The 115,343-nt window shown below is 62.5% G+C and carries 104 protein-coding genes and 2 pseudogenes (2 of these 106 running past the window's edge); 72 read left to right on the top strand and 34 right to left on the bottom strand.

Translation table 11 applies throughout. The annotated features are described in order from the left end of the window. The 4 genes from BLQ92_RS21435 to BLQ92_RS21420 all read left to right on the top strand — a co-directional run. Positions 1-77, top strand: the end of a protein-coding gene (locus BLQ92_RS21435) for a MarR family winged helix-turn-helix transcriptional regulator (RefSeq protein ID WP_090686573.1). 352 nt of this gene lie to the left of the window's left edge; 77 of the gene's 429 nt are visible here — the last part of the coding sequence; the start codon falls outside the window, past its left edge; the stop codon is at positions 75-77. A 209-nt stretch (positions 78-286) separates the two neighbouring features. Then, complete coding sequence (locus BLQ92_RS41125) at positions 287-418, top strand: hypothetical protein (protein ID WP_279607907.1); 132 nt, start codon at positions 287-289, stop codon at positions 416-418. Between the two features lie 156 nt (positions 419-574). Further along, positions 575-2,443, top strand: coding sequence for a chloride channel protein (locus BLQ92_RS21425; RefSeq protein WP_090686524.1), 1,869 nt, complete (start codon positions 575-577; stop codon positions 2,441-2,443). 82 nt (positions 2,444-2,525) lie between these two features. Beyond that, a complete protein-coding gene (locus BLQ92_RS21420) occupies positions 2,526-2,780 on the top strand; it encodes a hypothetical protein (protein ID WP_090686523.1) in 255 nt (84 codons plus the stop codon). 91 nt (positions 2,781-2,871) lie between these two features. Here BLQ92_RS21420 and pal read toward each other — a convergent pair whose 3' ends face one another. Together pal and BLQ92_RS21410 are read right to left on the bottom strand one after the other, a co-directional pair. After that, entirely contained in the window at positions 2,872-3,375 is a 504-nt protein-coding gene (pal, locus tag BLQ92_RS21415; protein ID WP_090686522.1) for a peptidoglycan-associated lipoprotein Pal, read from the bottom strand. Between the two features lie 230 nt (positions 3,376-3,605). Further along, entirely contained in the window at positions 3,606-3,974 is a 369-nt protein-coding gene (locus BLQ92_RS21410) for a hypothetical protein (protein WP_090686521.1), read from the bottom strand. A 338-nt stretch (positions 3,975-4,312) separates the two neighbouring features. Between BLQ92_RS21410 and BLQ92_RS21405 the strand changes: the two genes are divergently transcribed. Then, complete coding sequence (locus BLQ92_RS21405) at positions 4,313-4,651, top strand: HdeA/HdeB family chaperone (protein ID WP_090686520.1); 339 nt, start codon at positions 4,313-4,315, stop codon at positions 4,649-4,651. 536 nt (positions 4,652-5,187) lie between these two features. Here the strand turns inward: BLQ92_RS21405 and BLQ92_RS21400 are convergent. Continuing rightward, a complete protein-coding gene (locus tag BLQ92_RS21400; RefSeq protein WP_090686519.1) occupies positions 5,188-7,401 on the bottom strand; it encodes a beta-glucosidase in 2,214 nt (737 codons plus the stop codon). 578 nt (positions 7,402-7,979) lie between these two features. On the opposite strand from BLQ92_RS21400, the gene BLQ92_RS21395 reads away from it, so the two are divergent. After that, the gene (locus BLQ92_RS21395) at positions 7,980-8,579 is read left to right on the top strand and encodes a 2'-5' RNA ligase family protein (protein WP_090686518.1); all 600 of its coding nucleotides are present in this window, start codon (positions 7,980-7,982) and stop codon (positions 8,577-8,579) included. Positions 8,580-8,776: 197 nt separating this feature from the next. On the opposite strand, the gene BLQ92_RS21390 is transcribed toward BLQ92_RS21395, so the two are convergent. Continuing rightward, a complete protein-coding gene (locus BLQ92_RS21390) occupies positions 8,777-9,607 on the bottom strand; it encodes a lectin OAA family protein (RefSeq protein WP_090686517.1) in 831 nt (276 codons plus the stop codon). A gap of 565 nt (positions 9,608-10,172) precedes the next feature. On the opposite strand from BLQ92_RS21390, the gene BLQ92_RS41120 reads away from it, so the two are divergent. The 15 genes from BLQ92_RS41120 to BLQ92_RS21315 all read left to right on the top strand — a co-directional run bounded on the left by BLQ92_RS41120 (position 10,173) and on the right by BLQ92_RS21315 (position 30,287). Further along, complete coding sequence (locus BLQ92_RS41120) at positions 10,173-11,528, top strand: S-adenosylmethionine:tRNA ribosyltransferase-isomerase (RefSeq protein ID WP_175772196.1); 1,356 nt, start codon at positions 10,173-10,175, stop codon at positions 11,526-11,528. Between the two features lie 129 nt (positions 11,529-11,657). Then, a complete protein-coding gene (locus tag BLQ92_RS21375; RefSeq protein ID WP_244896664.1) occupies positions 11,658-12,635 on the top strand; it encodes an LLM class oxidoreductase in 978 nt (325 codons plus the stop codon). Positions 12,636-12,818: 183 nt separating this feature from the next. Next, positions 12,819-13,298 carry a hypothetical protein gene (locus tag BLQ92_RS39530; RefSeq protein WP_143016647.1) on the top strand — a complete coding sequence of 160 codons (480 nt, stop codon included), beginning with the start codon at positions 12,819-12,821 and terminating at the stop codon, positions 13,296-13,298. Further along, positions 13,298-13,966, top strand: coding sequence for an MlaC/ttg2D family ABC transporter substrate-binding protein (locus tag BLQ92_RS21370; RefSeq protein WP_090686516.1), 669 nt, complete (start codon positions 13,298-13,300; stop codon positions 13,964-13,966). Before BLQ92_RS39530 ends, BLQ92_RS21370 begins: the two co-directional genes overlap by 1 nt. A gap of 217 nt (positions 13,967-14,183) precedes the next feature. Next, on the top strand, positions 14,184-15,083 hold the full coding sequence (locus BLQ92_RS21365; protein WP_090686515.1) for a LysR family transcriptional regulator: 900 nt from the start codon (positions 14,184-14,186) through the stop codon (positions 15,081-15,083). A 142-nt stretch (positions 15,084-15,225) separates the two neighbouring features. Beyond that, on the top strand, positions 15,226-15,912 hold the full coding sequence (locus BLQ92_RS21360) for a histidine phosphatase family protein (protein WP_090686514.1): 687 nt from the start codon (positions 15,226-15,228) through the stop codon (positions 15,910-15,912). Positions 15,913-15,938: 26 nt separating this feature from the next. Then, positions 15,939-16,955, top strand: a complete 1,017-nt coding sequence (locus BLQ92_RS21355) for a phosphotransferase (RefSeq protein WP_090686513.1) — start codon at positions 15,939-15,941, stop codon at positions 16,953-16,955. Positions 16,956-16,998: 43 nt separating this feature from the next. Next, on the top strand, positions 16,999-17,763 hold the full coding sequence (locus BLQ92_RS21350) for an SDR family oxidoreductase (protein WP_090686512.1): 765 nt from the start codon (positions 16,999-17,001) through the stop codon (positions 17,761-17,763). Between the two features lie 82 nt (positions 17,764-17,845). Beyond that, the gene (locus BLQ92_RS21345) at positions 17,846-19,090 is read left to right on the top strand and encodes an acyl-CoA dehydrogenase family protein (RefSeq protein WP_090686511.1); all 1,245 of its coding nucleotides are present in this window, start codon (positions 17,846-17,848) and stop codon (positions 19,088-19,090) included. 882 nt (positions 19,091-19,972) lie between these two features. Continuing rightward, on the top strand, positions 19,973-21,046 hold the full coding sequence (locus BLQ92_RS21340) for a porin (RefSeq protein ID WP_175772198.1): 1,074 nt from the start codon (positions 19,973-19,975) through the stop codon (positions 21,044-21,046). Positions 21,047-21,556: 510 nt separating this feature from the next. Next, positions 21,557-24,877 carry a bifunctional diguanylate cyclase/phosphodiesterase gene (locus tag BLQ92_RS21335; RefSeq protein ID WP_090686509.1) on the top strand — a complete coding sequence of 1,107 codons (3,321 nt, stop codon included), beginning with the start codon at positions 21,557-21,559 and terminating at the stop codon, positions 24,875-24,877. A gap of 46 nt (positions 24,878-24,923) precedes the next feature. After that, positions 24,924-25,592: a glycine-rich domain-containing protein gene (locus tag BLQ92_RS21330; protein WP_090686508.1), complete on the top strand. Its 669-nt coding sequence runs from the start codon at positions 24,924-24,926 to the stop codon at positions 25,590-25,592. Between the two features lie 482 nt (positions 25,593-26,074). Then, entirely contained in the window at positions 26,075-28,249 is a 2,175-nt protein-coding gene (locus BLQ92_RS21325) for a TonB-dependent siderophore receptor (RefSeq protein ID WP_090686570.1), read from the top strand. 74 nt (positions 28,250-28,323) lie between these two features. After that, positions 28,324-29,541 (top strand): PepSY-associated TM helix domain-containing protein, encoded by a 1,218-nt coding sequence (locus BLQ92_RS21320; RefSeq protein WP_090686507.1) that lies wholly within the window; start codon positions 28,324-28,326, stop codon positions 29,539-29,541. 275 nt (positions 29,542-29,816) lie between these two features. Next, a complete protein-coding gene (locus tag BLQ92_RS21315) occupies positions 29,817-30,287 on the top strand; it encodes a hypothetical protein (RefSeq protein WP_090686506.1) in 471 nt (156 codons plus the stop codon). A gap of 16 nt (positions 30,288-30,303) precedes the next feature. Here BLQ92_RS21315 and BLQ92_RS21310 read toward each other — a convergent pair whose 3' ends face one another. After that, entirely contained in the window at positions 30,304-31,395 is a 1,092-nt protein-coding gene (locus BLQ92_RS21310; RefSeq protein ID WP_090686505.1) for a phosphoserine transaminase, read from the bottom strand. After that, positions 31,392-32,549: an ATP-grasp domain-containing protein gene (locus BLQ92_RS21305; protein ID WP_090686504.1), complete on the bottom strand. Its 1,158-nt coding sequence runs from the start codon at positions 32,547-32,549 to the stop codon at positions 31,392-31,394. The genes BLQ92_RS21310 and BLQ92_RS21305 overlap by 4 nt, the downstream gene beginning before the upstream one ends. On the opposite strand from BLQ92_RS21305, the gene BLQ92_RS40440 reads away from it, so the two are divergent. The 11 genes from BLQ92_RS40440 to BLQ92_RS21250 all read left to right on the top strand — a co-directional run bounded on the left by BLQ92_RS40440 (position 32,535) and on the right by BLQ92_RS21250 (position 42,436). Then, a complete protein-coding gene (locus BLQ92_RS40440) occupies positions 32,535-32,774 on the top strand; it encodes a hypothetical protein (protein ID WP_090686503.1) in 240 nt (79 codons plus the stop codon). The genes BLQ92_RS21305 and BLQ92_RS40440 overlap by 15 nt on opposite strands. A gap of 622 nt (positions 32,775-33,396) precedes the next feature. Then, the gene (locus tag BLQ92_RS21295; protein WP_244106141.1) at positions 33,397-33,828 is read left to right on the top strand and encodes a DnaJ family domain-containing protein; all 432 of its coding nucleotides are present in this window, start codon (positions 33,397-33,399) and stop codon (positions 33,826-33,828) included. Between the two features lie 29 nt (positions 33,829-33,857). After that, positions 33,858-34,415 (top strand): tRNA adenosine(34) deaminase TadA, encoded by a 558-nt coding sequence (tadA, locus tag BLQ92_RS21290; protein WP_244106158.1) that lies wholly within the window; start codon positions 33,858-33,860, stop codon positions 34,413-34,415. 27 nt (positions 34,416-34,442) lie between these two features. Then, complete coding sequence (gene ldcA, locus BLQ92_RS21285; protein ID WP_090686501.1) at positions 34,443-35,369, top strand: muramoyltetrapeptide carboxypeptidase; 927 nt, start codon at positions 34,443-34,445, stop codon at positions 35,367-35,369. A gap of 338 nt (positions 35,370-35,707) precedes the next feature. After that, on the top strand, positions 35,708-36,421 hold the full coding sequence (locus BLQ92_RS21280; RefSeq protein WP_090686500.1) for a GntR family transcriptional regulator: 714 nt from the start codon (positions 35,708-35,710) through the stop codon (positions 36,419-36,421). A 373-nt stretch (positions 36,422-36,794) separates the two neighbouring features. Beyond that, positions 36,795-38,288: an NCS1 family nucleobase:cation symporter-1 gene (locus tag BLQ92_RS21275; protein ID WP_090686499.1), complete on the top strand. Its 1,494-nt coding sequence runs from the start codon at positions 36,795-36,797 to the stop codon at positions 38,286-38,288. Positions 38,289-38,322: 34 nt separating this feature from the next. After that, positions 38,323-39,096 (top strand): aspartate/glutamate racemase family protein, encoded by a 774-nt coding sequence (locus tag BLQ92_RS21270; RefSeq protein ID WP_090686498.1) that lies wholly within the window; start codon positions 38,323-38,325, stop codon positions 39,094-39,096. A gap of 248 nt (positions 39,097-39,344) precedes the next feature. Further along, positions 39,345-40,295, top strand: a complete 951-nt coding sequence (gene puuE, locus BLQ92_RS21265; RefSeq protein WP_090686497.1) for an allantoinase PuuE — start codon at positions 39,345-39,347, stop codon at positions 40,293-40,295. Further along, complete coding sequence (gene uraD, locus BLQ92_RS21260; protein WP_090686496.1) at positions 40,292-40,813, top strand: 2-oxo-4-hydroxy-4-carboxy-5-ureidoimidazoline decarboxylase; 522 nt, start codon at positions 40,292-40,294, stop codon at positions 40,811-40,813. The genes puuE and uraD overlap by 4 nt, the downstream gene beginning before the upstream one ends. Positions 40,814-40,913: 100 nt before the next feature. Continuing rightward, positions 40,914-41,924 (top strand): allantoicase, encoded by a 1,011-nt coding sequence (gene alc / locus BLQ92_RS21255; protein ID WP_090686495.1) that lies wholly within the window; start codon positions 40,914-40,916, stop codon positions 41,922-41,924. Next, positions 41,924-42,436: an ureidoglycolate lyase gene (locus BLQ92_RS21250; RefSeq protein WP_090686494.1), complete on the top strand. Its 513-nt coding sequence runs from the start codon at positions 41,924-41,926 to the stop codon at positions 42,434-42,436. Before alc ends, BLQ92_RS21250 begins: the two co-directional genes overlap by 1 nt. Before the next feature lie 160 nt (positions 42,437-42,596). Here BLQ92_RS21250 and BLQ92_RS21245 read toward each other — a convergent pair. From BLQ92_RS21245 to uraH, 3 genes and pseudogenes are all read right to left on the bottom strand, one after another. Next, positions 42,597-42,865 (bottom strand): annotated as a pseudogene (locus BLQ92_RS21245) (helix-turn-helix domain-containing protein). A gap of 275 nt (positions 42,866-43,140) precedes the next feature. Next, complete coding sequence (locus tag BLQ92_RS21240) at positions 43,141-44,334, bottom strand: urate hydroxylase PuuD (RefSeq protein WP_090686493.1); 1,194 nt, start codon at positions 44,332-44,334, stop codon at positions 43,141-43,143. A 325-nt stretch (positions 44,335-44,659) separates the two neighbouring features. After that, positions 44,660-45,013 carry a hydroxyisourate hydrolase gene (gene uraH, locus BLQ92_RS21235; RefSeq protein WP_090686492.1) on the bottom strand — a complete coding sequence of 118 codons (354 nt, stop codon included), beginning with the start codon at positions 45,011-45,013 and terminating at the stop codon, positions 44,660-44,662. Positions 45,014-45,614: 601 nt separating this feature from the next. Here uraH and BLQ92_RS21230 point away from each other — a divergent pair. Next, positions 45,615-47,027, top strand: coding sequence for an 8-oxoguanine deaminase (locus BLQ92_RS21230; RefSeq protein WP_090686491.1), 1,413 nt, complete (start codon positions 45,615-45,617; stop codon positions 47,025-47,027). A 121-nt stretch (positions 47,028-47,148) separates the two neighbouring features. Here the strand turns inward: BLQ92_RS21230 and BLQ92_RS21225 are convergent, their stop codons facing one another. Further along, positions 47,149-48,081, bottom strand: a complete 933-nt coding sequence (locus tag BLQ92_RS21225) for a LysR substrate-binding domain-containing protein (RefSeq protein ID WP_074764203.1) — start codon at positions 48,079-48,081, stop codon at positions 47,149-47,151. 254 nt (positions 48,082-48,335) lie between these two features. Between BLQ92_RS21225 and BLQ92_RS21220 the strand changes: the two genes are divergently transcribed. The 4 genes from BLQ92_RS21220 (at position 48,336) to BLQ92_RS21205 (ending at position 53,268) form a co-directional block, all read left to right on the top strand. Then, entirely contained in the window at positions 48,336-49,940 is a 1,605-nt protein-coding gene (locus tag BLQ92_RS21220; protein WP_090686490.1) for an ABC transporter ATP-binding protein, read from the top strand. Between the two features lie 47 nt (positions 49,941-49,987). Continuing rightward, positions 49,988-51,094: an ABC transporter permease gene (locus BLQ92_RS21215; protein WP_090686489.1), complete on the top strand. Its 1,107-nt coding sequence runs from the start codon at positions 49,988-49,990 to the stop codon at positions 51,092-51,094. Positions 51,095-51,123: 29 nt separating this feature from the next. Next, positions 51,124-52,053 carry an ABC transporter permease gene (locus BLQ92_RS21210; RefSeq protein WP_090686488.1) on the top strand — a complete coding sequence of 310 codons (930 nt, stop codon included), beginning with the start codon at positions 51,124-51,126 and terminating at the stop codon, positions 52,051-52,053. A 120-nt stretch (positions 52,054-52,173) separates the two neighbouring features. Beyond that, the gene (locus tag BLQ92_RS21205) at positions 52,174-53,268 is read left to right on the top strand and encodes a BMP family ABC transporter substrate-binding protein (protein WP_090686487.1); all 1,095 of its coding nucleotides are present in this window, start codon (positions 52,174-52,176) and stop codon (positions 53,266-53,268) included. Positions 53,269-53,378: 110 nt separating this feature from the next. Here BLQ92_RS21205 and BLQ92_RS21200 read toward each other — a convergent pair whose 3' ends face one another. After that, a complete protein-coding gene (locus tag BLQ92_RS21200) occupies positions 53,379-53,588 on the bottom strand; it encodes a dodecin (RefSeq protein WP_090686569.1) in 210 nt (69 codons plus the stop codon). 189 nt (positions 53,589-53,777) lie between these two features. Here BLQ92_RS21200 and BLQ92_RS21195 point away from each other — a divergent pair, with 189 nt between their 5' ends. The 9 genes from BLQ92_RS21195 to BLQ92_RS21155 all read left to right on the top strand — a co-directional run bounded on the left by BLQ92_RS21195 (position 53,778) and on the right by BLQ92_RS21155 (position 64,474). Further along, positions 53,778-54,746, top strand: a complete 969-nt coding sequence (locus BLQ92_RS21195; protein ID WP_090686486.1) for an NAD(P)-dependent oxidoreductase — start codon at positions 53,778-53,780, stop codon at positions 54,744-54,746. Between the two features lie 171 nt (positions 54,747-54,917). Beyond that, positions 54,918-56,510, top strand: coding sequence for an ABC-F family ATPase (locus tag BLQ92_RS21190; RefSeq protein WP_090686568.1), 1,593 nt, complete (start codon positions 54,918-54,920; stop codon positions 56,508-56,510). Positions 56,511-57,012: 502 nt separating this feature from the next. Continuing rightward, entirely contained in the window at positions 57,013-57,855 is an 843-nt protein-coding gene (gene cyoA / locus BLQ92_RS21185; protein ID WP_425194905.1) for a ubiquinol oxidase subunit II, read from the top strand. A gap of 3 nt (positions 57,856-57,858) precedes the next feature. Further along, positions 57,859-59,868 carry a cytochrome o ubiquinol oxidase subunit I gene (cyoB, locus tag BLQ92_RS21180; RefSeq protein ID WP_090686484.1) on the top strand — a complete coding sequence of 670 codons (2,010 nt, stop codon included), beginning with the start codon at positions 57,859-57,861 and terminating at the stop codon, positions 59,866-59,868. Further along, positions 59,868-60,476 (top strand): cytochrome o ubiquinol oxidase subunit III, encoded by a 609-nt coding sequence (cyoC, locus tag BLQ92_RS21175; protein WP_090686483.1) that lies wholly within the window; start codon positions 59,868-59,870, stop codon positions 60,474-60,476. The genes cyoB and cyoC overlap by 1 nt, the downstream gene beginning before the upstream one ends. Next, positions 60,477-60,809, top strand: a complete 333-nt coding sequence (cyoD, locus tag BLQ92_RS21170; protein ID WP_090686482.1) for a cytochrome o ubiquinol oxidase subunit IV — start codon at positions 60,477-60,479, stop codon at positions 60,807-60,809. Positions 60,810-60,941: 132 nt separating this feature from the next. Further along, positions 60,942-62,378, top strand: a complete 1,437-nt coding sequence (locus BLQ92_RS21165) for an aldehyde dehydrogenase family protein (RefSeq protein WP_090686481.1) — start codon at positions 60,942-60,944, stop codon at positions 62,376-62,378. Between the two features lie 173 nt (positions 62,379-62,551). After that, the gene (locus BLQ92_RS21160) at positions 62,552-63,742 is read left to right on the top strand and encodes an NAD(P)H-dependent flavin oxidoreductase (protein ID WP_090686567.1); all 1,191 of its coding nucleotides are present in this window, start codon (positions 62,552-62,554) and stop codon (positions 63,740-63,742) included. 75 nt (positions 63,743-63,817) lie between these two features. Beyond that, positions 63,818-64,474: an OmpW/AlkL family protein gene (locus tag BLQ92_RS21155; protein ID WP_090686480.1), complete on the top strand. Its 657-nt coding sequence runs from the start codon at positions 63,818-63,820 to the stop codon at positions 64,472-64,474. Between the two features lie 189 nt (positions 64,475-64,663). Here the strand turns inward: BLQ92_RS21155 and BLQ92_RS21150 are convergent, their stop codons facing one another. Continuing rightward, the gene (locus BLQ92_RS21150) at positions 64,664-64,867 is read right to left on the bottom strand and encodes a DUF1289 domain-containing protein (RefSeq protein WP_090686479.1); all 204 of its coding nucleotides are present in this window, start codon (positions 64,865-64,867) and stop codon (positions 64,664-64,666) included. A 421-nt stretch (positions 64,868-65,288) separates the two neighbouring features. Here BLQ92_RS21150 and BLQ92_RS21145 point away from each other — a divergent pair, with 421 nt between their 5' ends. The 5 genes from BLQ92_RS21145 (at position 65,289) to BLQ92_RS21125 (ending at position 70,596) form a co-directional block, all read left to right on the top strand. Further along, the gene (locus BLQ92_RS21145; RefSeq protein ID WP_425194906.1) at positions 65,289-66,389 is read left to right on the top strand and encodes a polyamine ABC transporter substrate-binding protein; all 1,101 of its coding nucleotides are present in this window, start codon (positions 65,289-65,291) and stop codon (positions 66,387-66,389) included. Between the two features lie 100 nt (positions 66,390-66,489). After that, positions 66,490-67,656, top strand: coding sequence for an ABC transporter ATP-binding protein (locus tag BLQ92_RS21140; protein ID WP_175772203.1), 1,167 nt, complete (start codon positions 66,490-66,492; stop codon positions 67,654-67,656). Beyond that, a complete protein-coding gene (locus BLQ92_RS21135; RefSeq protein WP_090686478.1) occupies positions 67,653-68,582 on the top strand; it encodes an ABC transporter permease subunit in 930 nt (309 codons plus the stop codon). Before BLQ92_RS21140 ends, BLQ92_RS21135 begins: the two co-directional genes overlap by 4 nt. Further along, entirely contained in the window at positions 68,582-69,400 is an 819-nt protein-coding gene (locus BLQ92_RS21130; RefSeq protein ID WP_090686477.1) for an ABC transporter permease subunit, read from the top strand. The genes BLQ92_RS21135 and BLQ92_RS21130 overlap by 1 nt, the downstream gene beginning before the upstream one ends. Before the next feature lie 158 nt (positions 69,401-69,558). After that, complete coding sequence (locus BLQ92_RS21125; protein WP_090686476.1) at positions 69,559-70,596, top strand: IS481 family transposase; 1,038 nt, start codon at positions 69,559-69,561, stop codon at positions 70,594-70,596. 56 nt (positions 70,597-70,652) lie between these two features. On the opposite strand, the gene BLQ92_RS21120 is transcribed toward BLQ92_RS21125, so the two are convergent. The 3 genes from BLQ92_RS21120 to BLQ92_RS21110 all read right to left on the bottom strand — a co-directional run bounded on the left by BLQ92_RS21120 (position 70,653) and on the right by BLQ92_RS21110 (position 74,988). Beyond that, the gene (locus tag BLQ92_RS21120) at positions 70,653-72,056 is read right to left on the bottom strand and encodes a methyl-accepting chemotaxis protein (protein WP_090686475.1); all 1,404 of its coding nucleotides are present in this window, start codon (positions 72,054-72,056) and stop codon (positions 70,653-70,655) included. 395 nt (positions 72,057-72,451) lie between these two features. Beyond that, positions 72,452-73,423, bottom strand: coding sequence for an alpha/beta fold hydrolase (locus BLQ92_RS21115; protein ID WP_090686474.1), 972 nt, complete (start codon positions 73,421-73,423; stop codon positions 72,452-72,454). Positions 73,424-73,473: 50 nt separating this feature from the next. Further along, the gene (locus tag BLQ92_RS21110) at positions 73,474-74,988 is read right to left on the bottom strand and encodes a flavin-containing monooxygenase (protein WP_090686473.1); all 1,515 of its coding nucleotides are present in this window, start codon (positions 74,986-74,988) and stop codon (positions 73,474-73,476) included. 202 nt (positions 74,989-75,190) lie between these two features. On the opposite strand from BLQ92_RS21110, the gene BLQ92_RS21105 reads away from it, so the two are divergent. Next, positions 75,191-75,826, top strand: coding sequence for a TetR family transcriptional regulator (locus BLQ92_RS21105; protein WP_090686472.1), 636 nt, complete (start codon positions 75,191-75,193; stop codon positions 75,824-75,826). Positions 75,827-75,921: 95 nt separating this feature from the next. Here the strand turns inward: BLQ92_RS21105 and BLQ92_RS21100 are convergent, their stop codons facing one another. The 3 genes from BLQ92_RS21100 to BLQ92_RS21090 form a co-directional block, all read right to left on the bottom strand. Beyond that, complete coding sequence (locus BLQ92_RS21100; RefSeq protein WP_090686471.1) at positions 75,922-77,094, bottom strand: tetratricopeptide repeat protein; 1,173 nt, start codon at positions 77,092-77,094, stop codon at positions 75,922-75,924. A 116-nt stretch (positions 77,095-77,210) separates the two neighbouring features. Further along, positions 77,211-77,891, bottom strand: a complete 681-nt coding sequence (locus BLQ92_RS21095) for a PspA/IM30 family protein (protein WP_090686470.1) — start codon at positions 77,889-77,891, stop codon at positions 77,211-77,213. A gap of 363 nt (positions 77,892-78,254) precedes the next feature. Next, positions 78,255-78,857, bottom strand: coding sequence for a plasmid mobilization protein (locus BLQ92_RS21090; RefSeq protein WP_090686469.1), 603 nt, complete (start codon positions 78,855-78,857; stop codon positions 78,255-78,257). A gap of 436 nt (positions 78,858-79,293) precedes the next feature. On the opposite strand from BLQ92_RS21090, the gene BLQ92_RS21085 reads away from it, so the two are divergent. After that, the gene (locus tag BLQ92_RS21085; RefSeq protein ID WP_090686468.1) at positions 79,294-81,783 is read left to right on the top strand and encodes a penicillin-binding protein 1A; all 2,490 of its coding nucleotides are present in this window, start codon (positions 79,294-79,296) and stop codon (positions 81,781-81,783) included. A gap of 301 nt (positions 81,784-82,084) precedes the next feature. Continuing rightward, positions 82,085-82,963, top strand: coding sequence for a lipid A biosynthesis lauroyl acyltransferase (locus BLQ92_RS21080; RefSeq protein ID WP_090686467.1), 879 nt, complete (start codon positions 82,085-82,087; stop codon positions 82,961-82,963). 54 nt (positions 82,964-83,017) lie between these two features. Here BLQ92_RS21080 and BLQ92_RS21075 read toward each other — a convergent pair whose 3' ends face one another. From BLQ92_RS21075 to BLQ92_RS21065, 3 genes are read right to left on the bottom strand one after another with little or no spacing between them, the layout of a single operon-like run. Then, positions 83,018-84,646 (bottom strand): efflux transporter outer membrane subunit, encoded by a 1,629-nt coding sequence (locus tag BLQ92_RS21075; RefSeq protein WP_090686466.1) that lies wholly within the window; start codon positions 84,644-84,646, stop codon positions 83,018-83,020. A 2-nt stretch (positions 84,647-84,648) separates the two neighbouring features. Beyond that, positions 84,649-87,777 carry an efflux RND transporter permease subunit gene (locus BLQ92_RS21070; RefSeq protein WP_090686465.1) on the bottom strand — a complete coding sequence of 1,043 codons (3,129 nt, stop codon included), beginning with the start codon at positions 87,775-87,777 and terminating at the stop codon, positions 84,649-84,651. Continuing rightward, on the bottom strand, positions 87,774-88,919 hold the full coding sequence (locus BLQ92_RS21065) for an efflux RND transporter periplasmic adaptor subunit (RefSeq protein ID WP_090686564.1): 1,146 nt from the start codon (positions 88,917-88,919) through the stop codon (positions 87,774-87,776). Before BLQ92_RS21065 ends, BLQ92_RS21070 begins: the two co-directional genes overlap by 4 nt. Before the next feature lie 214 nt (positions 88,920-89,133). Between BLQ92_RS21065 and BLQ92_RS21060 the strand changes: the two genes are divergently transcribed. Continuing rightward, complete coding sequence (locus BLQ92_RS21060) at positions 89,134-89,757, top strand: TetR/AcrR family transcriptional regulator (protein ID WP_090686464.1); 624 nt, start codon at positions 89,134-89,136, stop codon at positions 89,755-89,757. Between the two features lie 74 nt (positions 89,758-89,831). Here the strand turns inward: BLQ92_RS21060 and BLQ92_RS21055 are convergent, their stop codons facing one another. Then, positions 89,832-90,044 (bottom strand): hypothetical protein, encoded by a 213-nt coding sequence (locus BLQ92_RS21055; protein WP_090686463.1) that lies wholly within the window; start codon positions 90,042-90,044, stop codon positions 89,832-89,834. 271 nt (positions 90,045-90,315) lie between these two features. On the opposite strand from BLQ92_RS21055, the pseudogene BLQ92_RS21050 reads away from it, so the two are divergent. After that, positions 90,316-91,204: pseudogene (locus BLQ92_RS21050) on the top strand (LysR family transcriptional regulator); the annotation flags it as partial. Between the two features lie 368 nt (positions 91,205-91,572). Beyond that, on the top strand, positions 91,573-92,031 hold the full coding sequence (locus BLQ92_RS21045; RefSeq protein ID WP_244106142.1) for a GNAT family N-acetyltransferase: 459 nt from the start codon (positions 91,573-91,575) through the stop codon (positions 92,029-92,031). Between the two features lie 119 nt (positions 92,032-92,150). Here the strand turns inward: BLQ92_RS21045 and BLQ92_RS21040 are convergent, their stop codons facing one another. From BLQ92_RS21040 to BLQ92_RS21005, 8 genes are all read right to left on the bottom strand, one after another. Then, positions 92,151-92,549, bottom strand: coding sequence for a cupin domain-containing protein (locus tag BLQ92_RS21040; protein ID WP_090686461.1), 399 nt, complete (start codon positions 92,547-92,549; stop codon positions 92,151-92,153). Between the two features lie 141 nt (positions 92,550-92,690). Next, the gene (locus BLQ92_RS21035; protein WP_090686460.1) at positions 92,691-93,581 is read right to left on the bottom strand and encodes an AraC family transcriptional regulator; all 891 of its coding nucleotides are present in this window, start codon (positions 93,579-93,581) and stop codon (positions 92,691-92,693) included. Positions 93,582-93,597: 16 nt separating this feature from the next. Next, positions 93,598-93,828: a DUF2795 domain-containing protein gene (locus BLQ92_RS21030; protein WP_090686459.1), complete on the bottom strand. Its 231-nt coding sequence runs from the start codon at positions 93,826-93,828 to the stop codon at positions 93,598-93,600. Positions 93,829-93,946: 118 nt separating this feature from the next. Then, positions 93,947-94,198 carry a hypothetical protein gene (locus tag BLQ92_RS21025; RefSeq protein ID WP_090686458.1) on the bottom strand — a complete coding sequence of 84 codons (252 nt, stop codon included), beginning with the start codon at positions 94,196-94,198 and terminating at the stop codon, positions 93,947-93,949. A 263-nt stretch (positions 94,199-94,461) separates the two neighbouring features. Continuing rightward, on the bottom strand, positions 94,462-95,799 hold the full coding sequence (locus BLQ92_RS21020; RefSeq protein WP_090686457.1) for a C45 family autoproteolytic acyltransferase/hydrolase: 1,338 nt from the start codon (positions 95,797-95,799) through the stop codon (positions 94,462-94,464). A gap of 135 nt (positions 95,800-95,934) precedes the next feature. Further along, positions 95,935-97,668 carry a ClcB-like voltage-gated chloride channel protein gene (locus BLQ92_RS21015; protein WP_090686456.1) on the bottom strand — a complete coding sequence of 578 codons (1,734 nt, stop codon included), beginning with the start codon at positions 97,666-97,668 and terminating at the stop codon, positions 95,935-95,937. Between the two features lie 154 nt (positions 97,669-97,822). After that, positions 97,823-98,560, bottom strand: coding sequence for a glutathione S-transferase (locus tag BLQ92_RS21010; protein ID WP_090686562.1), 738 nt, complete (start codon positions 98,558-98,560; stop codon positions 97,823-97,825). 210 nt (positions 98,561-98,770) lie between these two features. Further along, the gene (locus BLQ92_RS21005; protein ID WP_090686455.1) at positions 98,771-99,856 is read right to left on the bottom strand and encodes a YeiH family protein; all 1,086 of its coding nucleotides are present in this window, start codon (positions 99,854-99,856) and stop codon (positions 98,771-98,773) included. Between the two features lie 115 nt (positions 99,857-99,971). Here BLQ92_RS21005 and BLQ92_RS21000 point away from each other — a divergent pair, with 115 nt between their 5' ends. From BLQ92_RS21000 to BLQ92_RS20965, 8 genes are all read left to right on the top strand, one after another. Next, positions 99,972-100,898, top strand: coding sequence for a LysR family transcriptional regulator (locus BLQ92_RS21000; protein WP_090686454.1), 927 nt, complete (start codon positions 99,972-99,974; stop codon positions 100,896-100,898). A 201-nt stretch (positions 100,899-101,099) separates the two neighbouring features. Then, positions 101,100-101,942, top strand: coding sequence for a TIM barrel protein (locus BLQ92_RS20995; protein WP_090686453.1), 843 nt, complete (start codon positions 101,100-101,102; stop codon positions 101,940-101,942). A 64-nt stretch (positions 101,943-102,006) separates the two neighbouring features. Further along, positions 102,007-102,993: a sugar kinase gene (locus tag BLQ92_RS20990; protein WP_090686452.1), complete on the top strand. Its 987-nt coding sequence runs from the start codon at positions 102,007-102,009 to the stop codon at positions 102,991-102,993. A 138-nt stretch (positions 102,994-103,131) separates the two neighbouring features. Further along, positions 103,132-104,415 carry an MFS transporter gene (locus tag BLQ92_RS20985; RefSeq protein WP_090686451.1) on the top strand — a complete coding sequence of 428 codons (1,284 nt, stop codon included), beginning with the start codon at positions 103,132-103,134 and terminating at the stop codon, positions 104,413-104,415. A 4-nt stretch (positions 104,416-104,419) separates the two neighbouring features. After that, on the top strand, positions 104,420-105,385 hold the full coding sequence (locus BLQ92_RS20980) for a 2-hydroxyacid dehydrogenase (protein ID WP_090686450.1): 966 nt from the start codon (positions 104,420-104,422) through the stop codon (positions 105,383-105,385). Between the two features lie 7 nt (positions 105,386-105,392). Then, positions 105,393-106,607 (top strand): LacI family DNA-binding transcriptional regulator, encoded by a 1,215-nt coding sequence (locus BLQ92_RS20975; RefSeq protein WP_090686449.1) that lies wholly within the window; start codon positions 105,393-105,395, stop codon positions 106,605-106,607. Between the two features lie 60 nt (positions 106,608-106,667). Further along, the gene (locus tag BLQ92_RS20970) at positions 106,668-107,603 is read left to right on the top strand and encodes a YhfC family intramembrane metalloprotease (RefSeq protein WP_090686448.1); all 936 of its coding nucleotides are present in this window, start codon (positions 106,668-106,670) and stop codon (positions 107,601-107,603) included. 39 nt (positions 107,604-107,642) lie between these two features. Further along, positions 107,643-108,008 carry a DUF3022 domain-containing protein gene (locus BLQ92_RS20965; RefSeq protein ID WP_090686447.1) on the top strand — a complete coding sequence of 122 codons (366 nt, stop codon included), beginning with the start codon at positions 107,643-107,645 and terminating at the stop codon, positions 108,006-108,008. A 16-nt stretch (positions 108,009-108,024) separates the two neighbouring features. On the opposite strand, the gene BLQ92_RS20960 is transcribed toward BLQ92_RS20965, so the two are convergent. Beyond that, a complete protein-coding gene (locus BLQ92_RS20960) occupies positions 108,025-108,462 on the bottom strand; it encodes a PGDYG domain-containing protein (RefSeq protein ID WP_090686561.1) in 438 nt (145 codons plus the stop codon). Positions 108,463-108,584: 122 nt separating this feature from the next. Next, positions 108,585-109,043, bottom strand: coding sequence for a Spy/CpxP family protein refolding chaperone (locus BLQ92_RS20955; protein ID WP_090686446.1), 459 nt, complete (start codon positions 109,041-109,043; stop codon positions 108,585-108,587). Between the two features lie 189 nt (positions 109,044-109,232). Between BLQ92_RS20955 and BLQ92_RS20950 the strand changes: the two genes are divergently transcribed. The 3 genes from BLQ92_RS20950 (at position 109,233) to BLQ92_RS20940 (ending at position 111,961) form a co-directional block, all read left to right on the top strand. Next, positions 109,233-110,117 carry a LysR substrate-binding domain-containing protein gene (locus BLQ92_RS20950; protein WP_090686445.1) on the top strand — a complete coding sequence of 295 codons (885 nt, stop codon included), beginning with the start codon at positions 109,233-109,235 and terminating at the stop codon, positions 110,115-110,117. 46 nt (positions 110,118-110,163) lie between these two features. Further along, positions 110,164-110,628, top strand: a complete 465-nt coding sequence (locus tag BLQ92_RS20945) for an Lrp/AsnC family transcriptional regulator (protein ID WP_090686444.1) — start codon at positions 110,164-110,166, stop codon at positions 110,626-110,628. A gap of 235 nt (positions 110,629-110,863) precedes the next feature. Next, on the top strand, positions 110,864-111,961 hold the full coding sequence (locus BLQ92_RS20940; RefSeq protein ID WP_090686443.1) for a saccharopine dehydrogenase family protein: 1,098 nt from the start codon (positions 110,864-110,866) through the stop codon (positions 111,959-111,961). Between the two features lie 145 nt (positions 111,962-112,106). Here BLQ92_RS20940 and BLQ92_RS20935 read toward each other — a convergent pair whose 3' ends face one another. Next, positions 112,107-112,703, bottom strand: a complete 597-nt coding sequence (locus BLQ92_RS20935) for a P-loop nucleotide/nucleoside kinase family protein (RefSeq protein WP_090686442.1) — start codon at positions 112,701-112,703, stop codon at positions 112,107-112,109. Positions 112,704-112,708: 5 nt separating this feature from the next. Further along, positions 112,709-112,897, bottom strand: coding sequence for a cytochrome bd-I oxidase subunit CydX (gene cydX, locus BLQ92_RS40725; RefSeq protein ID WP_244259648.1), 189 nt, complete (start codon positions 112,895-112,897; stop codon positions 112,709-112,711). 262 nt (positions 112,898-113,159) lie between these two features. Between cydX and BLQ92_RS20925 the strand changes: the two genes are divergently transcribed. From BLQ92_RS20925 to corA, 4 genes are all read left to right on the top strand, one after another. Continuing rightward, positions 113,160-113,396, top strand: coding sequence for a FitA-like ribbon-helix-helix domain-containing protein (locus BLQ92_RS20925; protein WP_090686560.1), 237 nt, complete (start codon positions 113,160-113,162; stop codon positions 113,394-113,396). After that, on the top strand, positions 113,383-113,799 hold the full coding sequence (locus BLQ92_RS20920; protein ID WP_090686441.1) for a type II toxin-antitoxin system VapC family toxin: 417 nt from the start codon (positions 113,383-113,385) through the stop codon (positions 113,797-113,799). The genes BLQ92_RS20925 and BLQ92_RS20920 overlap by 14 nt, the downstream gene beginning before the upstream one ends. A 63-nt stretch (positions 113,800-113,862) precedes the next feature. Continuing rightward, a complete protein-coding gene (locus tag BLQ92_RS20915) occupies positions 113,863-114,303 on the top strand; it encodes a DUF2846 domain-containing protein (protein WP_244106144.1) in 441 nt (146 codons plus the stop codon). Positions 114,304-114,485: 182 nt separating this feature from the next. Further along, on the top strand, positions 114,486-115,343 hold the 5' portion of the coding sequence (gene corA, locus BLQ92_RS20910; RefSeq protein WP_090686440.1) for a magnesium/cobalt transporter CorA. It continues 120 nt past the right edge of the window; the window shows 858 of its 978 coding nt (coding positions 1-858); its start codon is at positions 114,486-114,488; its stop codon lies beyond the right edge, outside the window.

The raw sequence follows: 115,343 nt of genomic DNA, 5'->3' as shown, positions 1-115,343 counted from the left end.
AACTGGCCGCACTGCACCAGTCCGAGGTGCTCCAGTCGTTCGGCTGGGCATTGAGGGAACCGGGGAATCGCGCGTGACGTTTGCCGCGCGCAACGACTGATGAGCCTGAGCGGTTAGCACGCAGTGCGAGACGATCTGGGTTTCGCGGTCGATTGTTTCTTCAGGAATTTTCCTGACATGGCATCGGTCCAAATACTTCGGCTGGAAGAATATTTCGTGGCTACTGCCCTGGTTCGGCGGAATCTGGCTGCTCTCGTGGCTCGGCGGAATCGGCGGTGGGCGCGGCGTGATTGGCTTTGGCTGGGACATTCTGCTGGTGTCGATATGGAGCCTGGTCGTGCTGGCGCTTGCCATGCGTTGTGCGCTCGGAGCGAATGAAACCTCGGCCATGATGGAGCGGATGGACCAGACGAGCTAAGCGATCATCTCGCGTGCGGGCCATCAACAGGCCGCACGCGAGATGATCTGGCCGTTCGCGGGGCGCGCGTCAGTGCCATCTGTTGCGGATGCCGCTGAGAAGCGGCGTAGAGGAAGTTTGCGAATCTAACCCGTAGTCCTCTGAGGACACCATACGATGCCGGGCGACTCCGATCGGCCTGATCAGGCAGTGGAAAGCGAGCCGCGCCACGTCAAAGTGGCTCCGCTCCAGCCGCACGCGGTCGTCCATGAGGATGAAGACACTAGCGAACCGGTGGCGTTACGTTGGCTATGCTTCCTCGCATTTGTGGTGGGCATCGTCACGGGCTTCGGGGCGGTAGTATTTCGGGCCTTGATCGGATTTGTGCACAATGCGTTCTTTCTCGGCCGCCTGTCGTTCGTGTATGACGCGAGTCACTTTACGGCTGCATCCCCCTGGGGGGCGCTTGTGATTCTGGTGCCCGTACTGGGCGGCCTCGTGGTCACATGGATCGTTAGCACGTTTGCGCCGGAAGCCAAGGGCCATGGCGTGCCTGAGGTAATGGATGCGATCTACTACAAGCGCGGCGTGATCCGTCCCGTGGTGGCGGTTGTGAAATCGATCGCGTCCGCTCTCGCGATTGGTTCCGGGGCCGCCGTGGGTCGCGAGGGGCCGATTATCCAGATCGGCTCGGCGCTCGGCTCCACGCTAGGGCAGATCGTGTGGATGACCGCTGGGCAACGCATCACGCTAGTGGCCGCAGGGGCTGGGGCTGGCATTGCAGCGACCTTCAACACGCCGATCGGCGGCGTGCTGTTCGCCACTGAACTGATGATGCCGGAAATCAGCGTCAATACGTTTTTGCCGGTGGCGATAGCGACCGGCACGGCGACGTTTCTGGGCCGGCTGTTCTTTGGCGCCGCCCCCGCCTTCTTTGTGCCGGCGCAGCTCGGCGCGATTCCGAATCAGCCAGGCAGTGCGTTGACGTTGATTCTTTATGCGTTGCTCGGCACCGTGACGGGTGCCGCCGCAGCATTGCTGATTCGCGCGTTGCACTGGGCCGAGGATGCCTTTGATCGCATTCCAGGGCTTTACCTGCGGCACGCATGCGGAATGCTGATGGTTGGTGTGACGATGTATCTGCTATTCCACTTTGCGGGGCACTATTACGTGGAAGGCGTCGGCTACGCAACGATTCAGGCCACGCTCTACGGTCAGTTGCAGGGTGGTGCGTTTCTGTTGTTGCTGGCGCTGTGCAAGACGCTGGCGACCTCGGTCAGTTTGGGGTCGGGTTCTTCGGGCGGCGTTTTTTCCCCGTCGCTGTTTATCGGCGCCACGCTCGGCGCGGCCTTCGCCTCGGTTGTAGCGATGGTTTTGCCCGGGGCACCGGTTAGCGCGCCCGCTTTTGCGATGGTCGGCATGGGCGCGATGGTAGGGGGCGGCACGGGCGCCGCGATGACCGCGGTGGCGATGATCTTCGAAATGACGCGCGACTATGACATCGTGCTGCCGATGATTCTCGCTGTGGCGTTCAGTCTGGGGGCACGTCGGATACTGTCACCTGAGAGCATCTATACGCTAAAGCTGGTGCGGCGCGGTCATCCGATTCCGAATGCGATGCACGCCAACATGTTTCTGGTGCAGAACGCGGCCCAGGTGATGGAAACGGACGTGTTTGTGCTCGACGCCCAGGTGCCGTTTCGTGACTTGCTGACTCGCTCGGAGGGGCCAGCATTCCGGCACGTAGTGGTCACGCGCGAGCATGAGATCTATGGTGTCTTGCGCATCAACACGGGTTTGCGGCGGGCGGTCAGCGAGAGCGATTCGGATATCTCGCTTGGGGCGCTGGCACAGCGAAACTTCATCGTCGTACGCGAGAACGACGTAGCCTTTGGCGTGATTACCCGGCTGTGGAAACAGCGCGCGATGATGGCGGTGGTGGTGGGACGGCACGAGGGGCACGGGCCTGCTCGCGTGCTGGGGATCATCGCGAAAGAGCACATCGCCGATGCTGTGGCAAGCAGCATAAGGATATTCCCCGGCTAGGCGCAAGCAGTAGCGACTAAAGACGGGTTAAGGCGAGCCGTTGGCACGGCCTCGGGCCGGGCTTGCTGCGAAGGAGTGACAAGTGAAACTGACTCATGAGCTGGATGCTGCACGCAAGCGCATCAGCAAGGCGTTGCACCTCGACACATTGAGAGGCGTCGCACGTGAGCGACGAACGGCGAGAGAAGCACCGCTGCCAGAATGGGTCATTGTCTACCGCACGGCGCAGGGGTTCTGCTGCATGTACCACGACGTACCGGTTGATTTCAGCGAAATGCTGGATGTTCAGATCTGGTCCGAGGAAATGGATGTGCAGACCTATTTCATCGGCCTTTGAGCCGGGTCCGGGAGACGCTAAACCCGGACCCGGGCGTATTCGCTATTGGCCTTGCTAACTTAAGACCGTGGCCTGTTCAGAACTCGCAAGCCTACTGGTAGACAAGGTCTGCCCGCCGGTTCTGCGCCCACGATGCTTCGTCGTGACCCAAAGCGACCGGCTTTTCCTTCCCGAAGCTAACCGCTTCCAGTTGCGAGTCGCGTACGCCAAGAGTCTCCAGATCATGGAGTACGGCTTCCGAGCGCCTTTCACCGAGCGCTAGATTGTATTCGCTTGTTCCCCGTTCGTCGGTGTTGCCCTGAATCAGGACATGCCGGTTCGGGTGGGCCATAAGATATTTCGCGTGGGCTTCAAGCAGCGGTTGATCGTCGCTCTTGACGGTATAGCTGTCGAAATCGAAGTAGATGCTCCGCTTCGCGAGTGGTCCATTTGGATTGTTGAGTTCATCGACCATTACGGGTGCCACATTTGCCGGCTGGCTGTTGGCGGTGTTGCCCTGCGTGGCGGCTCCTTGCTGGTTTACCTTTACACCCGAATGACATCCAGCGAGCATGCTCGCTATGAGCATGGCCGCGCAAAATCCAGTCTTGGTCATGGTAGGTCTCCTCTGACCGAAGGTGCAATCGCACCTCCTTAGGATTACTGTTAACGCTCCGGAGCGGAGGCAGGTTGACGTTGCGAAAAGCACTATGCGATTGATACAAAAGACAGAGATTTTTGTTTCAAATTCCTCAATTCAACGGCTTGAAGAAAGCGATTTTTAATCTCGCGCCGTCACCAGGCCCCGTCGCATGCTTCGATGCGGATTAAACGCCCGCTGACGATTCAGTCAGAATCTGTGGCGACGGGTTTGATGTTTGGCCAGTCACCGAAATCAGGCTGATCGTGGTTGTCCTGCAGTAGCCCGGCGTTGAGTGCCTTGTGCATGCCAAACACCTCCGTGTCGGGAAGGGGCGAACTCGGGGCCGATGGGCTCTGGAGCATATCGTTTGGCAACTTCGCTCCTGCACTGCCAGACGGTTCTCCCTGCGGTGACGCGCGTTGATCGGTCAGGGCGTCATCACGGTCGACGTTCGGGCGAAACGCCATCACATCGAACAGGATAACCGCGCACGCTGTGGCCATAAGTGCTACACAGCACCACCGGGCGATACGAAAGAGGCGGTTGCCTTCAATTTCAGCGGCCGTTCTCACTTCGACTCCAGACAACCGGGTGCTCCGGGAGCGCATTCATCCCACTCTTCACGATTGACCTGTTATTTCGACATGAATAGTTCCACCCAGGTTCACGATCGATATTCTTTATTGAACCGGGATGCTTGCACTGAAAGGATCATGAAACTTGTGCGTTGCGGGAGCTGGCCACGCTCAGCAGGCCTCCTTGCTTAAGTCTCGTTTAAGGCAGGCGAAATAGATTATCTTCAGGCTTTCATGCCAGATGCAGCAAGCGAAAACGTCCTGACCCCCCCCTTCATTAATACGTCGGGACGACCGTCCGGAGCCGTTGTTGCTTTCTTTCGAGGAGGTGAACCATGAACAGGATCGTCCTGGGTTCGGTTGTGTTGAGCATCATCGGTCTGTCGCAAGCCGGGCTCGCTCAAACAACGTCGAGAGTGCAACCGGAAAAGGTGAATTGCGAGGACTTTCTGGCGCTGGCAGACAACTACAAGCCAGCACTGCTGTACTGGGCTGCTGGCGTGAGCAAAGTCGACGTGAAGGCAACGGACGAGCTGGTTGTTGACGCCGCAAATCCGGTAGGTTTGGTTGTGGACGAATGCAAGAAAAGTCCAAAGACATCATCTATGAACAAGGTCCGGCAGCTCACGAGGTCGGGACGGCTCAATGTCGTCGCCCACGGTGATCACGATTAGGAGCCTCGCTTGTACGTCAACTGGAGCGACTGTTCAGCGGTGAGGTCAGCAAGGCGCCGCTATCCTATGGACGTGTATTAGCCTAGACCGGACCTGACAGGTAGTCGGAGAAGTGACTTACCCGGCCGCGTAGCGGCGCACGGACCCATGTGGGCACGTGCGCGCTGTACTATTTGTGGGTGAGCATTCTCCCTGATGGCGCACTCGTGTTCGACCAGAAGTTGTCTTGTTGTGACTTTCCTGTTCGGAATGAACAACCGCTTACGCTTTGCAGGCACACGGTCCCGTCAGTCGACGCTCGATCACCGGTGGTCGGAGCGAGAGTGCACGAAGCGAACGATGCGTGCCGTGGCCGAATTGAGCTTAGTACATGGTTCCCGTGTGGGCCCCTGTCCAGGTTGACAAGGTACGCTTCACCCGGTATCCGCACCTACAAACGCGGCAAGCCGCAACAACGTCACCCACCCGAATTCACCCCAACGGCACGCGCGGGCTCCCCCGCGCCCGCGCTCAACTGCGTGATGAAATTGCGGCGGCTAGCTCCCTTGCAAGCGAATGTCACGCGAGGACGCGCCTACGTACACCGTCCCACCAGCCACATACCGCCAGCCATTGCGCGATGTATCCCACACGCTCTGCATGCGTGGCGTGACGGTAATGCGCACGTGCCTTGTCTCACCCGGGTTCATAGCGACCTTTTCCCATCCGACGAGACGTCGCGGCGGCTCGCCACTGTATGGCACACCAAGGTACACCTGCGGCACTTCCGCACCCGCTACGCGACCATCGTTACGTACGGTGAACGAAACATCGAGCGCGCCATCAGGACGATGAGCGACGGAAAGCCCCGAATACGAGAAATGCGTATACGACAGCCCGTATCCGAACTCGAACATCGGCGCGATGTTTTTCGCGTCATACCAGCGGTAACCCATGTCCAGCTTTTCCGCGTAGACGGGATTCGCTTCGTACGTCCCGTTCTGCCCCCACGTTGGGGTGTCCTGATCATGCACCGGGAAGGTAACCGGCAGCTTGCCCGATGGATTGACCTTGCCGAACAGGACATTCGCAATCGCATTACCGCCGCCTTCGCCCGGATACCACGCTTCCACGATTGCGGCCACGCTGTCCTTCCACGGCATCAGGACCGGGTTGCCGCTTTCCACGACGACGATCGTGCGGGGATTGGCGCTTGCCACCGCTTCGACGAGCGCGTCCTGGTTCGACGGATTCGCTAGCTCCAGGCTTTGCAGATCGCCGAAATCTTCACCGGCTGGCTGGGCGACGAAGACAATGGCCACGTCCGAGCGAGCCGCAAGCGCCGCAGCCTGCTGGATCTGCTGTTGCGTGTAGGCGCTGAACGGCGACTGCTGATCGCTGTTGCCGGCAAAGCTGACCTGTGCCGACGGCGCGAGTGCCTGAATCGCCGCCACGATGGGCGTGTTCAGCTTCAGCCACGGGTTGGTCCACCAACCGCACCCTGTCGACGTGCCGAAGGTCAAGCCCCCGCAACCCGCGAACGCGCCCGTGACCGGATCACGCGTATTACCCGAGCCGCCACCGGTCAGCACGGCTGCATCGGCGTGCGCGCCAATCACCGCAATCCGGGAGAGGGAAGCCGCCGAGAGTGGCAACTGATTGCTATCGTTCTTCAGCAACACCATTGACTGTTCCTCGACCGCCTGTGCGAATGCGTTCGCGCCCGCGAAGTCGATCGTGCCGCCGCCCTTCGGAGGATTGTCCATGACGCCCGTGCGGATCATGACGTACAGCTTGCGCTCCACCATGTCATCGAGGCGCGCGGTGGAAACCGAGCCGTTCGCGATCGCCTGCTGAACCGCGGCGGGCGTCAGATAGACGGTTGAGCCGACATCCTCCTCCTCGTCAAGGCCAGCATTGATCGCGTTAGCCGTGCTATGGGTCGCCCCCCAGTCCGACTGCACCTGTCCTTCAAAGTGCCAGTCGTTCTTCAGCACGTCGCTGAGCAGATGCGAGTTCTCACACGCATAAGTGCCGTTGAGCTCGTTGTAGCTGCACATCACGCTACCGGGCTGGGCGCGTTTGGCGGCGATTTCGAACGGCAACAGATAGATCTCGCGCAGCGTGCGCTCGTCGATCTGACTGTTGCCGCCCATCCGGTTGTATTCCTGCTCGTTGCCGGCGAAGTGCTTGATCGTGGCGATGACCTTCTGGCTCTGCGTGCCGTCGGTGCGCTCGGCAAGCATCTGCCCGGCTAGCAGCGGGTCTTCGCCAAGAAACTCGAACAGCCGGCCGGCACGCGGCTCACGTGCGAGATTGGTGCCTCCGCCCAGACCCATTCCGAAGCCCTGTTCGCGCAGTTCTATGGCGATCCGTTTGCCGAAAGCGGAAGACAGACCCCGATCCCAGCTCGCGGCCACGCCGATGGTCGACGGGAAGGTGGTGCTAGGCTGGCTGGTGCTGCCGGAGCCTGTCGACGAGTCGACCATATTCAGATCAGGAATGCCAAGGCGCGGCACACCTTGAATGTAGCCGGCGCCGCCTCCTGGCACGCTGGACATTGCGTACTCCGAATGGATAAATTGCAGTTTTTCGCTGAGCGTCATTTTACTGACGAGGGAGTGGGCACGCCGATGCGCGGTGGCCGAATCGAACGCGTTCATCACCGTCGCGGTGGGCGGGAAATCGAATGAAGAGTCGGGCGCGCCCGCGCGGGCAACGACGCACACGGTCGCCGCTAACGCGACGACCGGCCATAGTTTGATCTGCATGTCTGTCTCTCCGAGATTCTGCTTTTGGTGGGGCGAGGGGAAAGCGGAGCGCGTCGGGTGGATTCACCGTGGACGCAAAAGCCGGCGACGCAGGGTGACTGCGAAGATGTGTGCCTGCCAGCGGGGGAATCGGGCCAGCCGGATTGGCTGTGAGTGATTCTCCGTGTTAAACAATGTAAAAATGTAGTCTGACTACAGCATCGGTATTTTCACTAGTATTGCGCGTTTTTATGCTTAATGATTTCAATTCGGTAAAGAGGTATCGAATTTAATATCTCATAGCGCATAAGCAGTAATTTTTTCGGCACGATATAGCCGTCCGCCCGCGAAGGTCGGTTGTCTCGCTTGCCGTCTGTACTGTATGGATGTACAGTATTGGCGGCAACGTGACCCATTCACGAAAACGGACCGGGCCAGGTGGGAACGGAGCGGTGATTTGGGGTGCGTGCCGGGTGAGCTACCGGATGCCGGTCGCTCAGCACGGCGCAATTGGCACGACTTTCAGACGCCTGGGTAAGCCTGGTGCACCATTGAACGGAGATTCATCGACATGCCTGCTTCATCGTCTCGGGCGCATCATGGCTGACCAACTCTGGTTGCCGGGGCTGGAGGCGCCGCCTGTCCCGACAGACGGCCTGTTCTTCGCAGTCCTGCCGGATGCCAATACGGCGGGTCACATCGCGAAGCTCGCGCAGCAGATCTGCGGCGAGACCCGCTCAAAGAGCAAGCCACACGCTGCCAATCGCCTGCACGTCACACTCCAGCATCTTGGAAATTTCGCAGGTGGTTTGCCGCAAGGGCTGGTTGATGTAGCAACCAAAGCCGCCGCGTCAATCAGAATGAAGCCGTTCAGCGTCGAGTTCGACCACGTTTTGAGTTTTGCAGCGAAACCGCGGCCCGGACCAATGGTGTTGGGAGGCGGTGAGGGCGTGGTTGGCCTCCACACGCTCCGCGAGGCGCTTGCAAGAGCATTGCAAAACGCAGGATTCGGCGATTGCCCCGTTGCGCCGAACACGGAGCATTACACCCCGCACGTTACGCTCGCTTACGGCATGCCCTGGATCGCGGCACGTCCCGTTGACGCGGCCAGCTGGAACGTGCGCGAGCTTGTTTTGATGCACAGCCTGCTCGGGCGTACCCGGCACGTCGCGCTGGCGCGTTGGCCTCTGGCAGCATAGGCGAGATACGACGGCGTGGTATCGCTCGCAGCGTGCAAAAGGCGCAATACGGCGGGAACCCGTGCTGGGTCCAAGAAGAAGTAGATGCCGGCCTACGGCATAGATGAGGGGGCGTGAGATCACCTGCCGATCTCGCTCGCCCCTAGGCAAGCGCTGACGACAGGCTCAATCTGCCCCTGTCGTCCGGACTGCTGATGTTATTGCGGCAATGCAAAGGCGCGGAAGCCGATCGGACCCTCGCCGCTATAGGTCATACTGCCGTTGAACGTGTTGCCGTTGTCGCCGGAGGTGATATTGACTTCCACGACGTTCTGGCCTGACCGGCAGCCGAGCAACCAGACACCGCCCGGATGCCAGGGGGCGGACGATCCTCCCCATTGATTTTCGACTGCATAGTTGTTGCCCGCGACGGAATTCCCCTTGAAGCCAATGGCCCCTTCGCCATAGTAAGTGTTGGTTCCGTTCAGGTTCTTTCCACCATCCGCGGACTGGACGTTGAGTGCAACGACGGCTTGATCGCGCGCGCCGATTACCCAAACACCGCCAGCGTGCCAAGGCGCCGACGGGCCGCCCCATTGGTTTTCAACTGAGTAAACGCCGCCATCTGCCTGCTCGCTCTTGAAACCGATCGGGCCTTCGCCAGCGTAGGTGATGGATCCAGCGAGCGTTGCGCCCTTATCGCCTGATTCGATATTGACTGCCACCACGTTCTGATTGACGCGGCAGCCGATGATCCACGTGCCACCCGGATGCCACGGCGCCGTGTTTCCGCCCCATTGATTCTCGACCGCATAGGTGTTGTTTTGCGTCAGCGTTGCCCGAAAGCCGATCGAACCTTCGCCAGCATAGGTCATCGTCCCGGTGAAAATCTTTCCGTTGTCTGCGGATTTAATGTTGAGTGCCACGACGTTTTGCCCGGATCGACCGCCGAGTACCCACATGCCGCCTTCATGCCAGGGGGCCGAAGAGCCTCCCCATTGATTCTGGACATGTTGCAGATTGTTGAAGCCCTTGCTTGTCTTCGCCATTTTTGTCTCCTGTTCGCAATGCAGTGTGGATGAGGGAAAAATTGCCGGCATTTCAAGCACTACTTTGTTTCTGGTTGCGCGGCCTGTTGAGCGAGGGATTGACGATGCGCGTGCAAGGAACATTGCAACGCGTATCGATAATTCTTGATGTTGCCGCTCGTTCACAACGAAAAATAGTTCTGCACCATGTCGTTGGCAACCTGTCAGATGGCACAGGTGGACAAGGAGGTATGTAGTGGTCTAACTTTCCCGGACAGGTGGCCAGGGGGCAATCCGGACTTCTTTCGCGTCCGCACACGCTTCCATTCCAGCCTTGCCGCTGCTAACGGGCTGTTGAAACAGTCCTGCGAGGCTCGACGGTGCATCGTCAAAGGAGGCGCCGCGCGAGCGCGATTCATGTCGATTTGATGTCGGGCTTTGTTTAATTAGGAAAACGAATGTAATTGCATCGGAAAATTTATCCGTACGCTGCTTTGGTCGCGCGCATTCGGTTCCATTTCAACGACCTCTCTCGCCCGGGTGCGTACTGGCGAGATATCTACATAGCTTGCTTAGGAGAGTTGTTGTGAAAACACGTGAATTCGACTTTCCATTCGACGCTCGCACCATACCGAGCTACCCCGCGGAGTTTAGAGGCAGAGGGCGAGACGGGGGGCAAATGATCGTGCTTGATCGCTCGTCGGACTCCATCGAGCATACGATTTTTTCCAGTATTTACGACTACTTTCGCCCAGGTGATTTGCTGGTATTGAACGACAGTTATGTGTTGCCGAACACACTGCTGTTCGGATGGGAAGACCACACGTTGTCGGTGGTGATATACGGCCACGAACCCGATGGTACGAGTGTTGTGGATATCAGGCCTTCTGTTGAGCTTCGTCCCGGGCTCACTTTGACTTCGGTTGATGATGAGGGCCTCTCTGTCCGCTTGCTCGCGCTTCGGCCGGACGGATTCTGGCAAGTGTCTTTGGAGCCGTTGGAACGCCTGAACTCGGCGCTCGAGCAGTACGGGCAACGCTGTGGGCAACCTTTCGCCAGCTCGTGGACCTTGGAAGCCCCGATTGTTTCTAGCTCGCTGGGCAAGCCAGGCGAAGCGGGCAAGCCCGGGGCGCCAGGCAAACCCGGCGAGGCGGGCAAACCTCGGGAAGCGGGCAAACCCGGGGAGGCAGGCAAACCCGGGGAGGCAGGCAAACCCGGAGAGGCAGGCAAACCCGGAGAGGCAGGCAAACCCGGAGAGGCAGGCAAACCCGGAGAAGCCGGTAAACCGGGAGAAGCCGGCAAACCAGCTAAGCCTGCCAAGAGCCTGGCGGCTGACGCATCTACATTGGTCGCCTCTACGTACTGGCAGGTCGCGCCGTCTACCTATCGGGCCGTCTACGCGAAGACACCGGGCTCCCTGCAGATACCGTCCGCTGGACTTCACTTTTCGGCGGAGCTGCTGAAACGAATCAAAGAAAAAGGGGTGGAGATCGCTTATGTGACATTGCATATCGGAGCGACTGAAATGCTCGCAGTTCGTCACATCAGTGCGGATGAAGTCGAGAATCACGAAGTAAAACCTGAATACTTCGAGGTGGGGAACACTGCGGCGGAGCAAATCAATCGCGCAATGGCAGAGAAGCGTCGCATTGTTGCCGTCGGCACGACAGTTCTACGAACATTGGAAACACTCGGTTTAGGCAAGCAACGCAAAGCGCCCATTGAGCCGGGGAGTCGTTGGACCGACCTCTATATCTTCCCTGGATTTGACTTTAAGGTCGTGGACGTACTGCTTACCAATCTACATCAACCGCGCTCTAGCCATCTGGTTCTGACCGCGGCCTTTGCAGGAAAGGACCTGGTTATGCGCAGCTACCGGGAACTTGTCGACCGCGGCTCGTACGAGTTCGATATGTTCGGCGACAGTATGCTCATCATTTAGCACATGCGGCCTTTCGGGCCGCTTGAGAATGAGCACGCGGCTGAGCGGGCGGAACTTCGGCCGGGCGGCAAGTCCGCAGCGGAACCAATCGTTATCCTTAATAAAGGCGCTCAACAGAAGGCCGATTCGATGGGCAGAGAGCACTTGAGGTCCCATATCGGATATCGCAGGTTGTTCGCCAACGGGGCCCTAACGTTAGGCGTAGTGTTCCCGCTGGTGCGGGTCGCCAAAGCGATGCCTGATATGAGCCAGCAGTTGCGGATCGCAGAGCTAGCCGACAGCCTGGGCTTTGCCTCCCTGTGGGCCCGCGATGTCCCGTTGTACGACCCCTCATCGCCAGACGTTGGTCAACTCTACGACCCATGGGTTTGGCTCGGCGCAGTCGCGGCCGCCACGCGTAATATCGCGCTGTGTACTGCCGCAATCGTTCTGCCTGTCCGGCATCCGCTGCACGTCGCCAAGGCCGCAGCGACTGTCGACGTGCTTTCGGGAGGGCGTTTCGTTCTGGGTATCGCGTCGGGCGACAGGCCGCGGGAGTTTGCAGCATTTAACGTGTCACATGATGACGTAGCATCGCGATTTCGCGATGCCCATCGGTACATGCTGAGTGCGTTGCACGAAGACTTCCCGGAGATCGATTCGCCGATGGGAAATATGGCCGGTCTGGATCTCCTTCCCAAGCCTTTGACCGGCAAATTGCCGCACTTAAGCGTGGGAAATGCCAGACAAACAATAGAGTGGATCGCAGGGAACACGGATGGCTGGGTGACCTATCCGCGTGACATCGAATCTCAAAGGAAATGGGTTGAGCTATGGCGCACAACGGTGCAACGCCAATCTCCCGAACGCTTTCTGCCGTTTTCCGAGCTACTGTTCGTAGAGCTCGAGGAGCATGCCGATGCTGATGCGATACCCGTTTATCTCGGTTATAAACTCGGGCGGCGGCGCCTTGTGGAGCATCTTGATTCTCTGCGGGAGATCGGGATTAATCATGTCATTTTAAACCTGACGCTTAACAACCGGCCGATCTCGGAAGTCATGCAGGAAATTGCCGAATATGTTTTGCCATTCTTTCCTCTGCCCACTGCGGAAGTTGCGGCAAAATAGATCTCTCCACGAGCGGTAGGTGCCGTTACGGCTTGGGCTAAAGCTCGTGCGGCACTTCGCAAAAGACCCTGCATCATTACCGACGAGCTATGGCGATCAATAGTTCAACGCGGGTATGAAAGGGGTACTTAACACTGACGGGCAAGATAGACCCTTCCCGGCATTGCCGACGTTGTCCATTACATGAGCCCCCAATGGACAATGGTATTTGACTGCCGCACACTTGTCCGCGCGGTGAAAACTCACCGCTCCAAGGCCTTCGCATCGAACCGCGGAACGATTCCACCGATCTATCTGACCGAGCTGAGCAACCGCCACGCCGCGAGCGATGAACGCTTCTGCGCCGACGATGGAACGCCCACGGTCTGGCTGTATCGGCATATCGACACGAACGGAAAGCGCCGGGTGTTTTCGAATCTTCTGCATGGCACGATGGCGGCGCCCCTGCCGATGTTATTGGGGCTGCAGAAGTGCCATGCTGCAGGGGCAGTCCGCCGACGTGTTTGCGATGATCCGCGAAAATTTATAGGGCTCGCCGGGTTAAGGGGGGCGCAGAAAGTGCGCTGTAAGATTGGCGGCCGGCTGAGGGCAATGGGCGCGGGCGAACCGTGCCGTTACCGCTGCGGTGGTTTGCTGGGTCCCTCTCAACGTCGAGGTTTGTAATGAAGCACTTTTGCCGAAGCACCATTGTCCGTTCGGCGTTCGTCGCATCGCTGGCAATTGCGGCCGGCATCGGATCTCTGTGCGCGCCTGAGCACGCGTGGTCCGCTCAGATCAACGACCAGACCGACCCGCAGACACTCATCCAGACCGTGACGCAGCAAACCATGGACGAGGTCCGCCGGCAAGCCCTCACGCCGGACGACATCCCGCGCATCATGAATATCGTGAACCGGGACATCATCCCCTACGTCGACTTTCGCCGTACCACGCAGTACACGATGGGCCGCTTCTGGCGCGCCGCGACACCCGAGCAACAGGACCAGGTGGTCGAGCAGTTCAAGCAACTGCTGATTCACACGTATTCCGGCGCGCTCACACTGGTCAACACGGATCAGAAATTCGAGTACCCGCCTTCGCCCACCGAGTCGAGCGACACCGACGCGGTGGTGCGCACGATTGCGCCAGGCAAAAGCGGCCAGGTGCAGATCGACTACCGGCTTTACAAATCCCCTCAGGGTTGGCGCGTCTACGACATGAACGTGCTCGGCGCATGGCTGATCCAGACCTACCGTACGCAATTCAACGACAAGATCCAGCAAAGCGGCGTCGACGGGCTGATCCAGTTTCTCACCGACCGCAACAAGCAACTTGCGTCAGGCAATCAGTGAGGGCGGGGCGGCTCCCAGCGTCGTTTTTATCGCGCAGAACCGCAGGATAGGCGGGCGCGAAGCGTCCTCATTTCCCTGTTTGGCTGTCTGGCACTGGCAGGAGTAGACTCGCCGGGGTCGCTCCGTGACACCACGCAGACCGGCGCTTTGCGCCGCTGCGTGCACGTGAACCAGTGGAGTCGAAACTACAGTGCGAGTGGCGCCGGGGAATTTGAAAATGGGTTTGTCAAAGCTTGATCTGAATCTCTTCGTGGTCTTCGAAGCTGTCTATAGAACGAGAAACCTGACGCGTGCAGCGGAGCTGCTGTTCATCACTCAGCCTGCGGTCAGCAATGCCTTGGCGCGGATGCGCAAGGCCTTCGACGATCAGCTGTTTGTCAGCACGTCGGCCGGCATGATGCCGACGCCCGTTTCGGAAAACATCATCGGCCGGGTTCGTGAGGCGCTGCAACTGCTCGACTCGAGTACTCACGTCGGGGGACGCTTCGATCCCGCCTCGTCCGAGCGTACGTTCCGGCTCAGCATGACCGACCTGACGGAGGCGCTCCTTCTGCCCGCGCTGGAGGAGGTACTGCAGCGCCTCGCGCCCGGGATTCGCATCGAAAGCTACTTCACCACGCGTAGAGAGGTGTCGGAAGCGTTAGCCAGCGGTGCGGTCAATCTGGCGATCGACGCGGCGCTGATCGACGACCCCGACCTCGAGCAGGAGCCGCTCGGCCGCGACCGCTATGCATGCATGCTGCGTCACGATCATCCGTTTACCCGGAAGAAGCTGAAGATCGACGACTACCTCGGGTTCGGTCATATCCACGTATCCAGCCGTCCGCAGGGATCGGGTCTCGTCGATGCGGAACTGAACAAGCTGGGCCTCAGGCGATCGATTCAGACGCGCGTTCAACACTATCTGGTCGCCCCGTTGATCGCGATGCGAACCGATCTCGTCCTCACGGCGCCCCTCGTACTCCTGCAGCGATATGACGCGCGAATCCTGGAACTGCCGTTCGATCTTCCGGAGCTCGAGTCTCGTTGCTACTGGCATCGCAGCGTGACCGGAGATCCGGCGCATCGTTGGCTGCGCGAGCAGGTAGGGCGTCTCATGCGGGAAATGAACCAGTAGCCGGGGCCCACAGGGGTCTACAGGGGCATACGGCGTAGAGGCGCCCGGTGTCACTAAAATTTATAGCCGGCTATCACAACAATCAATTTCCTGAATGATGCGGCGCTGGGTATTCTGCTAGTCATGTTCAAACGAGGCTGGCATGGCAGAACTCTATCTTGTACGGCATGGTCAGGCGTCTTTCGGCGCCGAGAACTATGACGAGCTATCTCCTTCCGGTCGTACACAGTCACGTTGGCTCGGCGAGTACTTCGCGCAGGCGCAAGTGCGCTTCGATCGCGTTGTCATCGGCACGATGCAGCGGCATCGGCAAACCGCCGATGCCATTCTCGCCGCCATGGGTGGCCCGCAAGTCGAACTCGCGCAAGACGCGGGTTTGAACGAATACGATTTCCAGGCACTGTTCGCCGCCCTCGGCGAAGAAGGCTCGCCGCTGGGTTTGTCCGCCGGGCTGTCGGCTAGCACTTCAAAGAAGGACTTCTACAAAGGGCTTCGGCAAGTGCTGCAGCTTTGGACTGAGGACCGCTTGCCAGGCCAGGTTCCAGAGACATGGCGGCAATTCCAGACGCGTGTCGAGCGGGCGCGCATTGACATCCAGCGGGCTGGCGGCAAGCGTGTTCTGATAGTGAGTTCGGGCGGTCCGATCGCGGTAACGGCTCAGCAAGTTCTGCAGGCGCCCGCTGCGACCGCGATCGCATTGAACATGCAGATTCGCAACAGCAGCGTTTGCCAGTATGTCTTTAACGACGCTGCTATGTCACTAGTCAGCTTCAATTCAGTGCCTCATCTCGAACATGCCGAGCGGCATGAGTTTGTCACCTACGGCTGACCTCCATCCGGTATCTCTTCTAGATCATGAACGCCAGCCTTCACTTCGACCTCGAAGCTCTCACACGTTATCTGACCGTGCACGTGCCCGGCTTTCAAGGGCCGTTATCTGTCGAGAAGTTTCCGGGCGGACAATCCAACCCGACGTTTCTTTTGCACGCGCAAAGCGGTCGATACGTGCTGAGGCGTCAACCTCCGGGCGCACTGCTCAAGTCCGCCCATGCCGTCGATCGTGAGTTTCGCGTGCTGTCGGCGCTCGGCCGGACAGCGTTCCCTGTTGCGCGTGCCTTTCACCTTTGCGAGGACCGCGACGTGATCGGCAGCCTGTTTTACGTCATGAGCTACGAAGACGGGCGAATCTTCTGGAATCCGGCGCTGCCCGAAGTGCCGCTCGAGGAGCGCGGTTTCGTTTACGACGCATTGCTCGGCACGATGGCGGCTCTGCACGACGTGGATATCGACGAAGCCGGATTGTCGGACTACGGCCGCCCGGGCGACTATTTCGCGCGTCAAATCGACGTCTGGACCAAGCAGTATCGCGCCGCACAGACCGACACACTAGAGGCGATGGAGTCGCTGATCGACTGGCTGCCTGCCCACTGTCCAGCGGAAGGCGGAAAGCCAACGCTCGTGCACGGCGACTTCCGTATCGATAACCTTATTTTTACGCACGGTGCGCCGCAGGTTCGCGCAGTTCTGGACTGGGAGCTCTCCACGCTCGGCAATCCGCTGGCTGACATCGCGTACTTCTGCATGTGCTTGCGGCTCCCGCCCAGCAGCCATATCGCCGGACTTGCAGGCCTCAATCGAGCGGCCTTGGGGGTGCCTGAGGAGGAATCGATTGTCGAGAGGTATTGCGAGCTACGGGGGATTGCATCGATTGAGAACTGGAACTTCTACCTGGCGTTCAGCTTCTTCCGGCTTGCCGCTATCGCACAAGGCGTGAAGAAGCGGGCCCTTAGCGGTAACGCATCGAATGAAAAAGCGCGCCAGGTGGGGGAGATGGCTGGGGCGCTCGCCAGGATGGCCACTGACCTGATCTGAAGACAAGCTGGAAACACGAAACGTAGAGATAGGGAGACTGATTGTGACTACTAATTTGTTTGATCTGAAAGGAAAGATTGCTCTGGTAACTGGCGCGAGCCGCGGTATCGGTGAGGAGATCGCCAAACTGCTCGCCGAACAGGGTGCCCACGTGATTGTGTCGAGCCGCAAGCGGGAAGACTGCGAATCCGTCGTACGCGAGATCAAGGAAGCGGGCGGCAGCGCGGAAGCGCAACCGTGCCATGTGGGGCGTCTCGAGGACATTCTCGCGATTTTCCAGCACATCCGTGCACTGCATGGCCGTCTGGACATCCTTGTCAACAACGCGGCGGCCAATCCGTATTTTGGCCACATCCTCGACACCGATCTGTCGTCCTTCGAAAAGACGGTGGAAGTCAACCTGCGCGGGTACTTCTTCATGTCCGTGGAGGCGGGCAAGTTGATGCGGGAGCACGGCGGCGGGGCGATCGTCAACACGGCTTCGGTCAATGCCTTGCAGCCTGGCGACCGGCAGGGCATCTACTCGATCACCAAAGCCGCCGTCGTCAACATGACGCGGGCATTTGCGAAAGAGTGCGGGCCGTTGGGGATTCGAGTGAATGCGCTGCTCCCCGGATTGACCAAAACCCGCTTTGCGGGGGCACTGTTCGCCGATCAGACGACTTATGAAAGCTGGGTGTCGCAGATCCCGCTGCGGCGCCACGCGGAGCCTCGTGAGATGGCGGGCACCGTGCTTTACCTGGTGTCCGACGCGGCGAGCTATACCAATGGCGAGTGTATCGTCGTCGACGGTGGACTGACGATCTAGTCGCGTGGCCGAAGCACGGTGTTGACCGCTCGGTTAGCCGATTCTTCGACGAGCTTGATCACGATTCTGAAGGAGTAAAGAAATGGACTTTGCCTATACCCCGAAAGTCGAAGCGCTGCGCACCCAGGTGCGTGCATTCATGGACGCTCACATCGTTCCGCGCATCCGACAATGGCACGAGGAAGTGCATGCCGGTCAATATCCGGTTTCCTTTATGGAGGACTTGAAGGAGCGGGCGCGTGAAGAGGGCCTCTGGAACCTGTTCCTTCCGCATCTGCGCGATGACGAGCCAGGTACCCGCCTCACCAATCTCGAGTACGCGCCGCTGGCTGAAATCATGGGGCGGGTGTCGTGGGCGCCCGAGGTCTTCAATTGCAATGCGCCGGACACGGGCAATATGGAACTGCTCCATATGTTTGCCACGCCCGCCCAGCGCGAGCAGTGGCTTAAACCCCTTCTTGACGGCACGATCCGTTCGGCGTTTGCGATGACGGAGCCGGCGGTGGCTTCCTCGGACGCGACCAATATCACGACGTCGATTCGTCGCGACGGGGACGACTATGTCATCGACGGCCGGAAGTGGTTCATCACGAACGCAGCCCATCCGAATTGCACGCTCTTCATTGTGATGGGCAAAACGGATCCGGACGCGCCGAGCCACAGTCAGCAGAGCATGATTCTCGTGCCCCGCGATACACCGGGCGTCAAGGTGATCCGCAATATTACGGTGGTCAATCACGTGGCGCCGGAAGGGCACTGCGAGATCGAATTCAAAGGGGTGCGTGTACCCCGGTCGAATCTGTTGGGCGAAGAGGGCAGCGGTTTTGCGCTTGCGCAGGCACGCCTTGGGCCGGGACGGATTCACCACTGCATGCGTTCGATCGGCGCTGCGGAACTGGCGCTCGAGTTGATGGTGGAACGCGCCCAGGCACGCACGGCATTCGGCAAGACGCTGTTCGAACACGGGACGGTCGCCGAGTGGATCGCGAAGTCCAGGATCGAAATCGATCAGGCGCGGCTGTTTGTTCTCAAAACCGCGTGGATGATCGACAACGTGGGTGCGAAGGCGGCGCGCAAGGATATCTCGATGATCAAGGCGCTCGTACCGGGTGTTCACACCGCCGTGTGCGAGCGGGCGATGCAGGTGTTCGGCGCGATGGGGCTGAGCCCCGACACGCCATTGGCCGATAGCTGGACGTGGGGCCGTGCGTTGCGCTTCGCAGATGGGCCGGACGAGGTTCATCTGCAGAGCATTGCGCGGATGGAACTCAAGGCGCAGCGCTATGAGCTGGGCAAGGGTAATCCTTACCTGATGGTGTCGGTGTAACGTATCGAGCCAGTTTCAAAGCTCTGCATGGAACCAGAGTAAGTGCTCTGCAAGGGACCAGAGTAAGTGCTATGCATGGGACCAAAGTAAGCGCTAAAGCGCCAACTCTGGTCGACAGCTAAAGCGCCAACTCTGGTCGACGGCGCGATCTTGCGGGGACCAAAGCCCTCCGGAATCGCCACCGTCCCGGCTCGCTTCCTGCGCGCCCAGCTGGTTCAATTGGCGCATTCAGCCAATTCAGTGGTCTGATCCGCCGCTGCGACTACGACCGGTTTTCGTCGATCTATTATCCTCACAGGTCATCCGGGCGCCTCTCGTAGCGTCCTGCAGCGCTTTTGCCCGCCGTTTACCCGTGGTTCAGCAAGCCATTTTGCTTGTTCGTGGGCGCGGATCAGGGATCTGCGTCGCGGTGTATGAACAGAGCAGTCGCTGTATGCGCGCGTGCTGATGTCCTTCATTGCCGAGCATGAAATGCGCGCGCTGCACGACCAGGAAAGACAGATCGAAACGACTTTGACAGATACGCGCACCTCGCACGGCTGAGGCGTTTCTCGCGAACCGCTCCCTGTGATCTCAGAGCGAAAGCCAGGGATAGTAGCCATATCGAAGATAAAGCATTACCTTTATCAGGCAAACCTTCACTCGTTTGCCATGTCCATCGTCCCCGATTAACAACGCGGGGCTCTGTAATCTCACATGCTCGAACCAATATTCCCTTGACGGGCGCTTGCGACTGTCCAGAATAAGCCAGGTTGACTCCAGGGAGCACTGCCGATGAATCGTTTAACGCGACGCAAGCAATGCCTCATTCGATATCCTGTGGGGCGTACAGTCGGGTTGCATGGGATCCATCGATTCGCATCCTGTTCGATCCTGGGCGCCATGGTGGCCGGCCTGTTGTTGCCGGCCAATGAGGCCCGTGCACAGAGTAGCGTGCAACTTTACGGCATCGTGGATGGGGCGCTCACCTACACGACTAACATAAAGGGCGGCCATGCCTGGGCCCAGTCGAGCGGCGTGGCCCGCAACGACCGTTGGGGGTTCCGTGGAGTAGAGGATCTTGGCGGCGGATATCAGGCGATATTCAGGCTCGAAAACGGTTTTAGCATCAACAATGGCACGCTGGGACAGGGCGGTCTGGAATTTGGCCGGCAGGCGTATGTCGGTCTGGCAAGCGACCGCATGGGAACCGTCACGTTAGGCCGCCAGTACGACTTCATGACGAGCAACCTGTCGGCGTTCTCTGCCGGCAGTCTGATCCCAAGCGTATTTGCCTTCCATCTGGGCGATCTGGACCGGCTGGGCGGCGAGCGCATCAACAACGCAGTCAAGTACGTAACCCCGACCCTGGCAGGCCTGCAGCTGGGCGGATTTTATGCGTTTGGCGGTCAACCGGGGGATTTTGTCACCAATAGCGCGAGCAGCTTCGGCGCCACCTATGCGCAAGGCCCGCTGCACCTCGCGGCCGCCTATACCGCGATACACAATTTCCAGGCCACCTTCGGTATTGGAACCTCGGTACTGGGTACGCAATTGTCCGGATCAGGGGCATTGGGCACCCTGTCCACGCCGCCAACCTTCGACAAGCTGGTCGTGTCAGGTGTGGCGGCGGGCTATCAGCTTGGGGCTGTCTCGTTGCAAGGCCTGTTTACGCTGGTGGACTTCCAGAACCACGGGCAATCGAGCGTCCTGCGAACGGGGGAGGGCAACGCCCAGTACAAGGTGAGCGCGGCCGTTATGCTGGCCGCCAGCTATGCGTACTCGAAACTCGACGGCGAACACTGGAACCAGATTGCAGTTGGCGCGGACTATATTCTCTCCAGTCGCACCGACCTGTATCTCAACGCTGTCTATTTGCGTGCCAGCTCGGGTGTCACGGCCGAGCTGTTCCTGTTGTCGCCATCCAGCTCGAATACACAAACGATCGTATCACTCGGTCTGCGACACACGTTCTAGCGTTATTTCAGCCCCCAATCGGTCTGGACTCCACAGCATTGCTGGCGGTAGCAATTACATCTCAATCGAGGAATTCCCGATAAGGGTTCCTGATAGCTAGGCAAAAGGCTGGTATCGTCTAAGCTAAATGCACACAAACAGAAAATATTGAAGGAGATTATTTCGGGCTGTTCTGCCGTTGCTACAAAAGGCGGATGAATTTATACCGGTCGACGTAAAGCAGATATTTAAGTCTCGGTAAAACTGTCGGATTTGCACCATTTCATGCCAATTGCACGGTTTGAGTGCAAAAGACGATACGGCGGTAATTGATCGATGCAGGTTGTCAGATCAGTTTGTGAGGATGTCTGCAATTCGCGTGTAAAGTTTTCCGGGGCATGAGCCTGAACGCCCAGCCGGCAAACCGCGATTGTTGTTAGTGCCGTATTCCGGGGGACGGATATGCGCCAGACGTGGGGGCGATTACTGCGCCCAGTTCAACGTGCTTATGCGATCGGCCTTGCATTGGGCATGCTTCTGCTCGGCCTCGCGGCGACGGTGGTGGTGTATTCAGTCACTGCGCAATTGATCCAGCGCGAGGCGAAACTTCGATTTGACAACGATACTCGCGACGTCCAGCAGAGAATCGAGACGCGGGTACGCCTGTATTCCGATGTACTGGTGACGATGCAGGCGCTGTTTAGTGCGGGCGATAATGTGTCGCGTAGTGAGTTTCGCGACTTCGTAAATGGCCTCAATCTTCCCGAGCGCTACCCCGGGTTTCAGACGCTGAACTACGCGCCGTACATACGCGATGCCGATATCGGGCAGTTCGTTGCGAGCCAGCGCAGCGACCCGATCTTGCGCGATGCTGGCATTGATTTCGCAATCAGTCCGCCTGGCTTGCGCCATAACTACTATGTCTTGTCCTATGTCGAACCGCTGGCGCCCAATCTGCCATCGCTTGGCCTCGACCTCGGTGTGCAGCCACGGCGCCTGGCGGCCCTCGAGCGATCACGCGACACCGGGCAGCCGGTCAGCAGTGGGCGGCTGATTCTGGCGGAGGGCAGCAACCCGCACGTTGGTATCGCATTGCGGCTGCCGGTCTACCGGAAAGGCATGTTGCACGATACGGTCGGTGAGCGTCGGCGCGCGTATATCGGCTCGGTCGGAGCGGGCATCCGCGTCAAGGATCTGATGACCGGGCTGCTCAGCGATGAGACGCTCCGCGTGATTCACTTCCGCATCTATGACGCAGGCGCGCTCGAAGCGCCAGTCGTGTCCCCATCGCCGTCCACCATGCTCTTCGATAGCATCGCCGGCGTCGGCGAGATGGCGCGCGGTCCTGCAAGCGCCGCCGGCGCGTCTGCTGCCGAGCCATCGCTGCGGCCCGGCGGCGTGCCTGGCGCGCCTGGCGTGGCAGCAGCCGATGGCCGGCAATTGTCGACGAGTCTGGTGCAACTCTTTGGTGGGCGACGCTGGCTGATTGTTTTCGCCGCTGATCCGGCCGTGTTGAGCGGTACGCAACGCCGTTTGCCGATATTTGCCGCGATCGCGGGCACGGTGATCAGCGTGCTGCTGAGCTCGCTGGGCTACGCGTTGTCAAGTTCGCGGGTGCGTGCCGTCAGGCTGGCCGAACGGATCACGCATACGCTCAGGGCGAGCGAAATCGCCCGCGCCGAAGCACAGCGCATTGCCCATCTGGGTGACTGGCAGATCAGTCCCGACGGCAAGATGGTCCTTCTGTCGAACGAGATGATTCGCCTCCTCGGTTGGCGACGCGGGGCGCCGACCCCGGCGGCACTGATGAACCTGATCGACCCGGCGGATCGCGCGAAGCTCGCGGCCTGCGCCAACCGGACGCTTCGTACCGGTGCCCCGTTCCAGATCGAATGCCGCTACCGGTCCTCGCGGGGGCGAAGAGGATGGCTGCATCTGATCGGGCACGCGTACGGTTCGCCCGATCAGCGGGCACTGCGTGGAACCGCGCTGGAAATCACGCAACGCAAGTCGGCGGAGCGCGCACAGCAGCAGGAGCATGCCATCACCCTGCAACTGGCGACGGCGACGAGCGAGTTCGACGTGTTCAGGCAACTGATCGAGGTGCTGGTGGATGGCATGGGCTGGGAGGCGGGTGCGTTCTGGCCGACCGAACACAGTCAGCGACAATCGCTTGGTGTCACCTATAGCACGCGCGTCCCGGAACTCGAGCGCTGGCTGCTGTCGCGACGGGATAGCCCATCGGCTGCCGCCGCGGAGGGCGCAACGGAGCCTTGCTGGAGCTCGGGACAGCATACCTTGACGCGCCTCGCGCACGCCGAATGGCTCGCGGCGGCGGGTATCACGACGGTGTTCACCTTCCCGTTGCGTGCCGGTTCAACGACGCTCGGCATGGCGGAATTCTATGCGCGCGACCGGCGCCAGACGGAGCCCCATGCGCTGGCAATGGCGCGCTCGGTCGCCATCCAGGCGAGCCACTTCCTGCTGCGGCGCCAGGCTGAAGAGAATCTGCGCTTCATCGCGAATCACGACGTGCTGACTGGTTTGCCGAACCGCCTGATGTTCAGGGACCAGCTCGAAGAGGCGCTATTGCGCGCACGCCGCGACGAGACCGTACTCTATGTCCTCTTTATCGATCTGGATCAGTTCAAGGACGTCAACGACTCGCTTGGACACAACGCTGGCGACCTGCTGCTGCGTGCCGTTGCCGACCGGCTGCGCCAGCAGGTGACGCAGACCGGGATCATCGCCCGTCTGGGCGGGGACGAATTCATCGTGCTAGTCGAGGGACAGCGGGACGAGCCAACTGATGTCAATCGCTCCATCGATGCGGTCCGGGCCGCGCTTGCCGATCCGTTTATGGTGAGCGGAAGGCAATTGGCGGTGACCGCCAGTATCGGCATCAGTTCGTTCCCCGGCGATGGCGACGACGCCCAGACGCTCCTCAAGCATGCGGATATCGCGATGTATGGCGCCAAGCAGCGGGGCAAGAATACGCACCAACTGTACGTCCGCGAGATGAGTACGTCTCTCGAGCGCCGTATCGATATGGAGTCCGATCTGCGGTTTGCGGTCGACAGGGGCGAGTTCGTGCTGTACTACCAGCCGCGTATCTCGCTGAGCTCAAACAGGTGTACCGGCGTCGAGGCGCTGATCCGCTGGAATCACCCAACGGTTGGACTGGTGATGCCATCGGATTTCATTCCACTGGCCGAACAAACCGGTGCGATTGTTCCGATTGGGGCGTGGGTGTTGCGCGAGGCATGCCGGCAGAACGCCGAGTGGCTCGCGCAAGGCCTCGGACCCATACGCGTGTCCGTCAATCTGTCGGCGCGCCAGTTTACCGATCCGCATCTGCACACCGAGATTGTCGCGGCGCTCGAACACGCGCAACTGCCCGGTGAGTTGCTCGAGCTGGAGTTGACCGAGAGCATGGTCATGCGCCATCCCGAACAGGCAGCCGGCTGGCTCACGAGTCTGAAGAGAACGGGTGTTCGCCTGTCGATCGACGATTTCGGCACCGGGTATTCATCGTTAGCCTATCTGAACCACTTCCCGATCGACGTGGTGAAAATCGACCGGTCGTTTATCCGCGATGTGCCCGACAGCGAGAGCGACGCGCAGATTGCCAGCGCGGTTATTGCGCTCGGACACAGCCTTGGCCTGGAGGTCGTCGCCGAGGGCGCCGAGACTCAGGCGCACATCGATTTTCTGCGTAATGAAGGCTGCGATGAAGTCCAGGGGTACTTCTTCAGCCGTCCTATTCCTGCCAGCGACATGACCGCCTTTTTGAGTCGCCGGTCGGATCGCGGTCTTGCCGAAGAGCAGGATCCGCAAGCCGTGCGTGTCTGAACATCATTCTGCAGACGCGCTCACCACACGAGAAAGGAGCTTTACCATGCAAGAGCAAATACGGGATGTAGCGGGGGCCTGGCAGGCAATCGACGAGCTTGAGTTCGACCGGATGAAGGCGAAGTTGCTTCATCGGCATGACGGTGGGTGGACTCCGGAGACGGTGACGCGAGCCGAGCTTGGGTATCGGCAATTCCTGAAATTGTCGGCGAAGTACCCCACGGTCGCGATCGTACCGGGCGAGGAGGTGGATCAGTTCTGGCACGCCCACATTCTCGATACGCAGCGCTATGCGCCGGATTGCGAGCGTATCTTCGGCTACGTGCTGCACCACAACCCCTACGTGGGTATCGATGGGGCCGAGGATGAAGCGCGTCTGTTCGAATTGGCGGGGGCAACAAGCGAATTGATGGCGCGCGAGTTTGGCACCGCATTGGGGGTGGAGGCGAAGCCAGCGTACTGTGCGATCACACCGGGGGTGGGAGCGAAGCCAGCGTACTGTGCGATTACGCCGGGGGTGGGAGCGAAGCCAGCGTACTGTGCGATCACACCGGGGGTGGGAGCGAAGCCGGCTTACTGTGCGATCACACCGGGGATGGAAGCAAAGCCTGCTTACTGTGCCATCACCCCAGGTATGCGAGCGGAACCTGCCTATTGTGCGGCGCCGCCGGCACACGGCGGACACACGGACGAAGATCGCAAAACGCTAATGTGATGCCGGTTTTGCAGTCTTATTGGAGGAATGCATGCTCTCGACTTGAGCATAATGTGGTCTCTCTCAGGTTCTAGCGACCCCTCGGAAATCGCTAGAGTCTTTCAGCCGGCTTGCGCCGGCTTTTTTTATATGCCGACGGACTTCATCAGGAGTCCGGATAAATAACGGGTCGTCGAATAATGCGCACCCCCTGAGCGCGCGAGCCTCGGGGCTTTTTTTTGCCCACGACGCGCATTGCTCGATCAGGGAGTGGCCCGGCTGGCGCACGTGCCGCTCGAAGGCGTGGCTCCTGGCCGTTGCCCTCCCTCACGGCATCCCAGAAAGCTCTCCGCAAGATTTATGTTGCAGATGAGAATCACTCGCATTATCATTCGCGTTCACAAATATGCATTCCGCCTAACCACAACCGCTACGAGCGCTTCCGTCCCGCGCAAGCCTTGCTGCACGGGCGTTTGTTCGCGCCTGCGCTCAATCCGAACACGATGCTGAACCTGTCTACCGCCAGTCGTCCCGCGTTTGTCCGCGGCGCGAACCGTACTCCTTCGCTTCTCAGTGCCGCGCTGTTTGCAAGCGTCGGCTTGTCGCTCTCGACGCTCTCGACACCTGGCTGGGCCCAAAGCGCTGCGACGGACGCGGAGACACTGCCCGTCGTCAGCGTCACCGCGACGGCCGACTCCCCCACCCAGACCGACACCGTCAGCGCTGGCGCGCTGGGTTCGCGCAAGCAGGTGGACACGCCGTTCTCCACACACGTTGTGACGAGCGAGGAGGCTGAGGATCTGATGGCGTCGACCGCCAACGATCTGTTCATGTACGACCCGGCCGCCGCGGTCAGCAGCAGCAACCGGATCAGCGAAAACTCGATGTTCAGCATCCGCGGCATGCCGGTCGATACCCTGAACGGCATCAAGGTGGATGCTCAGAGCTTTCCGTCGTGGGACACCGATCTGCCGCTCGAGCCCTTCGAACAGGTGCAACTGCTCAAGGGCCTGTCCGGGTTCATGTATGGCTTCGGCTCGCCGGGCGGGATCGTCAACTATGTCCTGAAGCGCCCGACCGACGATCCGTATCGCAGCATTTCGGTCGGTTACGAGTCGGCCGGCGTGTTCAGCGAAAAGCTCGATCTGGGCGGGCGTTTCGGCAACGACAACCGCTTCGGTTACCGGCTCAACCTGGTGAACGAAGACGGCAATACCGCCGAGCAGAACGGTCACGTGCGCCGCCAGGTGGCGTCGCTGGCGCTCGACTTCCGCATTACCCCAGATCTCACCTGGAGCGCCGACGCGTTGTATCAGAAGCGCAAAACCAACGGCACGCTGTTCGGCCTGATGTTCGGTTCCGGGCTGGGCATTCCCGACGCGAGCTCGATCACCCGGGACCTTACGCAGCCGCAGAATTACTATCAGACGGAGATGGCCTCGTTCGGCACGGGTCTCGACTATCGTCTCTCGGATAACTGGCACGCGAGCCTGAAGTATCGCTTCGCCAAGGAAAACCGCACCAACTCCGATAGTCTGCTGTACGTGACGAACAGCGCAGGCGACTATACGAACACGCTGTATGCCGCCATGACGCGCTACTTCTATCAGAACGTCGACGCGATGGTGCAGGGGCAGTTCAATACCGGCGTCATCAAGCATGACGTCGTGATCGGTGCGGGCTTTCAGTCGCAGACCAGCGAATACGACAACAGCACAGGCTGGAACAGCGGCTATTCGCTCGGCACCGGCAATCTGTACGGCAGTTCGTTGCTGACCAATGCCGAGGTCGGAATCGGCGAGAATCTGTACCGCCAGTCGCGCGCCACTCAGGCCGCGCTTTACGCGAGCGACACCGTGCAGTTCACCTCGCGTTTCTCCGCCTTGCTCGGTCTGCGTTACACGCAGTTCCGCCAGGACGTCTACGCTCCGAGCAGCGCGGTGACGTCGCAATACAGTGCGGACCCGGTCACGCCGACCGTCGCGCTGATGTTCAAGACCGATCCGTATTCCACACTCTATGCGAGCTATGTCGAGTCGCTGGAGCAGGGCGGTTCGGCATCGAACACCAACGTCAACTATCCGGCTACCTTTGGCCCCTTGCGCAGCAAGCAATATGAAGTCGGCGTCAAGACGGATCACGCGAAGTGGGGCGCTAATCTGGCGCTGTTCCGCGTCGACCAGGGCTACGGCTACACCAACACCGCCAACGTCTTCGTGCAAGACGGCACCAAGCGCTATACCGGTGTCGATGCAAGCGGCTGGCTCGCGCTCACCAACGAGTGGCGCATTCTCGGCGGGGTGATGTGGCTCGACGCCAAGGCCGTCGATATCGACGACCCGAGCATCGACGGCAAGCGTGTCTACGGCGCGCCGCGCTTCACGGCGACGGGCCGCATCGAATACAACCCGTCGTATCTGCGACCGCTTACGCTCGCGTTTGGCGGCAAGTATGTGAGCGACATGGCCGTCGATGCCGCGAATACCCAGTTCGTGCCGTCGTACGTGACGTACGACCTGAGCGGCCGATACGACACGCGGATCGCCGGCAAGGACGTGACCTTGCGCGCGGGCATCAACAATCTGTTCAATCGCCGCTACTGGACCACGGCCTGGGGCTACTACGTTGCACCGTCGCCGACGCGCACCGCCGTGGTGAGTGCGACGATGCAGTTCTAAATGCGGGCGCCGATGCCGCATGACGACATTGTTCAGGCGCCGCGCGGCGCCTGCATGCCCGTGCCGTTACGCCGATGAGACCGATACTTGTCCGCCTGCATCGCTGGTTCGGCATCGGCACGGCGCTGTTCCTGTTCGTCTCCGGTCTCACAGGCGCCGTTATCGCGTGGAATCAGGAGCTCGATGCGCTCTTGAACCCTGAGTTCTACTACGCACGTTCGGCCGCCCCTGCGCTGTCGTCACTGGAACTCGCCAACCGGGTCGAGGCCGCAGACCCGCACCTGCGCGTGACCTATCTGCCGCTGGGCGTGGTGCCGGGCCGAACCCTGCTGATGCGCGTCGAGGGTCGGCGCGATCCCTCCACCGGCCAGCCTTATGCGCTGGGCTTCAATCAGATCGCCGTGGATCCCGCTACCGGGCGCATCCAGGCGCGCCGCGACTGGGGCGCGTTGTCGCTCAAGCGGCTCAATCTGATGCCGTTCCTTTATCAGTTTCACTACACGCTGTATCTGCCCACCACCGGCAACGGTATCGCCATTGGTGTCTGGTTGCTGGGGATCGTCGCGATCGTCTGGTTGTTCGATAGTGTGATTGCGCTAGTGCTGGCGTTTCCGAGCTTCAAGGCGTGGCGCAAGTCGTTGGCGTTTCGGGTCCAGCGTGGCGGCTATGCGCTGGTGTTCGACCTGCATCGCTCGGGCGGCGTATGGGTGTGGGGGCTGCTGGGCGTGATTGCGCTGACCTCGATCGGGATGAACCTCGCGCAGCCTGTCATGCGGCCGGTCGTGTCGCTCTTTTCGACGCTGACGCCCGAGCCCGAAAGCAATCCTGAACTGCTTGCGCCGCATCCGGCCGGTGCCGCGAGCTTGAGCCGCGAGCGCATCGTAGCGTTGGCGACAGCCGCCGGACAGGAGATGAAGTTGAGCGCCGCGCCGGGCGCGACCTTCGAAATCGCCTCGCTCAATCTGTACGGCGTGGGCTATTTCAAGCCGGGCGGCGATTACGCTGACGGCAGCCTTGGCAATGCATGGATCTATTGGGACGCGCAGACCGGGCGCCAGGTAGGCGGTTCGGTGCCGTGGCGTGGGAGCGCTGGGGATGTCTTCATGCAGGCGCAGTTCCCGCTGCATTCAGGACGTATTTTGGGGCTGCCTGGACGCGTCCTCGTCAGCTTCATGGGCGTGATGGTGGCGTTGCTGAGCGCGACCGGCCTTGTTATCTGGTTCAAGAAGCTCAAGGCGCGCCGCACCGCCGCACGGCGCGCGAAAGCTCCTAAAACCGTGGTGTTTCGATAGTTGCGGACGGGCACGCTTTGTCCGCCACTACTCGACAGCGGGATGCCAATACACCACCATGGCAGCCTTGTGCACACGACACCGACGAATCCATGGCGCTCAAATCTGCCGGCTTTGCTTGAACGCCTTTAGCTTCTATCGGGTCTTTCTGGCCTGAATCGCCACTTCGCCGAGACTACTCACCGCAGCGCTATTGCGCCCTCATCCCGACAACTGCGACTGGGGCGCGCACTTGTCTATAATCTCCGTCGACTTCGACTCGGGACCTTCATCCAGTGAAAACGACTCTCGCCGCTGCGCTCGCCGTCCTCGCTGCGCTTACGCTTACTGCCTGTGCGTCATCCGCCGACAAAGAGGCGCAACGAGACAACGACTTTGCCCGCTCCGAACGCCTTCTGGAGGCGGCTCAGACGGATGCCACGGCCACCTGCCGCGATCAGGCGCAATGCGATCAGGCCTGGCAACTGACGAAGGACTACGTGGCGCAGCATTCGGAAGAGCCGGTGGTACGCTCTGACGCGGTTGCGATCGAATCCGACGTGCCGGGCCGCTCGGGTCACGCAGTCTATTCGGCGAACCGGGCGGCGCACGGCGCTGGCGCGACTATCACACTGTATGCGCAGTGCCGCGGCATGTACGGCCCGGATCGTACGATGGGCTCGGACTACGATGAGTGCGTCAAGAAGATCGTGGCGACGCAAAACGGTTTCGTGCCGTTCCTCGACCAGCATCTGTCCGCTCATTGACGCTGCGCCGCGCCGCCTAACCCTCGCGGCGGCGAAACTCGCCCAGCCACTCCGCTAATGCGGTGACCGCCTCCAGCGTCACCGCGTTGTAGAGCGATGCGCGCAGGCCGCCGATCGAGCGGTGTCCTTCGAGGCCGTGAAAGCCCTCGCGCGCGGCGGCTTCGAGAAAGCGCGCCTCCATCTGCGGATCGGGCAGGCGGAACGCCACATTCATCGTCGAACGGCACTCGCGTGCACCATGCACGCTGTAGAACGCAGGATCCGCATCGAGCGCGCTGTATAGTTGTGCCGACTTGGAGCGGTTGATGTCGGCCATCTTCGCGACGCCACCCACCTCGTCGCGCAGCCAGCGCGTCACCAGCATCAGCACATAGATGGCGAACACCGGTGGCGTGTTGTAGACCGAGCGCGCGGCGATATGGGTGCGGTAGTCGAGCAGGGTGGGCAAGGCGTGGGTGGCGCGCTGCGCGAACTCGTCGCGCAGGATCACCACGGTGACGCCGGCCGGGCCGAGGTTCTTCTGCGCATGCGCGTAGATCATGGCGTAGCGCTCGATATCGAGCGGCGCGGCCAGCAGGTTCGACGACATGTCGCACACCAGCGGCACCTCGGGCAAGCCGGGGGCGTCGGTGAATTCGAGTCCTTCGACGGTTTCGTTGGACACGTAATGCAGATACGCTGCCTGCGGCGATAGCTGCAACTCATCCGCTGCCGGCAGGCGGCGGTAGCCGTCGCCACCGCCATCCCATACTACCCGCGTGTCGCCTTCGTGGCGCGCTTCCACTGGCGCCTTGGCGCTCCAGTAACCCGACACGATGTACTCGGCGTGGCGGCCGCTCGCGCGCAGGAAATTCATCGGCAGCATCGAGAATTGCAGGCTGCTGCCGCCTTGCATAAACAGCACGTGATAGTGATCCGGGATGCCGAGCAGCACGCGCAGATTGTGCTCGGCTTCATCGAGCACGCCACGGAACCACGCCGAGCGGTGGCTCATCCCTAGCACCGAGAGACCGGTCTCATGCAACGCTGCGATGGCCTCGCGCGTCTCACTCAACACCGTGGCCGGCAATGCGCCCGGGCCGCCGGAAAAATTCATAGCATTGTTCATTCAACCGCCGTGCGACGCTTCAACAACCGTTCGAACGCGTCGACGATATGTTGGACAAAAGGATTCTTGTGTGCCAGCGCTCCCGTGCTGCGCTCATAGTGCGCCAGCATGGTGGCGTTGGCCTCGAAGACGAAAACCTGCCCGTCGGGCAGGAGTGTGAAGTCGATCCCGGCGTAATCGAGTTCGAGCCGGCGGCCGATCGCAGCAATCGCCTGCAGTGCGCGCTCGCCTAACGCCGCGGCGGGATCTTCCAGGAAACGCCGCTCCTCGTCCAGCTTCCACGCATGCCCTTCCATCTCTGCCGAGAAGTAGTGGACCATCCAGTGCGGCGAGATCGCCAGATGATAAGGAAACGGCTCGCGGTCGACGAAAATCATCCGGTACTTGCGGTAGTAGCCGTCCGCCGAGCGGGTATCGCGATACGCAGTCAGGTACTGTGGACCTGCTTCGTAATTTCGTAGCCGCGTCAGCAGCGCGCTTAGGTCGTCGCAGCGAACCAGTCCTTCGCCGCCGTGAGCCGCCGCTGGGCGGGCTAACACCGGCAGCGCAATACCGCTGTCGGCTAGCATTGCGGCGAGCGCTTCGGGCGAGGCCGGCGCAGTGTCGACGCGGATGCATTGCGCGACTTGCACATCGTGCAGATCACCGAGCAATGCGGGGATGCGGTGGCGCGCAGTCCGCGCGACGCCGGCGGGCGGGTTGAGCAGCGCTCGGGCGCTGCGGGCCGCCGGGTTTGACTTCAGACTGGACGTGAAGCGCTCGAGCCGCGCGGCGAGCGGCGCGGCGACATCCGGCTCGCCGATTGCATTGAACACCAGATCGAACGACGGGAGCTGCGCGTCTTCGGCTTCGTCCGCGTAATCGACGGCGTATTTGATCCTGCAGTTGATCGCGCCGGGCAACAGCGCGTCGAACGGCACGTTGCCCGAGGCGCGGCCCGCGCACAGCAACAGTACACGGCGTGTATGGCCGGGCGCCTGTTCGACGAACACGCGCTGCAGCCGGTAAGCGCGTTCGCGCCAGGCATCGGCCGCGGCGGTGCGTCCCGCGCCGGCGTGGATCGCGGCGAGGTTCTGGCAGGCAATCGCGAGGTTCGGGTCGAGTGTCAGGACGAGTTCATACCAGGCCGCGGCGATCTCATGATCGCCTTTCATGAAGTAGCCGGTGGCGACGTCGCAGAGGTTCGCGGCCGTTGCGTCGGCGGCGCCACTCGCGTAAGCGTCCAGCGTGTGGGCGGCGATCAGATGGGCGACGGCGCCAAGCTCGTCACCGGCAGCGCGTCTCGCGTCGGCGAGCGCTCGATGCTGGGCCGGGTCGAGCGGGAAAGCCTCGCGGCTATCGTCATGGCCGGCTGGGTCGCGGCTGTGCTGCGGGGATGAGTGGTCTGGATCTCGAGTCATAGTCCTGCGGGATGGGCGTCGTGGCGATGCGCCACCGCGCGCCCGAAGCATAGTGGGCGCGCGCGAGATCCAGATTACAGCGGTTCGCGCACCCGTTACAGAAATTTACGAGGGGGCGTCAAAAGCGTACGCCCGTGGCGCAACCGGCTGCGAAACCCCCGCCGCTACCGCCCGCGCCGCCGCAGAATACGCCGCAGCCCGAGAGCGCGATCGACACCGCGAGGCCCGCCAACACAGTGCGCAGCAGCGATGGCCCGCGCTGGCGGTGTCTTGGGGAACAGGTTTCCATGTCATGCCGGCCCGCTTGTTTAGCGTCGAAACGGACATCGGACGAGTGGGTCACAAGGGATGGGCAGGGCAGGTCGGCACGCATAAGCACTTTGAAGTCACTGGCTACGATAAAGGGCGATGGCCGCGCTGCGAAAGCAAATCGTAAAGCTCCGGTCTGCGCGGCCGCTACGAGAGCCATGACCCTAACGCGGCACCCTATGGCCCTCAAATACGCAGAATCCGAAAATCAGAGGGGTTTGTCAGCCTCATGGTCGAACCTTACATCTTGCTCCCTGATAGAATGCGTGGGCCGCAACGTAGTGGACTGCAGATGAGATTGCTTGATGCGTTAGTTGAACAGCGTATAGCCGCCGCGGCAGCGCGCGGTGAGTTCGACGATTTGCCGGGAGCAGGTGTCGCACTTGCGCAGGAGGACGATGTCCAGGTGCCTCAGGAAGTGCGCGTCGCGAACCGGATCCTGAAGAATGCGGGCTTTGTGCCGCCCGCCGCCGAACAACTGCGGGCGTTGCGCGACCTGCAGGACGAACTGAACGCGGTCAGCGACCGTGCCGCCCGTTGCCGCCTGCAGGCGCGGATGCTGGCGCTCGACATGGCACTCGAATCATTGCGCGGCGGCCCGCTGGTGTTGCCGCGCGAGTACTGCCGGCGGATTGCGGAGCGCCTCTCCGAACGCGCCGCAGGCGCTGCCGGTCACCCGGGCGACCTGTCCGGTGCAGCCGCCGGTCTGCCGGGGCCGCAGTGAGCGAGCAGCCGAGCGCGAACAGCGCACCGCTGCATGATGCGCCACCCGATGCACCGCAAGCCGTTCCCGTCGCCTTCACGGAACGCGATCTCCATTTCATGAAGCTGGCCCAGGCCGCCGCCGAAGAAGCGCGCGCGGCTGGCGAAGTGCCGGTGGGCGCCGTGCTGGTGCGCGGCGACGAGGTCATCGCGAGAGGCTTCAATCATCCGATCGCTGCACACGACCCATCCGCGCACGCCGAGATGGTCGCGTTGCGCGCCGCTGCCCAGACGCTGGAAAATTACCGCCTGCCCGGTTGCGAGCTGTACGTGACGCTCGAGCCTTGTCTGATGTGTGCCGGCGCCATCATGCACGCGCGCATTGCCCGCGTCGTGTTCGGCGCGCGCGATCCGAAGACTGGCGCATGCGGCAGCGTGGTGGATGCGTTTGCCAATCCGCAGCTCAATCATCACACTACGGTGGTGGGCGGTGCGCTGGAGAGCGAGTGCGCCGCGGCGCTCAAGTCCTTCTTTGCCGAACGGCGGCGCGCGTTGCGCGAAGCCCGCGAGGCGGCTCGCGGCGAACCCCCGTCAGCCGAATCACTCTAAGAACCATCACTCTTCGTACTGGCGATCATGATTGCCCATCGCACTTTCGAACTGATCGCGCCTTCGGGCTATCCCCATGACCCGGAGGCGATTCGTCGTGCGCTGCATCGGTTGCATGCGCAAGGACATCACGTCGAGGGCGTCCACGCAACCGAGCGCCGCTTTCAGCGCTTCGCCGGCACGGACGGCGAGCGTGCTGCCGAACTGAACCACCTGGCCGACCCGTCACGCAAACTGCCGGACATCGTGCTCGCGGTGCGCGGCGGCTACGGCGCCGTGCGCATCCTGCACGGGCTCGATTACGAAGGCCTGCAACGCCGGTTGACCGATCAGCCCATCGCGCTGGTCGGACACAGCGATTTCACGGCGATCCAGTTGGCGCTTCTCTCGCGGGCTGGGCTGAAGACGTTCGGCGGCCCGATGCTCCTGGGCGACTTTGGCGCGGAGGAACTCAGCGAGTTCACCATGCAGCACTTCTGGAACGCGCTGACGAAGCCGACCTTCACGGTCACAGGCAGCGTGCCACAGGCGCAAGCCGTCGACGTCAGCGGCATGCTGTGGGGCGGCAATCTGGCGGTGCTCGCCTCGCTGGTCGGCACGCCCTATATGCCACCGGTCGAGGGTGGCATCCTGTTTGTCGAGGACGTCAATGAGCAGCCGTTCCGGATCGAACGGACGCTGTATCAACTGCATCTGGCAGGCATCCTCGAGCGGCAGCAGGCGCTGGTGATCGGCGATCTGTCCGGCGGCAAGGCGTTCGAGTACGACAACGGCTACGACCTGAACGCGATGATCGAGCATGTGCGCTCGGTGATCGGTATTCCGGTGATCACGGGTCTGCAGTTCGGCCATATCCCTAACCTGTTGACGCTGCCGGTTGGGGCGGACGCGCATCTCGTGTCAGATGCGCATGGCTTTAAGCTGACAGTATCGGGTTACCCGTACCTCAGCTAGTCTTCGGAGGGGAGCAGCGCCATCTTGCATGGGGCTGGAGACGAAGCGGGCGCTGCCCGCTTTGTTTTTGTGCACAAAAGGCAACTAACGGTCAGTCGCATCAGGCTCCGCACAGCACCTGGGCTGAGTTTTGCTGGACTATTTTGTTGACAAAATAGTCCAGCAAAAAGAGGGGCGATTCGTATGAATTATTCTCACAGCCAAGCCCAGTAGCCATCTGAGCGAATCTCCGAGCGGACGCCTCAGTCGTCGAACTTCAATCGTCGAAAATTCAATATTGAAATTGTTGACAATCTTTGTGTCCATCCTAAGATGGGCAACATAACGGAACGCATATCATGTCGACCCTCTCCTTAGCCACCTCGAATGGTTCAAAACCCGACGCGATTGCCGAGCGCATTCGTGCCGCAATCCTCGAGCATCGGCTGGCGCCTGGAGCCAAGTTGACTGAAGCGCAGTTGTGCGAAGTATTCGGCGTCAAGCGTGGCCCGATTCGCCAGGCGCTCGCGTTACTGGCGACCGACCGGCTCGTCGATCTCGAGCCGAACCGCGGCGCTTTTGTCGCGAGTCCGTCGCTGCAGGAAGTCCATGAGGTGTTCGAGATGCGCCGCATCATCGAACTCGCGGTGGTGGAGCGGATCTGCTCCGGGCATGGCCCGCGCCGCCTGAAGCATCTCGGCAGCATGATCGGCCGAGAGCGCAAGGCTTTTGAAACGCGCGATTTTTCGGCCTGGATCCGGCTCTCGGGCGAGTTCCATACCGAACTGGCGTCGCTCACGGGCAATACCGTGTTGTGCGACTGCCTGAACGGGCTGGTAGCACGCTCGACCTTGATTTCGGCTTTGTACGAGTCGCTCGGCCGCAGCCCGTGCTCGTTCGAAGACCACGAAGCGATTCTCGTCGCGCTCGACACCGGCAATGCGAAGGAGGCGGCCGCCCTGATGTCGCGCCACCTGCAAAGCGTCGAGCTGAAGATGCTGGATAGGCCGGCGCGCGGCGCAGCGGATCTGCACGAAGTGTTCGGCATGTTGCCGGCAAAAGCGGCGTCTTGATTGGTCCACCCGCGCGCGTCGCTCGACGCGCGTAAGCAATACGCTCGTAGTAAAAGCGCGCTTGGGCGCGCCGCACAGAATTTGAACTGACAAATCATCGCGAACCGGCGGTGTGGCGAAGCTCGTCCACACGGCCTGCATACGGCCGCCCTGACGGGCCGTGTGCGCGAGAACGCTTCGGCACAAGAGCGCGGTTAGTGGCGAAGCGATAACAAAAAGTGCTTAGTTGTACAGATAAATGTGCAACTAAGGACAGAGACAACCGCGGTGCCGTCATGCCTGCAAGACCCCTCCTGACCTGGAAGGGGCTGTGGGTGACGGATGCAGTGCCCGTCGATGCGCAATCGCCAGTCCCTACACCCAAGGAGCAGTCATGGCTCAGTTCAGTGCAGCACCGCATAATCCCGCGATTTCCGCCAATCCCGGCTTCAGCAGCGGCGACTCTTCGGGCGATCCCGAGGTGCCGGCCGGTTACAGCGAGCGCCTATTTAACGAAGACCTCGCGCCGCTGCGCCATCAGACGTGGAGCGCCTATAACATCTTCGCGTTCTGGATGTCGGATGTGCACAGCGTCGGCGGTTATGTATTCGCCGGCAGTCTGTTCGCTCTCGGCCTCACCAGTTGGCAGGTGCTGATCGCGCTGCTGGTCGGCATCACGATCGTCAACCTGTTGTGCAACCTGATTGCCAAGCCGAGCCAGCAGAACGGTGTGCCGTATCCGGTTGCCTGCCGTGCGACCTTCGGTGTGCTCGGGGCGAACCTTCCCGCCGTGATTCGCGGTTTGATCGCTGTTGCGTGGTACGGGATTCAGACCTATCTTGCGTCGAGCGCGCTGGTGATCGTCGTGCTCAAATTCTTCCCGCAATGGCTGCCCTATGCGGACATGCACCGGCATGGCTTCATGGGCCTTTCCGCGCTCGGCTGGGGCGGCTTCATGCTGCTATGGGTGCTGCAGGCGCTGGTGTTCTGGCACGGCATGGAGACGATCAAGAAGTTTATCGATTTCGCCGGACCAGCCGTCTACGTGGTGATGTTCATCCTCGCGGGCTATATGGTGTGGCGCGCCGGCTGGCAAAACATCGGCATCAACCTGGGCGGCGTCAAATATCACGGGCTCGGCGTGGTGCCGGTGATGATCACCGCGATCTCGCTGGTGGTGTCCTATTTCTCGGGTCCGATGCTGAATTTCGGCGACTTTTCGCGTTACGGTAAGAGCTTCCGCAGCGTGAAGAAGGGCAACTTCTGGGGCTTACCGGTCAACTTCCTGGCGTTCTCGCTGGTGACCGTGGTGACGACCGCCGCCACGCTGCCGGTGTTCGGGCAGTTGATTACGGACCCGGTCGAAACGGTCGGACGGATCGACTATCCGATGGCGGTAATTCTCGGTGCGCTGACCTTTACGATTGCGACGATCGGGATCAATATCGTGGCTAACTTCGTCTCGCCGGCCTTCGATTTTTCGAACGTCGCGCCGCGCCTCATTAGTTGGCGGATGGGCGGGATGCTGGCCGCGGTCGCATCGATTTTCATCACGCCATGGAACCTCTTCAACAACCCGGCGGTGATTCACTACACCCTTGACGTGCTCGGTAGCTTTATCGGACCTTTGTATGGTGTCCTGATCGTCGATTTCTACCTCGTGAAGCGGCAGAAAATCGTACTGGACGATCTTTACACCGTCTCCGAAACGGGGACGTACTGGTACCGCAACGGTGTGAATTACAAGGCCGTCGCGGCATTGTTGCCTGCCGCGGTGATCGCGGTGATCTGCGTGATGGTGCCGTCGCTCGACGGTATGGCGAATTTCTCGTGGTTTATCGGTGCTGCGCTGGGCGCTGTGTTCTACCGCGCGCTGACGCTTCGCTGAGTTTCCGATAGGCCTGCCGTAACAGGAGTACGAGATGCGTATCAAACTGATCAACCCGAACACGACTCAGCGGATGACCGACGCGATGGGGCGCTGTGCAAGGGAGGTGGTCGCGCCCGGCACCGAGGTGATAGCGGTCAGCCCGACCATGGGGCCGCCGTCGATCGAAGGCTATTACGACGAAGCGCTTGCCACGCCCGGCCTGCTGGCGGAGGTCGCGGCGGGCGAGCGTGACGGCTGCGACGGCTACGTGATTGCCTGCTTTGGCGACCCCGGGCTGTACGCGGCCCGCGAACTGGCGCGTGGGCCGGTGATCGGCATTGCCGAAGCGGCGATGCACGTGGCGAGCGTGTTGGCGCCGTCGTTTTCGGTGGTGACCACGCTCGCGCGCACCTGCGGCATGGCCTGGCATCTGGCCGAGCGCTACGGCATGACGCGCTTCTGCAACAACGTGCGCGCGACCGATGTAGCCGTGCTCGAACTCGACCAGCCCGGCTCGGAGGCGCGCCGTATCATTCTCGAAGAGTGTCGCCGGGCGCTCGAGGAGGACGGCTCGGAGGCGATCGTGCTCGGTTGTGCGGGGATGGCCGAGCTGTGCGCGCAGATTCAGGGCGAACTGGGTGTGCCGGTGGTCGAAGGCGTCACGGCGGCCGTGAAGTGGGTGGAGGCGCTGGTCACGCTGCGGCTTGGCACGGCCAAGCGCGGCGACTATGCGCGCCCGCTCCTGAAACGCTATGACGGTGCGTTCGAAGCGTTTAGTCCGACGGAGGCGCATCCCGTGAGACCGCCGGCGCGTTTCGGGTTTTAAAGGCCGGGTAAACGCCAGTCCCACCGGACCGCAAACCCCCAGCCAGCCGGCCCCGCACATACTTCTGGTCTGACACGCACTATCTGCCCGGGTGTATGGGCGCACCCGGGTGTTTTCGCTACACTGGTTCCACCAGACGCTGGGCGAATCAATGGGCATTCTTGGCGGTTTCCGCCCGCGTCGGCGCGAGATTCAGGCGCGTTTCAGGTTTCTTCACCCCGTTTTTGTCACCACGCATTCGTCAAACCATGCCACTCGACTCGAACTATCCACGCGACCTGATCGGCTACGGCCGTCACCCGGTGCAGGCAAACTGGCCGGGGCGAGCGCGCGTCGCGGTGCAATTCGTGCTCAATTATGAAGAGGGCGGCGAAAACTGCGTGCTGCACGGCGACCCGGGCTCGGAGCAGTTCCTCTCGGAGATCGTCGGCGCGGCCGCCTATCCGGCGCGCCACATGAGCATGGAGTCGATCTACGAGTACGGCTCGCGCGCCGGTGTCTGGCGCATCCTGCGCGAATTCGAAAAGCGCGGCCTGCCGCTGACCGTATTTGGCGTCGGCATGGCCATCGAGCGCCATCCGGAGCTTGCGCGCGCCTTTGTCGAACTGGGGCACGAGATCGCCTGCCACGGCTACCGCTGGATTCACTACCAGGACATGTCGCCGGAGAAAGAGGCGGAACACATGCGCCTCGGCATGGAAGCAATCGAACGCGTAACCGGCGAGCGGCCGCTCGGCTGGTACACCGGCCGTGACAGTCCCAATACACGTCGCCTCGTCGCCGAATACGGCGGCTTCCTGTACGACTCGGATTACTACGGCGACGACCTGCCGTTCTGGACGGACGTCGAAGTCAGCGGTGGCGCGAAGACGCCGCAACTGATCGTGCCGTACACGCTCGACACCAACGACATGCGCTTTGCGAGCCCGCAAGGCTTCAATACCGCCGATCACTTCTTCACCTATCTGCGCGACGCGTTCGACGTGCTCTACGAAGAGGGCGACGAAGCGCCGAAGATGCTTTCAATCGGCATGCACTGCCGGTTGCTCGGCCGCCCAGGCCGCTTCCGCGCGCTGCAGCGCTTCCTTGACCATATCGAACAGCATGACCGCGTCTGGGTGACGCGGCGCGTCGACATTGCGCGGCACTGGCGCGAACACCATCCTTACCAACAAAACAACCGCGGGGCTGCGGCATGAAGGCGATGCAATACACTCTGGATCAACTGAACAGCATCTCGACCGACGCGTTCGTCGCGGCGCTGTCGGGCATTTTCGAGCATTCGCCGTGGGTTGCGGAAATCGCGGCCGGGCAGCGGCCCTTTGCGAGCATCGACGCACTGCATCACACGATGTCGAACGCCGTGGAAACCGCTGGCGAAGCGAAGCAGCTCGCGCTGATCAATGCCCACCCGGAGCTTGCGGGCAAGGCAGCCGTGCGCGGCGAACTGACGGCAGAGTCGACCCGCGAGCAAAGCGGCGCGGGCCTGTCGCAATGCACCCAGGCAGAGTTCGACAAGCTGGTTGCACTGAACGCGGCGTATCGTGAGAAGTTCGGCTTCCCGTTCATTCTGGCGGTGCGCGGTTATGACCGCCACGGCATCATCGCCAATTTCGAAGCGCGCGTGAACAACGGCCGCGCCGACGAATTGCGCGCGAGCCTCGACCAGATCTACCGTATCGCACGCTTCAGGCTCGACGACCTGATCGACGCGTAAGCACGCGTTGACATCAGCACGGCCGCGCAGGCATTCGTCTGTGGCGCGGTTCTCGAAACGAAGCGCTTTTTAGCACTATTAGACAGGAAGGAAGACAAAGATGGCACTCCCGATTCTCGACCCCAACGCACCGGACTTCACGCGCCGCTATGTGAATCTGGCGGACCCGCGTCTCGGCGCACAGGCGCTCGAGGCTAGCGACGATTTCTTCGCGCCGAAGGAACGGATGCTGAATCCGGAACCTGCCGTCTTTATTCCGGGCAAGTACGACGATCACGGCAAGTGGATGGACGGCTGGGAAACGCGCCGCAAGCGCACCACCGGCTACGACTGGTGCGTGGTGAAGCTGGCGCGCCCGGGCGTAATCAAGGGTCTCGACCTCGATACGAGTCACTTTACGGGTAACTTCCCGCCGGCGGCTTCGGTGGAAGCGGCGCGGGTCGTGGACGGCCAGCCGAACCAGTCGACCCAGTGGACCGAAATCGTCCCGTCGACCACGCTGCAAGGCAACAGCCACCACTATCACGAAGTCAGCGACAGCAACGCCTACACGCACTTGCGCGTCAACATTTACCCGGACGGCGGCATTGCGCGTCTGCGCGTCTATGGCCAGCCGCAAGTGGACTGGGCCGGCGCGAGCCGCACCGAGCAGTTCGATCTGGCCGCAATGGAAAACGGCGCATATCTGGTCGCCGCGAACAACCAGCACTTCGGCGCAGCCTCCACCATCCTGATGCCGGGCCGTGGAGTGAACATGGGCGACGGCTGGGAAACGCGCCGCCGCCGCGAACCGGGCAACGACTGGGCGATCGTCGCCCTGGCGCAACCGGGTGTGATCAAGAAAATCGAAGTGGATACCGCGCACTTCAAGGGCAACTATCCGGACCGTTGCTCGATCCAGGCCGCGTATGTCACGGGCGGCACGGACAGCTCGCTGATCACGCAAGCCATGTTCTGGCCGGTGCTGCTGGGCGAACAGAAGCTGAAGATGGACAACCAGCATTACTTCGAAAGCGAAGTGGCGGCGCTCGGCCCGGTGACGCACGTGCGCTTTAACATCATTCCGGACGGCGGGGTCTCGCGTCTGCGTTTGTGGGGTACGCTCGCATAATGAAAACGCTCGCCATCGAACCGTTGACCAAGGAAGCGTTCGCCGCGTTCGGCGACGTGATCGAACTCGAAGGCGCGAAGCAGATTCCGATCAACCTCGGCACGACGATCCGCTATCACGATCTCGCGAAAGTGGACGTCACGGACGAGGGCGGTCGTACATTGGTGAACCTGTTTCGCGGCCAGCCGCGCGTGCTGCCGTTCGAGGTGAAGATGCTCGAGCGCCATCCGCTCGGCAGCCAGGCGTTTGTGCCGCTGAACGACAAGCCTTACCTCGTCGTGGTGGCGCCGGCTGGTGAGCTCGATCGGGCGCAGATTCGTGCGTTCGTCACGAGCGGCTGGCAAGGCGTGAACTATGCGAAAGGCGTCTGGCACCATCCGCTGATCGCGCTGGGCGACGTAAGCGATTTCATTGTGGTGGATCGCGGCGGCGATGGGCTCAATCTCAACGAGCAGGATCTAGCCGAGTCGCTGTGGTTGACCGAGGATGCGTTGAGCGCGGTGACGGCTTGATGGCGTAGCGTGTGACGCGCAGGTTGCGAGCAGGTTAGTCGCAGGAAGAACAAAACGCCCGGGGCATTTGCCTTGGGCGTTTTTCATTGGTGCACGGCAAGCAAACAGGACACAGCGACGGATCAAGCGTAACCCGTTCGTGGCTCCGAAATAAACAGTGTCATCGCTGGGCCGCCGACTCCGCACGCTGCTCGGCGAGGATGTCCTCAAGCGTACGGCCATAGCCACGCGCGACGACGTTCAGATCGTATCCCGCCGCTTCGAGCAGACGCACCAGTGCTGAGACACTCATATCGTGCCTTGCCATGTTTCCATGCGCGTCACAGTGGTTCGGGCAACACCCGCGCGGCGGGCCGGTTCTTCTTGTGAGACACCTGCTTCGCGGTGGGCTTCCTTTAGCATTTCGGCGACGTCGGCGAGCGTGGTCATGTGTGGCCCTGGGGCATCAAAATGAGAGGAAAGGGCTCATATAGTAGAAGTAGAGTAGCCCTCGGGCTACATCTTGAAATGCCTGACGGCTCGGCCAAAGCGACAGACCGACACCATCGGGTTCTCCGTGCACGAAGGCAAAACCGGCATCACCTCGGCGCCAGGACACGCACAAAGAAAAACGGGCTTTCCGCTCCCGCGAAAAGCCCGCTACTTACCTGCACCAGGCAGGCACACCGGAGGCCGACCGCCGTAGCGGTCAGCCTCACAGCGAATTACTTCAACGCCCCAGCCTGGAACCACGCCGCGATCTTCTGACGCTCATCGTCAGTCATATGCGTCACGTTCCCGAGCGGCATCGCCTTCAGTGTCACCGCCTGCTGATACAGGCGCTGCGCATTCTGCGAGATCTCATCCGGCGTATCGAACATCACGCCCGACGGCGCGCTGCCCATCAAGGTCGGATGCGCAGAGTGGCATGCGGCACAACGTTGCTGCAGGATCGGCGCAATGTCAGCGACCTTCAGCGTCGGCGCGTTGGCGGCTTCCGCTTGCGGTACGACCGGCTTCGGCATCGTCCAGAAGAGGGCGCCGAACATCAGCGCGATCCCGACCAGCGGCAGGTACCACAGCACCTGGCCACGATGGCGCATCACAAAGAACTGACGAATCAGCGCGCCCGCCATCATGATCATTCCGAGTACGAGCCAGTTGTACTGGTTCGTATACGTCATCGCGTAGTGGTTCGACAGCATCGCGAACACCACCGGCAGCGTGAAGTACGTGTTGTGCACCGAACGTTGCTTGCCGCGCTTGCCGTAGATCGGGTTCGGCGTGTCGCCCTTCAACATCGCGTCGACCATCTTGCGCTGGCCCGGGATGATCACGAAGAACACGTTGGCCGACATGATCGTCGCGAGCATCGCGCCGACGATCAGGTACGCCGCGCGACCCGCGAAGATATGGCACGCCAGCCATGCAGCGATCAGCACATACACGCCGACGCAGATACCGAGCACCTTGTCCTTGTTGCCCAGCACGCGGCACAGCGAATCGTAGACAATCCAGCCTGCGGCGAGGAAGCCGAGCGCGGAGAATATCGCCACCACCGGACCCATGTCCATCACGCTCTTGTCGATCAGGTACGTGCTCGGCGAGAACAGATACAGCACCGTGAACAGACTCGTGCCCGACAGCCACGTGGTGTACGACGGCCACTTCGACCAGTGCAGGTCGTCCGGCATTTCCGGCGGCGCGACCGTGTATTTCTGCATGTTGTAGAAGCCGCCGCCGTGCACGTGCCACAGTTCGCCGAACACGCCGCGCTTGCGCTGGTTCGGGTCCGTAGGCGGTTTCAGGCTGTTGTCGAGGGCGACGAAATAGAACGATTCGCCAATCCAGGCGATCGCGGCGATGACGTGAAACCAGCGCAAGGCCAGATTCAGCCAGTCAGTGATAAAGCCTTCCATGAAACTCCTCCACTTCTGATTCGTTGTTTGCCGGTGGGCAGCGGCTCGATTCCGGGTTCAACCACGATCCCGAAGATCGGCCTGCCATGCGCCACTCGCGCAAACTGCTGTTAGGGGACGCGGTGCGCTCAGTTCGCACAGCGCCGTATTGCGGTTATGTGTTCGACTCGACGGGGCACGGTGAGGGTCATAGTGATGAGTCACAGGCCAGGCGGCTCGCATTCGACTGCGCTTCGCAGGTGTCTCCAAGCATCTGCGAAATGCAGCGGCGGCGAAGTCGGTGAGGCGTGAGCCTGGTCCGGTCTCCATCACGTTCCCGCGCGGATTAGCTGCCCCGATAGGTACTGTACGACCACGGCGACACCAGCAGCGGCACGTGATAGTGCGCACCGGCATCGGCCACGCCAAAGCGCAGCACGACGCGATCGACGAAACGCGGTTCCGGTACCTTGGTGCCGATCGAAGCGAAGTAGTCGCCGGCGCCGAACACGAGTTCGTATTCGCCAGCAACCAGAGCGTCGCCTTCGAGCAGCGGCTGGTCGCAGCGGCCGTCGTCATTGGTGAGGGTGGTTTTCAGCGCCCGGCGGGTGTCTCCGGAGAGCGCAAAGAGTTCGACCTTGATGCCCGCGCCGGGACGGCCGTTGGCGGTGTCGAGCACATGGGTAGTGAGCTTTCCCATTCGCAATTTTCCTTATGTGAATGCGAGGTTTCGGCGGCGGCCCAATCCAGAATACGTTGCGGCGGATCGAGGCTCCACGTCAGTGGCTACATACCCGTCGGCGAATTGAAGCGAGCGCCGTGGCAGCCATTGTAAAAAGGATGTTCCCGTCCGCGCGCGAGCGATAGGAAAGATAATAGCTGGCGCATGACAGCCTGCTGAAAGCCTCGTGGCCATGCCGCGCAAATCCGCGCCGCACGGCCATGAGCGGTGGATGAGCGGGCGTCTCGATCGTACCGGCGCCAAAAACAACCACTATATCGGCTGTGTGAAGTCGGGTATCGCAACGGCGTGAGTTGTCAGGCTTATTTTGGCCGTCGAAGGTTACGCCTGTGCGCAGCAGCGATGCCGCGCACCCCGAAGACGGCGTAGTACGCTGGGTAACCGGGCCAAACGCGTTCGAACGGACGCGGCGGCACGGTAGCGTGCCCGCCACATCGCGTTCGAACGACTTTGCACACCGCCGGTAGGGATGCCTTGATGGCACGACCGGTACGGCCCCGCCGTTACACCCGGCCAGCAAGGCTGGCTGTAACGGCAGCAATCAAGCGGAGAAAAACGAATGACGATGGAGCAGCAAGCAGGTCAAGGTGCAGGCGCGCACTCAGGCAAGCGCGGCAAAACGATGCTGGTCAAGCACGCGGACGTGCTGGTCACGATGGACGGCGCCCGGCGCGAACTGCGCGACGGCGGCCTGTATATCGAAGACAACCGGATCGTCGCGGTCGGCCCGACGGCAGAGCTGCCGCAAACGGCCGACGAAGTACTGGATATGCGCGCTCACCTGGTGATACCAGGTCTGATCAATACGCACCACCATATGTATCAGAGCCTGACGCGGGCGATTCCGGCCGCCCAGGACGCCGAGCTGTTCGGCTGGCTGACCAGCCTTTATAAGGTGTGGGCGAATCTCACGCCCGAGATGATCGAAGTCTCGACGCTGACCGCGATGGCAGAGCTGCTGCTGTCGGGCTGCACGACCTCGAGCGACCATCTGTATATCTACCCGAACGGTAGCCGGCTCGACGACAGTATTACGGCAGCGCGCCGCATCGGCATGCGCTTTCATGCGGCCCGCGGCAGCATGAGCGTAGGGCAGAAGGACGGTGGTTTGCCGCCGGACTCGGTGGTGGAGCGCGAGCCGGACATCCTGAAGGACACGCAGCGCCTGATCGAGACGTATCACGACGAGGGACGTTACGCGATGCTGCGCGTGGTGGTGGCGCCGTGCTCGCCGTTTTCGGTGAGCCGCGATCTGATGCGCGAATCGGCGGTGCTGGCGCGCCAGTATGGTGTGTCGCTGCACACGCATCTGGCCGAGAACGTCAACGATATTGCTTATAGCCGCGAGAAGTTCGGCATGACGCCGGCGGAGTACGCGGAAGACCTGGGCTGGGTGGGCCATGATGTCTGGCACGCCCACTGCGTGCAACTGGACGACGCGGGCATCGAGTTGTTTGCTCGCACCGGCACGGGCGTCGCGCATTGCCCATGCTCGAACATGCGCCTCGCCTCCGGCATCGCGCCGGTCAAGCGGATGCGTCTTGCAGGCGTGCCGGTGGGCCTGGGTGTGGATGGCTCGGCCTCCAACGACGGCGCGCAGATGGTTGCGGAAGTGCGTCAGGCACTGTTGCTGCAACGGGTCGGCTTCGGCCCCGATGCGATGACCGCACGCGAGGCGCTGGAGATTGCGACGCTGGGCGGCGCGAAGGTGCTCAACCGCGACGATATCGGTGCGCTGGCGCCGGGTATGGCGGCCGACTTCGTGTCGTTCGACCTGCGTCAGCCCTTGTTTGCCGGCGCCTTGCACGATCCGGTCGCAGCGCTCGTGTTCTGTGCGCCATCGCAGGTGTCGTACAGCGTGATTGGCGGGAAGGTAGTGGTGAAGGACGGGCAGTTGACGACCGTCGAACTGGGCCCGGTGATCGAGCAGCACAACCGGTTGGCGAAGACGTTGTATCAGGCGGCTGCGTGAGCGGATTGGAGTAAGGCCTTTTTTGAAGGTTAATTGCAAGCAGAGTCGTCGGCGTGGTGGTCGTCAGGAAGCCACGCCGGCCGGCAACCCGCTCGCATGAGGCGATGCGGGCCTGCCCAGCTTACGGCTTGTCGATCAAGGTCTTGGTCGCTTCGGCAACGAGGCTTCGCAACCAGCGCACTTCATCGGAGTAATGCACGCGCTCGTGCCACAACTGGTAGTACTGCATCGGCGGGAAATCCAGCGGCGCCGGCACCACGGTCAGAGGCAGGAACTTGGCGTAGTAATCCGCAAACAGGCGCGTCGTCGTGAAGATCAGATCCGACTTGATCAGCACATACGGCGCGAGGTTGAAGTACGGCAGAGTCACGACGACATGACGCTTCAGACGTTCACGCGCGAGGTGCACGTCGATCGCGCCGCGTTGGCCCACCGAATAAGGAGTAGGCGCAAGATGCGGAGCATTCAGATACTGGTCGAGCGTCAACCCGCCGCGCTTGGCGAACGGGTGCGTGTTGCTCATCAGGCAGACGATCTGATCGACGAACAGGTTCGACAGATGCAACTGCTCGGGCGGTTCGGGCCAGTTGCCGACCACGATATCGAGCTTGCCGTCCTCGAGTGCCAGTTCGTAGTCGAACGCCGGCCCGAGCGAATGAAATTCAAGCGTCGCGTTGGGCGCGGCCTGGCGGAAACGCTCCACCACCGTCGGCACGAACAGCACGTTCAGATAGTCCGGACAGCCGATCCGATAACAGCGGATCGAAGTGGCCGGATCGAAATTGTGCTGCTGGAACTTGATGCGCTCGATTTCGCGCAGGGCGTTTTGCACCGGTTCGAGCAGACGCAGCCCGTACTCGGTCGGGACCATGCCGGACTTGCCGCGCACCAGCAGCGGGTCGCCGGTGATGTCGCGCAGACGCCGCAGCGCTGCGCTGATGGCGGGCTGCGACTGGTTCAGTTTGACGGCCGCGCGCGTCACGCTGCGCTCCATCAACAGGGTGTGCAAGACGCGTAATAAATATGTGTCGATCGCCTCGCGTTGCTGGCTCATGACTTCTCCGAAATATATGTTCTGGCTGATCGAACGGGCGTGGGGGTATATGACTTTTAATATGAACACAAAGATGCGTCAAGAGAGGGATACCCGCACAGCACGTGCTGGCGCGGGTTTGCGGGGAATTTTGGCGGCTCGACTGAGAGGGTCGAATTAGGTATTGTCATTTCGCTAAGACGCAGGCGTGGCGCACTGGACCGGGGCGCGCCGCTTCGTTGCAACAGGCAGTCACTGAAGCATTACGGAAACTCATGGGCGACTCTTCTTCTTATCACGGCGATGCCGCCGCGCATCCCGCAGGCGGGCCGGCGGTCGTGCCGCGCCTCGTGCTGGCGGGCATCAGCAAGCAATATCCGGCCGTCAAGGCGAACGACGACGTGACGCTCACAGTCGCGCCCGGTGAGATTCACGCCGTGCTCGGCGAAAACGGCGCGGGCAAGAGCACGCTGATGAAGATCATCTACGGCGCGGTGCGTCCTGACGCCGGCGAGATCCGCTGGGAAGGACAAGCGGTCGAAATCGCGAGCCCGGCTGCTGCACGCAAGCTTGGCATCGGCATGGTGTTCCAGCATTTCTCGTTGTTCGAGACGCTGACGGTGGGCGAGAACATTGCGCTCGCGCTCGATGAACCGTTCGATCTGAAGACGCTCGCCAGGCGCATCCGCGAGGTGTCGGCGGATTACGGGCTCGATATCGATCCGCAGCGCCACGTGCATAGCCTGACGGTGGGCGAGCGGCAGCGCGTCGAGATCGTGCGCTGCCTGCTGCAGAACCCGCGTCTCTTGATCATGGACGAACCGACTTCGGTGCTCACGCCGCAGGCGGTCCGTAAGCTGTTCGAAACATTGCGCCGGCTCGCAGCCGAAGGCTGCAGCATTCTCTATATCAGCCACAAGCTCGACGAAATCCAGGAGCTGTGCGACACCGCCACAGTAATGCGCGGCGGTCGCGTAACCGGTCATGTGACGCCGCGCGAAGAGACGCATGCGTCGCTTGCACAACTGATGGTCGGCCATTCGTTGCCGGATTACACGCGCCGCACCCATACGCCGGGCGATGTGCTGCTCGATGTGAAGCATCTGTCGGCCGCGAGCGACGATCCGTTCGGCACCTCGCTCGACGACGTGTCGTTCAGCGTGCATGCCGGCGAGATATTCGGCATTGCAGGTGTTTCGGGCAATGGCCAGGCCGAGTTGCTGGCGGCGCTGTCCGGCGAGCAGCGCGGGGTGAGCGCCGATGCGATCACGATCTGCGGCAAGCCTGCTGGCAAGCTCGGCGCAGGCGGACGCCGCTCGCTCGGCTTCGGCTTTGTGCCGGAGGAGCGCCTGGGCCGTGGCGCGGTGCCGGCCATGACGCTCGCGGAAAACGCGTTGCTGACGGGGCATCGTCAGAAGATGGTGCAGTCCGGCTGGATCAAGGCCGGTGCAATGCGCACCTTTGCAAAGAAATGCATCGACGCGTTCGACGTGCGTTGCGGCGGCACTGAAGCGCTCGCGCAAAGCCTGTCGGGCGGCAATCTGCAGAAGTACATCGTGGGACGCGAGATTCTGCAAGCGCCGAAGGTGCTGGTGGTCGCGCAGCCCACCTGGGGCGTCGATGTCGGCGCCGCCGCGTTCATTCGCCAGCAGTTGCTGGATCTGTCGGCACGCGGCGTCGCGATCCTGGTGATCTCCGAAGAACTCGAAGAGCTGTTCGATATCTGCGACCGCATCGCGGTGCTCGCGCGCGGCCGCCTGTCGCCCGTGCGCGTCACCGGCGAAACCAACGCCGAGGAGATCGGCAGATGGATGGCGGGCCTGTTTGGCGGCCGGGAAGAGGGCGCGGCGCCTTCGCCTGAAGAACCGGCGCACGCCTGAGCACACACCGCAGCCCCACGCTCCAAATTGAGACCACACGCAGACTTATGACCTTTCCTTACCGACTCGAAGCCCGCACTGCGCCCTCGCGTTCGATGCAGCTTGCCGTGCCGCTGATCGCCGCACTGCTTACGCTCGCAATTGGCTTCGTGATTTTCGGCCTCGTCGGCCGCGACCCGCTGGCGGCGATGCACGCCTTCTTTATCGAACCGCTTTCCGATGTGAATGGCTGGTCCGAACTGCTGCTCAAAGCGTCGCCTCTGTGCCTGATTGGGCTCGGGCTCGCCATCGGCTATCGGGCTAACGTCTGGAACATCGGCGCCGAAGGGCAGATGCTGCTCGGCGGTATTGCGGCAAGCGGCGTCGCGATCTATTTCGACCAGGCAAGCGGCTGGTGGATTCTGCCGACCATGATGCTGGCGGGTGTCGTCGGCGGCATGGTGTGGGCGGCGATCCCCGCGTTTCTGAAGAGCCGCTACAACACCAACGAAATCCTGACGAGCCTGATGCTCACCTACGTGGCGACGCAGTTGCTGATCTATCTGGTGAGCGGTCCGTGGCGCGATCCGCAAGGTATGAACTTCCCGCTCTCCGAGATGTTCAGCGGCGACGCCTTATACCCGACGTTTTCCGGCGACTGGCACTGGAAATTCCTGCGCGGCACGCGTCTGAATGCGTCGATCTTCGTCACGCTCATGGCGATTCCACTCGTGTGGCTGTTCATGCGCAAGAGCTTCGCCGGTTTCCGCATGAACGTGGGCGGCCTCGCTCCGCTCGCGGCGCGCTATGCCGGTTTCTCGGACAAGAAGACCATCTGGACATCGCTGCTCATCAGCGGCGGTCTCGCGGGTCTGGCCGGCATGGGGGAAATCGCCGGGCCGATCGGCCAGTTGCAGGCGACCTGGTCGCCCGGCTACGGCTTCACGGCGATCATCGTCGTGTTCGTGGGCCGCCTGCATCCGATTGGCATTGTGCTGGCGAGCCTCTTGATGGCGCTGCTGTATCTGGGCGGTGAAGCAGTGCAGACCTCCATGCAGTTGCCGCAGGCGCTCTCCGGGGTGTTCCAGGGGCTGCTGCTGTTCTGCCTGCTGGGCGCCGACCTGTTTGTGAACTACCGCGTGCGCCGCCGTACTACCGCAGCCCACGCGAACTAACGCCCACTGATTTTCCCCGACCCGGCCTTATGGATATTCAACAAGCTAGCGCGCTCACCTCGAGCGCCGTCACCGCCGCGATTCCGCTGATGTTTGCGGGCGTGGGCGAACTCGTCACTGAGAAATCGGGGGTCCTGAATCTTGGCGTGGAAGGCATGATGCTGATGGGCGCCGTCAGCGGCTATGCGGTCACTGCCATTACCGGCGAGCCGTGGCTCGGCGTGCTGGCGTCGATTGCGGCGGGGCTTGCCATGTCGCTGCTGTTCGGCTTCCTCACGCTGACCATGCTCGCCAATCAGGTTGCCACCGGCCTTTCCCTGACGATCTTCGGGATCGGGCTGTCGGCTTATGTCGGCAAACCTTATACGTCGGCGGCGGTGCGTGCCTCGATCGACACGTGGACGATTCCGCTGCTCTCGAAGATTCCGGTGCTCGGCGTGGCCTTCTTCAGTCTGACGCCGCTCGATTACCTCGCCTTCGTCATGTTCGCCGTAGTGGGCTGGTTTCTGTACCGCACCCGTGCGGGTCTCGTGTTGCGTTCGGTCGGCGAGTCGCCGCAGGTGGCGCACTCGGTGGGCTTTCCGGTGATCGGCGTGCGCTACGGGGCGGTCGCGTTTGGCGGCGGCATGGCGGGGCTGGCGGGCGGCTACTACTCGATCGTCAACCTGCATTTGTGGCAGGAGCAGCTTACTTCAGGCCGCGGCTGGATCGCGCTCGCGCTGGTGGTGTTCTCGACGTGGCGTCCGGGGCGTCTCCTGATCGGCGCGCTGCTGTTCGGTGCGGTGACCGGTCTGCAGTTTTACGCGCAAGCGATCGGTGTGCCGGTGCCGACGCAGTTCCTCGCAATGCTGCCATACGTCGCGACGATCGCCGTGCTGGTGCTGATCTCGCGCAATCCGAACACCATTCGCCTGAATGCACCGGCCTCGCTTGGCAAGCCTTTCTTTGCAGCGGGATAGCGGGGCCACGCGGTCAGGTTTCAGATTCACGCCATACGCAACACACATGCAACACGCACGAGCCGGATACGTGGTTTAAACACCCGGTTCGAACGAATCAATCACACGACAGGAGAAAACATGAAGAGAAGAAATCTGCTGACCGCCGCGGCGCTGGGGGCCGTCTCGCTCGGCCTCGGCGTAACGCTGTCGCAAACCGCGCAGGCTGCAGACGCGCCGGGTGTGGCATTCGTCTACCTCGGCAACCCAGGGGACGCCGGCTGGACCTATGCGCACGACCAGGGCTCGAAGGAAGTCGAAGCGAAGTTCGGCAACAAGATCAAGATCACGCGGGTCGAGAACGTGCCGGAATCGGCCGACTCGGAGCGTGTGTTTCGCGATCTGGCGAACAAGGGCAACAAGATCATTATCGGTTCGAGCTTCGGTTACCAGGACTTCGAACTGAAGGTGGCGAAGGATTTCCCGGACACGGTGTTCCTGCACGCGACCGGCTACAAGAAGGCGCCGAACTTCGGTACCTATGACGTGCGGATGTATCAGGGCGCGTACCTGGCCGGCGTCGCCGCTGGCTACGTAACGAAGACCAACGTGCTGGGTTTTGTCGCCTCGGTACCGATCCCCGAAGTGGTCCGCAACATCAACGCGTACACGCTTGGTGCGCGTTCGGTGAATCCGAAGATCCATACCAAGGTCATCTGGATCAATAGCTGGTTCGATCCGGGCAAGGAAAAGCAGGCGGCGGAAACGTTGATCGGCCAGGGTGCCGACGTGCTGCTGCAGAACACCGATTCGAGCGCGACGCTGGCAACGGCTTCGGAAAAGCATGTCCATGCGTTCGGCTGGGATTCGGACATGAAGAAGTTCGGTCCTGACGCACACCTGGGTTCGGTGGTTGGCAACTGGGGTGTGTACTACACCGCGGTGGTCCAGCAGGTGCTGGACGGCAAGTGGAAGAACGATCCGGTGTGGTGGGGCATTCCGCAGAAGGCTGTGAGCCTCGATGACCTGAACACGTCGGCGATTCCGGCTAACGCGTTGAAGGACGTCGCGGCGAAGCGCGACCAGATCGCGAGCGGCAAATGGGATGTGTTCACCGGCCCGATCAAGGACCAGGCGGGCGACGTGAAGGTGCCGGCGGGCAAGACCCTGGCCGATCCCGAACTGCAGCGTCTGAACTGGTACGTCGAGGGTGTGGACGGCGCGCTGCCGAAGTGATTGCCGTGCGCGCTGGCTGATCGACCAGGCGGCGGTCGAAGAGCCGCTGCTTTAAAGGCTGCGTCCTCGCGGACGCAGCTTTTTTTGCGTCTGGTTTTTGCTGACGATGCCTATTCGATCCGCAGACCGACCTTGATGGTCACCTGCCAATGGACGACCTTGTCCTCTTCGATCTGGCCCCGCGTTTCGGTCACTTCGAACCAGTGTAGATTGCGCAGAGTCTTGGATGCCTTTTCAATCGCGGTGCGCACCGCGTCGTCGCTCGACTTGGTGGATGAGCCGGTCAACTCGATCTGCTTGTAGACGTGGTCTTTCGACATGTTCTCCTCCTTCTTCTTCAGGTGTGTGAAAAAAGTATAGGCAATCGCGCCCCATGCGCGCTGCCGGTTCATGATGCACATCGCGTGCCCGGTATGTCCGCAGGAAGGCGGGCCGGTATGATCGGGAGCGGGGTTCGCGGGAGCGGCAGCCCCGATGTGCCAATACAACTTCATCGCGAGGCAATCAGAGTGGAAATTGGTTTTTGCGGCCCCGGCCTGATGGGCGCGCCGATGATTCGGCATTTGCTGCGCGCGGGACACGCCGTGCATGTCTGGAACCGTACGCGGGCCAAGGCCGAGGCGCTGCGCGACGCGGGCGCGCGGGTGGTCGATACGCCGCATGAACTGGCCGGGCGCGTCGAAGCGGTGCTGCTGTGCGTGGCGGACGCGGCGGCGGTTGAGGAGGTGGTGTTCGGCGCGGAGGGCGTGCTGGGCGGCGAGGCCAATAGCGCCAGGAGAGGCGGCGAGGGCGGCGACACCGGTGCCGACAGTCGCAGCGCAAACGCCAGCGCCGCGAAGCGCCTGCGCTGGATCGTCGATCACTCGAGCATCCCGCCTGCGGCGACGCGCGCGCTCGCGCAGCGCGCGGCGGCCGCCGGCGTGGGCTGGGTCGATGCGCCCGTTTCCGGCGGCGTGGCGGGCGCGGTGGCCGGCACGCTGGCCGTGATGGCCGGCGGCGCAGCGGCGGACGTCGCCGCCGTCACGCCGTTGCTCGGCGCCTATGCAGCGCGCGTGACTCACATGGGCGCGGTCGGCGCGGGCCAGACCACCAAACTCTGCAATCAGGCCATCGTCACCTCGACCGTTGCCGCTATCGCCGAAGCCGTGAGTCTCGCCCAGCGCAGCGGCATCGACGCTGCGCGCCTCACCGAAGCGCTCGCGGGCGGCTGGGCCGACTCGGTGCTGCTGCAAACCTTCGTGCCGCGCATGACGCAAGCCGGTTTGCCGCCGATCGGCGCCTTCAGGACCTTTCAGAAGGATGTCGACACGGTCGCCGCGACGGCTTGGGAAACCGGCACGCCGATGCCAGTCTCCGCCACCGTCCAGCAATTGCTCCGGCTGGGCGCGGCAATGGGACTCGCCGAGGCCGATCTGTCGGCGTTTATCGACGTCCTGCAGACGCCGCGTGGTGTTTCCAGCCCGGCTGATGGCAGGTAGAGGGTGGATAAGCGGTAGATGACGCGTGGATGATGAACGATAGATGAAAGGTGGATGAAGAACGCCTGAATCGGCCCAGCAAGACATCAAGGCACCCGCATGCGGGCTAACATCTTGATAACCTGCTAAAATAATGGGTTGTTCGCCGCAAATTCATTCAAAGGACGCGCCGTGCTGTCTACCGCAAATATCACCATGCAATTCGGGCCAAAGCCCCTCTTCGAGAACATCTCGGTCAAATTCGGGGGAGGGAACCGCTATGGCCTGATTGGTGCGAACGGCTGCGGCAAATCCACCTTCATGAAGATCCTGGGTAGCGATCTGGAACCGAGCTCCGGCAACGTGATGCTCGAACCGAATGTGCGCCTCGGTAAGCTGCGCCAGGATCAGTTCGCGTACGAAGACGTGCGCGTGCTCGACGTCGTGATGATGGGCCACGCCGAAATGTGGGCCGCCATGACCGAGCGCGATGCAATCTACGTGAATCCGGACGCGACCGACGACGACTACATGCACGCCGCCGAACTCGAAGCGAAGTTCGCCGAGTACGACGGCTACACGGCCGAAGCGCGTGCGGGCGAACTGCTGCTCGGCATTGGCATCGCCATTGAAGACCACAACGGCCCGATGAGCAACGTGGCGCCGGGCTGGAAGCTGCGCGTGCTGCTCGCGCAGGCGCTGTTTTCGAAGCCGGACGTGCTGCTGCTGGACGAGCCGACCAACAACCTGGACATCAACTCGATCCGTTGGCTGGAAGACATGCTCAACCAGTACAACTCGACGATGATTATCATCTCGCACGATCGACACTTCCTGAACCAGGTCTGCACGCACATGGCGGACATGGACTACGGCACGCTGAAGGTCTACCCGGGCAATTACGACGACTACATGCTGGCCAGCACGCAGGCGCGCGAGCGCCAGCAGAACGCCAACGCCAAGGCGAAGGAACGCGTGGCCGACCTGCAGGATTTCGTGCGCCGCTTCTCGGCGAACAAGTCGAAGGCCCGTCAGGCCACCAGCCGTTTGAAGATGATCGACAAGATCAAGATCGAGGAATTCAAGCCGTCGTCGCGGCAGAACCCGTTCATCCGCTTCGAATACGAGAAGAAGCTGCACAACATCGCAGTGGTGGCGGAGAAGATCGCGAAGAAGTACGAGCGCACGATTTTCAACGACTTCAGCATTAGCGTGCAGCCGGGTGAGCGGATCGCCATCATCGGCCAGAACGGCGCCGGCAAGACCACGCTGCTGCGTTCGCTGCAGGGTGGCGTGACGACGGATCACGGCACGGTCAAGTGGGCTGAAAACGCGAACGTCGGCTACATGCCGCAGGACACGTACGAAGAGTTTCCGGACGATGTCACGCTGATGGACTGGATCGACGGTTACCGTCAGGAAGGCGACGACGAGCAGATGGTGCGCGGCACGCTGGGCCGGCTGCTGTTCAATGCGGACGACATCCGCAAGTCGGTCAAGGTGCTCTCGGGTGGCGAGAAGGGCCGCATGATCTGGGGCAAGCTGATGCTGGGCCGCCACAACGTGCTGCTGATGGACGAGCCGACCAACCACATGGACATGGAGTCGATTGAATCGCTGCAGATCGCCCTCGACAAGTACGAAGGCACGCTGATTTTCGTCTCGCACGACCGTGAGTTTGTGAGCGGTCTGGCGAACCGGATCATCGAAGTGCGCACGGATGGCACGCTGTATGACTTTGGTGGTAATTACGAGGACTTCCTGGCGAGCCAGGGCGTGCAGTAAGCGGCGCTAGCCGACTCATGATGTAACCCGCGTTGTCTCCATTCATGATCTCATGATGAGGGCAACGCGGCTCCTGCAGTGACGCGATTCAATCGCATTCCAATCTCCCTTCAGTTTTATCCTGCGTCAATCTTCCTGCCGGACACGCTAGACACCCTGTCAGCAAACGCGTATCTGTCTCCTCTCTGCGCACGTCTATCGCGTGCCGAATTTCGCCTGGCTAGAGCATTAGTTTCATCTCGCAAATCGCCTCGCAGCATCGCGTCCCACACGCGTCATTTCCGCCTCCACACAAAATGACAAATCCTCTGCATGTTCCTTGGCCAGGATCAAATTTCGCCTAAGCCTTCGCTCGTAGAATCCGCCAGCGTACGCATTTAACTGCGTGGTTTGGGTGTTGCGAAGCTGCAGCGGATTTCGGGGGTGGCTCAATGAAAAGCAGGCAAATATGATGAACAAGGGAGTCCTTAACAACAGGGTGTGGTTGCCCCTCGGGGCCGCAATGGCTGCATGTCTTTCCGGCTGCAGCAAGCTTGACGTGCTCGACCCGAAAGGCAGCATCGGGGTGGCCGAGAAAGCGCTGATCGGTACAGCGACGTTCACCATGCTGCTGGTCGTCGTGCCGGTCATCTTGATGACCCTCTGGTTTGCCTGGCGCTACCGGGCCAGCAACCGCAAAGCAACCTACGCGCCGAAATGGGCGCATTCCACCGCGATTGAAGTGGTTATCTGGACGGTGCCGTCCATCATCATCCTGTGTCTCGGGGTGCTCACATGGCGGACCACGCACGAACTCGATCCCTATCGGCCGATCCAGTCGGCCGTGAAGCCGATCAAGGTCGAAGTGGTGGCGCTCGACTGGAAATGGCTCTTCATTTATCCGGACCTCGGCATTGCATCGGTCAATCAACTGGCCTTCCCGGTGGGCACGCCAGTCAATTTCGTGATCACGTCCGACTCGGTCATGAACTCGTTCTTCATTCCGCAACTGGGCAGCCAGATCTACGCCATGGCCGGCATGCAGACGCAGTTGCATCTCATCGCGGATGAAGCGGGCGACTACGCCGGCGTATCGGCCAATTTCAGCGGCAGGGGCTTTTCCGACATGAAGTTCCGGGCACTCGCCACCAACCCTGAGCAGTTCAACGCGTGGGTGGAAAAGGTCAAGGCGTCATCCGCACGGCTCGACATGAACGAATACAACACGGTCTCCCAGCCGAGCGAGAAAGACCCGGTGCGCTACTTCTCATCGGTCGATCCAAAGCTGTTCCACAACATCATTGCAAAGTACAACAACGGCAATGTTCTCGACCTGCAGAACGCCAATTGCAGTACGAAGGGGTAACACATGTTCGGAAAACTGACACTTTCGGCGATTCCGTTCGATCAGCCCATCATCATGGGCGCGGGCGCCCTGATGGCGATCCTCGTCCTTGCCACGGCCGGTGCGCTAACGTGGTTCGGCAAATGGAAATGGCTGTGGAGCGAGTGGCTCACCAGCGTCGATCACAAGAAGATCGGCGTGATGTATATCGTAGTCGCCGTCCTGATGCTGCTGCGCGGCTTTGCCGACGCGGTCATGATGCGTCTGCAACTGGCGCTCGCCTATCACTCGCCGGGCTATCTGCCGCCGCATCACTACGACCAGATCTTTACGGCGCACGGCGTCATCATGATCTTCTTCATGGCGATGGCGCTGATGGTGGGCCTGTTCAACCTGATCGTGCCGCTGCAGATCGGCGCGCGTGACGTGGCGTTCCCGTTCCTGAACTCGCTCTCGTTCTGGATGACCGCGATCAGCGCGATCCTGATCAATCTGTCGCTCGTGATCGGCGAGTTTGCACAGGTGGGCTGGCTCGCGTACCCGCCGCTCTCGGAGCTGCAGTTCAGTCCGGGCGTAGGTGTGGATTATTACCTCTGGAGCCTGCAGTTGTCGGGCGTCGGTACCCTGATCACCGGGATTAACTTTTTCGTCACCATCATCCGCATGCGCGCACCGGGCATGTCGCTGATGAAGATGCCGGTATTCACGTGGACCGCACTGTGCTCGAACGTGCTGATCATGGCGACGTTCCCGATCCTGGCCATTGCGCTCGCGCTGCTCGGTCTGGACCGCTACGCCGGCATGCACTTCTTCACGAATGACGGCGGCGGTAACGCCATGATGTATCTGAACCTGATCTGGGCCTGGGGCCACCCCGAGGTCTACATTCTGGTTCTGCCGGCCTTCGGCATCTATTCGGAAGTGATTTCGACGTTCGCGAAGAAACCGTTGTTCGGCTACAAGACCATGGTCTACGCTACCTGCGTGATCACGGTGCTGGCCTTCCTCGTCTGGCTGCATCACTTCTTCACGATGGGCTCCGGCGCAGACGTCAACGCGTTCTTCGGCATTATGACCATGGTCATTGCCATTCCGACCGGCGTGAAGATATTCAACTGGCTGTTCACGATTTATCGCGGCCGCCTTGAATTCACCACCCCGGTGCTGTGGACGATCGGCTTCATGGTGACCTTCACGATCGGCGGCATGACCGGCGTGATGATGGCGATCCCTGGCGCGGACTTCGTGCTGCACAACAGCCTGTTTCTGATCGCTCACTTCCATAACGCGATTATCGGTGGCGTGGTGTTCGGCTATCTGGCCGGTGTCCACTACTGGTTCCCGAAGGTGTTCGGCATCAAGCTGAACGAGAAGCTTGGCAAGGCCGCATTCTGGTTCTGGTTCATCGGCTTCTATGTGTCGTTCATGCCGCTCTATGTCCTCGGTTTCATGGGCATGACGCGCCGCCTGAATCACTATGACAACCCGGCGTGGCATCCCTACCTGATCGTCGCGGCTTGCGGCGTGGTGCTGATCGCGCTGGGCGTGGTTTGCCAGGTGCTGCAGGTGATCGTTAGCGTGCGCAATCGCAAGCTGCCGGAGTATCGCGACGTCACGGGCGATCCGTGGGATGGCCGCACGCTGGAATGGGCCACCTCGTCGCCGCCGCCGGTCTACAACTTTGCGACGATCCCTGTGGTGCATGAACTCGATGCGTTCACGCACATGAAGGAAACGGGGCAGGGTCTTGGCAAGGAAGGGGTGTATCACGCCATCCATATGCCGTCGAACACCAGCGCAGGTTTCTTTATCGGCATGTTCAGCCTGTTGCTCGGCTTTGCCGGGGTGTGGCATATCACGTGGCTCGCCGTGGCAGCGCTGGTCGCCATCATGGCGACGGTGATCGGACGTAGTTTCGGCGATAACGACGGCTATTACATCTCGGCCGAAACGGTCCGCGAGATCGAACTGAAGGGCGGCAGGGCAAGCGAAACGAAGCATGACGGGCGGTTTGCCGCTGCGGAGGTCAACTGATGTTGCAAAAAGCTAATCTCGCCACGCCAGGCGAACTGGAACACGAGCACGCGCCATCTCACTCGGTATTCGGGTTCTGGCTCTATCTGATGACCGACTGCGTGCTGTTCGCATCGCTATTCGCTGTGTTTGCCGTGATGGCGCATCAGTTTGCCGGTGGGCCAAGCGGCAAGGATCTGTTCGACATCCCGGGCGTCGCAGTGGAAACGGCGGTGCTGCTGTTGAGCAGTATCACGTACGGCTTCGCGATGCTGGGCGCACACAAGCGCAAGTCGGGCGTCGTGCTCGCGTGGCTGGCGATCACGTTCGTGCTGGGTCTGGCGTTTCTGTGGTTCGAAGTGCAGGAGTTTTCGCACCTGATCGCCGAAGGTGCCGGGCCGAGCCGTAGCGCGTTCCTGTCGTCCTTCTTCACGCTGGTCGGCACGCACGGCTTGCACGTGACCGTGGGCCTCATATGGATGGTCGTGCTCGCGGTGCAGATCGTCCTCAAGCCTGAAATGTCCGAGCGCGAGATCACGCGCCTCGCCTGCCTGAGTCTCTTCTGGCACTTTCTCGACATCGTATGGATCTGCGTGTTTTCGTTTGTCTATCTTGGGAGCGTGCTCTAAATGGCTCATACACATTCGTTTCATGAAGAGGAGGCGCACGGCAGCGCGCTCGGCTATATCGCCGGGTTTGTGCTGGCGGTGCTGCTGACCGCCGCGTCGTTCGGGCTCGTCATGCGCGGCATGCTGCCCCCACAGGCTGCGATGGGCGCACTAGCCGTGCTGGCGCTCGTGCAGATCGTGGTTCATCTGGTGTTTTTTCTGCACCTGAATACGTCCTCGGGCCAACGCTGGAATGTGATGGCGCTGGTCTATACGGCGGTGGCCGCACTGATCCTGGTCGACGGGACGGTGTGGGTGATGCATAACGTCAGCATGAACATGATGTCGCGCTAACGCTTGTATGCAGGCTGCGTGGGATGTGGCGCTCGAGTCCTGCCGCAGCAGATAGATTAGGTTGTTGGCTCGAAGTGCCGCGTCCTGTCACCGGGTAAAATAAATCCATTCCCCCGGAGACAGGACGCAACAATGAAAATCTACGAGCACCTCTATATCGACGGTCAATGGATCAAGCCGGCCGGCACAGGGACGATCGACGTGATCGACTCGGGCACGGAAGAGATCATGGGCCGTATCCCCGAAGGCATCGAAGCCGATGCCGAAGTGGCCATCAACGCGGCACGCGTCGCCTTCGACGCGTGGGCCGCGACCCCCGCGCAGGAACGTAGCGTCTTCCTGCAGAAGATTACCGCCAACCTCAAGGCACGCACCGACGAACTGGCTGGCCTGATCAGCGGCGAAGTCGGCATGCCGCTCAAACTGGCGCGTGCGATTCAGGTCGGCGGCCCGGTCTATAACTGGGGCGCTTACGCGAGGCTCGCCAACGAGTTCCAGTTCGAAGAGCGGGTCGGCAACTCGCTGGTCGTACGCGAACCGGTCGGCGTGGTCGCGGCTATTACACCGTGGAACTATCCGCTTAACCAGGTCACGCTGAAGGTTGCCGCTGCGCTTGCGGCCGGCTGCACCGTCGTGCTCAAACCGTCGGAAGTGGCGCCGCTCAATGCTTTCGTGCTCGCCGAGGCGATTCATGAGGCGGGCTTGCCTCCTGGCGTCTTTAATCTCGTGAGCGGCTACGGGCCGGTGGTCGGCGAAGTGCTGGCGAGCCATCCGTCGGTCGATATGGTGTCGTTCACCGGTTCGACGCGCGCCGGCAAGCGGGTCGCGGAACTGGCGGCGGCGTCGGTGAAGCGCGTCGCGCTCGAGCTTGGCGGCAAGTCGGCCGCCGTGCTCCTCGACGATGCGGACTTCGCTGCCGCGGTCAAAGGCACCGTGAGCGCCTGCTTCCTGAACGCAGGTCAAACCTGTTCGGCTCACACCCGAATGCTGGTCCCGGAAGCCCGTTACGAGGAAGCGCGCACGCTCGCCAAACAGGCGGCCGAGAGTTTCGTCGCAGGCGACCCGCGCAGCGAAACGACGCGGCTCGGGCCGCTCGCCTCGGCCGTGCAGCAGGCTCGCGTGCAGCAGTACATTGCCCGGGGTATCGAAGAGGGCGCGGAGCTGGTGACGGGCGGCACAGGCCTGCCTGAGGGCGTATCGAAGGGCTTCTTCGTGAAGCCGACCGTGTTCGGCCGGGTCCATCCGAAGGCGACTATCGCCCAGGAGGAGATATTCGGGCCAGTGCTCTCGATCCTCACCTACAAGGACGAAGAGGAAGCCATCCGCATCGCCAACGATTCGCCGTACGGTCTCGGCGGCGCTGTCTGGTCGGCAAGCGACGAGCGCGCCGCGAAGGTGGCGCGCCGCATCCGCACGGGGCAGGTCGACATCAATGGCGGCGCATGGAATATGGCCGCGCCGTTCGGCGGCTTCAAGCAGTCGGGCCACGGGCGCGAGAACGGCAAGTACGGGCTCGAAGAGTACCTGGAGTACAAGTCGATGCAGTTCAAGGTCGACAAGCCGGCTTGAACCGTTGTGTAGAGGACGCGCTGCCGCTTCGGCAATGACGTTAAGCCTTCCATGACACTGCTCAAGCGGGCGCGTATCCACTCGGGTACGCGCCCGCTTTGTTTGATCTGCCGCAATATGCGTGCCGCCCCATTGGCGAGTATCGACGTTTTATCTCGTCGACGCGGGGCAACATGTACTCATCTCATTCCTTTGCACCTCTGGTCATTCGCGGCCGTACGCTGCTGCCGATCGTTCAAGGCGGCATGGGGGTCGGCATCTCGGCGCACCGGCTGGCCGGCAGCGTGGCGCGCGAGGGCGCGCTGGGCACCATCGCCAGCATCGATCTGCGCCACCATCACGCCGATCTGGTGGAACAGTGCCGGGCCAATCCGGTGCGGGCGACACTCGAGGCTGCCAATCTCACCGCCCTCGCACGCGAAATCCAGGCAGCCCGCGCCCTGAGCGAAGGGCACGGCATGATCGCGGTCAACGTGATGAAGGCGGTCAACGCCCACGCCGACTATGTGCGGGTTGCCTGCGAGAGCGGAGCGGACGCGATCGTGATGGGCGCCGGTCTGCCGCTCGACCTGCCGGATATGACGCAAGGCCACGATATCGCGTTGATCCCGATCCTCTCCGACAGCCGCGGCATCGCCCTCGTGCTGAAGAAGTGGCTGAAGAAGGGGCGCTTGCCCGATGCGATCGTGATCGAGCACCCGGCGCACGCCGGCGGTCACCTCGGCGTGACGAACCTCGCGGACATGCACGATGGCCGCTTCGACTTCGCGCGGGTGTTCGACGAGCTGGAACCGGTCTTCGCCTCGCTCGGCCTGAGCCGCCAGGACGTGCCGCTTATCGTGGCGGGCGGCATCAATAGTCACGAGGCCGTGCGCGACTGGCTCAATGCGGGCGCCAACGGGGTGCAACTCGGCACGCCGTTCGCGGTGACCGAAGAGGGCGACGCCCATCCCAACTTCAAACGTGTGCTGGCGGAGGCGACCCCGGAGGACATCGTCGAATTCGTCAGCGTCACCGGGCTCCCGGCGCGTGCCGTGAAGACGCCGTGGCTGATGCGCTATTTGCGTAACGAGACGCGCATCCGCGACAAGCTCGGCGCAGTGAAGAACGCCTGTCCCACCGCACTCGAATGCCTGAGCGTATGCGGCTTGCGCGACGGCATCGAAAAGTTCGGGCACTTCTGTATCGACACCCGGCTTGCCGCGGCGTTGCGTGGCGATGTCGCCAACGGCCTGTTCTTCCGTGGACGCGAGGCGCTGCCATTCGGCAATGCGATTCGCAGCGTGCACGACCTGATCGAGCTGCTGCTGACCGGTGTAGCGCGACCGGCTGTCGCAGGGCGTTGGGCGTTTTCGCTCGGTTGACCAGGGTCAACGCGGGGAGGGCTCGGACATTCGACAATCCCCGCAGCTTTCAACGACCGACGACCGGGGATCAACATGAAGAACAAGATCAAAACCACTATCAAAGCCGCAGCCATCGCCTCTTGCCTGTTGGGCTTGGGATTGTCCATGTCGCAGGCTCGCGCGGCCGGCGATGACGACATCAGCGGCATTCACGCAGGCGACGTGCTGGTTCGTTTGCGGGCCATCAGCATCATTCCGAACGTATCGACCAGCAACACGCTCTCGGCACTGAATGTGGGTGTCAACAACGCGATCGTGCCGGAACTGGATCTGACCTACATGATCCGCGATTATCTCGGGGTCGAACTGATTCTGGGTACGTCGCGTCATCAGTTGACGTCGAGCCTCGGCAATCTGGGTGGCGTGAACGTTTTGCCGCCCACCTTGCTGCTGCAATATCACTTCAATCACCAGGGCCGCATCCGCCCGTACCTCGGTGCGGGTGTGAACTATACGTATTTCTATAACAATGGGCTCAACGTCAACGGCCAGCCGATTTCGATCACCAACCACAGCTTCGGGCCGGCCGTGCAGGCTGGCGTCGATGTGCAGATCACGAAGTCGTTGTTCGTCAATGCGGACATCAAGAAGATCTGGATGAGGACCGACGCGTCGCTGGGCGGTACCTCGCTGGGCAGGCTGGATATCGACCCAGTTGTGGTGGGGCTCGGGGTCGGCATGCGCTTCTGAGCGCCGCGGCGGCGGGGCCGGTTCAGGCCGGAGGCCCGCTGGCCGGCACGACTCGCCATTCAGGCAGGGTCACAAGCAGGACCAGCAGGACCAGCAGGACCAGCAGGACCAGCAGGACAGAACGCCGGGCATCCCGGCGTTTTTCTATGGAGCGTCCGATTTCGAGCGGGGATCAGGACGACGGCAGCCTCACAGCTTGTCGTACTTGAAGCGCATCGCCGTGCCTTCCTGTTCGATACGCACCCACACCGCTCGTTTTTCCTCATCGGTCAGGAAAACCCAGTTCGACACCTCGGTCGCCGTGCGTCCGCAGCCCTTGCAGACTTCGTCGAAAAGCGTGGAGCAGACGCCGATGCACGGGCTATCCGGAAGAGCGTGGAGATTCGAAGCCATCGAAAACCTTGGAATGGGAAGCGGGAAAGTGCGGCTATGTTAGCCGATGCCGGACCTTCGTCCCGAGCCGGACCGCTTCGACCGGCCGGGATTTCTTACAAATTGGCTTCATTGTCTGTCGAAATCCGCCTATGCAAAGCACTTAAAAGGCCATCTAAAACGCGGCGTTAGCGAGGGTGTTTTTTTCAGGTAGACATGCGCCGATAACCGGCTAAAATTGCGCGCAATTTTGTCTCCGCGCGGCAAGCTGGCGTGGTCGCGCAAGCCGCATACGCTGTACCCTTTGCGCGACAGCCTGGTATTTTTTTTGAAGCGCGCAATAATTAGTGGTAGTTTTCGGGTTTTTCAGGGGAGCCGCGGGCGGTACGCTGCGGCGATTGGAGTGGACGGTCGGCTGAGGCTGACAGGATCGGAGAACGGGATGAATAAACTGGTGGTGCGCCGGCTGGCGGCGCTGATGCTGTGTGCTACGCCGTGGCTGACGGCAGCAGCAAAAGATACGCAACTGAACGTATATAACTGGTCCGACTACATCGCCAAGGACACGATCCCGAACTTCACCAAGCAGACCGGCGTTCAGGTCAAATACGACAACTACGACAGCGACGACACGCTTCAGGCCAAATTGCTCACGGGCAACTCCGGCTATGACATCGTCGTGCCGACCAGCAATTACGCTGGCAAGCAGATTGCCGCGGGCATTTTCGCCCCGCTCGACAAATCGAAGCTGCCCAACCAGAAATACCTCGATCCCTCGCTGATGGCGCTCGTCGCCGGCGCCGATCCGGGCAACAAATATGCCGATCCGTGGGCCTACGGCACGACAGGCCTCGGCTACAACGTCACCAAAGTCCAGCAGATCCTCGGCAAGGACGTGCCGCTGAACAACTGGGACATCCTCTTCAAGCCCGAATACATCTCGAAGCTGAAGACCTGCGGCGTCTCGGTGCTGGACGCGCCTGACCAGATGTTTGCAGCGGCGCTGCACTACATCGGCAAGGATCCGATGAGCACGAACCCGGCCGATTACCGCGCCGCGCTCGAGATGATGAAGAAGATCCGCCCGTACATCACGCAGTTCAACTCGTCGGGCTACATCAACGACCTGGTGGGCGGCGACGTCTGTTTCGCCTATGGCTGGTCGGGCGACGTGGTGATCGCGAAGCACCGCGCGGTCGAAGCGAAGAAGCCGTACAAGATCGAGTACTACATCCCGAAGGGCGGTGCCCCGGTCTGGTTCGATGTGATGGCGATTCCGAAGGACGCGAAGAACAAGGAAGCCGCGCTCGAGTGGATCAACTACATCGAGACGCCGCAGGTCCACGCCGCGATTACGAACGAGGTCTACTACCCGAGCGCGAACCTTGAAGCGCGCAAGTATGTCGACAAGGACGTGGCGAACGATCCGGCCGTCTATCCGCCGCCTGAAGTCATCAAGACGCTGTTCTTGCTGAAGCCGCTGCCGCCGGAAATCCAGCGCCTGCAGACGCGGCTGTGGACCGAGTTCAAGTCCGGCCGCTGACGCCTGCGGCCACAATGATCAGCAGCCAGGCATCATCCTGAAGCCCCCGGTGAACACCCGGGGGCTTTGTTCGTCAAACGCGGGAGTGAAGTAGCAAATCATGAGCAGTGACCAGTCGGGTGCGCTGGCAGGGGCCGGCACGCCGCCCCCGGGCAGCTATGCCGTTGCGAACGACGCAGCGGAAAACTTCGTGCAGATCGTCGATGTCGTCAAGAAGTTCGGCGAGACGGTTGCGGTCAAGCAGGTGAACCTGTCGGTGAAGAAGGGCGAACTGTTCGCGCTGCTGGGCAGTTCCGGCTGCGGCAAGTCGACGCTCTTGCGGATGCTGGCGGGTCTCGAGAGCGTGACCTCGGGCAAGATCCTGATCGACGGCGAGGACCTCGCGCAGATGCCGCCGTATCGGCGGCCGGTCAACATGATGTTCCAGTCGTACGCGCTGTTTCCGCACATGACGGTCGAGGCGAACGTCGCCTTTGGCCTGAAGCAGGAAGGCGTGCCGAAGGCCGAACTGAAGGAGCGCGTGCAGGCGGTGCTCGAGCTGGTGCAAATGGGGCGCTTTGCCAAGCGCAAGCCGCATCAGCTCTCCGGTGGCCAGCAGCAGCGAGTGGCGCTCGCGCGCAGCCTGATCAAGCGGCCCAAGCTGTTGCTGCTCGACGAACCGATGTCCGCGCTCGACAAGCAGATTCGCCAGCGCACGCAGATCGAGTTGGTCAACATTCTCGACAAGGTCGGCGTCACCTGCATCATGGTGACCCACGATCAGGAAGAGGCGATGACGATGGCCGGGCGCCTCGCGGTGATGAGCGAGGGTGAGATCATCCAGCTCGGCACGCCGCACGAGGTGTACGAGTACCCGAACAGCCGGTTCTCAGCCGAATTCATCGGCTCGACCAATCTGTTCGACGGCACGGTGGTCGAGGACGAACCCGATCACGTGTTCATCGAGACCGCCGACCTGCCGGTGCGCCTCTACGTGAGCCACGGCATTACCGGACCGCTCGGCATGCCGCTGACGATCTCGGTGCGGCCCGAGCGCATCGCGCTGACGCGCAAGCCGCCCGAGGGCTCTTACAACTGGGGCAAGGGCGTCGTGACGAATATCGCCTACATGGGCGGCTATTCGCTGTATCACGTGAAGCTCGACAGCGGCAAGATGGTGGTGGCGAACGTTACGAGTCTGGCGCTCTCCGAGATCGATCCGCCGACGTGGGGCGACGAAGTCTATGTGCGCTGGAGCGCTTCTGCGGGAGTGGTGCTGACGTCATGAAGAGCACGCTGAGTTCATTTGCGTCGTGGCCGGTGCGGCGCTTCGGCCTGACGGGCCGCACCGCCGTGGTGGCCGGACCGTTCATCTGGCTGCTGCTGTTTTTCCTTGTGCCGTTCCTGCTGGTCGTGAAGATCAGCTTTGCCGATCTGCAGCTTGGCATTCCGCCATACACGGAGCTGACCAGCTTCCAGGATGGCGTGCTGCATATCGCACTGGACCTGTCGCACTACGCGTTCCTGCTGACCGACAGCCTGTACTTTGCGACCTATGTGAATTCGGTGGTGGTGGCGGCGGTGTCGACGCTGCTGTGCCTGCTGCTCGGCTACCCGATGGCGTACTACATTGCGCGCTCGAACCCGGCCACCCGCAACATCCTGATGATGGCGGTGATGCTGCCGTTCTGGACGTCGTTCCTGATTCGCGTGTATGCGTGGATCGGCATCCTCAAGAACAACGGTTTGCTGAACAACTTCCTGATGTCGATTGGGCTGATCCATACGCCGATCGAGCTGTATCACACCAACACCGCGGTCTATATCGGCATGGTGTATTCGTACCTGCCGTTCCTGGTGATGCCGCTGTACGCGCACCTGGTGAAGATGGACATCACGCTGCTGGAAGCCGCATACGACCTGGGCGCGAAGCCATGGAAGGCGTTCTGGCAGATTACGCTGCCGCTGTCGAAGAACGGGATCATTGCGGGCTGCCTGCTGGTGTTTATTCCGGCGGTGGGGGAGTACGTGATTCCTGAATTGCTGGGCGGAGCGAATACCTTGATGATTGGCCGCGTCATGTGGAATGAGTTTTTCGACAATGCCGACTGGCCGATGGCGTCTGCTGTGACGTGTGCAATGGTGTTGCTGCTGCTGGTGCCGATGGCGTTGTTCCAGTACTCGCAGGCGAAGGCGCTGGAGGAACGACGCTGATGAAGCCGAACCGGATTTTGCAGATTATTGCGCTTGGGATTGGGTTTCTGTTTTTGTATATCCCTATTGTTAGTCTGGTGGTGTATTCGTTCAACGAATCGCAACTGGTGACGGTGTGGACGCATTTCTCGACGCGCTGGTACGCCGCGCTGTTGCAGGATGATGAGCTGATTGCGGCGGCGTGGTTGTCGTTGCGGATTGGCTTGATGACGGCGTTTGCGTCGGTGTTTATTGGCACATGGGCGGGGTTTGTGCTGGCGCGGATGGGGCGGTTTCGGGGCTTTACGCTTTATACCGGGATGATCAATGCGCCGCTGGTGATACCTGAAGTGATTCAAGGGATCTCGTTGCTGCTGCTGTTCATTGAAATGGCGAAGTGGCTCGGCTGGCCGGCTGGACGTGGGGTGTTCACGATCTGGATCGGGCACGTGATGCTGTGTATTTCTTATGTGGCCATCATCGTGCAGTCGCGGGTGCGGGAGTTGCATCCATCGCTTGAGGAGGCGGCTCTTGATCTAGGGGCTACGCCGTTGCGGGTATTCTTCTTTATTACGTTGCCGTTGATTTCGCAGGCGCTTGTTGCTGGGTGGCTTTTGTCGTTTACTTTGTCTATCGACGATCTTGTGCTGTCTGCGTTTTTGTCGGGGCCTGGGTCGACTACTTTGCCGCTGGTTGTGTTTTCTCGTGTTCGGTTAGGGTTGAATCCTGAGATGAATGCGCTTGCTACGTTGTTTATTGCTGTTGTTACCGTTGGGGTTATTGTTGGGAACCATTTTATGCAGCGTAGTGAGAGGAAGAGGATGGCTATGGCGGTTTGATGCTTTTTTTTGCCTGCGCGCCGCGCAGGCAAAAAAGCATCAAATGTAGTGAACTAGACTAAATCTGACAGTGGTTGGTTTTTTCATGCTGACGCGCAGTGGCGCGAAGGGCGTAGCCCGTAGCGGCAATGCGCGCCGCAAACAGCAAGGAGTCCGCCATGACTCAGGAACAGAAGGTCATCCGTGGCAAGGTCGGCATGCTTGAGCTTGCCCGACAGCTCGGAAACGTCAGCCAGGCCTGTCGCGTGATGGGTTACTCGCGCGACAGCTTCTACCGGTTCAAGGAACTGTACGATCGAGGTGGTGAAGCCGCGTTGCAGGAGATATCCCACCACAGACCGCTCCTCAAGAACCGCGTCGATCCACAAGTCGAGGCCGCCGTGGTTGCACTGGCCCTCGAATTGCCGGCCCACGGTCAGATCCGGATCTCCAACGAAGTCCTCAAGCGCCACGCGCTGTCGGTCTCGCCACAGGGTGTTCGTAGCATCTGGCTGCGCCACGACCTGGAGACCATGAACAAGCGCCTGAAGGCGTTGGAAGCCAAATCAGCTCAGGAAGGGCTGGTGCTGACCGAATCGCAACTGGTCGCACTGGAGCGCGCAAAGCGCGAGAAGGAAGAGCACGGCGAGTTCGAATCCGAATGTCCGGGCTACTGCGGCGCCCAGGACACGTTCTATGTCGGTAGCCTGAAGGGCGTTGGCCGCGTCTATCAACAGACATTCGTCGATACCTATTCGAAGGTCGCTTTTGCCAAGCTGTACGATCGCAAAACGCCGTTACCTGCGGCCGATCTGCTGAATGACCGCGTCGTTCCGTTCTTCGATAGCTTCGGCATTCCGCTGTTGCGGGTGCTGACGGATCGTGGCACTGAATTTTGCGGCAACCCCGAGCATCATGAATACGAGTTGTATCTGGCCGTTGAAAACATCGACCACACTCGCACCAAGGCCCGGTCGCCGCAAACCAACGGAATCGTCGAGCGGCTGCACAAGACCATGCTCAATGAGTTTTACCGTGTCACCTTCCGCAAGAAAATCTACGATTCGATCAACACCTTGCAGACTGATCTTGATGCGTGGCTTGATCAGTACAACAATGAACGGGAGCATCAGGGACGATGGTGTTATGGCAAGACGCCCATGGGCACCTTCCTCGATTCGCTTGACCTCGCCAAGGAGAAACTCATTCCTCATTGACCGCTTTCACTCTATCCGCCCGACTACCTGTCAGATCGAGTTCCGGCTAATACACATCAAACCTTATACCCCATCCGAACCCCACCCCAATGCCTCCCGCCAACAAAAACAGGCGCAGAAGCATCCTTCATAAGAACAAATTGACCACCTCCCATATCCCGCCGATAAGTCTGCAACAAAAACGGCTTCGTATGGCTCGCAGCAGCCAACCCGGTCCGATCATCGAACACCCGCCGGTTCCGGCAATTCGCCGCGTTCCAAACCGGATCATCGCGCTGCGGCTGAGAAAATTTCTTGTTATGAGTCGGCAAATACCCCCGCGCATCGACCGCGGCACAAAACGCCACCCGCGGATCCAGCCCGAGCAATGGCTCCTGCACAGCCGGCAACACCCGATCGGTAAACGCAGTAAACCTCGTCATGAACTGAGGCGGGTTCGTCCCCGCAATTGGCGCATACGCCTGATCGAACAAGTCCGCCAGACTTAACTCGCCACTCGCCACAGCGCGCTCAAAAATCTTCCCGATCTTCGCTGCGGTCTCCTGCACCGCCTCGATAAACCGCGTATCCGTCGTCTCCACGCCGGTAGCGGCAGTCAGTTCGATCAGCGTCTCCGATACCCCCAGCAAATTGCCCAGCCGGTTCTTCGCCTGCACGAAGTTTTCGCTCGAATCCTCCACGCCGCTCGCCATCTCCAGCACCTGCGCTTCCAACCCCGTGCACTGACTCTCGATCTCGCCCGTCAGCGTCGCAATCTGTCCCGCCTCGGCGTTCAGTTGCGTAATCGCTTCTCCCGTCGAATGCACCACCTCGCCAATCCTGCGCGTGCCTTCCCGCACCCGGTGCGCTCGCGCCGTGTTCTCCGAGCCCTCGTTCGTCAGTTGTTCCGTCTGCTGGGTCAGTTGCGCCAGGGTGGTCTCGATCTGCCCGGTCGCCTGCGCCGTCTTCGCCGACAGGTTCTTCACTTCCGCCGCCACCACCGCGAAACTCTTGCCGGAGTCGCCGGCGCGCGCGGCTTCGATCGCCGCGTTCAGCGCCAGCAGGTGTGTCTGTCGCGCAATCAGGGAGATTTCCTCGGATACGCGGCTCACGTGCGCGAGCGCAGTCCGTAGCGCGCCTATGTGGCCTTCGATCACCGTCACGCCTTCGACCAGGCCGTGAATGTCCGCCAGCGACGCCTCCAGCGTCTGCTGCGATTCCTGCACGCCGCTCGCCACCTCGGTCGTGACGTCGCGCATCTCGCGTGCGGCAGTCGCTATCCGGCGATTGCCGGCTATCGTCTGCGCCGCGGTGTCGCGCAGCGAGCGGCACACCTGCGCCTGATGCTGTACCCGTGCCGCGACTTCCTCGACGTGGCCCGAAACGTCGCAGATCTCAATGCCCAGCTTGCCCGCCTGCGCGGCAATGTCGCCTACGATCGACGGTGCCCGGCCCACCCGGCGAAAACTAAAGCGCGTCATGAGTCTCTCCTTGATGGCGCGTGTCCGCACGGTCATCCAGGACGGATGCCGCGTCTTCTCCCTCTAATGACGGCACACCGGCCCAAGACTTGATACGGGGTATCCCGAGGTCGATATGATGTAGGTCTCGGCGCCGGCTCCTCGATAGGCGCCAGCGACCCCATACCGCTACCGCTCATCAACCGACAGAATATGATTCAAGCCTTTGCGTGCGCCGCGGGTTGGCAGCAGCTCTACCAGCTGTGGGAGCTGATTGTGCTGGCGTGCAAGTTTCTGTGGGATTTATTGCGCCTGCTAGGAGGCGGCGGCTGAGCGTACCTTCCGGCACGCGCGTCCGCAGAGGCGCGCCTGCAGAGTGGTGACCGCAGAGGCGCATCCGCGTCAGGGCATGACCCTCACGCCGAGACCTGCCCGGCGCGCACCCTGTCTCTGGCGAGAAACGCCCGCAAGTCGTCCAGCACTTGCGCGGGGTCTTCCTCCATCGGGATATGGCCAAGCCCCGGGTACATCACCGACTGCGCGCCCGGAATGCGCTGCGCGAACTCCGCTGCGTGCGCGGGCGGAATCCAGCGGTCCTTGGCGCCCCACAATACCAGTGACGGCACGTCCAGTGTCTTTAGCACGTCGGTGTCGAGATCGGCGAAATCGAGCGTGGGCACCATCTTGCCGATCGCTGCGCGCGTGCCTTCGCCATGGAAGAACTCGATATAGCGTCGCAGTACGGGCGCGGCCAGCCTGCGCGGGTCGCCATACACGTTACGCACCGCGCTTTTGATGATTGGCTCGGGCAGCCACCACGGCGAGCTGATGCGTACCAGCGCGCTGTTGAAGAGGCCAATGTAAATCGGCAGCTTCATCGGAAAACCGGCCGAATCGATCAGCACCAGCCGCTCGACCGCATCGCGATGCCGCACCGCGTAGTCCCACGAGATCAGGCCGCCGAGCGAGTTGCCGATCAGCGTCGCGCGGCCGATGCCGAGCGCCTGCACGAAGGTATCGATAAAGCGCCGGTAGGTCGGCATGTCCATCGTCTCGATTGCGCCCGAAGTGGTGCGCAGCGGTCCGGTTACGCCGAACGGCGGCAGGTCGAGGCGGATCACACGGTAGTTGCGCGCCAGTTCTTCGGCCATGCCGTCCCAGGTATGCAGCGACGACGCGAAGCCGTGAATCATCAACAGCAACTCGCCGCTGCCTTCCTCGACGTAGTGGACGTCCGTGCCCATGATCTTGACGAACTTCGAGCCGTGCTGGGTGTGGCGCTTCCTCAGGGCGTCGCGCGGCACGCTGGTAATGCCCAGGCGCGCGGCGAGCGAGCGGGGCGGCAGCGGGATGCTGTGGGCGGGTTGAGCGGTGTCGATGCTAGCCATGCTTACCTTCCTTATTTTTCGAGTTCGAAAGCGCACGTGCCTCGCATGACTCAGCGCGCGAAGCGGTATTCGTCGGCGCGCACCCGGCGGGTGCGCCTGCGGAAGCTAAAGGTGAAGCCTGGCCAGATCGCGGTGACCTTGCCGCTCTTCGTCTGGTACCAGCTATGGCAGCCGCTCATCCACACCGAGCGCCGCATGTCCTGCTGCAGGCGCTCGTTGAACGCCTGCTGGACATCCGGCCGCAGGTTCATCGTGCGGGCGCCGCGCCGCTGCAGCTCGCGCAGGCAATCGGCAATGTATTGGACCTGCGACTCGATCATGTAGATCATCGAGTTGTGGCCGAGACCGGTGTTCGGTCCGACCATCATGAAAAAATTCGGAAAGCCGGCGACGCTGGTGCCCAGATACGCCTCGGGCCCATCGCGCAGCCAGCGCGCGCTGAGGTTCGCGCCGTCTACGCCGGTGACATCGAACGGTGCGCCGGCATCGTTGACCTGGAAGCCGGTGCCGCAGATGATGGCGTCGGCTGCGTGATGCACGCCGTCTGCGGTGACGATGCCGTCCGCGACGATCTCGCGGATCGCGCTCGTCACCACCTCTACGTTCGCCTGGCTGAGCGCCGGATAGTAGTCGCTGGAGAGCAGCACGCGCTTGCAGCCAAGCCGGTAGTTCGGCGTCAGCTTGGCGCGCAGCACCGGGTCTTTGACGCGCCGCTCCAGATAGCTCAGGGCGAACTTCATCGGATACTTTGTCAGCTTCGGATTGACGACGAAGCCGATGGCGCGTGATTCGAGTTGCCAGTAGATCGCGCTGCGCACGAGGCGCTGGGTGAACGGCAGGTGCTTGAAGCACCACTGCGCTCGCGCGCCGACCGGTTTGTCGGGCCTCGGCATGATCCATGGCGGCGTGCGCTGGAACAGCGTGAGCTGGGCGACGCGCGGCTGGATCTTCGGCACGAACTGGATGGCGCTCGCGCCCGTGCCGACCACCGCGACGCGCTTGCCTTCGAGCGGATAGTCATGGTCCCAGCGGGCCGAGTGGAACAGCTTGCCGGCAAAGCGTTCGAGTCCCGCGATTTGCGGCATGGCCGGACGCGACAGCGGTCCGCTCGCGGCAATCACGATATCGGCTTCGATCGTCTCGCGTGAGAGGGGCGACGAAGCCGCGGCTGTGCATGCCATGTCGCCGTGCTCGATCTCGAGCCGCCACACCTGACGCGCTTCATCGAAGCTGGCGGATGCAACGCGCGCATGGCAGCGCACGAACTGCTCGAGTCCGTACTTGCGGATACAGTGCTTCAGGTAGGCAAAAATTTCGGCCTGCAGACCGAACGAACGTGACCACCCCGGATTCGGCTCAAAGGAAAACGAATACAGATGCGAGGGCACATCGCACGCGGCGCCGGGATAGGTGTTGTCCCGCCACGTGCCGCCGATTTCGCCCGCCGCCTCGTAAATCGTGAACGAGTCGAGGCCCATCTGCTTGAGCCGGATCGCCATGCCAATACCGGAGAATCCGCTCCCAACGATGGCAATGCGTGGCGCAGCAGGCGAGGGGGACGGCATAAGCACGAAACTCCGGATCAATGAGGGGGAGATGGCAGCACACGGCACTGAATGCCATGCCGATGCTCACAGGGAGATCGAGCGCAACGTCTACAGTTGTCTACTCTCTGTAACGCGCAGAGTAGACAACTGTGCACCTCGCGTCAAGATCGTTTACAGTGCAGACGTTGGCGGCGTATTGCGCACTGTGCCCGTGAAGACCATGGAACTCATTCCCGAAACCGATCTTGATGTTGATGTCGCGCCCGGCAAGCGCCGGCTTATCGAAGCGGCCTTGCGGCTGACGGCGGGCGGGCGCGGCTTCGCGACCCTCGGTTTGCGTGAAGTGGCGCGGGAGGCAGGCTTGAACCCGAATACCTTTTACCGGCATTTCGACACGCTCGACGACCTGGCCCGCGAAGCGGTCGAATCGGTCAGCCGGCGGCTGCGGCCGATGCTGCGCCGCGAGCGCTGGCTCGCTGCGCACGACGAGCCGCATAGCGTGCCGCGGCGCGCCTGCGTGGCGTTCTTTGCGTTTGCACTAGACAACCGGGAAGCGTTTTTAAGCGCGCTCGCGGAGTATCACGGCACTTCACCGGCGCTGCGCGAGGCGGTGCGCGCGAATCTGCAGGAGGTGTCGGTTGAAATGGCCGATGACGTCGTGCAACTCAATCTGATGCCGGCCCTCGCGCGCCCGACCGTGGACGAGATCTGCACGCAGATCGTGCTGCAACTGTTCCATCTGTCCAATGAGTACATCGGAACGGCGGCGCATCGCGAGGCGCTGATCGGGTATGCGGAGCGCTTTATCGTCCGGTTGTTTGCCGGCGCTGCAGTGCTCGAGGCGCAGCATAGCTAGCCGATAAAAGAACAGGCCCCGCAAAGGGGCCTGTCTTCGGTCTTGCTTTGAGTGCTTGCATCAGCGCTGTCTGCATGGCGCAGCAAGCAAGGCGATCAGGTATCGCTCCAGCCGCCCGAGTCGTCGTTACCCATGTCGACGCCGCCACCGCCGCTGCCGTCGTTCCAGTCGTTCGACCCCTGGCCGAAATCGAGGCCGCCGCCGTTGTTGTTGCCGTTGTCGTCATTGCTCCTGCGGCGCCGCGTTTCGTCGTCGACGATCACTTCGCGCTCACGGCCCGAATTGAGCGCTTCGCCGAGCAGCACACCCGTCAGCAGACCGCCCATGCCGCCGCCGAAGCCGCCACCGCCTTGCTGCACAATGACCTGCGGCTGTTGTTGCTGCGGATACGGGTAGGGCGCTTGCGGCGGATTGCCGAAGCGTTCCGCTTCTCGTGCGTAGGCCGATTCGCTGGAGTCGGCCGGGGCGGCCGCGTACGGATCGGGCCGGCCATCGGCGCGAGCCTTCAGGCTGGCGACGCGTTGCTCCAGTTCGTCGAGCTGATACGGCGGCAGCGGATTCTTGCCGCCGGAAAGCGTTTCGACGACGCCGCGCAACTGCTCTTCCGTGCCTTCGACTTCCTTCTCCAGCGCCTCGTGTCCCACCGCCGTGGAGAGTTTCACGTCGAGCTTGAGCGAGCGCACCGCGTTCAGCAGCTCGGTGGCGCGCTTCAACTGGACGCGGCGATCGTCGTCGGCGCGCGAGTCGTCCTGGGTGCGGGCACGGCGCAGCGTCCAGCGCAGCACCAGCGCAATCGCCCCGATCAACACGATGATGCCGATCCACATACCCATGCCCGGGCCGTGCCGTTGCGGGACTTGCGGCACCATCGGCGAGGCCTGCTGCATGGCCGTGTTCTGTTGTGCAAACGGATTGCTGGTGTGTCCGGTGGCTGCGCTATTGTGTTCCGCGTCGCGGCGGATGCGTGCTTCGGTCTGCGCGAAGCGCGTCGCGTCGGTAAAGCGGATTTGCGGATCGAGCGTCTTGGCCTGCTGGATCTGCGCGAGCGCGTCGCCGGCGCGGCCTTCCTGATCCAGCACCTGCGCATAGAGGTAGTGCGCGTGCGCGTTGTTCGGATGCGCCTGCAGCACTTCGGTCAATCCGGCGTCGGCCTGTTGCCAGTTGCCCTGAGCCATCGCGGATTCGATCTGCTGGGCGGTCGGCACGGCGAACGCCGCGGTGGACACCAGCATCAGCGACGCGAACGTGGCTGCGAGAAATTTTTTCATGTGTCGGACCGGGCGGCTTTACGCCCGTCTCCATGTCAATCGATTCTCCGCTGTGACACGCAGCGCCGCACGATTGCCGGCGCTGCGTCACATCCGGTGCACTGCTTGACGACGCCTTACTGGGCCGGCGTGTTCAACTGCTTCTTCAACGCTTCGAGGCGATCTTCGACCGACGGGCCGCGATTCAGATCGGCGAGCTTGTCGTCGAGCGCCTTGCCGCTTTTGACATCAGCGGAATTCAGGCGGGCGTCGGAGCGCGCATTCGACAACGCCACCTTGTCTTCGAGCTTCTGGAAGTCTTCGGACAGATTGCGTCCGCCGATGCCGCCGAGCGCCGTTGCTGCGACGTCCTTGGCCTGGGCGATCTGCTGCTTGGCCTGCAGGATGTTCGAACGGGCGTTGAGGTCGTTGCGGCGGCCGCGCATGTCGTCGATCTGGCTCTTCAACTGATCCACCGAGGGCTCGAGCGTGGCGAGTTCCTTCGAGAGCGCATCGCGTTCGGCTTCAGCGGTGGCCTGGGCGCCGAGCGCCTCACGGGCGAGGGCTTCGTCGCCCGACTGCAGCGCGCGCTTCGCGCCGTCTTCGTACTTCTTCGCCTTGTCGGCGGCAACGTCACGCTTGCTTTGCTGAGTGGCGACCTGCGCCTGAATCTCGATCAGCGAGTTCTCTGCCTTGGCGATGCTGTCGTCGAGTTCGCGCACGATCTGACGCGAGTCGCGCGACGGGTCTTGCACGGAATCGGCAGCGTCGTTCAGAAGACCTTTAAGCGTGCGCGAGATGCTGTCAATTAGCGACATGAATACCTCCGTAGAATGAAATCGGCGCTGAGTTCCTGGCGCGTTCAACCATTTACCACAACCAGTTTACGCTGCCGTGCGCACTATTGCGCGGGCAACCGCTGCGGAAGTCGGGGCACGAGCGCGAATTGCAATAGCGGCATCGTAAATTGTTCGACTACCGCGCGGCGCACCTCGGAAGGTTTGCGGGAGAGGCAAGCCAGGCGGGCTCAGCGGCTGGCGGATATTACACCACGAGCTCTCTTAAAACCGCCTTAAAGATTCGCTTCACAAGGATTTCGAACGGCAATTGCGCGTGATTGCGCCTTTAACCCGGCGGAATATTTCAAGGTTTGTAAAGCGCGCAGCGAATTGCACCATGCTTCAGGCGAAGCGCCCGTCTTCCGCTGTCGGGTCGTTGCGTGGGTCGTCCTCGTCGGGCGTGGTTTCGATACGCACGCGCCGGCGCGGCACGAGCGCCGCAGGGGGCGGCTGCACGACGGGTGCGGCGAGCGCTGACGTTTCGTGCGGCGGGGCAATCGATGCGGCCTTGGCCGCCGCGACGCGTGCCACCGCCTCGGCTTCCGCCAGCGCCTGTTCTTCTTCGGGCGTGCGCACCAGCGCGGCGAGCACGTCGGCGGGCAGCAACGGGGGCGTGGCCGCCTGCGCTGCGTCCGGTGTCTCCGCCGCCTCGGGTACTGCTGTCGCGCCATCCGTCTTGAGCACGGCGGGCAGGGCGGCGCGCGCGTGCCGGGTGCCGCGTGCGACCCGCTCCAGCGCGGCGTTGAGCGCGTCCGGCTCGCGCGGTGCGCGCAGCCTGTCGACGATGCTCGCCGCCTTCACCTGCTCGCTGGTCGCGCCGAAGCTCAGCACCGCGCGCCGCATCAGCTCGCTGATACTGATACCGAGCTCCTCCGCACTGGCGGCAATGGCGCGTTTCTGGGCAGGTGTAACGAATACGGCGATGCGTTCGCTGGGCTTGTTCATGGTCTGCTCGCGTACTTGTTGGCGTCGAACGGCTGATTTTGCGCGCGGCCGCGCTTTCCCCGCGCGACTGGTCCATCATAAGGCGAGTTGCTTCGCTGCGAAACGGGCTTCGCATGAAAATCCCGTGACATCAAAGGGTTGGACCACTTCCGGCGCGCTTGTCCACAGGGCTTTCAACAATTTCTGTGCATAACTCCGCGGCGAGCCGCGCGGCCAAGCCGCAGTGGGCTTCGGGGCGGCATCTCGAAGGGAATTCTTACAAAAAAATCGTCTTGGGCTACGTCCGATTTCTTTAAAATGCGCTGTTACGTTGCGCGAGGCCCCTTTCGGGCCTGATCTATCCGGGCGCGCTGTACGGCCAGCCGGGGTGTTGAGCCGTGCGGCAGTGGTTGCCGCCCGCCAAGAGGCGCGTCGTCATGCGCCAACTATTCGAGTCATGCCAATCATCAAACGACCGCAATCCTCAAATTCTCCGGGTGGTGCAAACCGGGAACCCTACTACGGCAACGGCAACCCAGGACGCAACGATGCTGCGCGAGATGAACCGCGCCGCCGTTCGCTGGGCGCGCGTATCGCGTTGACCTTCGTTGGCCTTGTGGCGACCATCCTGGTCGTCGGGGCGCTGATCCTGGGCTACGCGCTCGTCGTGATGGGGCCGCAACTGCCGTCGCTCGACGCGCTTACCGACTACCGTCCGAAGGTGCCGCTGCGTGTCTACACCGCGGACCACGTGCTGATCGGCGAGTTCGGCGAAGAGCGGCGCAACCTCGTGCGCTTCGCCGACATTCCGGACCAGATGAAGAAGGCGGTGTTGGCGATCGAAGACTATCGCTTCTACGAGCACGGCGGCGTCGACTTCGTCGGCATCCTGCGCGCCGGCTCGGCCGACCTGTTGCATGGCGGCGCCTCGCAGGGCGCCAGCACGATCACCATGCAGGTGGCGCGCAACTTCTTCCTCTCGAGCGAGAAGACCTACACGCGCAAGATCTACGAAATGCTGCTCGCATACAAGATCGAGCGCGCGCTGACCAAGGACCAGATCCTCGAGCTGTACATGAACCAGATTTATCTGGGCGAGCGGGCCTATGGTTTTTCGGCGGCTGCACGCGTGTACTTCGGCAAGGATCTGAAGGACCTGTCGCTTGCCGAATGCGCGATGCTCGCGGGCCTGCCGAAGGCGCCCTCGGCGTATAACCCGGTGGTCAATCCGAAGCGCGCGAAGATCCGTCAGGAATACATTCTCAAGCGCATGCTGGAACTGAAGTACATCACGCAGGATCAGTACGACGCTGCGGTGAAGGAAGAGATTCACACCAAGAACCCCGGCAACGAGTACAGCGTGCACGCCGAGTACGTAGCGGAAATGGTCCGGCAGATGATGTACGCGCAGTACAAGGACGAAACCTATACGCGCGGCCTGAACGTGATCACCACGATCGACTCCGCGGATCAGGACGCCGCCTACCATGCCGTGCGCAAGGGCGTGATGGACTACGAGCGCCGCCACGGCTATCGCGGGCCGGAAGGTTTCGTCGAACTGCCGGCGCCGGGCGACGATCGCGATCAGGCGATCGACGATGCGCTCACCGATCACCCGGACAACGGCGAGATCGTCGCTGCCGTGGTGACGGCGGCGAGCCCGAAGGAAGTGCAGGCGCAGTTCCTCGACGGCACCCAGGCCACCATCAACGGCGACGGCCTGAAATTCGTGGCGACCGCGCTGAGCGCACGGGCTACGGCCGCGCAGCGCATCAAGCCGGGCTCGATCGTGCGTCTGGTCGCCGACGACAAGGGCAACTGGCAGATCACACAGTTGCCGCAGGTGGAAGGCGCGCTGGTGTCGCTCACGCCGCAGGACGGCGCGATTCGCGCGCTGATCGGCGGCTTCGACTTCAACAAGAACAAGTTCAATCACGTGACCCAGGCATGGCGCCAGCCGGGTTCGAGCTTCAAGCCGTTCATCTATTCGGCCGCGCTCGACAAGGGTTTGGGACCGGCGACGATCATCAACGACGCGCCGCTCTATTTCCCGCCTAGCTCGCCGGGCGGCGACCCGTGGGAGCCGAAGGACGACGACCAGCCGGACGGTCCGATGCCGATGCGTCTCGCGCTCGAGAAATCGAAGAACCTGGTGTCGATCCGTATTCTGTCGTTTATCGGCACCAAGTACGCGCAGGACTTCGTCACGCAGCGTTTCGGCTTCGACGCCGACAAGACCCCGCCGTACCTGCCGATGGCGCTCGGTGCGGGGCTTGTCACGCCGCTGCAATCGGCGGCCGGGTACTCGGTGTTCGCCAACGGCGGCTATCGCGTCAATCCGTACCTGATCGCCGAAGTGACCGACGCGCGCGGCGAACCGATTTCGAAGGCCCAGCCGGTGACAGCGGGGCGCGATGCGCCGCGTTCGATCGATCCGCGTAACGCCTACATCATGAACAGCCTGCTGCATTCGGTGGCGACGGCCGGCACCGGCGCCGGCACGAACGTGCTGAAGCGTTCGGACCTGCAGGGCAAGACGGGGACGACGAACGACGCGAAGGACGGCTGGTTCGCCGGCTACCAGCAGTCGCTGGTGGCAGTGGCGTGGATGGGCTATGACCAGCCGAAGAGCCTCGGCAGCCGCGAATTCGGCGCGCAGCTTGCCTTGCCGATCTGGGTCGACTACATGGGCCGCGCGTTGCGCGGCGTGCCGCAGGCCGAGCCGGCGATGCCGGATACGGTTGCCAGCGTCGACGGCGAGCTGTTCTACTCGGATATGACGCCTGGCAATGGCTTCGTTGCCAGCATCGGCCTCGATTCGGCCAATCCGCTCGCCGGTGCGAGCGATGCGGTGGGCGGTGTCGGTCCGGCAGGCATGACGCCGCCAACCGTGACGACCAACGAGAAGCAGCAGATTATGGACCTGTTCGAATCGAACAAGCCCTGACGTTTCAGGTGGGGTGGCCGGGCCGCAGCCGCTTGCGCGGACGGCCAGCCTCCCGCTGGCGCAGCATCAAATACGCTGTAATGTAATTTCTACCGTATGACGCCCCGAGCCGGTCAAATCCGGTTTACTATGCGTATCTAATTTGTAAACTCCCGTCTTGCGGCAACGCGAGATATCCCGCTTTCTCACCTTGGCGCAGCGCGGTACCCGGTTTCGACGCGCGCGCATGTCACTTCGCCCCGGCCGCTCAGGTGTGCCGCCGACGAGGTGTTTGCTACACGCTCTCAACCGGGATTTTCCCTTGAAAAGCCGAATACTCATCTATCTGATGACAGGACTGCTGCGCGTCTTCGCGCTCCTGCCATACGGCGTGCTCGCGCGCCTCGGCACCGGCATCGGGGCGCTGCTCTACCGCATTCCGAGCACGCGCCGCCGTGTCGTCCATACCAATCTGAAACTGTGCTTTCCGGACATGAGCGAGGCGGAGCGCGAGCGTCTTGCACGCGCGCACTTTTGCCATGTGATTCGCAGCTATGTCGAACGTGGACCGCAATGGTTCGGCAATGCCCAGGCGATCTCGCGGCTGGTGGAAGTGGAGAGCGCGATCGACCTGGCAGAAGCGCATGCACGGCCGACCATTTTTGTCGGCTTTCACTTCGTGGGGATCGAGGCCGGCTGCATGATGTACTCGACGCGCCATCCGGTCGCTTCGCTATACACGCCGATGTCGAACGTGTTGTTCGATGAGATGGCCAAACGTCAGCGCGGCCGTTTCGGCACCGAGATGATTCCGCGCAGCGATAGCGTGCGCCGGGCCTTGCGTGTGCTGCGCGACGGCAAGCCGGTGATGCTCGCCGCGGACATGGATTTCGGTCTGCGCGACTCGGTGTTCGTGCCGTTCTTCGGGGTGCCTGCGTGCACGCTGACTTCGGTGTCGCGGCTTGCCAAGGCGGGCAACGCACGGGTTGTGCCGTTCGTCACCGAGGTGCTGCCGGATTATCGCGGCTACAAACTGACGATCTTCGAAGAACTAAGCGATTTTCCGTCTGCCGACAGCACCGTCGATGCGCGCCGGATTACCGAGTTCCTCGAAGCGCAGGTGCGCCGGATTCCGGATCAGTACTACTGGGTGCATAAGCGCTTCAAGCACCGGCCGGTGGGGGAGCCGGCGGTGTATTGATGACGTGGTAGTGGGGAGGCCAGGCCGCGAGCGCGCCCTGGCCATGCACCGCGCTTAGCCCGGTGCAGTGCCTTCGGACTTTGACGTCGAGATAGGCATCGAAGCGGCGGCCGCCGGAGCCCCTTGGGCGCTGGTTGACCCAGCAGTACCCTCAGTACCGGAGTCTCCCGGCGATCCTGCAGCACCCACAGTTCCCGCCGTTCCCTTAGTCGCCGAGGCACTCGCCTCATCCACCGGCGGCGTGCCCATCGCCTGAAACAGCGCCGCCGTATCGGTCAGGCGAGCCCCGGCAAGGCGGATCTCGTCGAGCTGCGCATTACGGAACTGCTGCTCGCTCGAACGCGCCGCCGACACCGGCACGGCACCAAGCCGATAGCGCGCCGCAGTCTCATCCGAAATTCCGTGCGCCGCCCGCGCCGCAACGTTCGCGGCATCGAGCGCCTGGGCGTCGTGTTCGAGCGCGGCCAGCGTATCGGCCACGTTCTGGAACGCGCTCAGCACCGTCTGCTTGTACTGCTCGGTGGTGGCGTCATAAGTGGCGAGCGCCGCACGGCGTTGCGCGAACAATGCCCCGCCATGAAAGATCGGCTGCGACAGCGAACCGGCCACCGCCCAGATCGCACCGGCACCGGAGATCGCCGCCGGCCAGCTAAAGCCGCCTTGACCCATCGAAGCCGTCAGCGACAAGCTCGGGTACATCCGCGCCGTCGCAACGCCGACGTCCGCTGCCGCCGCCTTCAGAGCGGCATCGGCGGCCCGGATGTCCGGACGCGCGCGCAGCAGTTCCGACGGCACGACCACCGGCACCTGCTCGGGCACATGCAATTGCGCCAGATCGAGATCGGTGGGCGCGGCATCGGGCGTGCGGCCGAGCAGCACCGCGAGCGCATGCCGCGTGGTGGTCCACTGTTGCTTCAAACCCGGCAAGCTGGCCGACAGCGACGCCGCGTTTTGTTGCGCGTTCAACATGTCGGCATGCGAGACCGCGCCGAGCGTGTAGCGCCGCGCCATGTCGCGCGCGTCGTCGTTGGCTAGTGTGACGAGCCGCTCGGTCGTGTCGATCTGCGCATGCAATGCGGCCGAGGTGATCGCCGCAGTGACGATATTGGCGGCCAGCGCGCGCCGCGCCGACTCCAGCTGGAACACCTGCACGTTCACACGCGACGCGAGCGCGGCGTTGGCAAGTCGCGACGCGCCGAACAGGTCGATCGTGTACTGCGCCTGCAACTGCCCGACGAAGGTGTTGTAGAGGAACGTGTTCGGTCCGGCTTCCGGAATCGCCAGTGCACGCTGCCGCGCCGCCTGGCCGTTAGCGTCGATCGTGGGCAGCATCGAACTGCCGATCTGCGCGTGCAACTGCTCGCGTGCGGCAGTCAGGCTCTTGTCGGTGGCTGCGAGCGTAGGGCTGTTGCGCAGGCCTTCATCGACCAGCGCGTTCAGGTCGTCCGACTGATAAAGATGCCACCACGTCGGCACCGGCTGCGCGCCCACCACGAACTGCTGGGTTACGCCTTGCGCGGGCACGGTTTCGGTGACCTGCGGCTCAATGCCGTAGTGGGCCGGTTGCGGCAGCGCCGGCGGGTTGCCGTTCGGTCCGAACGAGCAGGCCGCGAGCGCAAGGGCGGTGCCGCTCAGCGCCAGCGCGCGGGCGTGTCCAACACGTTTGAAGACAGGATTAGCCATGATCAATTTCCCGAGTGCAACGCGTGCGGTGCTTCTGGCGGCTCGCGTTCGTCGCCGCGCACCCTGAATGAGGCCGCGTACAGTGCGGGCAGGTAGAACAGCGTGAGCACGGTGGCGCTTGTGATGCCGCCCATCAGCGCGGTCGCCATCGGCCCAAAGAAGTTCGAGCGCAACAGCGGAATCAGCGCCAGCACGGCGGCGGCCGCCGTCAGCGTGATCGGCCGGAAGCGCCGTACGGTGGCGCCCACAATGGCGTCGAAGCGTTTGTGCCCGGCGGCGATGTCCTGCTCGATCTGGTCGACCAGAATCACCGAGTTACGCATGATGATGCCGAACATGGCGATCACCCCGAGCATCGCGACGAAGCCGAACGGCTGGCCGAACAGCAGCAGCGTCGCGACCACGCCGATCAGGCCGAGCGGCGCGGTCAGCACCACCATCAGCACGCGCGCAAAGCTCTGCAACTGGATCATCAGGAGGACCAGCACGGCGACGATCATGATCGGCATCTGCGCGTTGATCGAGGTCTGACCCTTGCCGCTTTCTTCGACCGAGCCGCCTATTTCGATGCGATAGCCGACCGGCAGCGTCGCACGGATCTGGGAGAGGGCCTTGTCGACGCTATGCGTCACGTCGATCCCCTGCGCGTTGGCCGTCACGTCCGACTGGACGGTGATGGTGGGTTGCCGGTCGCGTTCCCAGATCACGCCGTACTCGAGGTCGTAGCGCATGTGGCCGAGCGTGCCCAGCGGCACCGGACCGTTCGGCGTGGGCATGGCCAGCGTGACGAGCTGCGCGGGATCGACGCGTTCCGTCTTCGGCGCGCGCAGGTCGACGCTGATCAGCTTGTCGCGTTCGCGGTACTGCGTGACCGTATAGCCGGACAGCGTCATGGCGAGGAAGCTCGACACGTCGTCGGAGGTGACACCCAGCTCACGCGCCTTCTTCTGATCGATCTCGAAGCGCACCGAGCGCTCGGCCGGCTCGTCCCAGTCGAACTGCACGTTGGTGGTGCGCTGGTCGGCACGCATCGTCGCGGCGACGCGTTCGGCAATCGAGCGCACCGTGGCGATGTCGTCGCCGCTCACGCGGAACTGCACCGGATAACCGACCGGCGGTCCGTTTTCGAGGCGCGACAAACGCGTGCGGATTGCCGGGAACTGATTGCGCAAATCCGTTTCGAGCCATTTCGCGAGCTTCTCGCGATCTTCGACCGACTTCGCGGTGATCACGAACTGCGCGAAATTCGGCTGCTGCAATTGCTGGTCCAGCGGCAGGTAGAAGCGCGGCGCGCCGCTGCCGACGAAGTCGACCGAGTGATCGATTTCCGGACGGCCCACCAGCGCTTTCTCGAGTCGCTGCGCCTGGCGCAAGGTTGCCTCGAACGAGGCACCCTCCGGCAGCCGCACGTCGACCAGCAACTCGGGCCGGTCCGAACTCGGGAAGAACTGCTGCGGCACCAGCGAGAAGCCGAACAGAGCGACCACGAACAGTCCGACGGTGATCGCCAGCACCACGAAACGCCGCTCGATGCACCAGCTAATCCAGCCGCGCAAGCGCTTGTAGAAGCGGGTGTCGTAGATATCGTGCTCGTAGTCGTGCGCTTCGTGTGCCTGGCGCTTGCGCTCCGGCAGCATGTGATAGCCGAGCAGCGGAATCAGCACGACAGCGGCAAACCACGAGGCGATCAGCGCGATCGCCGAGACCTCGAAGATGGAGCGCGTGTATTCGCCGGTGCTCGATTTGGCCAGCGCGATCGGCAGGAAGCCCGAGACGGTGACGAGCGTGCCGGTAAGCATCGGGAACGCGGTGCTGGTGTAGGCAAACGCGGCGGAGCGGGCGCGGCTCCAGCCCTGTTCGAGCTTCACCGACATCATCTCGACCGCGATGATCGCATCGTCCACCAGCAGCCCGAGCGCGAGCACGAGCGTGCCGAGCGAGACCTTGTGCAGGCCGATATCGAACAGGTACATGAACAGGGCCGTGACGGCGAGCACGACCGGAATCGAGATTACGACCACCATGCCGGTGCGCACGCCCAGCGACACGAGGCTGACCACCAGCACGATTGCAATCGCCTCGGCGACCGCTTCCAGAAAGTCGTCGACCGACTTCGCCACCGCATGCGGCATGCTCGACACTTCGACGAGCTTGAGGCCGGCCGGCAGATACGAGCGCAGGACCGTGGACTCTTTGTCCAGCGCCTTGCCGAGCTCGATCACGTCGCCGCCGGGCTGCATCGTCACGCCGATGCCCAGCACCGCCTTGCCGTCATAGCGCATCTGGGTGGACACCGGATCGTCGTAGCCGCGCTTGATGGTGGCGATATCGCCCAAGCGGAACGAGCGGTTGTTGATGCGGATGAGCGTATCGGCGAGCGCGTTGACGTCCTTGAACTGGCCGGTCGGGCGCACGAAGACGCGGTCGTCGAAGGTCGTCAAGGTACCGGCCGCCGAGACGTTGTTCTGCGAGTTGATGGCCTGGGCGATCTGTTGCGGCGAGACGTTCAGGCGCGTCAACTGCGTGTTGGCGATCTCGATGTAGATGTGCTGGTCGGGGTCGCCGAAATAGTCGACCTTGCCGACGCCCGGTACGCGCAGCAGCACGGTGCGCAGTTCATCCGCGTAGTCGTGCAGTTGCGCGGGCGAGAAGCCGTCGCCTTCGAGCGTGTAGATATTGGTGTAGACGTCGCCGAACTCGTCGTTGAAGAACGGCCCCTGAATGCCGGGCGGCAAGCTGGAGGCGATGTCGCCGACCTTCTTGCGCACCTGGTACCAGGTTTCCGGCACAGCCTTGACCGGCGCGGAGTCCTTCATCGAGAAGAACATCAGCGATTCGCCGGGGCGCGAGTAGCTGCGCACGAAGTCGATATACGGTGTTTCCTGCAGCTTGCGGCCGATGCGGTCGGTGACTTCTTCCTGCACCTGACGGGCGGTTGCTCCCGGCCAGAAGGTGCGGATCACCATCACGCGAAAGGTGAACGGCGGGTCTTCGGATTGTGCGAGCTTCGTATAAGCGAGGATCCCGAACGCGGTGGCGAGTGCAATCAGGAACACCACCAGCGCCTGATGGCGCAGCGCCCACGCGGACAGATTGAAGCGTCCCTCTTCGTGTTCATGGGTTGTGCTCATGAAGCGAAGTCCTCGGGATGCAGCGGGGCGATCGGATGGACTTTCTCGCCGGCCGTGACGGTGTGCACGCCTTGCAGCACGACGCGCTCGCCTTCTTTCAGGCCGCCAGTAATCGCGACGGTGCGCTCGTTATAGCGCGTGACCTGCACGCGGCGCAGCTCGAGCATGTTGTCGCTGCCGCTCACGACCCATACTGCAGGGTCGTTGCCGTCGTGGAACAGCGCAGTAGACGGCAGTGTGTACGAGGCCGACGACTCGCTCGCAGCAGTGCCGGAGCTGAGCGCGACGTCGGCCGTCATGCCGAGCCGCACGTCGGGACCGGGATTGAGCAGCGTGAGGTTCGCACGATAGGTGCGGCTTTGCGGATCGGCTGCGGGCGACAGCTCGCGCACGCGGGCGCTGAAGGTGCGCCCCGGCAGCGCCGACATCGTGACCTTGGCGGTCTGGCCGAGCGCGAGCGCGGCGAGTGTGCTTTCCGGCACGTCGACCACCACGTCGACGTCGCCACTCCACGCGAGGTTATAGACGGCTTGGCCTGCCGACACGTTCTGACCCGTCTGCGCGTCTTCGGCGGTGATGACGCCGGCGTGATCGGCGGGCAGGTCGGTGTACTGCAGTTGATTCTTCTGCAATGCGGCTTGCTGCGCCGCCTGGTCGCGCTGGGCCAGCGCCGAGGCGTACGCGTTGGTGGTCTGTTCGAGCTGCGCCGCCGAGATCAGGTTTTCGTGCGCCTGCGCCTGGTCGCGATCCAGTTGCTGCTTCGCGTAGACGAGGCTGTGCTGGGCGGCGTCGAGTTGCGCCTGCGCACTGGCGGCGCTCTTTTGCGCATCCGCTGGGTCGAGGCGGGCGACGATCTCGCCGATCTTCACCGTATCGCCGAGCCGCACGCGCCGCTCGATGATCTTGCCGGCAATCCGGAACGACAACGGTGTCGAGTAGCGGGCCTGCACTTCGCCTGGCAGCGACGCCGACACCGGACTGCCGTCGGCATGCACCGCCACGGCGACCACCGGCCGCGGCGCGGGGGCTGCCGCCTCTTTTTGATGACATGCTCCCAGCATGACGAGACCGGCCAGCGCGAGGGCCTGGCCCACGCGGCGTGCGGGGGCGGAACGGGGATGCGGATGAGAGTGCTTGCGCATCGGATGCGACGCGCTACAACCGGGACGATTCACAATAACCCCAATCAGGAGACAGCGAGCGAACACGGCAAGCCGCAGCGGCTGGCCAGCGAGGCACGTTTGAGACAGCACGTGCAAAAGACTGTTGCTTTAGATGATGTGCTGCATTCTAATACACACCTGTATCCGAATGTATAGTCGTATGTGAATTCTTTCCGGTGCTAAACTAATCCGCATGAAACGCCAAAGACTCACACGCGAACAGAGCAAAGACCAGACGCGCCTGCGGCTGCTCGACGCCGCGCAAGCTATTTTTATGAAGAAAGGGTTCGTCGCAACGAGTGTCGAAGACATCGCTGAGGCGGCGGGATACACGCGCGGAGCGTTCTACTCGAACTTCGGCAGCAAGCCGGAGCTGTTCCTCGAGTTGCTCAGGCGCGACCACGAGGAGATGCAGGCGGCGCTGGAGGGCATCTTCGAAGAAGGGGCGACGCGCGAAACGCTGGAAGCACGCGTGCTCGCGTACTACAGCAATCTGCCGCGCGACGACAAATGCTTTCTGCTATGGATGGAAGCGAAGCTGCTGGCGGCGCGCGATAGCCGTTTCCGGGCGAACTTCAATGCATTCCTGCACGAGAAGCTGGAGCAGATGAGCGAATATATCCGCGCGTTTTCGGCGCGCGCGGGCACGCCGTTGCTGCTACCGGCGGAAACGCTGGCGATGGGCTTGATGGGATTGTGCGAAGGCGTGCAGTTTTTCCACACGATCGACCCGCGCAACGTCCCGGCCGAGACGGCAGAAGCGGTGCTGGCGGGGTTCTTCTCGCGCGTGGTGTTTGGGCGCGATGTGAAGCAGTGAGGTGAACCGGCGGCCTGGGCGTATTGCACGCCCGGGCACGCCCGGGTTACTCGTCTGAAGATTGAAATCCCGGCTTAGTCGACCGGGAGGTTGGCGCAGGCGTCCGTGACCGGCGAGGCGCAGACGAACGAATACTCGCCGCTCCATTGCAGCGCGGTCTTGCCGGCGTGCAGAACTTGCCGGATCTCGGGGTTGGTTTCGTAGGCGATGAAGGCAGAGCAGGCTACTGCAGACAACACGACCAGCGAAAACGCGATTCTTTCGAAAACCTGAAAACGATGTGGCATGGCGATATCTTCCTTTCGCCCTCAATCATATCGCAAATTAGGGTTTTCACCTAGTCCGTCAGAGGTCCCATTGGCCTGTGTTGGCACGCATTTTATTAGTGCGCAACCATGGTCGCCCAGCCGCCTTCGTGCCGCGAACTACGCGCAACTCCGTTTAATTCCACATGCATACCAAACTGACCGTTTTGCCATCTTCAGGTCAGGGTTGGGCCATGAGCACTCGATACAATCATCTGCATAGCGTGGCTTTAACCGCGGCAGGAGTGGCTCCATGAATCATTTGCAGTCGATGCGCGTTTTCGTCAAAGTGGCCGAACTCGGCAGCTTTGCCCGTACCGCCGGTGTGATGGGTATTTCCACCGCCGTTGTCACGCGGCACGTCGCCGACCTCGAAGAAAGGCTCGGCACGCGACTGCTCAACCGCACGACCCGCAGCCAGTCGCTGACGGAGTCGGGCCGGGTCTACCTCGAACGGGTCCGGCCGATCCTCGACGATCTCGAAGGGGTCGAGCAGATGGTGGTGGCGCGCAATCACGAGCCGGTCGGCACCTTGCGCATCGTCGCCCCGGTGGTGTTCGGACTGCATAACTTCGCGCCGGTGCTGCAGTCGTATGCCCAGCGTTATCCGGAAGTCATTCCCGATGTCACGCTGGTCGATCGCCACGTCGACCTGGTCGAAGAGGGTTTCGACGTGGGAGTGCTGATTGCCCGGCAGATGCGCAGCGCGAGCATCGTCACCCGGCGTCTGACAACCGGCCACATGACCGTGTGCGCGACCCCTGAGTACCTGCAGACACACGGAAGGCCGAACCGCCCCGAAGACCTGCAGGATCACCCGAGCCTCTCGCTGCCCGCGGAGTATGGTGGTGATGAGCGCGTGTTTACCTGTGCCGACGGCAGCGAAGTGCGAGTGCGGCCGACCAATGCGATCGTGGCGAACAACACAGAGATGCTCAGACAGTTCGCACTGCTTGGCATGGGCGTCGCCATCCTGCCGAGTTATCTGATTGGCCGCGACCTGGAGCGCGGCAAGCTGGTGCGCCTGCTGGACGATTACCGTTTGCCGCAGGTCGAGGTGACGATTGCGTATCCGAGCCGCCATCACTTGCCGGCCAAGGTGCGCACCTTCATCGACCATCTGGTCGAGCATTTCAGCCGCATGGCGCCGTACCTGCCCGGTGACGCGGCGGCTACACCGGCCGCGGCGGCGCGCGTGGCGCAAGCGAAGCGCGCAGTGGCCGAGCGCGCACTGGCGCTGCCGGAGTTCGACGACCTCGACGAGGCGGCGTTAGTGGCGCGCGGCACAGTGACCGTGGCGAGCGCAGCAACCGCGGCGACCCAGGGCGCGCGCAAGGTGTCCCGGAGCGCACGTATGGCGGAGCCGCTGTCCGCCGGTTTGCAAGGCTAGTGCACTGCCCTTGAGCGTATCGCAGCAATCAGGCGATACTGCGGGTCGGCGGGGTTGCAAGCCTATGCGCCCCGACTATCCGCGGCACGTCCGCCTACGCTATCCGGGGAGCATGACGCGTTGAACGTAACTTTCACCCATACCACCAGCAACGACGCAGACACGCTGGTGCAGATCCGTATCGACGCCATGCGCGAGAGTCTGGAGCGGATTGGCCGCTTCGATCCAGTGCGTGCGCGTGACAGGTTTCTCGCCTCGTTCGACGCCAGGTATTGCCGCTACATTCTCGTCGACGGCGAGAAGGCAGGTTTTGTGCTGGTCAGGCCCGAGTCCGCTCATCTGTTGCTCGATCATCTGTACATTGTCCCAGCGCACCAAGGCAAGGGCGTCGGCGCAGCGGTGCTCGACGCGGTGCTGGCCGATGCCGACGCGCAGCGCTTGCCGGTCAAGGTGGGGGCGTTGCGCGAGAGCGCCTCGAATCGTTTCTACCAGCGCCACGGCTTCGTTAAAACTGCCGAGAGCGAGTGGGATCTGTATTACGTTCGCGAGCCGCGACCGGTGGCGGCGCAGTCGGTCTGATGCATGAATCATGACGTGTGAAGCGCGCGGTGTGAGCTCGTGCTGCGCAGCGTGAATCCTGAAAAGTAAAGCCTGAACTGGGCGGCGCGAACACGCGTCACCCAGTCTGCTTCAATCGCTCAGATCCACAGATCGTTCGCCGCCGTCCGCTCGTTCTGTTCCTCGCCGGTATTGCGCACGCCGCGCGGCTCGATCACCAGCATCTGCACTTCCTTCTGCGCGTATGGCTTGTGCTCCTTGCCGCGCGGGACGACAAACATCTCCCCCGCGCCTACATGCACGGCGCCGTCCCGGAAGTCGATCCGCAAGTGGCCGTCCAGTACGATAAAGGTCTCGTCGGTATCGGCGTGCTCGTGCCAGATGAAGTCGCCCTCGATCTTCACCACCTTGAACTGGTAATCGTTCATTTCGGCCACTACGCGCTGCTGCCACTGGTCGTGAATCTGCGCGAGTTTGTCCGCAAAATTGATGGCGCGGTACGGCGCCTCGGTGGCCGTGCTGGCCGGCATGCTCGACATGGCTGGACTCCCGGGTGGTGGCAAAGGATGCAGATGAGCGTACGGCGTCCGTGCGGGCTCGTCTTGTACGAATGTGCACGATGCAGTGGCGATCCGGTGTCGCGCTATGAAGACTCAGCGGGTCCAGCGGCGCGAAGCCCGCTAGCGGCTCGCGATGAAACCCGAGCGTGGGCCTGAAGCAGGCCCGGCATTCGTCGCGAGGTTCAGCATTTTCAACCAGCGCGACGGCGAGATGCCCCAAGCCTTGGTGAAGTGCCGCGTCATATGGCTTTGATCGGTGAAGCCGGCGGCGGCCGCAGCGTCGGCCAGCGGCCGGCCCTCGGTAGCGAGCCGGCGCACCAGGTCGAGCCGCCGCATGGTCAGATAGCGGTGCGGACTGGTGCCGAACAGCGTCCGGAAGTCGCGCGACAGGCTCCATTTGTCGCGGCCGCTCGCCATTGCCAGGTCATCCAGCGTCACCGCGTGGTCGAGTGAATCGTGTATGTATTGGCGCGCCCGTTCCGCCGCCTGATAGTCGGCGCGCCGCTTGCCCGCTTGCGGCGCCGCGCCGGCGACGGCGTCGAGCGCCATCGCCAGTTCGAAAATCGCGTCGTCCTGTTCGAGCGGATCGAGCGCACAATCGATTGCCTGCAGCAGCCCCTCGGTGGCCGCGAACAGCCGCGGGTCGTGCGAAATTCCACCTTCGACGAAGGGCAGCGCCTTGCCGCCCAGCGCCTGCTGAAACAGCGCCGGTTCGACATAGACCATGCGGTAGCGAAAGCCCTCGTCGGTGCCGGCCTGACCGTCGTGCGCTTCGTCGGGATGCAGCACCATGGTGGTGCCGGGTACGCTGTTGCGCAGGCTGCGGCGGTAATGGAAGCTCTGCACGCCGGAGAGCGTGCGGCCGATGGCATAGGTATCGTGGCGGTGCAGGTCGTAGGCGGTGTGATGAAAGAACGCTTCGATGCGCTCGATGCCGCCCGCCTGCGGCGCACGATCAATCCAGTCCACGGCTGCGCCGGCGCCGCGGTGCGCCTTCAAGATCACGCTCATGGTTCGATTGACGGGTTCAGGCGCCGAGTCCCGGGCCGTAGTTGCTGCCAAGCAGCCGGGTCACGGCGTCGATGTCGGCATAGTCCTGCTCGGGCAAGCCGTCGAGCATCGCCAGCACTTCATTGCTCACGCCAGCTTCGCGCGCGACATCGACGAGGCCGTCTTTGTTGATCGGATAGGCGACTTCGCGCAACACGTCGCTGATCTGCAGATCCATCGATTCGCCAGGAATTGCCGGGTTGGCCATGCACGCGCTCCTTGATTGGTGTGACGATTATGCGGCTGCGTGGCGCGCGGTCTTACGCACGACAGAGGGCGGGATACGGCATCGTCGAACTGCGAGCGACGCCGTAACGAAGCGGCGCTCAGGTCTGCAGATGTTCGTCCTGCGCGTTCAGGCCGCGCTCCAGATGGCGCGACTTCGGCAGCGCGATATGTTCCCATTGCTGCGGCCGGTTCCCGCCCGTGACGGCGACATCGGGGGCAGCCGGCGCCACCGGTGCTGCGTTGGCGCGTTCCGCCGCGCTATTGACGGTGCTGTCGAGCGCAGTGTGAACCGGCGCTGCGAAGCACGAAGCCGACAGCGTGACCATCACCATCAGTGTCGAGGTTTTCATCGCCCGACCTCCTTTCCTCATGCAGCGCAGAGACTGCAGCAAGCGCTGTGCCATTCCTGCGGCCGCAGGGGAGGCGCGCGCCTCGTGCAGCAACGTTCGCGACGCGCCGCACTTCTTCCATCTTAGACGGCAAATCTTCCAGGTACCGCAAAAAAGTGCCACAGAAACAAACACAAAGCGTAGCAAGACCGCGAGGGCTGATGCCGTCTACATGAATCATCGCAGAAAAACCGGGCTTGCGTTGGGAATGCCGGTGCGAGGGTCTAACGCAGGACCTCAAAGCGCGTCCATGGCCACGACGGGCGATCCTGCATATAGCCGTTGAGCCAGTTCCATTGCGGGTGGCGCTTCATGAAGGCTTGCGCGTCGAACGGCCGGCCGCACGGATGGCCCCAGCGTGCGTCGAAGGCCATCTCGCGCGCCATCTCGCTGTCCACTACTTTGCCATCATTGGCGCCCCATGGATTGAACGGCCCCTGATCCGAGCCGCCGAAACGCGCGTCGTCCAGTTCCAGGTGGCCGCAGATGGTGCGCGAACAGGGGTTGTCGTGGCGGTCCAGATAGACGTCGTGATGGTCGGCAATCATCTGCCGCGCCAGTTCGACGTCGATCTTGCCGTGATGCAGTTCCGCAAGCTGCATGAAGCGCAGCCGCCGCGCGCCGTTCTTGCGCACGTCCGTATAGTCTTCGCCTTCGCCGACGCACTCCTGATTGCGGATCTTCAGATCGGTCGCGGTGTTGTAGCCGCTGTAGAAACCGTCTTTGGTGCTCTCGAAGCCGGAGTAGTGCAGGCCAAGTTCATAGCGGGCGATCTCGCCGGTTTTCACATCGCCGAGCAGCCAGCTATTCGCATAGCCGCCGTTGTTGGCGATCGCGAACATCTCACACCATTCGCCGATACTGTTCGCGTACTGCGTAGCGCGCCGCGAGCGGTAGAACTCCGGCGCGCCGGCAGGGTTGTAGCCGGCGAAGTTGGAGATGGTGGTTTCGGTCACCATCAGGCCGGCGGCGCTGATCCAGAAATCGGTGAGGCTCGAAATGCAGCCAGGCAGTCCTTGCATCAGGATGCGGTGGCCGGCTTCGGGCACGATGTCGAAGATCACGTTGAACGCGTCGCCCGCTGCGTAGCGGTCCCATGAGTTGTGCGCCATCACGATGCGGCCGTCGCGGGTGGCCTTGCCGGTGGCGATAAAGGCACTGCAGTGGTGGCCGCGCCGGCCGCGCCACGGCTTGATACCCAGGCGCGGTTGCTGCGCCGCCACGTGGCTCGGCCACCAGCTTTGCAGCAGATCCATGTAACCGTTCCACGCGAGCACCTCGGCAAACGGCAGCTTCGCGCCGTCGGCGATACCCTGGATTTCGTCGGCGAATTCGGTGTCGAGCCGGGGCGCGAACTGGGCTGCGGCAGCGGTGACGAAGGTGTCGAAATCCTCGCCGGTGTCCCATTTCGCGAGATAGCGGGCGGTGCGGATCGCGTTCTGGATTTCCGCGGCGAGCAACTGGCCGTGCTGTTCGCCACGGTCGTACGGCTCGCCCTCGATATGCAAGAAAATCCAGCCCGCCTGATCGCGGCGCACCGCATCGATGGATGGATCGCTCATCTTTGCTCCGGGCCGAAGCCGCGCCGCGCAAGGCGGCGTGCTGCTCGTTTTATTGTAGGGCGGATGCCGGGCTTTGCCACGGCGCCAGGCGGCAACCGTGGGGCAACCTTGGCGCAATCGCGGCGGCAGACTCGCTCAGCGGGTCGGATTCATCCGGAAATAGGCATCGAGCAGCGAAGTCTTATAGACGACCCCGGCCAGTTTCGGATCCGCGAGACTTTCGATCACCGGCAACCGCTCGCCCTGGAACGCCATGAAGTGCTGCAGCGCGACGCCAAGCGGCATGTCGGGCGTCAGCACGTCGAAGTGCGACTGCAAGTAGTCGGCGGCGCTCTTCGTCGCGGTGTCGCGCTTTTCCAGCAGGTCGGAGGTGATGTCTTTCAGCGCGACCACGCCGAGGAAGGAGCCGTGCTCGTCGGCGACATAGAGATACTTCACCGGGTATTCGAGGAACACCCGCGTCATGTCCTGCACTGTGGCGCCTGGCGTTACCACCGTCTCGGCCGGGCGGATCAGCTCGCGCATCTGGGTGGCGCGCAGGCGCACGCGTTCCTGTTCCTCGCGGTTGCGGTGCAGCGTGATCTCGTACATGGACGTCTTGCCGATGGCGCGCGCCGCGAAATACGCGACCACGCACGACAGCATCAGCGGCAGCACGACCTGATAGCTGAGCGTCATCTCGAAGATCATCAGGATCGCCATCAGCGGCGCCTGGGTGGCGCCGGCGAGGAACGCGCCCATGCCGACCATGGCGTACGCGTAGGGCGCCGAAGTCGCATGCGGCCACAGTGCATGCATGCCCTGGCCGAACAGCGAACCGACCACCGCGCCGACGAACAGCGTCGGCGTGAAAATCCCGCCCACCGCGCCCGAGCCGGCGGTGGCGGCGGTCGCGACCAGCTTGAACACCAGCACGAAGACGAGCGCGCCCCAGGTCCACGGCGAATGGAGAATCGAATTGACGACGCTATAGCCATTGCCCCACACCTCGGGCGACCACACCGACAGGATGCCCACGACCAGGCCGCCCAGCGCGAGCCGCACCGGCAGCGGCAAGGGCAGCTTGCGAAAACCGGCCTTCGACAGGTCGAGCATGCGCAGGAACTGCGGCGCCGCTGCGCCGCACAGCAGGCCGAGCGCGACGAACAGCAGCACTTCGAGGCCTGCCACCGGCGGAAATGCCGGCATTTCATAAGGCGGGCGGTAGCTCGTGAACTCGCGCATCGTGATGTTGGCGACCACCGCGGCGACCACCACGGGGCCGAAGCTCTCCATGGCAATCGAGCCGAGCACGATCTCGGTGACGAAGAAGGCGCCCGCAATCGGCGCGCTATATGCAGCGGTAATACCGGCAGCCGCGCCGCAGGCCACCAGGAGACGCAGCCGCGCCGGGTCCAGATGCACCCAGCGGCCGATCAGCGAGGCCGCGAGCGCGGCCAGTTGCACCATCGGCCCTTCGCGGCCGATCGAGCCGCCGCTCGAGATGGTGAACAGCGACGACACGCTGCGCCAGAAGCTCAGCCGCACCGGCACCACGCCGTCGCCGATCGCCACGGCTTCCATGTAGTCGGTATGGCTGTTCTTGTCTGCATGGCGCCGCGCGACCAGCAGCAGGAAGCCGGCAATCAGGCCGCCCGCAGCGGGCAGGCAGATGCGTACGGCCCACGGCAGGCTGCGCGCCATCTCCACGAAACTGCCCGAGCGGCCGACAAAGCCCAGTTGCAGCAGTGCGATGGCCTCGCGAAAGGCGATGGTCGCAAACGCGCCCGCGACGCCCACCACCACCGACCAGACCAGCATCGTGTGGGCGTCCGAGAGCCGGAACATCTCTTGCGCGCGGGTGCGCAGCTTCAGCAGGAATGAAAGCACGACGGCAGCAGGCCAGGTGATGAGTGGGGAGAAACCGCGCGCAAGAATAGCATTGCGCGGCGTGCGTGGGAGCCGCCCGACAGAGAGGTTTTGGACTGGCGCAACACTCGCTTGCCGCGCCGGCTGCGATCAACCGTCAGAGCCGTCAGGATGGTCACCGGGCGGCCTTGTCGAGTTCCGGGTAGTGTCGGAAGATGCCTGACTCGTTGTAAGCGAGACGCCGCTCCGAAGCCAGATAGGCCGCGATGTTCGGGCGCGCGGCGACCGCATCGTGCAGCGCGGCGAGGCACGGGTAGTGCTCGCCGAAACGCCTGGTCGCCTTGGGAAAGGCGTAATGCAGACCGTCGATCAACTGGAACATCGAGAGATCGACGTAGGTTAGCGTGGCGCCGATCAGATACGCGTCGCCCGCCGGATTCTGCTGCAGCACGCGCTCGAAGTAGCGCATGAATTTCGGCAGCCGGTGGTCGATGAAATCATGCGCGCGCAGCCTGGCCGCATCCTTCTGGTCCTCGTAGTAGAGGCCGCTCGCGAGCGGATGATGGGTGTCGTGAACTTCGGTGACGGCGTCGGCGATCGTCAGTTGCAGGCCGTTCGCCACATAGCGCAGGCCCTCGTCGGCGGGCGCGAGGCCCAGCTTCGGGCCGAGGTAGAAGAGGATGTTGGCGGTCTGCGAGATCAACAGCTCGCCGTCGCGCAGAAAGGGTGGCGCGAATGGCGGGCAGGCCTCGCTCCTGCTGCCCAGCACGGCCAGCATCGAGGCCGTGCCCAGGCCCAGGGCTTCGTCGCCGCGCGCGACTTCGACGTAGTCAGCGCGCGCTTCCTCCAGCGCGAGCCGCACGAATTCACCGCGACCCTGCAAACCGTCCCAATAGTAGAGTTCAAAGCTCATCGATTGATCCTCATTCGGCTGGTTCAGATGGCGCGCGCCCGTCGAACGATATCGCGCGCACGGCCAGTATGCCGCCTGGGCGCGCTGCATTGTGCGCACAGATGCGCAAAACCCCGCACGCGGCGGGGTTCGTGGCAAGGCGCGCCAGGCGGGTCTCACGTTTCAATCTGGCGAGTCCACCTGGTGCTTCAAGCTGGCTCAGCGGGTTCATTAGCCAAGCAGGCGCTGCACGGCCCAGGTGATGCCCAGACCTCCGCCGATCAGCCACACGTACAGGATCAGCCCGGTAGTCAGCGCGCGCGGACCGGCTTCGCGGATCTGCGAAATGCGGGTTTCCATACCGAGCGCGGTCATGGCCATGGTCAGCGCGAAAGTGTCGAGCATGTTCAAGGTCTGGGTGGCCGCTTCGGGCAGAACGTGCAGCGAATTCACCAACACGAAGCCGAGGAAACCGAGCGCGAACCAGGGAATCGCCAGCTTGCGCGGGGCGTGCTGGGCAGCCGACTTGGCGCCTGCCGCCGCGTTGCGCGCCGGGCGGTTGATCCACACGCCGATCACGAGCAGCACCGGCACCAGCAGCATCACCCGCGTCATCTTGACGATGGTCGCAATGTGGGTGGCCTCCGGGCTGACGTTGCTGGCCGCGCCCACCACCTGCGCTACTTCGTGAATCGTGCCGCCGAAAAACAGGCCCGCGCCGATCGTATCCAGATGCAGCCAACCGGCCTTGAACAGGATCGGATAAAGGAACATCGACAGGGTGCCGAACAGCACCACGCTGCCGACCGCCATCGCGCTCTTGTGCGGCTTCGATTGCAGCGTCGATTCGAAGGCGAGCACCGCTGCCGCACCGCAGATCGCACTGCCGGCGGCAGTCAGGAGCGCCGTGTCGCGGTCGAGCTTCATTAGTTTCATGCCGGCCCAGGTGCCGATGGCGAGCGTACTGACGACCACCAGCGCCGATTCCGCGAGGCCCGGCAAGCCGACCTGGGCGATTTCCTGCAGGCTCACGCGCAGGCCGAAGAACGCCACGGCGATGCGCAGCAGCTTGCGTGCAGAAAAGTTGACGCCGGCCGCCCAACTGGCGGGCATGCCGTCGCGCAGCGCGTTGCCATAGAGGGCGCCGGCGACGATGCCGACGATCAGCGGGCTAAGGCCGAGACCGGCAATCGCCGGCAGCGCAGCGATGCGCGTCACGGCGGCGGCGAACAGGGCGACGAACAGGATGCCGTTGAGCTGTCCTCGGGTGGAGGAAACGGGGTGGCCGTGAGCGGCGTGAAGCTGGGCGGTGGACATGGCGGTCGCCTTGAAGGCGGTTCTGATTCGATGCGCTAATCCTAATTTGAATATATCGATATGAAAAATCGTCATTTGTGACATAAACTATCGGCTGGATCGATATTTGTCCATCATGACCCCTGACCAGCTTATAACCTTCGCCGCGGTCGCCGAGCATCGCAACATCAGCCGGGCCGCGGTTGCCTTGCATCTGTCGCAGCCGGCGGTGTCGGGGCAGTTGCGCCAGTTGCAGGACGAGTTCGGCGAGGCGCTTTACCAGCGTGACGGCCGCGGCGTGCGGCTGACCCCGGCGGGCGAACAGCTCGCCAGCTACGCCAGCCGTCTGCGCGACACCTGGCGACAGGCGCATGCCTACCGCGATGCGCTGCGCGGACTGGAAAGCGGCACGCTGCGGGTCGGCGCGAGCACGACGCCGGCTAGCTACCTGTTGCCGTATCTGATTGCCGGGTTTCATCGGCGCTATCCGGAGGTGAGCCTGCATACCGTCGACGGCAATACCGCCGATATCGTCGGGGCGCTGGCTTCGCTCGATATCGCGATGGTCGAAGGGCCGGTTGGGGCCGATCTGCCGCCGGATACCGCCGTGCATCCATGGCGGGAGGACGAGATCGTGGCGATCATGCCGCGCTCGCATCCGCTCGCGCAGGGTTTGGCTGCTGGGTGCGGCGCTGCTCCGGGTGTCGGCGCGCCGGCCGGCCGGATCGAACTGGAAGCACTCGGTGCGCACCCGCTGGTGCTGCGCGAGGCCGGCTCGGGCGTGCGGCAGATGGTCGAGCGGGCGTTCGCGCGCGCCGGGGTGTCGATGCGGGTCGCCCTCGAGATTGCCGGCGTCGAAGGTGTGAAGGAGGCCGTGCGCGCGGGGATGGGGATCGGCTTCGTGTCGGCCATGTCGATGCGGCACGAGGGTGGGGCCTTATGCCTGTTCTCGCTCAGCCCCGAACCGCTGACACGGCGTTTCTCGATCCTGATCCCGCATGCCAGCGCACCGTCGCGGGTGGTCGAGCGGTTTCTGACGCTGACCGCTGAGGATGCGGCCTGATTCTGTTGGAGCCCGGCCTCGCCGGAGCGTGCCAAATGCACATCACAGGCTGCGAGCGTGTTTTAGGGATTTCCACTATGGCGCTAAGGTTCGCTCGAGGAGCACTATCTGGCCATCGAAGCGCATTGGCGCTTTTTTTAAACAATTTAATGGAACCGGTTCCATTTGTGCAGAATCGACAGAAAGCAGGGTAATTTCGAAATGTCCGAGGTAGCGATTGTCGCGAGCGCTTTCGGCGCCGATGCGATTCGGAGCGACGGCCACGCGGTCTGGGCGGAAGTCGCGGCGCGCGCGGGTGCGGCGGCCTTCGAGGTGCGCTGCGAGCTGTTTGCCGCCGAGGCGCAGGCTGGCTTGCCGGCCTTGCGTGCGCTCGGCGAAACGATCGCCGCGCACGGGATGTGGCCGGTGTTCTCGACGCCCGCGACGCTCTACACGGCAAGCGGTGCGCTCGACGAAGCCGCCTTGCGGCTCGCCACGGCGCAGGCGGATGCGCTCGGCGCGCGCTTCGTGAAGCTGCAGCTTGGCGGGTTCGGTGCTGGCACGGGCGAAGCGGGTAGCTCCGTGAATGCGGACCGCGCGCGCGACGATTTCTCTTTCTCTGCTAACGGCCAGGCCCACGCATATGGCGCCCGGATCGCCGCTTGCCTGCAGGGCGTACGTGCGCGCCTCGTGGTCGAAAACGGCCAATTGCGCGAAGGCGGTTTGCTGGTCCAGTTCGCCAGCCTGTTCGACGCATTGCAGCGCGAGGGACGGGCGGACGTCCTCGGCATGACCTTCGATATCGGCAACTGGCAGTGGCCGGGCGAAGCGCCCCTCGAAGCCGCGCGGCAACTCGCGCCGCGTGTCGAATATATCCACTGCAAGGCGGTCGCGGGCGAGGGCGCACGACGCTTTGCGGTGGCCCCGGCGGCGGACGATCCGTCATTCGCCGCGGCCCTGCGGCTCTTGCCCCGCGAGGCGCCGCGCGGCATCGAATTCCCCTTTGACACGAGCCGTGCCGCAGCGGACGCGTCGCATTACGTTGCATGGCTGGCTAGCGCGTGATGGGCCAAGCGAATCCGCTGGATGCCCACGCGCACGGCATGAACTCATACGATCAGGAGACCGCATGAATCCGACACTCGATGTCATCACCTACGGCGAAGCAATGGCGATGTTCGTCGCCGCCGAAACCGGCCCGCTCGCGGGGGTTGGCCAGTTCACCAAACGCGTCGCGGGCGCTGACCTGAATGTGGCGATCGGTCTCGCGCGGCTCGGTTTTAAGGTGGGCTGGATGAGCCGGGTCGGCAAGGATTCGTTCGGCCAGTCTGTGCGCGAGACCTTGAGCCGCGAAGGCATTGACCAGCAGCGCGTGACGACCGACGAGCGCTATCCCACGGGCTTTCAGCTCAAGTCGAAAAACGACGACGGCAGCGACCCGGCCATCGAATATTTCCGCAAAGGTTCGGCGGCCAGTCATCTGTCGCCGGACGACTACGCGCCGTTTTACGTGCTGCCGGCGCGCCACCTGCACCTGACCGGCGTGGCGCCGGCGATCTCCGCGTCGTCGCGCGAACTGGCCTTCCTGCTGGCGCGAGAAATGCGAGCCGCAGGCAAGACGATCTCGTTCGATCCGAACCTGCGTCCGACGCTATGGCCGTCGCGTGCGGCGATGGTCGAAAGCCTGAATGCACTGGCTGAACTCGCGGACTGGGTGTTGCCGGGCATCGGCGAAGGCGAGATCCTGACCGGGTATACGAAGCCTGAGGACATTGCGCGCTTCTATCTGGAGCGCGGCGCAAGTGGCGTCATCATCAAGCTCGGTGCGCAGGGCGCCTATTACCGCACGGCGGACGATGAAGGCATGGTCGCCGCCCAGCCGGTCGCCAGGGTGGTCGACACCGTGGGGGCGGGCGATGGTTTTGCGGTCGGCGTGGTCAGCGCCTTGCTGGAAGGCCGGTCGCTGCCGCAAGCCGTGGCGCGCGGCAACCGGATTGGCGCGCTGGCGATCCAGGTGATCGGCGACTCGGACGGCCTGCCGACCCGCGCCGAGCTCGACGTTCTGGAGCAGGCCGATGCCTGCGCCACGGGTGCTGCTTTGACCCACGGCGCTTGAGGCATGGGCTTGGACTTAAGCCCTTTGAAGTAAAACTCTTCAAACATAACAACAAGATGCCGCAGACGCTGGTATAAGCACCCGGCAACCCACGGCACCCCGATCCAACGGATTCAGGACTCAGGATAGGAGACATCCATGACCTCATCGCTTGCGATTCGCCGCTGGTGGACGATCATGCCGATCGTATTCATCACCTACAGCCTCGCGTACCTCGACCGCGCGAATTTCGGCTTCGCGTCGGCGGCCGGGATCAATCAGGATCTCGGCATCAGCAAGGGGCTGGCGTCGCTGATCGGGGCGCTGTTCTTCCTTGGCTACTTCTTCTTCCAGATCCCCGGCGCGATCTATGCGGAACGCCGCAGCGTCAAAAAGCTGGTGTTCTGGAGCCTCATCCTGTGGGGCGGCTGCGCGGCGCTCACGGGTATCGTCAGCAATATCCCGTCGCTGATGGTGATCCGCTTTCTGCTCGGCGTGGTCGAAGCCGCCGTGATGCCTGCCATGCTGATTTTTATCAGCAACTGGTTCACCAAACGCGAGCGTTCGCGCGCCAACACCTTCCTGATCCTCGGCAATCCGGTGACGGTGCTGTGGATGTCGGTGGTGTCCGGGTATCTGGTGCACTCGTTCGGCTGGCGCCACATGTTCATCGCGGAAGGCGCGCCGGCCATCATCTGGGCCGTCTGCTGGTGGTTCATCGTGCAGGACAAGCCGGCGCAGGTGTCGTGGCTCACGCAACAGCAAAAAGACGATCTCGCCGAAACCTTGCGTGCCGAACAGGCTGCCATCAAGCCAATGCGCAACTACGCCGAAGCGTTCCGCTCCGCCGCGGTGATCAAGTTGTGCGCACAGTATTTCTGCTGGAGTATCGGCGTCTACGGTTTCGTGCTGTGGCTGCCGTCGATTCTCAAGAACGGCTCGACGCTCGGGATGGTGGAAACCGGCTGGCTCTCGGCGCTGCCGTATCTGGCCGCGACCATCGCCATGTTGGGTGCTTCGTGGGCTTCGGATAAACTGAATCGTCGCAAGGTGTTCGTCTGGCCGTTTTTGCTGATCGGTGCGGTGGCGTTTGCGGCCTCCTATGCCATCGGCTCGACGCATTTCTGGATTTCGTACGCCTTGCTGGTCGTCGCCGGGGCGGCGATGTATGCGCCGTATGGACCGTTCTTCGCCATCGTGCCGGAACTGTTGCCGAAGAATGTTGCCGGTGGTGCAATGGCCTTGATCAACAGCATGGGCGCGCTCGGCTCATTCGTCGGATCGTATGTGGTCGGCTATCTGAACGGCGCCACCGGCTCTCCGGCTGCATCGTATGCGTTCATGAGCGTGGCGCTGGTCGCCGCCGTGATTTTGACGCTCGCCGTGAAGCCGCAGCCGGCGGCCGCCGCGCAGCTCGTCGCCACACCATTGCAAGGAAAATAAGCAGATGAAAAAGATTGTCGCCTACAAGCCGCTGCCCGACGATGTGCTCGCTTATCTGCGCGAGCATGCCGAGGTCGTGCAGGTCGACGCCGCGCAACATGATGCGTTCGTCGCCGCGCTCAAGGATGCGGACGGCGCGATCGGCGCGAGCGTGAAGATCACCCCGGCCATGCTCACCGGCGCAACCCGGCTCAAGGCGCTCTCGACCATCTCGGTGGGCTACGACAACTTCGATGTCGCCGATCTCACGCAGCGCGGCATCGTGCTCGCGCACACCCCCGACGTGCTAACCGAATCGACCGCCGATACGGTGTTTTCGCTGATCCTTGCGACGGCCCGCCGGGTGGTCGAACTGGCCGACTGGGTCAAGGCCGGGCAGTGGCACAGCAGCATCGGCCCCGCGCAGTTCGGTGTGGATGTGCAGGGCAAGACGCTCGGCATCGTCGGGCTGGGTCGCATTGGCGGCGCTGTGGCGCGGCGCGCGGCGCTCGGTTTCAACATGCAGGTGCTGTACACCAACCGCAGCCCGAACCCGCAAGCGGAAGAGGCCTATGGCGCGCGCCGCGTCGAACTGGCCGAGCTGCTGGCGACGGCCGATTTCGTCTGTCTGCAGGTGCCGCTCACGCCCGAGACGCAGCACCTGATCGGCGCGGCCGAACTGCGCGCGATGAAGAAAAGCGCGATCCTGATCAACGCCTCGCGCGGCGCGACTGTCGACGAGGCCGCGCTGGTCGACGCGTTGCGAGCCGGTACAATTCACGCCGCAGGGCTCGACGTGTTCGAAACCGAGCCGCTGCCTGCCGGTTCGCCGCTGCTGTCGCTGCCCAATGTGGTGGCGCTGCCGCACATTGGTTCAGCGACTCACGAGACGCGCCATGCGATGGCGTCGAACGCGGCCGAAAATCTCGTCGCCGCGCTCGACGGCACGCTGAAGCGCAACGTCGTGAATCGCGACGTTCTACGCAAGTGAGCACACCGTGAGCACCCCGCATACCCTCGCGCCGCGCCGCGCCACCATCAGCGACGTCGCCCGCGAAGCCGGCACCGGCAAGACCAGCGTCTCGCGCTATCTGAACGGCGAGCTGAGCGTGCTGTCGCCGGAGTTGCGTGGTCGCATCGAAGCCGCGATCGAACGGCTCGACTATCAGCCCAATCAGATGGCGCGCGGTCTGAAGCGCGGCCGCAACCGGCTGATCGGCATGCTGGTCGCGGACCTGACCAATCCGTATTCGGTCGAGGTGCTGCAGGGCGTCGAAGCAGCCTGCCATGCGCTTGGGTATATGCTCTTGATCTGCCATGCGGCCAACGAAGTGGAGATGGAGCGACGCTACCTGCAACTGCTCACCACCTACCGGGTGGAGGGGGTGATCGTCAACGCGCTCGGCGTGCGTGAAGAGACCTTGCGGCCGGTCGGGGAAGGGGGGATTCCCGCCGTGCTGGTGGACCGTATGGTGGATGGTCTCGTTGCCGACCTGGTCGGGCTCGACAATACGGCGGCGGCCGAACTGGGCACGCACCATCTGCTGGAGCGCGGCTTCGACGACATCTGGTTTGTCGTGCAACCGTTCGAGCACGTCAGTTCGCGGCGCTTGCGCGAGGCGGCGTTTCGTGCGGTGATCGACGGGCAAGCGCGTGCGCGAGGCCGGACCGTCGTGCTGGAACTGGGCGATGCAGCGGCAGTGGAGGGCGCCTTGGCCGAGCTGGATCGCACCCTGGACGCTTCACTCGAGCTCGCAGCCCATGTCTCCCACGACTTCACCACTGGCGCCACCGTCGACCTTACGCATGGCGCCACCCTCGACCTCATGCACGCGGCGAGCGTCGATGCCACCACGGCCGGTACCCCGCACGACGCTCCAGTTGGCGCCGTCCCCGGCGATACACACGGCGCTGCCGCCAAGGGCGTACGTCGCCTCGCGCTGTTCGCCGCCAACGCTCCCGTCGCGCTGTGTCTGGCCCGTCACCTGAACACACGCTACGGCGCGCGCTGGCAGGAACGCATTGCGTTGCTCTCCATCGACGACCCCGAATGGGCCGAATTCGCCGGCATCACGACGATCCGCCAGCCGACCTATCAGATCGGCTACCGCGCGGTGGAGTTTCTGCATGAGCGCATCGACGGGGTTCAGACGGCCGTGCGCGACTGCCTGCTGCCGGGCGAATTGATCGTGCGCGCGTCAACTTCGCGCTGATCTGCGATGATTCGGGCTGCGGCGCGCAGCGGGTGCGCGCCGGTCATCGCAAGGAAACCCATGGTTGTTGCACCGCTCACGCTTACCTGTCTCGCGCTCGCGACGCTCTTCGTCGCCTTATTACCGATTGTCCTCTACCGGCGCCTGCGCCGTCCGCTCGGGCTGAATGCCCGCGATGCGATTGCCGGCGTGGCTGTGTTCGCGCTGTTCGCCATGGTGATCGAGCGCGCCTTGAACGGCTACGTCCTGCATCAGAACGAAACCACTGCAGCATGGCTCTCGAATCCGCTCGCGTTCGTAATCTATGGCGCGCTGGCGGCGGGTGTCTGCGAGGAGGTGGGGCGCTTCATCGCCATGAAGTTGATGTGGCGGCGGGCCGTGGCTGCGACAGCTACGACGGCTACGACGCCGGATGCGCCGCTCGCGAACACGGTGACGGACGGCGCCGTCACCGACACCGCTGAGGCGACCGCGCGGCCTTCACTGGAGGCGCGCGTGGCTATGCGCAGGAAGCAAGCAGCGCCGCCCTCGACTGGCGATAGCACGGCACTCGGCTACGGCATCGGCCATGGCGGCGCTGAGGCGTGGATTGTGGGCGTGCTGGTGCAGATCCAGTGGATCGTGTTCGCAGTGGTGGAAAACCGTGGCGAGCTCGATACCTATCTGGGCAATGTACCAGTCGATTCGCTGATGCGTATCCATCTGATCCTTAGCAGCCTCTCGCCGCAGACGGCAGGGATTTTCCTGCTCGAACGGGCGGCGGCGCTGGTGTTCCAGATCGGCTTGTCCGTGCTCATGTGGCGCGGTGTGCGAGCCGGCTGGCGCGGGATCCTGCCGCTCGCCATCGTCGCGCACGCGCTCGTCGACGTGCCCGCAGCGCTGTTTCAGGCCAGGGTGCTGCCGCTCTTCGCGGTGGATGGCCTGTATGCTGTGCTGGCGGTGATCGTCGCTGCCTTGCTCGTCAAGCTGTTCCGGCCCACAACCCGCAGCGCCTAAGCGCGCGGTGGTGTTTTTTCCAACCTTCGGCCTGTAAAAATGGAAGCCTACCAATACGACTGCGCGAGCCCCGATGTGGAAGAGCTGGCGCGGGTCATCAGCGACCTGTTCCCCGAACAGACGCAATTCATCGAACGTCCCGCCGAGGACGGCACGCCGACCCTCGCGGTCCACTGGGTCGCGATGCGCTTCGGCGCGGCGGCGCGCCGGATTACGGTGAGTGTGGTGGGCTCGCCCGCCGTGTGGGCACGCTACCGGGCGTTGCCGCCGCGGCATCGTGGGCGCAGCTTTGCGGTGCTGCGGGCGTATGCCGAAGCGACCATCGGCTCGCTCGAAGAGCAGTATGCGAACGGCGAGGCAGTGCCGCGCGAGGTGACGATCGAACTGGACGAGCAGTTCGCGTGATAGTGAGGCGGCTTGCTTAGTCCGCGCGTCGGTACACCTTGGCAAAGCGCGCCGCCTGCACGACGCCATAGTCGCCCGGCGCGTATTGCATGACCCAGTCGCCCGCCGTGCCGTGCAGCACGTCGCCGCCGGCCGCCGAGCGCGCCAGCGAGAATGGCTCGTTCATTTGCCGCGCCAGCAGAACCGCCGGACGGTTGCGGTACGCACCCGGCTCGCCGTGGCCGAGTTCCGCAGCAGCAGGGATGTATTTCGCATCGAAGCGATCGCGCGATACTACCCAGCGCTCGCCTGTCGAGCCGGTGATCAGCGCGTCGCCGGGCACGTAACGGTTCGGGCCCTCGAGGCTCATCAGTTCGCCGCCAGCCGCGGCAAATTCGACGCTGACGGTTTCGTCCTTGACGACGCGTTGTGCGGCTGCGTCGGAGCGCAGGTCCAGATTCTTGAGTTCGATCATGAAGCAGATTGCCGGTAAGGTGAAACGCTGGGATCCGAATGATGCCAGAAGCATAAAGCACAACGCCTGCCGGTGAGGGCAGGCGTTATGTTACGCGTTCGGGTCAACCCCGCGTCACACCCTTACTGCGGCGCCTTGCCGTGCTTCTTGCCGCCGGCGTGCGGGTGCTGACGGAACGTCTCGTCGGCCAGCTTCTTCTGATCCGGCGAGAGGCTGTTGTACAGCGGCTCGAACGCGTCGACCAGCTTCTTCATGCCGTCGGCGTGCGCCTGGGCGATCGTCGCATATTGCTTCATGTCGTCGAGCGCGGACTGGCTGGTGGCCGCCTGGCGTTGCTTGTACAGGTCGCCCATGGTCTCGCCGTTGCTGCGCATCACGTCGGCAAAGGTGCTCCACTGCGGTTCCTGCGCTGGCGTGATCTTGAGCTGCGAGTGCAGGTACGCGATGCGGTCTTCAACGTTGCGCTCGTGCTTGGCCGCCGGTGCGGAGGCTGCGGCGGGCGCCGAGGCCGGTGCGGCGGTCTGTGCGAAGGCGCCGCTCATGGCGAGCGCGGAGGCCAGGATTACCAGTGCTTTTTTCATCGAAACTCCTGATGTTCGTTCGTATTCGGAAACAGCGTGCGGACAAGGCGCGGGTCAGGCAGACGGCCCGCTGCTAGTGAGCCGGTCGGAATGCCCGCTTTGCCAAGCTCGCTATTAGTAACACGATATCCCTACAATGCGTCTAAGTTGCGACAAACGCTTACAACCGAAACGAACAGGAAACAGCGGGTGGATAAACTCGTCAGCATGGAAATCTTTGTGGCTGTGGTCGAGGCGGGCAGCCTGACGGCGGCGGCCGAGCGCTTCGATATTTCGTCGGCCATGGTCGGCAAGCATATCCGTTCGCTGGAGACGCGCCTTGCCACCCGGCTTCTGACGCGCACGACGCGCCGTCAAAGTCTGACCGAGATCGGTCGTCAGTACTACGAGCAGTGCCGGCGGATTCTCGCCGATGTGAAAGCGGCCGAGTCCCTCGCCGAAGCGATGACCGCGACGCCGCGCGGCGTGCTCAAGGTGACGGTGCCGCTTACCTTCGGCGTCGAAGTATTCGCGCCGGCGATGACCGGCTACCTCACGGCATGGCCGGACGTGAGTCTCGAACTCGATTTGTCGAACCGCGTGATCGACCTGGTTGAAGAGAGCTTCGACGCTGCCGTGCGGATCGGCCGGCTGCCGGATTCGAGCTTCGTTGCGCGACCGCTCAAGCCTTACCGGATGCGGGCGTGCGCCTCGCCCGAGTATCTCGCGCGGGCCGGCATGCCGCGCACCCCGGCCGATCTGGCGCAGCACGAGTGTCTCGGCTTTCTGCACTGGGGCCGCGAAGGGCTCTGGCGGCTCAATGGCGAACCGGACGGCGAGAGTCCGTTGCGGGCGGGACGGTTTCGCGCCAACAATGGCCAGGCGCTCAAGGTGGCCGCGTTGCGTGGCTTCGGCCTGGTGTTGCAGCCGGAGGCGCTGCTCGCTAAAGAGATTGCCAGCGGCGAACTGGTGCCGGTGCTCGATGATTTCTTGCCGCTGGGCTCGCCCGTGCATCTGATCTATCCGCGTGACCGGCGTGCGACCCCGAAGCTGACGAGCTTTATCGACTTTGTGATGGAACACCTCGGCGCGTGACCGGCGATAATCCGCTACTCAACACTTTTAAAACAGATTGCCATCGATGAGACCACCGCGCCTCGACCAACTCGACGACCTCGACCGTAACCTCGTTGCGCTGCTGCAGGCCAATGCACGCGAAAGCGTGGCGGACCTCGCGCGCCAGCTCGGCGTGGCGCGTACCACCGTGATCGCGCGCATCGCGCGGCTCGAACGCACCAATGTGATTGCGGGCTATAGCGTGCGGCTCGGCCAGGATGTGCTCGATGCGAGCATCTACGCGTATGTCGGCATCATCATCGCGCCGCGGCATGGTCTGGACGTGCAAAAGCGTTTGGGCAAGATGCCCGAGGTGCAGTTGCTGTGCGCGGTGAGCGGCGAGTTCGATTACGTCGCGTGGCTGCGCGCGGATTCCCCGGATCGGCTCAACGATCTGCTCGACCAGATCGGCGCGCTGGAGGGTGTCGAGCGTACGACCACATCGATCATTTTGGCCCGCAAGATCGATCGGGGAATGATTGGCGGGTGATGGAGCGGCGAGCCTTGCGGGCGTGCGTTTACGCCGCATTTACGTAATTTGGTCAAATCGACGTATCTGCTCGTCATATCGTCGAACTTCATGGTCATAGCGCAGCACTTTGCGTCTATAAACTGTTTTCGCTTCTCCCTAAACTGTGTCGCAAGGGTTCAGCCCGCCGGGCGCAGCGCCAAGCGCAGCGCACTTTCGAAGCTGGAGACAGCATACATAGAACAAGGAGAAGCGCATGAAAGTTGCCATCGTTGGCGCAGGTTTGATCGGTCACACCATTGCCCATATGCTGCGTGAAACCGGCGACTACGAAGTCGTCGCGTTCGACCGCGATCAGCAGGCGCTCGACAAGCTGGCCGAGCAGGGCATTCCGACCCGCCGCGTCGATTCGGCCGACGCCGCCGCGCTTCGCGCAGCCGTACAAGGCTTCGACGCGCTGATCAACGCGCTGCCGTACTACCTCGCTGTGAACGTCGCGACCGCTGCCAAGGGCGCCGGCGTCCATTACTTCGACCTGACCGAAGACGTGCGCGCCACCACCGCGATTCGCGCGATTGCCGACGAATCCGACCACGCCTTCATGCCGCAGTGCGGTCTCGCGCCGGGCTTTATCGGCATCGCCGCGCACGAACTGGCGAACCGCTTCACGGAAATCCGCGACGTCAAGATGCGCGTGGGCGCGCTGCCGGAATTCCCGACCAATGCGCTGAAGTACAACCTGACGTGGAGCGTCGACGGCCTGATCAACGAATACTGCCAGCCGTGCGAAGCGATCCGCGACAGCCGCACGCAATGGGTGCAGCCGCTCGAAGGCCTCGAGCATTTCTCGCTGGACGGCACCGAGTATGAAGCCTTCAACACCTCCGGCGGTCTCGGCACCTTGTGCGAAACCCTGGCGGGCCGCGTCGAAACGCTCGACTACAAGTCGGTACGTTACCCGGGCCATCGCGAACTGATGAAGTTCCTGCTCGAAGATCTGCGCCTTGCCACCGACCGCGACACGCTGAAGTCGATCATGCGCCGTTCGGTGCCGTCGACCGCACAAGACGTCGTGCTGGTCTTCATCACGGTGACGGGCACGCGCAACGGTCAACTGGTCGAAGAAGTGTTCACGCGCAAGATCTTCGCGAAGACGGTCTGTGGCGTGCCGATGAGCGCGATCCAGATCACCACGGCAGGCGCGATGTGCGCCGTGCTCGATCTGTTCCGCGAGAAGAAGCTGCCGCAAAGCGGGTTCGTGCGTCAGGAGCAGGTTTCGCTGCGCGATTTCCTGGCGAATCGTTTCGGTCAACTGTACGAAGGCCAGTCGCTCGACACGATGGCGACGGTTTAAGACGAATGACGGTCATAGGCCAATCCGAGGGCCGTGAGCGGTGAGGTAAGCAGCAAGCAGAATGGAACGGCCCCGTAGAGGGCCGCTCGGGCGCCCCCAAAGTCACCGGGGGCGCTTTTTTTTAGCGCGCGATTTCAGCGCATCGTCAGTGCGTGAAGGGTGCTTGGCCCACAATCTGCGCCAGCAGCACATGGTCATTGGCCGCGCCCGCCGCGGTATTGTCGAACATCAGCAGGTCAATGCAACTGTCGCCTTCCGGTACGAAGCGGCGTTGCCGGTATTCGTCCCAGTGGGCAAGCTTATAGGCGTCGTTCGGATCGCCGCGTTCGAGGATCCGTTGGCGCGCGGTCTCTTCCGACGTGTGTACCCAGACGACGCGAATCGTAACGTCGTCACCCACCCCCAGCCATGCCCGATCGAACAGTTTGCGTTCGCGCACTTCACGCGAGAGCGGTGCGACCACCAGCGCACTCACGCCGAGTTCGAGATTGTCGCGCGCAGTGTCGATCAGGCCGCGGTATTCGGGGTCGCGCAGATGCTGCAGGAAGAGCGGGCTGTCGCGGTCGTTGGGGTCGTTGGTGAGCAGGCCCATGGCGGCGGAACTGTAGCCGCCGTACAGCGTGTCTTTGTCGAGCAGGCAGAAGGCGCCGCCGGTCGCGGTCATCAAGGGGCCGATCAGGCGTTTGGCAAGTGTTGTTTTGCCGGTGCCGGCGTGTCCGCAGATAAAAACCAGGTACGTCACTAAGGCTAGTCCTTCGTCGAGCCGGCCGGGCTGGCGGTGCCCGCGGAGTTGGTGGTGGTGCTGGTGGTGCTGGCACGGGGTTCGCCGGGCGCCGCGTCACGGGTGAACTTGCCGCTGGCCTCGAGCCACATCACGTTGATGATCCCAAAACCCAGCGCCACGCCGATACCGAGAATCCAGCTGAAATACCACATGGCAGTCTCCTTGAGCGAAATCCTGCGCGCTCGATGCGTGACGCATGACCATGCGGCACAGCTGCCCCTGGTTAAAACGAAGCAAACATACAGGAAGGTGAGGGGCGTTCATTCGGGCGGCGAGCGGCGTGCCGCCTATACGGCACGATCATGAACAAGAAGCGGGTTGCGCGCAAGTGGGAGCGGGGCTGGCCGTTTGGCCAGGGTGGCGGATTGCCGGCACGTTGTTATCATGGGTGGCGATGTGTGAATGGGAGGCTATATGGCAGATCTCTTGGCAAGAGGCGTAGACGAACGGTTGGTTAAGGCGTTGGAGCGCGAGGCGGCGGTAAACGGCCGCAGTGCCGGAGCCGAGCACCTGGCGATCCTTGAGGATGCGCTGCAACGACTGGAAAACCGCCAGTTCATCAAGTTGCTCATGAGCATGCCCGATGTCGGCGAAGACGCTGATTTCGAGCGGATAGACGATACGGGTGAGGCGCCAGTTGTATTTGATTGATACCAACGTCATCAGCGAGATCAGGCGATGGGGGCGCGCCAAGCCGGGCGTACGGCGATTTTTCCAACGCGCGACCGGCGAGGGTCACACTCTGTATCTTTCGGTGATTACTGTAGGAGAACTACGACGGGGCGTTGAGGTGGTGCAATATCGAGGCGACGCGCCGCAGGCGATGTTGCTCGAAGCGTGGACAAATTCGGTACTGGAGATGTTCGCCGACCGCATCCTTGCAATCGGTGAGGACGCGGCACAGGTATGGGGCAGGTTGCGCGTCCCGCGAGCAGAACACCCAATGGACAAGCTAATCGCCGCGACGGCGCTTACCCGTAACCTGATGGTGGTCACGCGCAACGTCAAGGACTTTATGGGTACTGGAGTGCGCGTATTGAACCCGTTCGACTAACGCCACTACTGCAGACCCGCAGCATCCATCGCACATCACAGCAACAAAAAGGGGAGACGCACCATGTCGAAACACCTGCAGGTCGCCTGGAAAACCGCAGTGTTTGCCGTTGTGCTCGCCTTGCTAGCCGCGTGCGCCTCCGAGCCAGCCGACCCGGTGGCCTTCAAACCCGTGCCCGCTACGCGCATCCTCAAGCCCGGCTACGCAGACCCCGCCGCGGGACTCGTCGCGGTCGACGTGCGGCGCGAGCGTTCGCGCGACCTGATCGTGCGTTTTCGCGATGCGCTCGTCTACGTGGACGGCGAGCAGGTCACCGACCTGTTGAACGGCGAGCACGTCGTCTTCTACCTGTCCCCTGGCTCGCACCGGATCGGCGTCTCGACCCAGTTCGACCCCGTCGTCGAAATGCATTTCATCGTGACGCCCGACACCCGTTACAGCAATCGCGCGTCGGTCACCTTCAACGCGGACCACCGGATCGAACTGCACCGCGTCGCGCAGTAACCGCGAAATCACGGCGCGCGCCGCACCGCGATGACAATTCGCGAACATCTCCGCCAGGCAAAGCCGCTAACATGGCGGCTGTCATAAGTTCAAACGCGCAGGCTGAGCCGTGCCGAGGCACGCGCCGTAGTGACGCCATCGTGGCGTCACAGCCTGCCGCCGTTTTCAAGGTAATCCACATCATGCTGATCAATTGCGCGGCCTACCAGGACGGCCGCAAGCTCGCCGATATCCCGATCGAAGACATCAGCGAGTACGTGGCTCGGCCCGAGTGCTTCGTCTGGGTCGCGCTCAAAGACCCGAGCCCAGAAGAACTGGCCGTCATGAAAGAGGAATTCAACCTGCATGAACTGGCGGTCGAAGACGCCTTGCGGGGCCACGAGCGGCCGAAGATCGAGGAGTACGGCGAGTCGGTGTTCGCAGTGATGCACACGGTCGAGATGGACGACGACCACGAACTGTTGATCGGCGAAGTCGACGTCTTCGTCGGCTCGAACTACGTGCTGTCGGTGCGACATCGCACCCGCTTTGGCTTTAGCGATGTCCGCGCGCGCTGCGAGCGCGAGCCGAAGCTGCTCAAGGAAGGTTCCGGCTTCGTGCTGTATGCGCTCGCCGACGATATCGTCGATCGCTACTTCCCGATTCTCGAGGCGCTCGGCGCCGAAATCGAGGCCGTCGAAGACCGCATCTTCGACAAGAACAACGTCAGCGCATCGCGGGCGATCATCGCGGATCTGTATTCGCTCAAGCGCCGCCTCGTCAGCCTGCAGCATCATGTGGCGCCGCTCCAGGAAGCGATCAGCAAGCTGAGCGGCGGCCGCGTGCCGCAGGTGTGTTCAGGCATGGAGGCCTACTTCCGCGATATCTACGACCATCTGGAACGCATCGTGCGCACCATCGACGGCCGCCGCGAAATGATCGTCACGGCGATCCAGGTCGACCTCGGCATGATCTCGCTCGCCGAGAGCGAGGTGACCAAGCGCCTCGGCTCGTTTGCCGCGCTGTTCGCGGTGCCGACGATGATCGCCGGCATCTACGGC

The sequence above is a fragment of the Paraburkholderia phenazinium genome, assembly GCF_900100735.1.
GTDB lineage: Bacteria > Pseudomonadota > Gammaproteobacteria > Burkholderiales > Burkholderiaceae > Paraburkholderia > Paraburkholderia phenazinia.
The sequence above is the reverse complement of the archived record's forward strand: the minus strand, read 5'-3'. Positions and strand labels throughout refer to the sequence as shown.

Coding starts and splice junctions, on each gene's coding strand:
- BLQ92_RS21030 (WP_090686459.1), bottom strand. CDS start 93,828: ATGGCCAACCCGGCAATTCCTGGCGAATCGATGGATCTGCAGATCAGC.
- BLQ92_RS20980 (WP_090686450.1), top strand. CDS start 104,420: ATGAAAAAGATTGTCGCCTACAAGCCGCTGCCCGACGATGTGCTCGCT.
- BLQ92_RS21100 (WP_090686471.1), bottom strand. CDS start 77,094: ATGAAAAAATTTCTCGCAGCCACGTTCGCGTCGCTGATGCTGGTGTCC.
- BLQ92_RS21325 (WP_090686570.1), top strand. CDS start 26,075: ATGCTGAACCTGTCTACCGCCAGTCGTCCCGCGTTTGTCCGCGGCGCG.
- BLQ92_RS21200 (WP_090686569.1), bottom strand. CDS start 53,588: ATGTCGAAAGACCACGTCTACAAGCAGATCGAGTTGACCGGCTCATCC.
- alc (WP_090686495.1), top strand. CDS start 40,914: ATGGCACTCCCGATTCTCGACCCCAACGCACCGGACTTCACGCGCCGC.
- BLQ92_RS20915 (WP_244106144.1), top strand. CDS start 113,863: ATGTCGAAACACCTGCAGGTCGCCTGGAAAACCGCAGTGTTTGCCGTT.
- BLQ92_RS21000 (WP_090686454.1), top strand. CDS start 99,972: ATGACCCCTGACCAGCTTATAACCTTCGCCGCGGTCGCCGAGCATCGC.
- pal (WP_090686522.1), bottom strand. CDS start 3,375: ATGACCAAGACTGGATTTTGCGCGGCCATGCTCATAGCGAGCATGCTC.
- BLQ92_RS21110 (WP_090686473.1), bottom strand. CDS start 74,988: ATGCCGTCCCCCTCGCCTGCTGCGCCACGCATTGCCATCGTTGGGAGC.
- BLQ92_RS21425 (WP_090686524.1), top strand. CDS start 575: ATGCCGGGCGACTCCGATCGGCCTGATCAGGCAGTGGAAAGCGAGCCG.
- BLQ92_RS21135 (WP_090686478.1), top strand. CDS start 67,653: ATGAAGAGCACGCTGAGTTCATTTGCGTCGTGGCCGGTGCGGCGCTTC.
- BLQ92_RS21040 (WP_090686461.1), bottom strand. CDS start 92,549: ATGTCGAGCATGCCGGCCAGCACGGCCACCGAGGCGCCGTACCGCGCC.
- cyoA (WP_425194905.1), top strand. CDS start 57,013: ATGGCTGCATGTCTTTCCGGCTGCAGCAAGCTTGACGTGCTCGACCCG.
- BLQ92_RS21295 (WP_244106141.1), top strand. CDS start 33,397: ATGAGATTGCTTGATGCGTTAGTTGAACAGCGTATAGCCGCCGCGGCA.
- BLQ92_RS20985 (WP_090686451.1), top strand. CDS start 103,132: ATGACCTCATCGCTTGCGATTCGCCGCTGGTGGACGATCATGCCGATC.
- BLQ92_RS21270 (WP_090686498.1), top strand. CDS start 38,323: ATGCGTATCAAACTGATCAACCCGAACACGACTCAGCGGATGACCGAC.
- BLQ92_RS21160 (WP_090686567.1), top strand. CDS start 62,552: ATGTACTCATCTCATTCCTTTGCACCTCTGGTCATTCGCGGCCGTACG.
- BLQ92_RS21010 (WP_090686562.1), bottom strand. CDS start 98,560: ATGAGCTTTGAACTCTACTATTGGGACGGTTTGCAGGGTCGCGGTGAA.
- BLQ92_RS21150 (WP_090686479.1), bottom strand. CDS start 64,867: ATGGCTTCGAATCTCCACGCTCTTCCGGATAGCCCGTGCATCGGCGTC.
- BLQ92_RS21085 (WP_090686468.1), top strand. CDS start 79,294: ATGCCAATCATCAAACGACCGCAATCCTCAAATTCTCCGGGTGGTGCA.
- BLQ92_RS21145 (WP_425194906.1), top strand. CDS start 65,289: ATGAATAAACTGGTGGTGCGCCGGCTGGCGGCGCTGATGCTGTGTGCT.
- BLQ92_RS21140 (WP_175772203.1), top strand. CDS start 66,490: ATGAGCAGTGACCAGTCGGGTGCGCTGGCAGGGGCCGGCACGCCGCCC.
- BLQ92_RS21220 (WP_090686490.1), top strand. CDS start 48,336: ATGGGCGACTCTTCTTCTTATCACGGCGATGCCGCCGCGCATCCCGCA.
- BLQ92_RS21405 (WP_090686520.1), top strand. CDS start 4,313: ATGAACAGGATCGTCCTGGGTTCGGTTGTGTTGAGCATCATCGGTCTG.
- BLQ92_RS21250 (WP_090686494.1), top strand. CDS start 41,924: ATGAAAACGCTCGCCATCGAACCGTTGACCAAGGAAGCGTTCGCCGCG.
- BLQ92_RS39530 (WP_143016647.1), top strand. CDS start 12,819: ATGAGCCCCCAATGGACAATGGTATTTGACTGCCGCACACTTGTCCGC.
- BLQ92_RS21205 (WP_090686487.1), top strand. CDS start 52,174: ATGAAGAGAAGAAATCTGCTGACCGCCGCGGCGCTGGGGGCCGTCTCG.
- BLQ92_RS21155 (WP_090686480.1), top strand. CDS start 63,818: ATGAAGAACAAGATCAAAACCACTATCAAAGCCGCAGCCATCGCCTCT.
- BLQ92_RS21130 (WP_090686477.1), top strand. CDS start 68,582: ATGAAGCCGAACCGGATTTTGCAGATTATTGCGCTTGGGATTGGGTTT.
- puuE (WP_090686497.1), top strand. CDS start 39,345: ATGCCACTCGACTCGAACTATCCACGCGACCTGATCGGCTACGGCCGT.
- BLQ92_RS21095 (WP_090686470.1), bottom strand. CDS start 77,891: ATGTCGCTAATTGACAGCATCTCGCGCACGCTTAAAGGTCTTCTGAAC.
- BLQ92_RS20940 (WP_090686443.1), top strand. CDS start 110,864: ATGAAAGTTGCCATCGTTGGCGCAGGTTTGATCGGTCACACCATTGCC.
- BLQ92_RS21075 (WP_090686466.1), bottom strand. CDS start 84,646: ATGGCTAATCCTGTCTTCAAACGTGTTGGACACGCCCGCGCGCTGGCG.
- BLQ92_RS20960 (WP_090686561.1), bottom strand. CDS start 108,462: ATGATCGAACTCAAGAATCTGGACCTGCGCTCCGACGCAGCCGCACAA.
- BLQ92_RS21090 (WP_090686469.1), bottom strand. CDS start 78,857: ATGAACAAGCCCAGCGAACGCATCGCCGTATTCGTTACACCTGCCCAG.
- BLQ92_RS21365 (WP_090686515.1), top strand. CDS start 14,184: ATGGGTTTGTCAAAGCTTGATCTGAATCTCTTCGTGGTCTTCGAAGCT.
- BLQ92_RS20945 (WP_090686444.1), top strand. CDS start 110,164: ATGAGACCACCGCGCCTCGACCAACTCGACGACCTCGACCGTAACCTC.
- uraD (WP_090686496.1), top strand. CDS start 40,292: ATGAAGGCGATGCAATACACTCTGGATCAACTGAACAGCATCTCGACC.
- BLQ92_RS21330 (WP_090686508.1), top strand. CDS start 24,924: ATGCAAGAGCAAATACGGGATGTAGCGGGGGCCTGGCAGGCAATCGAC.
- BLQ92_RS21020 (WP_090686457.1), bottom strand. CDS start 95,799: ATGAGCGATCCATCCATCGATGCGGTGCGCCGCGATCAGGCGGGCTGG.
- cyoB (WP_090686484.1), top strand. CDS start 57,859: ATGTTCGGAAAACTGACACTTTCGGCGATTCCGTTCGATCAGCCCATC.
- BLQ92_RS21280 (WP_090686500.1), top strand. CDS start 35,708: ATGTCGACCCTCTCCTTAGCCACCTCGAATGGTTCAAAACCCGACGCG.
- BLQ92_RS20970 (WP_090686448.1), top strand. CDS start 106,668: ATGGTTGTTGCACCGCTCACGCTTACCTGTCTCGCGCTCGCGACGCTC.
- BLQ92_RS21305 (WP_090686504.1), bottom strand. CDS start 32,549: ATGAAAGGCGATCATGAGATCGCCGCGGCCTGGTATGAACTCGTCCTG.
- BLQ92_RS21395 (WP_090686518.1), top strand. CDS start 7,980: ATGGCTGACCAACTCTGGTTGCCGGGGCTGGAGGCGCCGCCTGTCCCG.
- BLQ92_RS21005 (WP_090686455.1), bottom strand. CDS start 99,856: ATGTCCACCGCCCAGCTTCACGCCGCTCACGGCCACCCCGTTTCCTCC.
- BLQ92_RS21320 (WP_090686507.1), top strand. CDS start 28,324: ATGAGACCGATACTTGTCCGCCTGCATCGCTGGTTCGGCATCGGCACG.
- BLQ92_RS21230 (WP_090686491.1), top strand. CDS start 45,615: ATGACGATGGAGCAGCAAGCAGGTCAAGGTGCAGGCGCGCACTCAGGC.
- BLQ92_RS20955 (WP_090686446.1), bottom strand. CDS start 109,043: ATGAAAAAAGCACTGGTAATCCTGGCCTCCGCGCTCGCCATGAGCGGC.
- BLQ92_RS21215 (WP_090686489.1), top strand. CDS start 49,988: ATGACCTTTCCTTACCGACTCGAAGCCCGCACTGCGCCCTCGCGTTCG.
- BLQ92_RS21035 (WP_090686460.1), bottom strand. CDS start 93,581: ATGAGCGTGATCTTGAAGGCGCACCGCGGCGCCGGCGCAGCCGTGGAC.
- cydX (WP_244259648.1), bottom strand. CDS start 112,897: ATGTGGTATTTCAGCTGGATTCTCGGTATCGGCGTGGCGCTGGGTTTT.
- BLQ92_RS21210 (WP_090686488.1), top strand. CDS start 51,124: ATGGATATTCAACAAGCTAGCGCGCTCACCTCGAGCGCCGTCACCGCC.
- BLQ92_RS21070 (WP_090686465.1), bottom strand. CDS start 87,777: ATGAGCACAACCCATGAACACGAAGAGGGACGCTTCAATCTGTCCGCG.
- BLQ92_RS21225 (WP_074764203.1), bottom strand. CDS start 48,081: ATGAGCCAGCAACGCGAGGCGATCGACACATATTTATTACGCGTCTTG.
- cyoD (WP_090686482.1), top strand. CDS start 60,477: ATGGCTCATACACATTCGTTTCATGAAGAGGAGGCGCACGGCAGCGCG.
- BLQ92_RS21310 (WP_090686505.1), bottom strand. CDS start 31,395: ATGAACAATGCTATGAATTTTTCCGGCGGCCCGGGCGCATTGCCGGCC.
- BLQ92_RS21345 (WP_090686511.1), top strand. CDS start 17,846: ATGGACTTTGCCTATACCCCGAAAGTCGAAGCGCTGCGCACCCAGGTG.
- BLQ92_RS21125 (WP_090686476.1), top strand. CDS start 69,559: ATGACTCAGGAACAGAAGGTCATCCGTGGCAAGGTCGGCATGCTTGAG.
- BLQ92_RS21335 (WP_090686509.1), top strand. CDS start 21,557: ATGCTTCTGCTCGGCCTCGCGGCGACGGTGGTGGTGTATTCAGTCACT.
- BLQ92_RS21165 (WP_090686481.1), top strand. CDS start 60,942: ATGAAAATCTACGAGCACCTCTATATCGACGGTCAATGGATCAAGCCG.
- BLQ92_RS21060 (WP_090686464.1), top strand. CDS start 89,134: ATGAAACGCCAAAGACTCACACGCGAACAGAGCAAAGACCAGACGCGC.
- ldcA (WP_090686501.1), top strand. CDS start 34,443: ATGATTGCCCATCGCACTTTCGAACTGATCGCGCCTTCGGGCTATCCC.
- BLQ92_RS21360 (WP_090686514.1), top strand. CDS start 15,226: ATGGCAGAACTCTATCTTGTACGGCATGGTCAGGCGTCTTTCGGCGCC.
- BLQ92_RS21055 (WP_090686463.1), bottom strand. CDS start 90,044: ATGCCACATCGTTTTCAGGTTTTCGAAAGAATCGCGTTTTCGCTGGTC.
- BLQ92_RS21065 (WP_090686564.1), bottom strand. CDS start 88,919: ATGCGCAAGCACTCTCATCCGCATCCCCGTTCCGCCCCCGCACGCCGC.
- BLQ92_RS21375 (WP_244896664.1), top strand. CDS start 11,658: ATGGGCAGAGAGCACTTGAGGTCCCATATCGGATATCGCAGGTTGTTC.
- uraH (WP_090686492.1), bottom strand. CDS start 45,013: ATGGGAAAGCTCACTACCCATGTGCTCGACACCGCCAACGGCCGTCCC.
- cyoC (WP_090686483.1), top strand. CDS start 59,868: ATGTTGCAAAAAGCTAATCTCGCCACGCCAGGCGAACTGGAACACGAG.
- BLQ92_RS21355 (WP_090686513.1), top strand. CDS start 15,939: ATGAACGCCAGCCTTCACTTCGACCTCGAAGCTCTCACACGTTATCTG.
- BLQ92_RS21240 (WP_090686493.1), bottom strand. CDS start 44,334: ATGGAAGGCTTTATCACTGACTGGCTGAATCTGGCCTTGCGCTGGTTT.
- BLQ92_RS21370 (WP_090686516.1), top strand. CDS start 13,298: ATGAAGCACTTTTGCCGAAGCACCATTGTCCGTTCGGCGTTCGTCGCA.
- BLQ92_RS40440 (WP_090686503.1), top strand. CDS start 32,535: ATGATCGCCTTTCATGAAGTAGCCGGTGGCGACGTCGCAGAGGTTCGC.
- BLQ92_RS21105 (WP_090686472.1), top strand. CDS start 75,191: ATGGAACTCATTCCCGAAACCGATCTTGATGTTGATGTCGCGCCCGGC.
- BLQ92_RS21340 (WP_175772198.1), top strand. CDS start 19,973: ATGGTGGCCGGCCTGTTGTTGCCGGCCAATGAGGCCCGTGCACAGAGT.
- BLQ92_RS21115 (WP_090686474.1), bottom strand. CDS start 73,423: ATGGCTAGCATCGACACCGCTCAACCCGCCCACAGCATCCCGCTGCCG.
- BLQ92_RS21120 (WP_090686475.1), bottom strand. CDS start 72,056: ATGACGCGCTTTAGTTTTCGCCGGGTGGGCCGGGCACCGTCGATCGTA.
- BLQ92_RS20990 (WP_090686452.1), top strand. CDS start 102,007: ATGAATCCGACACTCGATGTCATCACCTACGGCGAAGCAATGGCGATG.
- BLQ92_RS21400 (WP_090686519.1), bottom strand. CDS start 7,401: ATGCAGATCAAACTATGGCCGGTCGTCGCGTTAGCGGCGACCGTGTGC.
- BLQ92_RS21025 (WP_090686458.1), bottom strand. CDS start 94,198: ATGAAAACCTCGACACTGATGGTGATGGTCACGCTGTCGGCTTCGTGC.
- BLQ92_RS21275 (WP_090686499.1), top strand. CDS start 36,795: ATGGCTCAGTTCAGTGCAGCACCGCATAATCCCGCGATTTCCGCCAAT.
- BLQ92_RS21390 (WP_090686517.1), bottom strand. CDS start 9,607: ATGGCGAAGACAAGCAAGGGCTTCAACAATCTGCAACATGTCCAGAAT.
- BLQ92_RS20995 (WP_090686453.1), top strand. CDS start 101,100: ATGTCCGAGGTAGCGATTGTCGCGAGCGCTTTCGGCGCCGATGCGATT.
- BLQ92_RS20965 (WP_090686447.1), top strand. CDS start 107,643: ATGGAAGCCTACCAATACGACTGCGCGAGCCCCGATGTGGAAGAGCTG.
- BLQ92_RS20925 (WP_090686560.1), top strand. CDS start 113,160: ATGGCAGATCTCTTGGCAAGAGGCGTAGACGAACGGTTGGTTAAGGCG.